This window comes from uncultured Porphyromonas sp., from assembly GCF_900541275.1.
GTDB lineage: Bacteria > Bacteroidota > Bacteroidia > Bacteroidales > Porphyromonadaceae > Porphyromonas_A.
In genome coordinates this window covers 1-115,343 of sequence record NZ_UQJH01000003.1, presented here as the reverse complement: position 1 = coordinate 115,343, position 115,343 = coordinate 1, and the positions used below count along the sequence as shown (strand labels likewise).

The window sequence follows — 115,343 nt, the reverse complement described above, 5'->3', positions numbered from 1 at the left end:
CTGCCATACCTCGTCGTAGAGACCGGCCTCGCGGAGTCGGCTGATGAAGATGTGGTCCGCCTCCTGCAGGATCCGAACCTTCTCAGGCGTGATATCACCGAGGATGCGGATGGCGAGACCGGGACCGGGGAAGGGCTGACGATAGACCATGTCGTGCGGCATACCGAGCTCCTCGCCCACCTTGCGCACCTCGTCCTTGAAGAGCTTGCGGAGCGGCTCCACGAGGCTAAACTTCAGATCCTCAGGCAGACCGCCCACATTGTGGTGGCTCTTGATCGTCGTGCCGGTAATGGAGAGCGACTCGATCACGTCGGGGTAGATCGTCCCCTGGGCGAGCCACTTCACCTCCCTTAGCTTATGAGCCTCAGCGGCAAAGACGTCAATGAAGCCCTTGCCGATGATCTTCCGCTTCTGCTCCGGGTCAGAGACGCCCTCGAGCTGGGAGTAGAAGTAGTCGACGGCGTCGATCCCCTTTACATTCAGCCCCAGCCCCTTGTAGAGGGACATCACTTCGTCAAACTCTCCCTTGCGGAGGAGTCCGTGGTTGACGAAGATGCAGTAGAGCCGGTCACCGATAGCGCGGTGGAGTAGGGTGGCGCAGACGCTCGAGTCGACCCCGCCACTGAGGGCGAGGATCACCTTGTCCTCTCCCAGCTGCTCCCTCAGCTCAGCCACCGTGGTGTCGATGAAGGAGGCAGGCGTCCAGTCGTGCTCCAGCCCGCATATGTCGATGAAGTTATCCAGCAGGCGGCTCCCCTGCTCGGAGTGGTGCGCCTCGGGGTGAAACTGCACGCCCCAGACCGGAGCTGTCTTGCTGCGGAAGACGGCGATCGGGATATTCTCCGTCGTCGCCAGCACCTCAAATCCCTCCGGCAGAACGGTGATCGAGTCACTGTGGGACATCCAGACAGTCGTCCCCTCGGAGAGTCCCCGGAGGAGCGGATCCTTTGCCCCCTCGCTGCCTATGGAGAGATGGGTGCGGCCATACTCGTGCAGCCCTGTCTGCTCGACAGTGCCACCCAGTTCGCCGGTGATCAGCTGGGCCCCGTAGCAGATCGCCAAGATCGGGAGCCCCCGGTCGAACAGCGCCTGCACGTCGATCCGGAAGGATCGGGGATCGTGGATGGAGTAGGGGCTACCGCTGAGGATGACACCCTTGATACCGGAGAAGTCCTCCGGTATCGATCGGTATGGCACCACCTCACAGTAGACACCGAGGTCTCTCACACGGCGAGCGATGAGCTGAGTCGTCTGGGAGCCAAAGTCTAAGATTAGGATTTTGTCAAGCATTTAGGGATCTGTATAGTGTGTGTGATTGCACTAATTCTTGTGAGAGGACCCTTCCCCTTCGAGGAGCTGTGGGCGAAGCCGCTTCGTCCGCTCTACCGCCCGGTCGTACTCCCACTCGCGTATGAGACGCTCATTGCCGGAGAGAAGTACATCGGGTACCCTCCACCCATGCCAGTCGGCGGGACGGGTATAGATGGGCGGGGCGAGGAGGTTGTCCTGGAAGGAGTCGGAGAGTGCGCTCTCCTCGTCGCCCAGCACCCCCGGGATCAGGCGGATGATCGAGTCAGCGATCACGGCAGCGGGGAGCTCTCCTCCGGTGAGGACGTAGTCACCGATGCTGATCTCGCGGGTGATCAGGTGGTCGCGGATGCGCTGGTCGATGCCCTTGTAGTGCCCGCAGAGGATGATGATATTCTCCTTGAGGGAGAGGCTATTGGCAGTCGGCTGGTCGAGCAGATCCCCATCTGGTGAGGTGAAGATCACCTCATCGTAGGTCCGCTCAGCCCGAAGCGTCTCAATGGCGCGCTCCACCGGCTCTATCTGCATCACCATACCGGCGGCACCGCCGAAGGGATAGTCATCCACGCGGCGCCACTTATTGGAGGTATAGTCACGGAGGTTATGGACAAAGATCTCAGCGAGACCCTTTTCCTGAGCCCTCTTAAGCATCGACATGCCGATGAAGGGCTCGATCATCTCCGGCAGTACGGTCAGTATATCGACTCTCATAGCGCAAAGATACCAAGTCCCCGGCACATAGCTCCGCTGCTACCGGTCCTCACATCCACGGGCCACGGCCGTACTGATTGAGCTTCAATTCCGAGGTGGCGGTCTGTCCGTCGCGGAAGGTCATCTTCACGGTCAGCGTCTGGGGCTTGCGGTACTCGGCATTGTCCGTCCCCAGGATCATAAAGACCGTAGAGATGCCGACGTAGTCCAGACCTGTCAGGTTAAGGTCGCTCAGCTTGCCGTAGAGCATCTCGGTGACGCTACTCTGATTGGCAAAGTTTCGCTGGAGGATCTCGTTGTAAGCGGCGTTCTGGATCGGAAAGTCTGAGGGTGGCTCCTTGGGGGAGTACTTCTTGTGCTCCTTCGCAAAGAGGTCGGAGCAGCCGGTGAAGTAGGCAAATTCGCTCGCCAAGTCGCTCCCTGCCGGCAGGCTCTTGCTCCAGGCGATGTCGCTGGTGATGACGATCGAGGAGACCGGCGTGGCATAGTAGAAGTGAAGCGGTACGGGTGCTCCTCCGTTACGGACCAGTCCCTTGTAGGTAAAGGGCTTGTCCAGCTTGTCTCCGAAAGACTCAGCATACTTAGCAACGCGAGGACGCTGCGACTCGTCAAGGATCGTGACACAGTCCTTGAAGGTCCTCACTTTTTGTCCCGTCACCTCCTTGGCGCTTAGGATATAGAGGAGTCCTGTGCCGTAGTCCTGCCCCGCTGTAAAGGTCGGTTTCTCGATGAAGCCGGTCGCAAAGTGATCCCACGTGATGACCTCCTCCGTCTCGTCGAGCTTGGGGAGACACCCGGAAAGCCCGACAAGCAGCGGAAGCATAAGGAGTAGGAGTGATGATGTTACTTTTTTCATGACAATCTTTTGTAAACCCTTCTGTGATTGCGACCTAAAGTTACTCATTTCTTCGGACATTGAGCGCGATGCGACTTTTGGGCTCAGGACTGACGCATTTGATTTTTACCGCTATGCAGAAGAGATCTGCAGTTGAAGATTCCTCTCCTAATGCACACGCCTGCCGATCCCGCAGGGGCGAAGCCCCGGAGGGATCACCGGTCTTTAGCCCGAATGTCGAGGGGCGTAGCCCCGAAGACTTCGGGAAAGAAGAGCTCGGGAAAGATATACGACCCCGCCAGGGTGTCGCACTTACCAGGGAGTCAGGCAACCGGTGCGACACCCTGGCGGGGTCGCGATCACTTGCGATGCCCGGTCCACGGGTCTTCGGGGCCACGCCCCTCGACCTCGTGGCTAGGAAACGGGCACCCGCAAGGGGTGCTTCGTTCCCCACCCTTCATAATGAGTTGGTGGACTTCTGTGCTACTCAAATGCGTCTCTGCCTGTCAACCCATGTGATATTGTCGCACTCTACTTACCTTTTTTCGTACCTTTGCCAAAGATATGAAGAGGGAGCAGCTTATAAGGGTGCTGGCCGGCGTGATGCTGGCTGTCTTTGGCTCGGTAGCGGTGACGCTTCCGGTCCACCTCTCGTCGGTTGATCACGTCAGCGGTCTCTGCGACACCTCGGCGACGAGTGCCACCGGCTGTCTCTTCCTCCACTTCCTCTCCGAGACTTTTGACGAGGGTGAGGGGACTCCTGAGGTCACTGGACCTCGGATGCCCGGTGTAGAGCTCTCCGTGGCTCCGACTCCGGTGCTACACTCTGTCTCGCTTGACCTTCCGTCCCTTCGTGCCCCTCCCTTCTCTCTATAGTAACGCCTGTCGTCGGTCGCTCTCCTGAGCGGTCGGCTCTGTTGTACTATAGAGAGAAATCAAATGACACACATACCATATGACGGCGTGAGGTGTACCCTCTTGGGGACACTGCTCACGCTACTGACCCTGTCGGCGGCGGCTCAGTCGTGGCGGGTCACGGTCCTCGATGCTGAGGACAAACAGCCCCTGCCGGGCGTGATCCTCCGGCTGGGTCGTCACACCTGTCTCACTGATGGCGCCGGTCTTGCGCTTGTCCCAACGGTTGCCGGGCAAGGAGGGGATCGGCTCGTCGGCAGCTTCGTCGGCTATGAGCCCTTCTCAATCCCGGTGGAGAGTCTGAGGGATACCACTATTTATATGCGTCCCGCTCGCGAAGTGCTGGACGCTGTTGAGGTGGTGGCACAGCGGACACCCAAGGCGCGGACGATGGTGGGGGATGTGATCACCTCCGACGACCTCCACCGGACGATCCGACAAGACCTGACCGATGCGCTGACGATGGTCAAGGGGGTGAGCAGCATCAGTACCGGCAGTGGCGAGGGGGTGCCGGTGATCCACGGTCTCTCGGGGAATAGGATCCTGATCATCCGAAACGGCGTGCGTCAGGAGGCGCAGCAGTGGAATGTCGACTTCGGCACCCGGCTCCACGCAGGGCATGCTGGCATGATCACCGTCCTCAAGGGGGCGGAGTCGGTTCGCTACGGCAGCGATGCCCTCGGTGGGGTGATCATCATCGACAGCCCGCTGCTGCCCTATGGTGAGCAGACTTCCGGGCGCATAGGCACAGAGTATGGATCCAATGGTCGTAGCCTCGGTGCCGACTTCGCCCTTGCCGGCAGCCCCTTGTCCTCTGTCGCCTACCGCATCCAGGCCGCCTATGCCACCGCCGGGGACCGCTCAACCGCCAAGTACCTCCTTAATAATACCGGCGCTCGGTCGGGAGACCTCGACCTCAGCCTCGGGTGGAGAGGGGAGAGGGGGCTGGTGGAGCTCTTCTACAACCTGAGCGACCACAATGAGGGGATCTACTTCGGTGCGCAGCTTGGCAGCGAGGATCTCCTGCGGGAGCGGATCAAGCTTGGGCGACCGGTGGAGACGTCCCCTTTCTCACGCTCCATAGCCTTTCCCCGCCACCGATCTATCCATCACAACCTCCGCCTCCGGGGCGAGTATCGCAGTGACCGCTTGGGGACCCTTGCCCTATGTCTCGCCTACCAGCGTGACCGTCAGCGGGAGTACCACTTCCGCCGTATGGACCGCTCCTCCATCCCGAGCGTCAGCCTGACGCTTGACAATGCCCAGGGCGACCTCACCTGGTCAAAAAGCTATGGTCCTTGGTCGAGCGAGGTGGGGAGCGGGGTCACCTACAGCAACAACTATAGTCAGCCCGGTACGGGAGTGGTCCCTCTGATACCCAATTACGTCCGTCTCTCCGGCGGGCTCTATGGGGTGCAGAAGTACCAGACCGAGCGGCTGGCTCTCGAGGCGGGCAGTCGCATCGACGCCCTGTACCTCAATGCCGAGGGCATCGACCTCTACTCGCGACCTTACGGGGGCGAGCGGCGGTATCTCAATCTCACTGCCATGGCGGCGGCACACTATCACCTCCTCCCCTCCCTCGCTCTGACGACGCAGCTCGGCAGCGCTTGGCGGGCGCCCCACGTGGCGGAGCTCTGGAGCGAGGGACTGGACGCTGCCGGTGGACTGTATCTCAAGGGGGACGATACTATGGGCAGCGAGAGGGCACTAAAGTGGATTGCCGCTATCGACTACTCCTCAAGCACCCTTAGAGCATCGGTCGAGGGGTATCTGCAGTGGATCGGCGGGTATATCTACAAGGCTCCGACGGGAGACTTCTTCTCTGTCCTCAGCGGTTCCTATCCCCTCTTCCGCTACCGCAGTACCTCCGCCTTTCTCCGCGGGGTGGATGCGGAGGTCCGCTGGTCGGTCACCGACCGGATCTCGTATCGGGTACTGGGGGGTATCGTCCTCGGTAACGAGCGCTCCACCGGGCGGTATCTCCCCTTCATCCCTCCATTTCGCCTAACTCAGACGCTTGATGTGAAGCTCCCCCTCTGGAGGGAGACCACGATCGGGCTGTCGCATAAGTATGTGGCCAAGCAACGGCGCTTCGATCCCGAGCAGGATCTGATCCCGTACGCTCCGCCGGCCTACCATCTCCTCGGCCTTGAGGCGGGAACGATGATTCCGCTTACCGGAGAGCAGTCGCTCAGCATCGCGCTCTCCGTCTCCAACCTGCTGAATACGGAATACAAGGAATACACCAATCTCTCACGGTACTATGCGCACGATCTCGGTAGGGACGTGCGACTGGCCGTGACCTATCACTTTTAATATCATGAAGAAAACTATCTACACTACGCTCATAGCCCTGCTACTCCTGACCCTTGGTCTCGCAGCCTGCAAGCCCAGTACTCCGGTCGACGAGGTACAGAATAAGAACCACGATGACCCGAAGAAGATCGAGCTGATCCTCTTTGACTGCCACTTCCACGGCAATAAGGTGCACGCTACCGGACATAGAGAGGGAGTGAAGTATACTCCAAGCGAGCAGGTGATGATCCTCGAGGAGGTCCCCGGTGAGGGGTGGAAGATATCTCCGAAGGGTGTTGCCCGCTTCATCGTCTATGGTGGTAAGGAGGGCGTAAAGTCTCCTGACCTCTCTACGATCATTGATCCGGCGAAGAGAGACTGGACGGACCAGTCCTTCTACGCCAGTAGGGATGCCGGCCTCTCTGATCGCCAGTGTGGTCTCATCATCAAGATGTACGACAAGGAGGGGAAGGAGATTACGGGGCAATTTGCCACCAATGGTGAGGACAAGAGGCACCAGTTCTTCTTCACCGCCCGCAACATTCGTCCCACAAAGTTTGGTGACCCTGATATGAAGTTTGCCGACGGTGATTATCGCTATATGTATTACTACTACTTCGACACTGACCCTTGGGATAAGACACTAAACGACGGGGCAAAGTACACCGGGATCTCCAATCCGATCGGGCTGAAGGGCTTTATGGAGTTTCCTGTGACAGAGAGCCGCTTCGAGCTACAGCTGACACTCCTCCATGCGAGATCCAGCAAGTTTAGCGGTGAGGGTGGTCGTCCTTCGCCCTTCTACGGGATGACGCGCAAGCAGCGAGCTACAGATGTGGTGGATGTTAATCTGAAGGGGATCCCCTTCATCGTCTTTGCCAATACCGGGGAGTATATCGAGACGGATACTCACGACCTCTCCAAGCTAAGACCTGAGGAGAAGCTCCTCGTGAAGAAGCTGAGTGACGCTGCCGGCATCACGGAGCAGGAGGCACTGGAGGATCTTCTGCGCTTCTCTGCCAAGGCGCCGGAAGATGATCTGAGTAAGGGTCGCTTCCTCTGATCTTAGAGGATACAAAGAGAGCCCCCCGCAAGTACGAGACTTGCGGGGGGCTCTCTTTTTTTTAACAACCTACCGAAGGCGCTTGCGCTGCTTGCGGTAGCGGTAGTAGGTGCTGCCGGCAAAGGCGGCGAGGACGATGAGCGAGCCCAGCTCCTGACGGAGGTAGTCGAGTGACTGGGTGCAGTGGAGGATGAGACTCACCACTAATAGCACCCCGATGACGATGTAGCCGGCTGCTGCTTCGCGCCACGCCCGGTCAAGCAGGTAGACGGAGTGAACCTCGTTGAAGGAACCATAGCAGGCGTTGGGATAGCTGAATACGGAGATCAGTGCAAAGAGTGCCACCATATACACGTGGTCGTGCCATGGTGCAGGCCCCGTCACCATCTCGTAGATGTAATAGAGCGCTCCGAGGAGACCCAGTATCACGGCGATCGTCGCTAATACTTGCCTATTCATACGCAGTAGTTATTTATCAAGATAGATCCAGGACTGGCTATACTCCCTCTCCTTCCGTACCTCCCTCATCTGCTCCAGTGCACGGTCAGAGTCCTTGAGTACGTGGGAGAAGATCCTCCGTTGCCCGTTGCGCATCATCAGGATGCCTGCATCGGGGAAGGTCTCGAGGATCTTGTGTGACTTGAGGTAAGTCTCCATCTCCTTGTCAGTCATCAGGCTGGCGATGATGATGTAGTGCCGAGGGGTGATCACCCCCTGCCGATAGATCGGGAGTCCCTTATAGGTCTCTTGCTGCGGCGTAACGGTCTTGGCAACAGGCTCTTGTGGCTTGACTACAGGGGCTTCCTGTGTCGTGGGTGCAGGCGTAGGCAGAGGCTGTTGGGCGGGCTTGCCTCCTCGGGTGATGAGGAAAATGATCCCGCCAAGGACCACCAGCCCTATGAGGCAACCAATGATGATCTGTAGCGCCTTGCTCTTGCTCTCTCTCGGTCGCTCGTGCTGCGGGGTAGTCTCGCTGGTCGGATGGGATGGGGTGGGTATCAAAGGGGGCTCAGCGACCGGCTCCGGACTAGGCTCAGTCGGGGGCATCAGTGTCTGTGCCTCCGGTATGGAGGTCTCCTTGATTGGCTCAGACGAATAGCTTGCCTCTGTATCAGGATCGGGCGAAGTGACCGTGAATGGAGCCTCTGCGATTGAGGGTCCTTCGGCAGGCTCAGCCGGATAGCTCTCCTGGGTCACCGGCTCTCGCGAGGCGGATCGGATCTCCTGCTCCATCCCCTCAGTGCCTACTCCGTCCCTCAGCATCAGCGTAACAGCAGGCAGGTCAAATCCTTGGGCGCCCCCATCGTTGCGGAAGGTGATCTTGCCACTCTGCCATGGATCGCGGATCAGCATCCCCAAGTGACCGATCGTCACAGGGGCACCTGTCTCAAGCACCTTGACCATCTCCTCTATGTCGGCACGCAGACGCTCGCCGGCGATCTGTGCCTGCTCCTCAGGAGTGCCGTCTCCGGTCAGATAGAGACGGCGAAGGATGCCGTCATCGGCGGCGTTGCCGGGATTGAAGCGTACCTGCTTCGTCGGAGGATAGATCAGTCCCTTGGCCCTATCGAGGCGCGCCGGCAGACGATCGATCCGGAACGTCCCCAGCCCCGGGAGGGCAAACTTGCTCTGCTCTCCCAGTGTCAGCTCGATGTATTGCGTCAGCTTGCTCATAGTCTTATTCTTGGAGGGTAAAATTACCCCTTTTCTAAGAATATCTAAAAGTCTACCCCCGCACCAACTTGATTCTCCCGCATCATAAGTTTTGTACCATGTCTTGTAAGGCAGTGGTTTTCAGATGCTATAGCCGTAAAATTCAGTGAGAAAAACCGGCTTCATCGGCTGTTGAGTAAAGCTCGCACTAATACCGATAAAAGAAAACACTAATACCGGTATTAGTCGTCACTAATATCGGTATTAGTATTTTTCCCCTTCTCCGGCGGAGGTGTGAATCGGATAAAAAGAGAGGAGGGAGAGCCCGCTTGGGTGGCTCTCCCTCCTCCGTGCGGAGATTATTGGTCTCGCTGTATGTGCCACCCTGAGCGGGTGGCGTGGTGACTTAAGCCTCCTCTTCCTCCTCCGTGTCCGTGAGGTGCTCGACCGACTTCTTGCGCGCCAGCATACAGGCACCCACGACACCGGCGTAGCGCATCAGTAGTGAGCGTCGCAGCTTGGTGTCCTGGCTCACCATATTGAGCGAGTACTTGCGGATCGCCGTCTTGAGGGGCTGCATGAAGTAGTCTCCCGTATTGGCAAGCTGTCCACCGATGATGACGAAGTCGGGATTGTAGAGGTTGATCAGCCCGGCGATGTGCATACCGAGGTTATTACCGATCTCCTCGAGGATGTCGATGCAGAGGATGTCCTCCCTCTGGGTCGCATCGATCAGCTGGTCGAGCGTGACGTCCTCGGGATTGGTGATGCCGAAGGGGCCATCTGGTGCGGTGAGCGTGGAGGTGTCTCCCTGAGCGATACGCTCCTGAAACTTGCGGTACATTGCGCTACCACTCGCCTCGGTCTCGAGACAGCCCTTCTTCCCGCAGTGGCACAGCACTTCGTTCTCAAAGGCGTGGATGTGCCCCAGCTCACCGCTGAAACCGGATTTGCCGGCGTAGGGCTTGCCATCGATGATGATACCGAGACCGAGACCCCAGGTGACATTGATGAAGAGTATGTTTCGTCCCTCCTCGCGGATATGGGTCATATACTCTCCGTAAGCGCAGGCACGTGAGTCGTTGTCGACCCAGACGGGGATGCAGAAGTGCTCCGTCAGGAGTTCACCGAGAGGTCTCTCGCTGAAATTGAAGTAGGTATAGCTGCATCCGGTCTCAGGATTGATGCGCCCAAAGAGATTGAGCCCGATGGAGACGACATTCTGTCGCTTTACCGTACACTCGTGATCGATGTAGTGATCGATCCTGTGGCAGATCTCATCGAGACACTCGGGCGTGTTCTCAAACTTAAAGGGAATGTCCATCACCTCCTGCACCTGATCGCCGCAGAAGTCCATCATCATCATATGCATCTTCCCCTGGGTGAAGTCCACCCCGAGGAAGTAGACATTGGAGGGGTCAAGCCCAAAGAGGTAAGGATGCCGCCCGCCGGAGGTCTCCAGCTTGCCGTAGCTACGCATGAGACCTCCATCGATCATCTCATTGACATACTTGCTCGTCGTCGGTACGCTCAGCTCCAGCTTCTTGGAGAGTGAGGGGAGGGTGTCCGGTCCTTCGTCGATGATGTGCTCTATGATCCTCCGCTTGTAGCGAAGGCTCTTCGTTGAGGAGTTAAACCTATTCTTGAATTCTTCTGCCGTCATGATAATTTTAAGATTTCCCTTGACGGGTCAAAGATAGTAATAAAAAACTTTCTGACCATAGGCATTCGGCGCTGGATTTCTTTATCTTTGGGTAAACAGCCCCACTTGCTTATTGTTTTGCCTATCTTTGAGCCCCCAAAAAGAGCTATTGAAGGTCTCTTGCCAGCCCCTTGACAAAAGCATTTGCTCCACTTGTGAGCGAATCGTTACCTACTCGTCTTAGGCGCGGGATTTGCCTCGAGTGTCGAGCGGAGTAGGGCGGTGCAGCGCTCTAAGTAGGCTCCGGTGAGCCTCTCGCGCTCCTCCGGGCTCTTGGCGGTGCGGATGGCGGGGAGTGCCTCCTGCTCGAGAGACTGTATGCGCTGCATCAGCCCGGTGCCCTGCTTATTGATGATCACCGGGATGTAGAGGTAGCGAGTCTGCTCCACGGTATGGAGTGGGAAGAGCTCCTTCTTGATCTCTAGCACCAGCTCAGCTACCGTGCCCATTGGGTCCTCCTCCTGAGGGAGGGCAAGCTCAGCGGGCACTTTCGCCCAAGCCCATACCGGCACCAGCGGGCAGATGTAGGGCTGCCCCACCTGTATCCAGGAGGTGGCATCGGTCGGGTCCTCACCCGGAGAGACACCCTCAGTGATCGTGACGGAGGCGGAGTCGTAGCGTGCCATCAGGTCATCGGTGAGGATGAAGCCCTTGGCGAAGCCATCGTGCCTCAGATACTCGGTCCCATAATCGATCCCCAGTTGAGAGTTGTAGAGGGAGCGGGAGAGAGTATTGGTGATGTAGTCGATCGTCACCGGACCATCCAGCTCGGAGAGCAGCTCTCTCGCTGAGCAGGCACGCACGTAGCCAAGGCCGCGGTCCTGCTCACCGGTCTCAGAGTAATTGGAGCGGACGATGTATCCCCCGGGTGCAGTATTGGCATCCTCTTTCGTCCACGTGTAGTTATTGACCTCGTAGATCGCAGCCCCGCCGTGGGCATCGATGACGCCAAAGTGTGCGGCCAGGCCCATCGGCTTGACCATAGCATCGAGGAGCTGCTCAAAGTCCTTGAGTGTCTCGCACTCCTCCAGCGCTCGGCGCATCACATAGCCCTCTCGGTCGGCAATGGAGGCGGGGTCGTCCTTATTGACATTGAAGGAGGCGCTATTCATGATCCCGAAGCCCCGCTCGTTGTGTCCGCTCCAGATCTGCTCGCCCTTCTTGTCCTCGACGTTGGAGATGCCGATGTACCACCAGCCCTTGGGGGACTGATGGCGAGAGACATAGTTGTGGTAAAAGTCGGTGTCCCGCACCTTCCAAAGCATCGGGCGACCGGTCAGGGTCGACTTGCCTGAGAAGACGGCTGTGGTACAGGCGTAAGAGAGGGCTGACAGGGAGGTGAGGAGCGCCACTGTGAGCGCAATGATAAGCGATTTCTTCATGGTCTTAAGTGAGTGGTAAGTGAGTGGTAAGTGGTGCTTCTGCGAGTATACAAAAGCTTTCTGCCCGCTAATGTACCACTTTTCCCTCTTTCTGTCTCTCCGGCAGACTCTAACTAATGATGAAAGGACGGCAGCTTGGTAGCGACTGTTAAGTCGGGGCAACAGCTATTATGATTACTAAAATAGCTATCTTTGCTAAGAAGAGTATCCCATTCGTTTTTGGATGAGGAAGTCTACGGATAATATTTCATTCTTTTTACTTACAACTTATGATTCACACTCTTACCAATCGAAAGGTGTGGCTCACCTTAGCCCTTATGCTACTCTCCCTTGTGGGGCTCAGGGCTCAGACCATAGACGTGACCGGACAGATCACAGATGTGGATGGTGAGCCTATTATGGGTGCCATCATCAAAGTGTCGGGCGATGCCAAGAATGGTGCCTCATCTGACATTGATGGACACTTCAAGCTCTCCGCCGTGCCCTCCAATGGCACGCTGATCGTCTCGTACATCGGCATGCGCACCGAGGAGGTGCCGGTGTCAGGTCGCAAGCAGATCACCATTGTGCTGCATGAGGATGCAGAGCTCCTTGGTGAGGTGGTAGTGACCGCTCTCGGCATCAAGCGTGAGAAGCGCTCTCTCGGCTATGCCCTGCAAGAGGTCAAGGGGGAAGACCTCCTCAAGGGACGCGAGACCAACGTCACCAACTCTCTCGCAGGTAAGGTGGCGGGACTGCAGGTCGTCAAGGGAGGTGGCGGTATAGCCGGATCCTCCAAGATTGTCCTCCGAGGCAATAACTCACTGACCGGCGACAATCAGCCACTCATCGTCGTCGACGGAGTGCCGATGGATAACTTCACCGGTGCCTCTAATAACGACTTCTGGAACCCCTCCCTCGATATGGGTAATGGACTTGGCGACCTCAATCCCAATGACATCGCCTCCATGTCCGTCCTCAAGGGTGCCAGCGCCGCCGCCCTCTACGGTTCCCGCGCCGGTAATGGCGTGATCCTGATCACCACGAAGACCGGAATGGCACAGAAGGGCCTCGGGATAAGTGTCAATTCCTCCACCGGATTTGAGACGATCTTTATGACTCCTAAGGTACAGAAGCTGTACGGACAAGGATCGTATGGCGTCTTTGATAAGGAGAGCGGCTCCAGCTGGGGTCCAAAGTTGGACGGCACAGAGGTCGAACAGTGGAATGGTAAGAAGGAGCCCCTGCGCTACTTCGACAACATCGATGCCTTCCTCCGCACCGGGATCAATACTCAGAACTCAATCGCTCTCTCCCGCTCAGTCGGTAAGGGCTCCTCGGTCTATGCCTCGATCACTCATGCGTACAATAGAGATATGACCCCGGAGTCTAAGCTGAATCGACTCAATATGATTACTCGCTTCGTCTCCACCTTTGGAGAGCGCGATGCATGGACCGTCGATGCTAAGGTACAGTATATCCGCACTGATGTGCATAATCGCCCCATCAGCGGTAATAGGAATGACAATTACTTCAGTACGCTGCTCTCTATGCCGGGCAATGTGGATATTACCTCCCTCTCGGCTGCAGTGGATGAGTACGGTCGCCATATTTGGTACAATCCCTCCAGCGGTCTCAATCCTTACTGGGCTACGCGATACTATAACAATGATGACGTGAGGGATCGCTTCCTCCTTAATGGCTCCGTGAAGTATAGCTTTACCGACTGGCTGTCTCTTGAGCTTCGTGGAGGAGCGGATATGTACACCACTAATCGGGACGAAAAGATGTGGTCAAAGGGCCCTATCAAGCCCAATGGCTCCTACTCCGTCCATAAGGATGTCTTCAGTGAGACCAATCTGAGCTTCCTCTTCACAGCGGGTAAGGACGAGGTGCTTGGGGACTTCGGTTTCCATGGGACCTTTGGTGGCAATCTTATGTCGAGAGACTTCTCAAGCGTCGGTGTGACGATCGGCGAGCTGGCGGTGCCTGATCTCTTCAGTGTGAATAATAGCACCAGCAACCCCGCTCTTGATGAGAACATCAATAAGCACAAGATCAACTCCTTCTATGGGACTTTTCAGGTCAATTACGGTGGGTTTGTCTATCTCGACCTTACCGGTCGTAACGACTGGAGCTCCACGCTGAGCAAGGAGAATCGCTCCTTCTTCTACCCCTCGGTAAGCTCGTCCGTCGTCCTATCGGACCTCATACGCAATGCTGCGGAGGGAGACCTGGACTGGCTCACCTTTGCAAAGCTGAGGGCCTCCTATGCCTCTGTGGGTAATGATATGGGTCCCTATCAGCTGTACAATACCTATGGGATCAATCGGGATCCCAATGGGAATATCATCGCCTCCAAGAAAGACGTACTCTATGACCCAAGCGTACGCAATGAGCTGATCAACTCCTGGGAGGTCGGTCTCGAGGGTCGTTTCTTTGATAGTCGACTGACTTTTGACCTAGCTTACTATAAGTCCAATGCGGTCAATCAGCTGCTCAATATCCCGATCAATGGACTACAGGGGTATAAGTACCGGAAGATCAATGCCGGCGATATCGAGAATCAGGGATTTGAGCTGATGCTCGGTGCCACTCCCGTGTTGACTGAGGACTTCACCTGGAGCCTCACGGCCAATGTCTCCAAGAATGTCAATACAGTGAGGGAGCTCGCCGAGGGTGTAAGCCAGTATAGCCTCGGAGCCTTTGATAATATCTCCGTCCTCGCAGCTACAGGAGAGCGCTATGGTGTCATTTACGGCAGCAAGTTTGCCCGTGTGGAGGATCCCGATAGCCCCTATAATGGTAAGGTGATCGTCAATAAGGACGGTATCCCGACTGCAGCTCCGGGACAGTACTATCTCGGCAATCAGCAGCCGGACTTCCTCCTGGGCTTGACTAATACACTGAGGTACAAAAATCTATCTCTGAGCTTCCAAATCGACGGACGATTTGGGGGCAAGATCTTCTCCTTTACCAACTACCTCCTCAAAGTCAACGGTCGCTCCGCACTGACCCTCGGTGAGGATGGTGAGCGTGGTGACTTTGTGTACGACGGAGTCCGCAAGGAGGGCAACTCCTACGTCCCCAATGACGTCAAGGTGACCACCCAGGATTACTGGACTAAGATAGCTACGGGTAATGTCGGCATCACGGAGGACAACCTCTTCGATGCGACTAATGTCCGTCTGCGTAATCTCTCGCTCGACTACACCTTACCCGCTTCCTGGATCGAGGATACGGCAGTCCAGGGTGCCCGCATAGGTGTATCGGCAAATAATCTCTGGATGATCTACAGCAAGATGAATGGCATCGATCCTGAGTCGGTCTATGCGACCGGCTCCAATGCTGTCGGACTCGAGGCTATGGCTCCTCCGACGACACGCTCCTTCTACGTCAATCTTTCTGTCAACTTCTAATGGCAATGCGTACAGATATGAATAAGAATATTATAGGTCTGACGCTGGCTGCCGGGCTCTCGATCGGTCTGACCCTCTCCGGGTGTAGTGACTTCGACGAGATCAATAGGAGTCAGTACGAGGCCGGCACCGACTTGGTGCAGATCGAGTATTTTATCAATAACTCCATCATCTCTGCTCAGATGAATCCCGAGGTGGCCGAGCGGTCTTTTGTACTCTATTGGAAGGACGCCGCCCATACGGATAGGATTGGCTCGCTCTCTGAGTATTACACCGACGATGGATGGACCGATAATTACTTCGGATACGTCACCAGTTGGCTGAGCTCCATCAATGAGGCCATTTCCCTGTACCAGCAAAAGGAGGCCGAGGGATCGCTGCAGCCTTACAGCAAGAATCTCTACGAGGTGGCTCGTATCTGGCGTGTCTACCTTATGAGTGAGTTTGCAGACAACTTTGGTCCCATGCCGCTCAATGGATTTCAGGGAGAGGAGGTGACGTTTAATACCGTGGAGGAGGTGTACAACTTCCTCCTCAAGGAGATCGAGGAGTCCACGAGGGACCTGGCTCTGTCGCCGGCTGTCCCCGAAGCCACTTCCAAGCTGGACCCGGCATACGGGTACGACTTTGCCAAGTGGAAGAAGTATGGTAACTCTCTCCGGATGCGTCTCGCCATGCGTGTCGTCAATGCTGATCCGGAGTTGGCACGTAAGCACTTTGAGGCAGCGGTCAAAGAGGGGTATATCTCCTCCCTTGATGAGATCTTCTCTGTTCAGGAGCGTCCCGGATGGGATGCCCTCACCGGAGTGATGACTCGTGAGTGGAATTCGCAGTATCTCTCTGCCACCCTCAATAACCTGTACACCGGTCTGGGGGGTATCACCTCCGAGGAGCAGATCGGAGCTTATGTCCGCTCAGCCGTACCGATCCTCAATGAGGCGGAGCAGAAGAAAGGAGGCGTCACGCCTCCCGAGCCGATCAAGGTGAAGTTTAATGCTCCCGACTGGATGGGAGTACGCTGGCCGGATCACTTCCCTACGATGACCAACGATCCCTCTGCTGGATTTTGGAACGATGGGTTCAATAACACGATGGATCCGAGGGCATACGTGGCATACGGCATCCCCGGTGATCTCAATAATCCCCACTTCTGCAAGTATCCAAGCTGGAGCAATGTGGCCTCCGTCACCCGGAGAGCACTCGAGAAGAAGGTCGAGGGAAGCTCTAAGCCTGACACCGTTGCGGTGATCAACTCCGCCTTTACCTGGAATGCTCCCGTTGCCGGAGACTGGGGCGATAAGGGTGCTCTGAATAAGGTGGCATTCTTCCGTGGCAACACGCCTACCCTTGTGCTTGACTTCCGCAATAGCTCCATGAGACGTGTCTTCTACGGACCCTGGGAGAGCTACTTCCTCATCGCTGAAGCTGCAGTACGCGGATGGCAGGTGCCGATGAACGGCAAGGAGGCCTATGAGAGAGGTATCCGGGAGAGCTTTGGCTACTTCGACAAGTGCTTCCCCGATGCGGGCATCTCCAAGTACCTGGATCAATACCTCGCCTCACAGTCCTACAATAGAGTGGGGACCTCTGTGGCATGGGATCACACAGCTGAGCCGCAGCCGGTCACCAAGCGCTATCTTAATGGTCTCACCGGTAAGGAGGAGAGCTATGAGTACCACTACCCGAGTAACGGGCTCTACAAGGATGGGACCGTGAGCAACGACCACCTGACAAAGATCATCACTCAGAAATACATCGCCCAGGTGCCGTGGCTTCCTCTCGAGGCGTGGTCTGACCAGCGGAGACTTGGTCTGCCGTTCTTTGAGAATCCAATGGTCGAGAAGACAATTACCAACCTGCCGGCTCTGACGAAGGAGAATTGTAAGGAGAGCCGATGGGAGTTCTTCCCGCAGCGCCTCATATTCCCATCTTCGCTGAAGAATAACTCTCCGAAGGACTACGCTGATGCCCTTTCCGTGCTTGGTGGTCCTGATGAGGTGGGCACACCACTTTGGTGGGCTGCGTACAAGAAGTAAGCATACTTGAGTCCAAGAGGGGCTGTGTCGTCGGAGCACCGGGGACACAGCCCCTCTCCTTGTCTTAGCGGGGTGGGGGGGTTGCGAGATCCATAAAATTTCGTACCTTTGCGGAGCATTCGGCTGGAGAGGAGCCGGTCGGGTGCACTCGGATCCTTAGCTCAGTTGGTTTAGAGCGTCTGTCTTACAAACAGAGGGTCGTAGGTTCGAATCCTACAGGGTCCACTGCTTTTCAGAAATATTCCATTACCGGATCCTTAGCTCAGTTGGTTTAGAGCGTCTGTCTTACAAACAGAGGGTCGTAGGTTCGAATCCTACAGGGTCCACCATCGTGCCGCTATCGAGTCGAGAGACTTGGTAGCGGTTCTTTTTGTATCTTGTGCCGAGGGAAGAATTATGATAAAAGGAATACCGTATGGAGAACTTAGTGATCCGGCACATTATCCATCGCAAGGCACTGCTTTGGCTGCTTCTGTGTGCGATGCCGCTGATGGCGGTAGCTCAGACTGACTTATCCGAGTCGGAGGTGCAGCGACTGATCGATGAGGGGCTGTACTACCGCGCTCTGGAGCTGCTGGAGAGTCGCCCCGACAGCCTCAAGAGCCCCGTGATGCTCCGTCAGGAGACCCGCGTCCTCACCTCCTTTGCCCGATACGAGGAGGCGAAGGCACTGATCCTGCCTCTGGCGACGGAGGAGGGCTCCGTGATCGACAAGCAACTGCTGGCGGGGATCTACGAGAGTATGCAGCAGCCGGACTCCGCCATCACTGTCCGTGAGGAGATCAAGGAGCTCTCCCCGTATAATATCGTCAATGTCCTCCGCCTCTCCGATCTCTATGAGCAGCAGGGAGTCGGTTTCCTCGGTCTGACGATGATGAATAATTTCCTCTACGAGTATCCTGACAACCGCCCCGTGAGGCAGCGTCGTGCAGCAGTCAGTTATGGTGCCGGCTACTACGATGAGGCCTATGCCGACTTTGACACCCTCTACCATGCCGGGGATAGGAGCATGAATACGGTCTACTACCACGGTCAGTCGCTCATGCAGCAGGACTCCCTCACGCAGGCGATCCCGGTGCTGAAGGAGGCAATAAAGATCTCCGAGGAGGCCAATCCCTTCCCGATGATCGACCTCGCTACCATTTATGTACAGCAGAAGGAGCCGACCGAGTCAGCACTCTACCTCGCCAAGGTGGACTCCCTCATGGAGCGGACCCCACTGCGGATCCAGGTACTCAAGAGCTACCACGACCTGATGGCAGAGACGGATTTCCTCCGAGGGGCATATCGCTCCTCACTCCGCCATCTCAGAGACCTCGGTCGCTTTGCCCCCGACCTGCCGGACATCCCATACAGGCAGTCTCTGACGTATAGGGAGCTAGGAGATGACGCTGCCGAGATGAAGGCTCTGGAGACGTACCTTGAGCTGCGGAGTGATCCCGGACGAAAGCCCTCCCCGAGGGTCCTCTATGCCCGCAAGCGGCTGGAGCAACTGCGGGAAGATCGTTTTATGGGGCAGAAGTGACTTACGAGGGGCGCAGTAGTTTTTTTCCTTGACGTGGGTGGTGCCTTTTTGCTCGACTGACGAGACTTGGCTCGGCGGGGGAAAAAAGCGACCTTTGTAAAGTATGGAGATGGTCTCCGTACGCAAGAGACAGAGTGACTATTATGGAAAGGGATAATCAGAGGGAGACCTTTGTGGAGGTCTTTAACTCCCTCAACCTTGAGGAGGTACGGTTGGCGGAGACGCTTCTCCAGTCAGAGAATATCATGGTGTCCATCTCCGGAGAGACGGGGACACAGGTCTTCGGGCGGGTGCAGGGCTTGACCGGTGGCGTCTCGCTCATGGTCCCAGCGATGGAGGAGGAGAGAGCGCTTCGCATCCTCCGGGAGGCGGGCTATCTGCCGGCAGCGGATCAGTCCGACAGCGTCTATACCGTGGGGAAGAGTAGGAAGAGTCGGAGCGCCTCCAAGCAATTTTGGCTGATCACCGGGCTGATGGCGCTTCTCCTTATCCTCATCGCCATAATGAACTACCTCTGACCGATGGAGCATAGGATTATCTATGTTACCGGAGGAGCTCGCTCCGGTAAGAGTCATTATGCGCAGTCGCTGGCAGAGTCTCTATCCGATCGTCCGATCTACCTCGCCACGGCACGGATCATGGATGAGGACTTTGCGCGGCGGGTGGAGCGTCACCGGCGGGACCGCGGGGAGCAGTGGACGACGGTGGAGGAGCCGCTTCGCCTGAGCGACCACGACCTCACGGGGCGGGTGGTGCTGATGGACTGCGTCACCCTCTGGCTCACTAATCTCTACGACGAGCATGGCTACGATATGGACGAGACCCTCAGGGCTGCCACGGCGGAGTGGGATCGCTTCATCGCTCGGGAGATGACCCTCATCGTCGTCTCCAATGAGCTCGGTATGGGGCTCCACGCTTCCTCGGAGAGTGCGCGTCACTTTGTCGACCTCCAGGGGTGGGTCAATCAGCATATAGCCGCATCAGCCGATGAGGCTTTCTTTATGGTTTCAGGTATAGCCATGAGACTAAAGTAGTATATGGTAACAGTAGAAGAAATACAGCACAAGATCGACACGCGATCGAAGATCATCGGTTCGCTTGGACAGCTTGAGACGATAGCTCGTCAGGTCTGCCTGATCCAGGACACACTTACGCCGGAGCTGAGACGACCGGCACTCCTCCTCTTCTGTGGCGATCACGGGATAGTGGATGAGCGGGTGAGTCTCTCGCCTAAGGACTTCACCTACAGGTGTGGCTGCACCTTCCAGAGAGGAAATGCGGCGATCACCGTCTTCTGTCGGCAGCACCACTTCCACCTCCGCGTCATCGATGCCGGCGTGGATCGAGACTTCCCCGAGGAGTATGGCGTGGAGCCGCGAAAGGTAGGGTACGGGACGCGAAATTTCCTCTACGAGCCGGCGATGACGATTGAGGAGTGCCGGAGAGCGCTCGAGATCGGGGCCGCCTGCGTGCGGGAGGAGTACTATAGGGACTGCAATGTGATCGGCTTCGGTGAGATGGGGATCGGCAATACCTCCTCCTCCGCTGTGCTGGCTCACCTTTACTCTGGCATCCCACTTGACCGGCTCGTGGGGCGTGGTACCGGCCTTGACGATGCCCCTCTAGAGCATAAGTACCAGACACTCAAGCGAGCTGTGGAGGCTCATCACCCTAAGACGCCACTCGAGATCCTCGCTACCTATGGTGGGTACGAGATAGCGATGATGGTCGGTGGGATGATCGAGGCGGCACGGCTGCGGATGGTGATCCTCTGTGACGGCTTCATATCTACGGCGGCCGTCATCGCTGCAGAGGCCCTTGCCCCCGGCACTAAGGAGTGCGTCCTCTACGGCCATGTCTCCGATGAGGGTGGGCATCGGCTGCTGCTTGACTACCTCGGTGGGGAGCCGATCCTCCGGCTCGGTATGCGACTGGGTGAGGGTACCGGTGCTGTGGTCGCCTATCCGATCATCCAGTCGGCCATCGCTTTCCTCAATGAGATGGCCTCCTTTGACGATCGACAGCTGGAGAATTGCTACGAGGACAATCCCGATAGTATCTATCGCCATGGGGCTGAGGAGTGAGTGGAATCTCCTGAAGGCGGCGGTGATGTGCTACACCCGCCTTCCGGTGGGACAGGTACACTTCGATGCGGAGACGGCCCATGAGGCGGCTCGCTATATGCCCCTCGTGGGGGCTCTCATCGGAGGGTGTGGGGCCGCGGTCTATGCGCTAGCCTTTTTCCTCCTCCAGCTACCTCCTTCTGTCTCGTCCGTGCTGGCGCTCTCCACGATGATTATAGTGACGGGAGCCTTCCATGAGGACGGGTTCTCCGACTTCTTAGACGGATTTGGTGGCGGGACGAGCAGAGAGCGGGTGCTGGAGATTATGAAGGACAGTCACGCCGGAGCCTTTGGCATGATCGGCACGGTGATGCAGCTGCTGCTGAAGGTCTGCTGTCTCTCTGCACTCACCGGTCCGATCCCGGCGATGGTGGTGATGTGCTGCAGTGCGCGGTCGGTGCCGCTGCTGATGATGCACTTCTCTGTCTATGCCCGGCGGGAGAATAGTAAGCTCAGCCGAGAGTCTTACGTCACCTCTGACGGCTCCATTGCGGTAGGGATCGCCACCGGCCTCGTGGCGTTGCTGGCACTCGGGTGGGTGCAGGCCCTTGCTGTGGTGGGGGTCTATATCCTGCTGCTCCTCTTTGTCCACCGACTCAGTAAGGCGCGTATCGGAGGCTACACGGGGGATGTGCTCGGGGCGCTTGAGCAGATGTGCGAGATGGGCTGTCTCATCGCCCTCCTCGCCGTGGAGCGGCTGGCGTGATGGAGCTCTACCTTGTCCGCCATACGCATACCGCCGCACCGAGTGGCATCTGCTACGGCAGAGCCGATGTCTCGGTGGCGGAGACTTTCCCGCAGGAGGCTGCCGCGGTGGTCGCTACCCTCGAGGGTACAGGCTATGGGCGTGTCTACAGCAGTCCGCTCAAGCGCTGCCGACTCTTGGCAAAGGAGCTCGCCGACACGATCACCATCGATGCCCGGCTCACAGAGCTGGCCTTTGGGAAGTGGGAGCTGGTCCCCTGGCAGTCGGTCTATGAGCGAAAGGAGAGCAAGGCGTGGTTTGCCGACTACAAGCATAGTGCCCCGCCCGCCGGTGAGTCGTACCCCGGGATGACCCGACGGGTGCAGGACTTCATCGACTACCTCCCGGACTACGATCGCCCACCGGTGCTGGTGACGCACGCGGGGGTGATACGGATCTTCCTCGTCCGTCTCCTCGGCTACTCGATCGATGAGTCCTTCGCTCGCAAGATCGCCTATGGAGAGGTGGTTCACCTCGTTCGCTCTGCCGATGGCGTCTGGTGGGAGGAGCCGCCGGGTTAGCCTATGATTATGATAGGTGGCCAGCACAAAAGAGCAAACTTTCTTCCTGTAATTGTAACACAAGGTTTGCAAAATTGGATTATTCTTCCTACTTTTGAACCATCGAAGCCACCATCACACTTCGGATGACTTCGGGAGGTATCCCTTCTTAATCGGGGAGGCCGTCACGACGTTTTAGCATGCAGAGCTTTAGGAAGATATACAATCGGATGCTGACTGCACATCAGGAGAGCGACCGCAAGTCCCTGATCAGTAGTATCAGCTCATCGGATCGTCTGGTCGCTGTGCGCGGTGCGCGCGGCATAGGCAAGACGATCTTCCTGCTTACCTATGCTGTCCGCAATATCACCGCACGGCCCGATCAGATCCAGTATGTGACGATGAATTACCTCTTCTTTGCGGGACACTCGCTCTACGACTTTGCGAGGAAGTTTTACCAGGAAGAGGGGGGCAAGATTCTCCTTGTGGATCAGATCTACAAGTACGCTAAGTGGCGAGACGATCTCTACCGGATCTATATGGATATGCCCAACCTGCGGGTGATCTTCAGTACCTCGAGCGTCGTGACCGAGGAGGAGCTGGGACCGGAGCTGCAGGGTAGGGTGCGGATCATCAGTCTCCAGGGCTTCTCCTTCCGCCAGTACCTCAATATAAAGTATGGTCTCCACCTCAAGGCGTACCCGCTCAAGGACCTGATGGAGCGGCACGAGGAGATCGCTGCTGAGGTGATGAACCAAGTGAAGCCGAAGGAGGACTTTGAACTCTACCTCACCGAGGGCTACTATCCGCCCGTGGAGGACAATCCACTCTCCTCGGCCAAGCTGACGAAGAATATCAATATGATGCTGGAGGTGGATGTGGTCTACGTCCATCAGGTCGATATCTCTTACCTGCCCAAGATGCGGGAGCTGCTCTTCCAGATCTGCACGCAAGATAAGCCTACTGCCAACGTGACCCGCTTTGCTCGCAGTATCGGAGCCAGCCGAGCCACCATAGCCAATTACCTCAAGTATCTCGACGATGCGGAGCTGATCCGCACGATCTATAAGGAGGGCAACGAGTACCCTAAAAAGCCCGATCAGATCTTCCCCAACGACACCAATATCGCCGGGGTGATGTATCCGCATCGGCAGTCCACCTGTATGCGACTCAAGACTTTCCTCCTCTCACAATTTGAGAACGCCGGCTATCAAGTCAACGTCCCCGAGAAGCCCGGTGCGGACTTTATCGTCGACGGAGAGCATCTCTTTGCCTGCGTCGATGGTAAGACGAGTCGCTTCAAGAGCGATGTGACCTACACCTTCAGCAACCTGCTGGTGGGGCATGACAACTGTCTGCCGATCTGGCTCTTCGGCTTCCTCTATTGACCCTTTAAGAGAAAAGAAGAACTAAATTACTTCACGCTTTAGTATACTTATATATGAGTAAAGAAAAGAAATTCATGACCTGTGATGGCAACACCGCTACGTCGCATATCGCGTATATGTTCTCGGAGCTGGCCGCCATCTACCCCATCACTCCCTCCTCTACGATGGCAGAGGTTGTGGACAAGTGGGCAGCCAATGGGCGTAAAAACCTCTTCGGCGACACCGTCCGTGTCCAGGAGATGCAGAGTGAGGCCGGTGCCGCCGGTACTGTCCACGGCTCTCTGCAGGCTGGTGCACTGACGACCACCTTTACTGCGTCTCAGGGTCTCCTCCTGATGATCCCTAATATGTACAAGATCTCCGGCGAACTCCTCCCCGGTGTCTTCCACATCGCTGCACGTGCCATCGCCGGCCATGCCCTCTCGATCTTTGGTGATCACCAGGACGTGATGGCCTGCCGTGCTACCGGCTTCGCTATGCTCTGCAGCAACTCCGTGCAGGAGGCTCAGGATATGGCCGCTGTAGCGCACCTCTCTGCAATCCACGGACGTGTGCCCTTCCTCCATTTCTTCGACGGCTTCCGCACCTCTCACGAGATCCAGAAGATCGAGGAGATCGATATGGAGGACCTCCGTCCCCTCGTTGACCTCGAGGCGATCAAGGAGTTCCGTCACCGCGCGCTCACCCCTGATGCACCGGTGACCCGTGGTACGGCGCAGAATGGTGATATCTACTTCCAGGAGCGTGAGGCATCCAATCCCTTCTACAACGCCGTCCCTGAGACCGTACAGCACTATATGGACGAGCTGGGCAAGATCACCGGTCGTCACTACCGCCTCTTCGACTACTACGGCGCTGAGGATGCTGAGGATATCGTGATCTGCATGGGCTCTGCCTGTGAGACCGCTGAGGAGGTGATCGACAAGCTCAATGCCGAGGGTCGCAAGGTCGGTATGATCAAGGTCCACCTCTTCCGCCCCTTCAGCGTGGAGCACTTCCTCGAGGCAATGCCCAAGACCGTGAAGCATGTTGCTGTCCTTGACCGTACCAAGGAGCCCGGTAGCGCTGGTGAGCCCCTTTACCTTGATGTAAAGAACGCTCTCTATGGTATGGAGGAGCACCCGATAGTTGTCGGTGGTCGCTATGGTCTCTCCTCTAAGGACGTGACCCCGGAGCAGTTTGCTGCTGTCTTTGAGAACCTCCGCATGAAGATGCCGAAGGATCACTTCACCCTCGGTATCGTGGATGACGTCACCTTCACCTCACTTCCGCTCACAGACCACTTCGACGTGGCTACGGATGCCTTTGAGGCGAAGTTCTATGGTCGTGGATCTGATGGTACCGTGGGTGCCAATAAGAACTCTGTCAAGATCATCGGTGAGAATACAAACAAGTACTGCCAGGCTTACTTTGAGTACGACTCTCGTAAGTCCGGAGGCTTTACCTGCTCTCACCTCCGCTTCGGTGACAGCCCCATCCGCTCCACTTACTACGTCAATCACCCCCACTTCGTAGCCTGCCACGAGCCGGCATACCTGCACCGCTTCAATATCACGAAGGGTCTCCGCAAGGGTGGCTCACTCCTCCTCAACTCCATCTGGGAGCCGGAGGATCTGGGTGAGAACCTCCCCGGTCGTCTCAAGAGATACCTCGCACAGAACGGTTGCCACCTCTACATCATCAACGCGACCAAGATCGCCTCTGAGATCGGTCTCGGCAACCGCACTAATACGATCCTCCAGTCCGCATTCTTCAAGATCGCCAACGTCATCCCCTACGATCTCGCAGTCGAGCAGATGAAGAAATTCATCGTCAAGAGCTACGGACACAAGGGCGAGAAGATCGTCAATATGAACTATCAGGCCGTCGATGCCGGTGCTGATGTCATCGAGGTACCCGTGCCCGCTGAGTGGGCAGACTGCGCTGACGATGCAGAGCAGGAGTACGAGTACGACACGCCTTTCGTCTCCGCCATCGTTAAGAAGATGCACGCTCAGGAGGGTGATGACCTGCCTGTAAGTGTCTTCACCGGCCTTGAGGACGGTACTTGGCAGCCCGGGACCACCCGCGTGATGCGTCCCGGTGTCGCTGTCAATGTCCCGATGTGGCACGAGGAGAATTGTATCCAGTGTAACCAGTGTGCCTACGTCTGTCCTCACGCTACCATCCGCCCCTTCATCCTCGATGAGAAGGAGATGGAGAATGCTCCCGAGGGCTACGTGACCAAGCCTGCTATCGGTAAGGAGTTTAAGGGTATGGGCTTCCGCATCCAGGTCGACGTCCTCGACTGTCTCGGCTGCGGTAACTGTGCTGATGTCTGCCCCGGCAAGAAGGGCGAGAAGGCACTCACCATGGAGCTGCTTCACACCCAGGAGGAGCAGGATCCGCTGTGGCTCTACTCTGCTCAGAAGGTGACCAATAAGGCTCACCTCGTTGATGTCAGCAAGAGCGTGAAGAATTCTCAGTTCGCTCAGCCTCTCTTTGAGTTCTCCGGTGCCTGCTCCGGCTGCGGTGAGACGCCCTACGTCAAGCTGATCTCTCAGCTCTATGGTGATCGTCAGGTTGTTGCCAATACCACCGGCTGCTCCTCTATCTACTCCGCATCTGCTCCTGAGACGCCCTACACGACCAATGAGAAGGGTCACGGTCCTGCGTGGGCCAATTCCCTCTTTGAGGACAATGCAGAGTATGGCTATGGTATGTACCTCGCCAATAAGAAGCTCCGCGAGCGCCTCCTCACCATCGCGCAGGATGTCGTCGATGGTAAGATCGAGATCGGTCAGGAGAAGACTAAGGAGCTCCTCAAGGAGTGGATCGAGAAGTACGACGATGCCAAGGCTTGCCGTGAGCTCTCCGATGAGATCCGTGCTTTGGTAGAGAATGATGCTACCGAGGGTGGTCGTCTCATCGACGATCTCCGTCACTACATCACCAAGAAGTCTCACTGGATCATCGGTGGTGACGGCTGGGCTTACGATATCGGCTATGGTGGTCTCGACCACGTGCTGGCACAGGCACCGGACGTCAATGTCCTCGTCATCGATACGGAGGTTTACTCTAATACCGGTGGTCAGAGCTCCAAGTCTACCCCGCGTGCCGCTGTGGCACAGTTCTCTGCCAATGGTCGCCGCTTCCGCAAGAAGGACCTCGGCATGATGACTGCCGGCTACGGCTATGTCTACGTCGCTCAGATCGCTATGGGAGCCAACCAGGCTCAGGCGCTCAAGGCGATCCGCGAGGCTGAGGAGTTTGATGGTCCCTCACTGATCATCGCCTACTGCCCCTGTATCAATCATGGTCTCCGTGCCGGTATGGGTAAGACCCAAGATGAGGAGAGACGCGCCGTTGAGTGTGGCTACTGGCAGCTCTGGCGCTACGACCCCCGTCTGGAGGAGCAGGGCAAGAATCCCTTCCAATTTGACTCCAAGGAGCCGCAGTGGGATCTCTTCCACGACTTCATCATGGGTGAGGTGCGCTACCGCTCTCTCGAGAAGCTCTTCCCCGAGGACGCCGAGGCGCTCTACGCTGCTGCTCTCGAGGATGCCAAGTACCGCTACACCAAGTACCAGAGGTATCTCGCCATGGACTTCTCAAGACCCGAGGAGGATGTCGCTGAGGCTCCCTCTGAGGTGGAGAAGAAGGTAGAGGAGGAGCCCGGTAAGTGGATGTAATCCTCCCGCACACCTGACGGTCTAGCCACCGTCTCCATCTAAATAGACTAGCTCAGGCTGATCGGCTTCACTGCCCCTCAGCCTGAGCTTTTTTTTTGATCCATCCCCGTCATATGAGAGTACTGCCGGTGCTTTAGTCCCCCCTTCGGCGAACTGATTGGGGAGTGGAGGGGGGAGGGGTACTGAGTGATACAGAAAACCATTCAGCTCATTGAGAGGGTGCATAGACGAATCGACCTTTGCGGTCAGCACCATCAGCCCTATCAAAGTGCGCTCCTAAGATCCCCTTCCTACGGCGCGAAATACCCTATAGAGGACGTAGAATGCACGTAGAAGGAGAAGCGGAGACTGCCCCCAGCACCTCGGCTGAGCGACGATCACCTCACTTGTCCAGAGGCTTCAGCGGTGCAAATATAGCCCCCCAGCCGGGAGGGGTTGTCTCACAGAGTCTCTCCGTGTCTCCCCGTGTCTCCTCTAAACCAAAATTGCGTCTCCTGCGGTCTTCGCCACCTCGTGTCTCGATGTCTGGCGAAGGAGCGATGATCCCTCTGAAGCTCCGCCCCTCGGTATGTAGGAGCATCAGGAGACTAACCGGTCAGAGGGATCGCACCTTGCAGGGGGAGCCGCTTCTTAGCTGTAACGCCCCAATGCGTCACCCTTTGAGGGGGCGGGTGGCTTGTGGCATACTCTGGAAATTGTGGTATCTTTAGCGCATCAAAAGATGTATAATGACTTAGTAACTAAAGTGTAACAGACGAATTATGGATGAAATGACAGAGCTGATCGGTACCAATGCCGGTCTCGTGTGGGAGGTGCTCCGCAAGAGCAAGAAGGCGATGACCGATAAGGATATCAAGAGTGCTACGAAGATCGGCACCCTGAGGGATGTCCACATTGCGCTCGGCTGGCTGGCGAGGGAGGATAAGCTCACCTTTGAGGAGATCTCACCGATCACTGTACGCCTTAAGTAATCCCCTCTGCGACCCCGGCATCGCGCCTAAGGAGGTCGGGATAGACATACACAAGGGACACCCTATCGCTGCACGTGATAGGGTGTCCCTCTTGTTTTGTCCCTTGCCCTTAGTAGAGGAGGAGCTCCCTCAACCTGATGCGGTCGCTCTCATCGAAGTCCAGCACCTGATCCATGTAGTTACCGATGGTGCCGTACTTATTCTCGATGTCGGTTATGATCGAGAGGAGGTCGCTTGGTCGGCATCGGAAAAACTCACTCAGAGCCTCCTGTCGCCCCGGCGTGGCGTGGAAGCCCTGTGGCGCCAGCTTCTCCACCGACAGGAGGGCGTTGCTCAGGAGGTAGTCCGAGAGGATGTCCGACCGGGAGACACCTAAGCTATACTGGACCAGCATAGTCAGGAAGGCGGCTCGATCTTTTCCCCACTCATCGCTGATCATCACAGGGTAGTGATCGGGGTCGAGGAGGTAGTGGAGTGCGGCAGAGAGCTGCTCAGGATTCTCGTACGCTAAGCTATTGAAGGTATCGTGGATAAAGAGGATCACCCCCTCCTTACTCATATCTCCCTCATCGATCCGCTTCAGGACGGACTTGTAGTCGATCGGGGTATTGGCGGCGAAGTCCTTTTGGACGACATTCCCTATGCCATTGGTGAGGTAGACGAAGGAGTAGGCATCGCTGAGGACGATATTGTGCTTCAGCCCCAGGGACCCGATCACGAGGCTGTCCCTCGGCGTAAGCCCTCTGTAGCGCCCGCCACGGTAAAGTCGCCCCCATCGCATCTGGTACCCCTCGTCGGTCATATATCCACCAGCGTCACGGAGGTTGGCAAAGCCCTCTGTCGGTATCACCCTCATACCGGCGACCCTCATCTCTCGGTCGTCAAAGACGAGGAGGAAGTAGTGCCTCGAGTAGACTGTCCCATCTGTGGCGAATGTGGCCCACTCCTTGCCTATCGGCTCCACCTTGGTCGGCTCTACCGGGTAGCTGCCGGCATCATCGGAGGCATAGATGGCTACTTCCCCTCTCATCCCGGGCCGGACCTGCCACCGCACGACATAGTTGCCACTATCAGCGACATCGGCACCGGTGCTGATATCGTAGTAAGCCTTCCTAGCGCACGAGGTGAGGCTCAGGCAGGTCGTTAGAGCAATGAGGAGCGGCAGGATATTAAGGTGACGCATCTGAGGTTTTCTTCGTGATTGCTTGCAGACAAATCTACTCAAAGGAGTGATACCAGGATAGGAATTATCTTTATTTCAGTTTCTTTGACAGCGGTTTGACCATTTTCCCCTTTCATGTTAGCGAGTTGTGATAATATTCTGTTAGGTTTGTGCAATTATGTCTATCATGTGCTGACCAATGAGTAGAGACGACATGCGCAACGACGTCCTCTCGATTGAGGATCTGGGGGAGATGGTTCCATTTTTCCGGACCGGTGTGGGCCGTGGTGTCGGGCGCTGGCTCATGCGGATCCTTGGCGTCAACTCCATCAACCGGCTCAATGCCGACCTCTGTCACCTCAGCGGCCCCGAGTACGCCAGTGCAGCGCTACGACACCCCTTGGTGGACGTCACGTATAGGGTGCACGGCGAGGAGAATCTCGAGCTAATGCGGGAGGGGCAGTTCCTCACTGTCTCCAATCACCCCTTTGGAGGCATCGATGGGCTGATCCTTGTGGACATCGTGGGACACATACGCCCGGACTACAAGGTGCTGGTCAATTCCGTCCTCTCACACATCTCTTCTCTTGAGCAAATGTGGGTGCCTGTGGTGCCCAATCGGGAGAGCAATCCTCGCTATGTCCACGACCCGAGTGTAAATGTCAAGAGCCTTAGGGCGCTTGCCCGCGAGTTTCAGGCGGGATACCCCTTTGGCCTCTTCCCCGCCGGCGGGGTGGGGCGCTTCTCACTCAGGCGGGGGCTTCCGGTGGAGAGTCCGTGGAAAAACTCCAGTCTCCGGATCCTTAGGCGGGCATCGAGACCGATATTCCCGATTATGTTTGATGGGCACAATTCCGGGCTTTTCTATTACATGAAAAACCACATCCCCGTCGTCAGCGACCTGATGCTCCCGCGTGAGATCCTCAATAAGAAGGGCGAAGTGATAGATGTCTACATCGGCAAGCCGATCCTCCCCTCGGAGACGGAGCAGCTACCCGATCTCAGGAGCTACGGCACCTATCTCATCGAGCGAAGTATGAGCCTCCTCCCGCGAGCCATGTATCAGCCTCAGGTGGGGGCAAAGGCGGTGCTGATCGACCGAAAGGGCTGACAGCACAAGGCGATAATTGTGTATCTTTGAAGGAGTAAATCAGTAAGTCCATATACAATGAAAATAATCCTTCCCCATAGGCTCCTCCTGGCGACCCTGATGACCGCGCTCTTGGTGAGCGGTTGCTCGCTAGTACCGCTCACCGGACGGCGTCAGATCAATCTCGTCTCCGATGCCCAGGTCGTCGCCATCAGTGAGCAGCAGTACCGATCCTTCATCTCCCAGGCACCCAAGAGCCGTGACATGGCTCAGACACAGCGTACCCGCGAGATGGGAAAGCGCATCGCCTCAGCCACTGAGCGGTACCTCCGCTCTATCGGGCATACGGAGGACATCCGCTACTTCCGGTGGGAGTTTAATCTCATCGCCTCCAATCAAGTCAATGCCTTCTGTATGCCGGGCGGCAAGATCGTCGTCTACGAGGGCATCCTCCCTGTCGCACAGACTGACGATGAGCTCGCCACGGTGATCGCTCACGAGGTGGCTCACGCAGTCGCCAAGCACTCCAATGAGCGACTCTCCCAGGCGATCCTCCGCCAGTATGGAGGTCAGGCGCTGGGGCAGATCCTCTCCGGCAGCTCGGCGGGCGCCCAGGTGATCGGCAATATCCTATATAATGTGGGAGGAAAGCTTATCTTCGAGCTTCCCTACTCGCGCAAGCAGGAGTACGAGGCTGACCAGATCGGTCTCTACCTCATGGCACTTGCAGGCTACGACTACCACAATGCGCCCAATCTCTGGGTCAAGATGGCCAGCCGCAGCGGAGGGGGCAATCAGAGCGAGGTGATCAGCTCTCACCCCAATGACCTAAACCGCATCCGGGCGATCCGTGAGGAGATCCCGAGAGTCGAGGCTTTTATGCGCAATGGGGGCAAAGTGGTCCCCGCTGCCGCCCCCTCAACCTCCAAAAAGATCTCCGATAATAATAAGAAGTCCAAGGGTCAGGGCAATGTGCCAATCATCACCCACTACTAATCCGGTGATCTGCATTTTCATCAGTCTATATTTCATCACGATAATCAAGCAATACCATGGTTGATCTAACCACCACCTATGCCGGGCTAAAGCTGAAAAGTCCCATCATCGCTGCAAGCTCCAGTCTAACCGCATCTGTCGATAAGATCAAGGCCTTTGCCGACGCAGGCGCCGGTGCGGTCATCCTCAAGTCTATCTTTGAGGAGCAGATCCAGAGCGAGGCAGACGACACCTATACCCAGTCTCATGACTTCCCCGAGGCGTACAATTACATCAGGGAGTACTCCGAGGAGCACTCTATGCGCCAGCATGAGCAGCTGGTGCGCGACGTCAAGAGAGCGGTCGACATCCCCGTATTTGCCAGCGTCAATTGCTCCAGCTCTGAGGGATGGGTGGACTATGCCAAGAGTCTCTCTGATGCCGGTGCCGATGGCCTTGAGCTCAACGTTATGCGCATAGAGACAGACCGGACGCAGGACTATGGTGAGCCGGAGCGCGCCATCCTCAGGGTGGTCACCACGCTGCGGGAGTCGGGGTACAAGAAGCCCTTGGTCGTCAAGATCTCCAAGTACTACAGCAACCTCATCCGCCTCTGCGCTGACCTCCATATGGTCGGGGCCGATGGTGTGGTCCTCTTCAATAGGTCTTACATGCCCGATGTGGACCTGACGGCTGAGTGTCTCTCTGCCGGACCGGTCTTCAGCAGCCCGAGTGACTTCTACGACGGTCTTCGCTTCACGGCACTGGTCCAGGGAGCCGTTCCCGGTCTCTCCATCTCTATCTCCTCCGGAGCGCGAAATGGCAAAGACGTCGTCAAGGGAGTCCTTGCCGGTGCCAACGCCATCCAGATGGCATCCATCCTCTATGGGAAAAAGGAGCAGGCCATCACCGAGTCTCTTGACGAGGTGAAGAGCTGGATGGAGGAGCATAAGTATGAGAGCATCACTGAGATGACCGGTCGCCTGGCTGCCAAGCAGGTAGATAAGGCCAATTTCCTCGCACGCTCTCAGTTTATGAAGTACTTCGACTCTCCCGAGTCTGCTCATCCCACCAATACCTTCAGTGGGGCAGTAGAGCGTCCGAGAGGCTGATCCCGATATGGCCGACCATCTCCTCCCGGACTATGCGGCTACTCTTGCCGACCCCTCGCTGATAGATCAGCTCTCCTCGATCCGGCTGAGAGATGCGATACCGCACGCCCTCCTCTTCTGCGGAGATGAGGGTGGTGAGGCACTCCCCCTAGCGATAGCCTTTGCTCGTCACATACTGTGTGAGCAGACCGGGGCGGATGCTTGTGGGCACTGCGAGTCCTGCCGGCAGATGGATCTCTGGGAGCACCCCGACCTCTACCTCTGCTATCCGGTGATCAAGGGAGACTTCCGCGAGGTCACCTCGGAGGATCTCCGGGAGGACTTTGCCACGCTCCTCAGGGAGCAGCGGCGGTTTGGTCCGGAGGACTGGAGGACTCTCCTCAGGGGAGGGAATAAGCAGCCACATATCTTTGTCTCAGAGGCTGATCACCTGATCCACATCACGTCACTTCGCTCCTTCAAGAGCACCCATCAGGTGGTCCTCATATGGCAGCCGGAGACGATGCGGGAGGACACGGCCAATAAGTTGCTCAAGCTCCTCGAGGAGCCCCCGGTGGGGGTCATCTTCCTCGCCGTCTCTCACGATCCCTCGAGGCTACTCGAGACGATCCTGAGTCGCTTCCAGCGGATCGATGTCCCACCGATCGAGGAGACCTGTCTCGTGGACTATCTCGTCAGCGAGTGTGGTGCCTCTCCCGAGCAGGCGTATGAGGCAGGTCACCTCGCACGGGGCAACCTCCTGCGTGCCATGCGACTTCTTGAGGGCAAGGCGCAGGATAGGGCGATCGACCTAGCACTTGGGCTTATGGAGACAGCGATGAAGCGGACCCCAAGGGCCTACCGAGAGTTTGCCGACCAGGCAGCCACCCTGAGTCGTCCTGAGGTGATCTCGCTAATCGATGCGACGGACCGGATCCTCAGGGAGATGCTGGCACTGAGCTACGGGACGGAGGAGATCGTCTACACCAGGCTTGCCATTCGCGACAGGATCCGGAGCGTTGCCACTGCCGTCCCCCTGAGCTCCTACCCCCCGCTGATGGAGGATCTCTCGGCAGCACGGAGGGAGCTGATGCAAAATGCATCCATCAAGATCGTCTTTTTTGACCTACTCGTGGCGATGGCGATGCTGATCCCGAAGAGGTAAGGGGTGGGGTAAAATCCAAGCTAAGGGACCGATGCGGATCACACACCGCATCGGTCCCTTAGTTCGTTTATGGAGACCTCGGGAGAGGTCCTGATAGCTATATCTCTTAGCTTTGGTCTATCGCAAAGGTCTTAGGGAGTGGAGATTACTCCTCGACCAGCTCAAAGTCATCCTTAGTGGCTCCGCAGAGGGGGCATACCCAATCCTCCGGGATATCCTCAAAGGCTGTTCCCGGCTCGATACCACCGTCAGGATCACCTACCTCGGGATCATAGACCCAGCCACAGACTGTGCACTCGTACTTCTTCATGATAAATTGTTTCTATTTGTCGTTAAAGTTTAGTTGTAGTCCTACTAGACCAAGACAAATATACACTTTTCCCGATACATTGCCACTGCCCCTGTGATGACGAATCGCCAAGCAGAGCAGCACATAATCCCGGGCCCTTGATCTAATATCGGTATTAGAGATCACTAATACCGGTAAAAGAAAATACTAATACCGATATTAGTCGTCTCTAATATCGGTAAAAGAATGGAGCCTGATGCCGAGGCTGCTAGCCCGGTGTAATCCACCTGATATCCCACAAGGGACAGGGGAATCGTGTGCACGCTCGGGCATAGTAGTGTCGCTATTTGGTGGTCCTTATATGCGTCACCACTGCTCGGAGGGTGGGGCGAAGCGAGGGGGGGCGTGTAAAATCAGTATCTTTGCATAAGGAAATAAGAAAGATACGGATCTTTGCGCCCTACTGTGTCGGGGGCTTATCGAGACTCCACCACGGATAGGTATGAGAGTTCGCTCTCCCGATATGTATTCCCCGTCCCGACCGCCCATTGATCGGTCCTTGTCATCGGGGCAATCAGCACAGGTCCACTCAATCCCTTTTTATAAGAAGGCACTATACAATATTATGTACTATATCGCTAAGAGACTTGAGGTCGCCGGATGCCACCATCTGGAGCTTCCCTATCCCAGCAAGTGCAGCCGAGTGCATGGGCACAACTGGATCATCACGATCTATTGCCGCTCTGAGGAGCTCAATGCTGAGGGTATGGTGGTGGACTTCAATGTCATCAAGGAACGGATCCACGCCTATCTCGACCATGGGGACTTCAATGAGCTCCTGCCCTTCAACCCCACGGCGGAGAATATTGCCCGCTGGTGTGTGGAGCAGATCCCCAATTGCTACAAGGCTAAGGTGTGTGAGTCGGAGAATAATACCGCACTCTATACCATCGATGAGCATGACGCCGGCCTATGAGGGTCTGCGAGATCTTTTACTCCCTGCAGGGAGAGGGCGTGCAGGCCGGTACTCCGGCGGTCTTCCTCCGCTTCTCGGGCTGCAACTTAGCCTGTGACTTCTGTGATACAGACTTCCGGCACGGCACCGAGATGACTGAGGCTGAGATCCTCACGGAGGTAGGCTCATACCCCGCCCCGCTCGTTGTCGTCACCGGTGGAGAGCCATCTCTCCAGCTGACGGAGTCCCTTGTAGAGGGACTCCGGGCGCTCGGCAAGCGTGTCGCCGTGGAGACCAATGGCACCCATCTGCTCCCCACTGGGGTGGACTGGATCACCTGCTCGCCTAAGCTCGCCTACGTGGGGACAAAGGGTCGTGTGGTCCTCGCGCGAGTCGATGAGCTCAAGGTGATCTATGACGGGGCGCATGAGGTGAGTGACTACGGCATCCACGCCGACCACTACCTCCTCCAGCCCTGCGACGTGGGCGACCCGGTGCGCAATCGTGAGATCATCGCTGAGACCGTTGCCTATGTGCTCGCCCATCCGCAGTGGTGCCTCTCTCTCCAGCAGCATAAGCTCCTCGGTGTCCGCTGACTTTTTAAGGGATAGTGCGTACATTTTGATTACCTTTGCGTAGATGACCTCCGGGGTCGTCCCTGTAAGCGAAACAATTGATTTTCCATACAATATGTCTGAGAATAACGAGACGCTCTTCAAGACAATCATCAGTCACTGCAAGGAGTATGGCTTTGTCTTCCCCTCCTCCGAGATCTACGATGGTCTCAGTGCCGTCTATGACTATGGTCAGAATGGCATCGAGCTGAAGAATAACATCAAGCGATACTGGTGGGAGAGCATGACGCACCTGCACGACAATATCGCAGGGCTGGACTCCTCCATCTTTATGCACCCGAGGATCTGGGAGGCGTCGGGTCACTTGGCGGCCTTCAATGACCCGATGATCGACAATAAGGACTCCAAGAAGCGGTACCGTGCCGACGTCCTTGTGGAGGACTATATCGCTAAGCTGGATGGGAAGATCGAGAAGGATATCGCCAAGGCGCGTAAGCGCTTCGGAGACAGCTTTGATGAGGCGCAGTATCGAGAGACGAGCGTCAATCTGAAGCGCGTACTCGATGAGCGAAAGAGGGTCTACGACCGCTACGCCGAGGTGTCGGGGAGTGGTGATCTGGAGGGACTTCATCAGCTGATCCTCGACTGCGAGATCGCTGATCCGGTGAGCGGCTCGCGCAATTGGACCGACGTGCGGCAGTTCAACCTCATGTTCTCCACGCAGATGGGCTCCGCCTCCGACGACACGATGACGGTCTATCTGAGACCCGAGACAGCGCAGGGGATCTTTGTCAATTTCCTCAATGTGCAGAAGACGGGTCGCATGAAGATCCCCTTCGGCATCGCACAGATCGGTAAAGCGTTCCGCAACGAGATCGTGGCACGGCAGTTTATCTTCCGTATGCGCGAGTTTGAGCAGATGGAGATGCAGTATTTCGTGAAGCCCGGGACGGAGATCGACTGGTTTGAGCAGTGGAAGGCGGCGCGGATGAAGTGGCACAAGAACCTCGGTCTCGGGGACGATAAGTACCGCTTCCATGACCACGAGAAGCTGGCGCACTACGCCAATGCTGCAACGGACATCGAGTTTGAGATGCCCTTTGGCTTCAGCGAGGTGGAGGGAGTCCACTCGCGGACCAATTTTGACCTCAGCCAGCACGAGAAGTACAGTGGCAAGAAGCTGCGGTACTACGATCCGGAGCTGGGTGATAGCTATGTCCCCTACGTGGTAGAGACCTCCATAGGTGTGGATCGCCTCTTCCTCAGCATTATGTGCGGCTCATACGTGGAGGAGGAGCTCGAGAATGGCTCCTCCAGAGTGGTGCTCAAGCTGCCACCGGCACTGGCGCCAACCAAGGTGGCTGTGCTCCCGCTGGTCGCTAAGGACGGTCTGCCCGAGATCGCTGAGTCGGTCATGAAGGAGCTGCGCTATGACTTCAATTGTGTCTACGATGAGAAGGACTCCATCGGCAAGCGCTACCGCCGTCACGATGCCATCGGCACGCCCTACTGCGTGACTATTGATAATGATACACCTTCGGACGAGGCAGTGACGGTTCGCTTCCGCGATACGATGGAGCAGAAGCGTGTCCCGATCCGCGAGCTGCACGCACTGATCGATGAGAAGGTCAGTATGAAGTCCCTCCTGAAGAACCTCTGATCCCCTTTTTTGCATATGAAGTCCATACTAAAAGGTCTCCTCCTCTCGCTTACCCTCGGCCTCTCGCTCGGTCTCCTCACCGCCTGCGATCAGACGGCTCCCGATGAGGCGAAGTCGGAGTATAGGGTGAAGAACGAGAAGTACGTGGAGGATATCGCTGCTGATACCTCCTACAAGAAGCTTGCTTTCGAGCTGTCGCCCTATGCCATTTACTATAAGGTGATCCAGGGCTTGCCGGAGGGAGCCAAGCCTCAGAGACCGCTCCAGAATAGCCAGGTGGAGTATAAGTATACCATCAAGCTGATTAGCGGTGAGGTACTTGAGACCGATGAGATCGTCAAGTCCTGGATATACCACCAGGAGGGTAACGGTCGACCTGAGTCCATCATTCGGGGGATGCAACTGGCACTCCAGCATATGTCTGTCGGTGAGACGTGGGAGGTGGTGATCCCCTGGCAGCTGGGCTACGGCGCCTATACCTATGGTGGCTCCTCTCGCTCGTCTATCCCTGCATACTCTACCCTGATATTTGAGGTGACCCTTCTCTCTATCCCAACGCTCTGATGGCCAAGCGTCCACTTTTCTTAGTCAGCAATGACGACGGCGTCTTTGCCAAGGGGCTGACGGAGCTCTCCCTCTCGCTACGAGATATGGGCGATGTAATCGTCGTCGCCCCTGATGAGCCGAGGAGTGGCTCCTCGAGTGCCATCACCACCCGCAATCCTATCACCTACAGCCTCGTCCGCTCGGAGCCTGGTCTGACGGTCTATAGCTGCACCGGCACGCCTGCCGACTGCGTCAAGCTGGCACTCAATGTCATCGTGACGGAGATGCCGGATATCGTCATCGCGGGGATCAATCACGGGGACAATAAGGGCATTGCGGTGAATTACTCCGGCACCCTTGGCGCTGCGATCGAGGGCTGTATCTTTGACATTCCCTCCCTCGCCATCTCGCTCATCCATGGCAAGCAGGAGAGCGACTACCTCGCCTGCTGTCGCTATGCGCGCGCCATCTGTCGGCGGATCCTCAAGGAGGGGCTGCCTCGTGGGGTCTACCTTAATGTCAATGTGCCCAATATCCCTCGCGTCAGAGGGCTGAGGGTCTGCAGTCAGGCGGACGGGAGGTATCACAACGAATTCATCAAGCAGCGTAACCCTCAGGGGAAGGATGTCTTCTGGCTGAGTGGTGACCTGGTACTCAATGAGCCGGCCGAGAAGGGCTGGGACGTGGCGACCTTGGATCGAGGCTACGCCACGATGGTGCCGTGCAAGATTGACGTCACTGCCTATCAGTATGTCCGCGACCTGCAGTCGTGGGAGGAGGATGACTGACGCCGGATGAAGTATTTCCTCATAGCGGGTGAGGCGAGTGGAGACCTCCACGCTGCACATCTGATGTCTGCCTTGAGAGTTGAGGACCCTCAGGCAGACTTTGCCTATATGGGCGGTGCCGCCATGAGGGAGAGGGGTGGAACGTGTGTGCTCAGGTCGGAGGAGATGGCCTACATGGGTATCGTGGATGTCCTACGGCATTACCCCGAGATCAGACGAGGACGGAATGTGGTGAGGCAGTCCCTGCTTGACTATCGCCCGGATGTGGTGATCTGTGTGGACTACGGCTCCTTCTGCATGCGGTATATCCTGCCTTTTGTGCGGAAGCAGCTGCCTACGACGCGGATCGTCTACTTTATCCCGCCCAAGGTGTGGGCGTGGAAGGAGTTTCGCGTCCGTCAGCTGAGGCGTGACTGCGACTTGATCCAGTGTATCTTCCCCTTCGAGGTACCCTACTTTCGCTCCAAGGGGGTGGAGCGAGTCTCCTACGTCGGCAATCCTACCTATGAGGAGGTGATGCACTTCAGGTCGCACCGCAGCGCTGACGTGACGATAGAGGAGCGACCTTACATTGCGCTCCTCTGTGGTAGTCGTCTCTCGGAGGTGAGGCGCAATCTCCCCCTGATGCTGGAGAGTGTGGCGTCTCTCGGCGACCGGTACCGGCTGGTGGTGGCCGGTGTCTCCGCCATCGACCGGTCGCTCTACAGCGAGATCATAGAGCGATACAGCCTGCAGAGGGTGGAGGTGCGGTATGGGGAGACTTACGAGATCCTCTCGGGGGCGGATGCAGCATTAGTGACCTCCGGCACGGCGACCCTCGAGACGGCTCTTCTCGGTGCGCCTCAGGTGGTCTGCTATGCGACGCGTGCCGGGCGATTAGTGAATTTCGCCTTTGACCACTTCTTCAAGGTCCCCTACATCTCGCTCGTCAACCTGATCGCCCGCCGTGAGGTGGTGGCGGAGCTCTTTGGGGCAAGGTGTTCGGTCAAGGCGATACGGAGCCACCTCACGCCCCTGCTCACTGATACAGCTGAGCGAAGAGCGATGCTGGAGGCTTACGATGCCGTCTCGGAGGCTCTCCAGACGGAGCTCCCTGCCTCGACGCTGGCGGCTCGAGAGATCGTCGCTCTACTCTGAGCCTTCCCCCCTCCCTATCTTTGCCTCAATAAAGCCAAACCCGTAGCCAAAGAGCTGGACAAAGGCTGCTATCACGCAATTGACCGCCAGCTCGAGCGAGTCGCCCCGACCATATACATCAAAGATGATCAAGAGGGCGTAGAGGAGTGGAAACATAAGCCCGCCATATAGGCTGGAGAGTAGGGCGATGAAGCATAAGACCACGAAGAGTGAGGGGAGGTAGTGCACCGGCTTCATGCTGCCGGGATGGAGACGTTCCAGCATCACGCGAGCCCGTCCGCTGTGGCGTATCTGGGCGAAGAATTTCTTGTACGTGTCCCGCCGCTTGTGGTAGACAAAGAGGTCGTCGTACAGCGCAGAGTGGTAGCCCGCCTCTGTCACCCGCAGGCTGAAGTCAATGTCCTCCCCATAGCGGAGATCCTGACGGAAGCCTCCGACCGCCTCATACGCTGTGCGCGTCACGCCCATATTGTAAGTGCGGGGGTAAAACTTGTCCAGCGGCTGGTCCTTTCGCCCCCCTCGGATGCCTCCTGTGGTGAAGAATGAGGTCATCGCATAGCTGATCGCACGCTGTGTCACGGTGTAGTCCTCCTTCGCCGCATCCGGTCCGCCGAAGAGGTCTACCGGTCTCCGCTCTATGTCGAGGGCCAGTGTGCTCAGGTAGCTTGGCGGGAGCTCTACGTCGGAGTCGAGGAAGAGGAAGATGTCTCCCTGTGCCACTTTGGCTCCATAGTTGCGGGCCCCGGAGGGCCCGGTATTTGGAGACTGATAGAGGTATCGGACCGGCAGCTTGTCGGCATAGCTCTCGCACACCTCACGGCAGGGGATGTCTGAGCCGTCCTCCACGACCACCACTTCGTAGTCGAGGGGCGTGCTCTCCTGACTGAGGAAGCTCTCGAGTAGCTCTTTGACCTCATCGGGTCGGTTGTAGACAGGGATGATGAAGGATATCATAGGATGCGTGTCGTCAGAATAAGGGGGGGGAGGAATGCGTATAGCGTAAAGCCGGCTATAGATCCGAGCGCAGATGTGAGAAATACAAGGCGTTGGGTATTTGTGCAGAGAAATGCGGTCACACACGACGTGCAGAAGAAGATAGACAAGACGGGCGAGGGCATCTCTGCCGAGTAGTAGATACAGTATAGGACGAAGAGGAACCAGCCCAGCCTGAGGTGGAGATGGGTGACCCATCGGTATCTGGTAATGGCGTGCCTGCGGACGATCATAGTCTCGATAGTGGAGGCTGAGAGAAGCATCATGAGGGATGTGACTCGCAACCAGTCATCGGTACTGCTCGGGAGACTCGGGTGAAGAAGAGATCCATAGGTGCGGTCAACAAACCCCAGCACACCCTCGGGAGTGGGGGGCGCAAGGAGGAGGATCCCCACCCAGAGCACCATAAGTACCCCAAGAACCATAGCGGAGTAGTGACGCCAGGTCCCAAGACCGATCTGCCTGAGCATAAAGCCAAAGATGAGGAGTGTCGGCAACCATATCGGATCAATCAGAGACAGAAGTCCTATGCCAAGTCCGATATTAAATCCGATGAATGGGGACTTGTGCTGGGCGAGCGAGGTTATGATGTACTCACTGAGGAAGACCAGGATGATCGTCGAGATCATCATGAGGGAGAGTGAGCGTGTAGCTATGCCTACCTGACTCGTCATCAGGAGCGCCATCATTATCCACGATGTCGTCTCGTGGATATGTGATCCGTAGCTGAGGATATTGTGCCTGTGGAGCAGGAATAGTAGGGCTGCGGAGAGCACAAGCGCTACTATGGGCTCAGAGAGCACTTGCTCTCCGAGTGATGATAGCTTAGTCAGGTATTGCTCCATAAGGCTCAGTCTCCGATCCCTCCTTACTCGTACTCCACGAGATCCTTGCCGATGTCGTGCCGGTAGTACATGTCGTCAAAGCAGGTCATCATCATCCGGTCGTAGGCTCTCTTCCTCGCCCGCATGATCCCTCTATCAAGTGCGGTGACGGCAAAGACTCGCCCGCCACATGTGCGGATGTCTCGTCCGCTGCCCGTTGTCCCGGAGTGGAAGACGATCGAGCTGTCGCTGTCATCACCGTAGATGATGACCTGGGCGCCCTTGGGGTAGCTCTCTGGATAGCCCTTCATGGCGGCCACGACCGTGAGCGCTGTCTCCTCGATCTCACCGGGGTCCTCGGTGTCGGCCAAGCTCTGATCCCGGAGGGCAAGCAGCGAGGGAACCAGGTCGCCCGCAATCCTCGGCATCACCGCCTGTGTCTCGGGGTCGCCCATACGGCAATTGTACTCGATGACGTAGGGGTCGCCATTCTGATTCATCAGGCCGAAGTAGAGGAATCCTCGGTAGTCTATCTCGTCCTCCGCAAGGCCGAGGATGGTGGGCTCGATGATCCTCTCCTTCACCTTGGTCATAAATTCGTCATCGATAAAGGGGACCGGTGATACCGCACCCATACCTCCTGTATTGAGTCCCGTATCTCCCTCTCCGATGCGCTTGTAGTCCTTTGCCGTCGGCAGGATGCGGTAGCTCTTGCCATCGGTGAGGACGAAGACGGAGCACTCGATGCCGGTGAGGCAGGTCTCTATGAGGATCGTGTCGGCTGAGTGCCCAAACTTTCCCCCGAGCATGCTGTCCAGTCCCTCCTCTGCCTCCTCGAGGGTCTGGCAGATCAGCACGCCCTTCCCGGCTGCGAGGCCGTCCGCCTTAAGGACGTAGGGAGCCTTCTCTTCGTTGCGGAGGTAGTCCAGCGCCTGCTCCCGCTCTCCGGCGGTGAAGGAGCGGTACTTGGCTGTCGGGATGCCGTGCCTCTGCATAAATGCCTTGGCGAAGTCCTTGCTTCCCTCCATCTGCGCCGCCTCCTGAGTGGGGCCGACGATGTGTAGGGAGCTTAGCTCGGGGCGTGCCAGTAGTCGGTCCACCAGCCCGCTCACTAAGGGCTGCTCCGGACCGACGACAAGCAGTTCGACAGACTCTTTGGTCAGAAAGTCTGCAACGGCATCTGCATCATTGATGTCGATGTCGGCATTCCTTGTCTTGGGGAAAGCTCCGGCATTGCCCGGTGCGATGATCACCTCGCTGACCAGTGGACTCTTGGCTACTTTCCATGCGATGGCTTGCTCACGTCCTCCGGAGCCGAGTACTAATGCTTTCATATCACTTACAGAAATTGAGATTACTTGAGGAAGTCGTCGAAGTAGCGACTGATGACGGTATTGAGATGGACCCGATCCGGACCCAGGACATTGTGCTCGTGATCGGGATAGATCATATAGTCCGGGTAGGTGCGGGCGGCGATGCAAGCGTTGAGGAAGGTCTGAGAGTTTTGCCACACCACCACAGGATCGACACCACCGTGGATGAGGAGCAATCTCCCTCGCAGATCCTTGGCTCGGTCAGAGAGACGCGCTGCAGCGTAGCCCTCCGGATTCTCCTGCGGTGTGTCCATATACCGCTCGCCGTACATGATCTCGTAGAATGCCCAGTCGATCACCGGACCGCCGGCGACACCGACCTTGAAGGTATCCCCGTGGGTCAGCATCAGATTGGTGGTCATGAAGCCACCGAAGCTCCAGCCGTAGACGCCAAGTCGTTCGGTGTCAACGTAAGGCAGGGAGGCGAGAAACTTTACCCCCTCCATCTGGTCCTCCATCTCCGCCTTGCCCAGCCTGCGGTGGATGATGCTCTCAAAGGCCATTCCTCGATTGTTGGATCCCCGTCCGTCCACGGTGAAGACGATGTAGCCCTGCTCAGCCATATAGTTGTCCCAATTGTAGCGAAGGCTCCGCCAGCTATCCGTCACCAGCTGTGCATGAGGACCTCCGTAGACATAGACGATAGTCGGGTACTTCTTCCCCTCCTCGAGGGTGGCGGGCAGGGTCATCTTGTAGTACAGATCGGTCACCCCATCGGCAGACTTGATTGTCCCGAGACGTACCTCGGGTCGATGGGAGAGGTCGGAGGGCACCTCGCACTTCTTGAGCAGATGAGAGCGGATGGCTTTTTTCCCTAAGTCGATGACCCGAACCTCCGCCGGGCTGTCCTTGGAGCTGAAGAGGTCATAAGCTGTCGTAAAGTCAGCAGACAGGCTGCAGGAGTGCCACCCACGCCCAGGAGTGACGGAGGTCACCCTGCCACTCGCAAGCGCCACCCGGTAGAGCGCCTGACCCATCGGGTAGCCCTCATTGCCGATGAAGTAGGCGTAGCGATCGTCCTGTGAGATCCCGTAGAGCGACTTGACCTCCCACTCGCCCTTGGTGAGCTGACGGATCAGCTTGCCGTCCTTCGTGCGATAGAGGTAAAGGTGGCGGTAGCCATCGATACGGGTGGATCGGACGAACGCCTTGCCGTCACTGGTGAAGGCAATGGGCTCCAGTGGCTCGATGTACCTCTCGTTGCGCTCTGTCAGCACGGTCCGCACGGGGTGACCGCTCTCCACGCTGTACTCCACCAGGTTGCACTCGTCCTGCGAGCGCTTCACCTCATCGATGTAGAGGCTCTTCTCATCCGGTGCCCAGGAGAGGTTGGTGAAGTACCTGTCTCTGGGCTCACCGGTGGCGAGGTAGCGGATGGAGCCATCTGCTGTGTCGTAGATGCCTACGGTCGTATGCTGAGAGCCTTGTCCTGCCATCGGGTACTTCAGCGGGTCACTCTCTGCTATTGGACGATGGATCCGGACGATCGGGTAGTCCGTCACCTCCGACTGGTCGATGCGGTAAAAGGCGAAGTACCTGCCGCTCGGGGAGAAGAAGATACCCGACTCGGTTCCAAACTCGTTTCGCGCAGCCGGCATCCCGTAGACAATATCGTGCGAAGAGTCGCTCACCAGCTCTCGGGGCTCTGTCGCACCGCTCTTTAGTAGAGCCATCGTCTCGCCGTCTGAGAGGACGATGTAGGAGGCTCCCGGAGCCACGTGTAGATGCTGCCACCGCTTCGTGTCGTACGCATAGTGCTTGGCGATGGATTTAGACTTCAGGTCGATGAAGTCGATGCCCCTCTCCGAGGTGCGAGACAAGTACTCACCTTTTCCGTACACCGTCAGCCAGGGAAGTGCCTTGACCGGGGTGTCGTCGATCTGAGACCACTCTTGCAGCGTCAGGAGATCGGTCTCGCGGCCGGCCTTGTCCACCAGCTTGAGCCCCTTCTCGTCATAGGTGACCACGCCATCGCCGATGATCCCGCAGATCGTCGGTGTAGAGGGTTGGTGGCTCCAGTAGGTCCGCCCCCCGGGGGTGACATCATCCAGCGTCAGTGGCTCGACGGTCTGTGCCTGTAGCAGGAGGCAACCGGCGATCAGGGAGAGAAGAAAAAGGTAAGTCTTGGTGCTCATTTTATCTCTATCTATACTCTTATATTAAATGTACAAGACAATCGTTAGCTCAGTGTAAATGTACCAAAAGAAGTCCGAATTATGCTCCCTCGTGTATCTGCTCCATAGGCGCATCGGTGGGCGGGTAGATCTTGGCGCGTCCCTTCAGTAGGTAATAGCCACCCGCAAGAGTCCCCTTGAGGATGCAGGTGATGCAGATCGTCCACCAGAGACAGGAGATCCCACCGATCAGGCTGAGCAGTACGAGAGCCATGGGGATACGGAGGAAGTTGCACCCGATACTAATCGCTGATGGGGGTAGTGGGCGTCGCATACCGTAGAAGAAGCCCTGGAAACAGACCTCGACCATCATAAAGGCTTGGGCCCATGCATCGATCCGGAGGTACTCCGCCCCGGCGGCGATACCGTGAGGATCATTGGGGATGATAAGGGAGAATAGCCACGACCCGCCGAAGTAATTGATCAGCGTCCCCACGATCCCGAAGAATAGGCAGAGCCAGAGGGTAAATCGCAGCCCCTCGCGGATCCGTCCGTACTTCGCAGCGCCATAGTTTTGCGACACAAAGCTGGAGAGAGACGTGGAGAATCCCTGACCGGCATTCCACGTGATCCCCTCCAGCTGTCCCCCGATCGTCAGGGTCATCACGCCGGTGGCGCCCCCCGCTGCGGAGGCAAAGCGGCCAAGGATAAGGTTGATCACCGCCAGGAACGCATTCATCAGCGCAGCCGGTACCCCCAGCTTAAGTATGGTCCGGGTCGTCTGGGCAGACAACTTCCGGATCATTCGGAAGCCTCCCAGCAGCCGATCTCGATACTTCATCTGGATGAGGAAGAGCGACATCAGGATCGCCTGTGAGAGCACCGTGGCGAGAGCGGCACCCCGTATGCCGAGACCGAGGACAAAGATGAATATCGGATCAAGGATCATATTGAGCCCCAGCCCGATCACATTGACTACAAAGGGGATCTTGGAGAGTCCGGAGGCGTTGTATATCCCGATGAATGCATTGCTGAGAAAGATGAAGGGGAATCCCAGCGCACAGAGCCGCAGGTAGTTGGTCGCATATCGGTCCACCGGTGCCTCGAGCCCATAGAAGCCGATGAAGGTGTCTGTGAGGAGTAAAAAGGTGAGCGAGGTGACGAGACCGAAGTAGAGTGCCAGTGTGATATTGTGAGCCGCATAGTCCGCTGCTGCCCGCTCGTCCTTTCGCCCAATGCCATTAGCTACCGTCACCTCAGCACCTACCTTAGTGATGAGCGTAAAGCAATTGACCAACCAGGTAAAGATGGATGCCGCGCCGGAGGCAGCGACCGTCTGGCTACTCAGCCGTCCCAGCCACGCCATATCGACGAAGCTGTAGAGCATCAGGGTAAATGAGCTCCCCAGTATCGGCAGCGCCAGCGAAACGATCTGCTTACCGATCGGTCCCCCGGTAAGGTCCCTTGCCTCTCTCATCGGTGACTACGAGAGTGGCTTAAGTGTGGAGAGCATGCCGCACGCGGCGTCGATGTCCTGACCGCGCGAGCGACGTATCGTAGCGATGACACCGTGATCATTGAGATAGTCGGCAAATTGCTCGATGACCTCCCTTCTGGACGAGTGATAGGGTAGTCCCTCGATCGGGTGGTAGGGGATAAGATTGACCCGAGACCTGAGTGGACGGATCAGCTCCACCAGTGCCTTGGCGTGGCGGAGGTCGTCATTGAGCTCACCGAAGACGATGTACTCAAAGGAGAGTCTCCGCTGACCGGAGAAGTCGTACTTGCCCAAGGTCTCGATTACCTCCTCTATGGGAAAGAGCCCCTCCACCGGCATGATCTCAGCTCGCTCCTCGGGGAAGGGGCTGTGCAGACTAACAGCAAGATTGGCTCTCTCCTCCTCGAGGAAGCGCGTCAGCCCTACTCGAGGACCCACCGTGCTGACGGTGATCCTCTTAGGGCTCCAGGCAAGTCCGTACTCTGCGGTCATGATCTCCAGCACGGAGGCGACCACCTTGTAGTTGTCCAGTGGCTCGCCCATGCCCATGAAGACGACGTTGGTGAGGGAGTCGAAGTGAGGAGCGCTGAGTACTTGATTGATCACATCTGCTGCAGTGAGATGCCCGTGAAATCCCATCTGCCCCGTGGCGCAGAAGCGACATCCCATCCGACAGCCCACCTGTGAGGAGATACAGAGTGTCGCACGACCGTCCTCCTCAGGGATATAGACGGTCTCGAAGGTCTGCTCCGGACGATCCTGCTTGCGGAAGAGGTACTTCTCCGTCCCATCCCGGGACACCTGCGTGAGAGCGACCGGGCTGCGACCGATGGTGCAGCAGGCCTCCAGCTTCGTGCGGAGAGCCTTTGGGAGATTGGTCATCTCGTCGAGGGTGGTGGCTCTCTTGACGTAGAGCCACTCGGCGAGCTGCTTTGCCCTATACTTTGGCTCCCCGACCTCCTGCACAAGGGCGGTAAGCTCGTCTAAAGTCAGTCCCAGTAATGTTCTTTTACTCATCAGCACACCTTGATTATTCCATCAGGACTGCGAAGGTACCACAAATATCCCGTCACCTCGTCCACGCCACTGCTATGGAGCTGGTCGACGTAGTGCTGGACCTGTCGGCGATAGGCCTCAGGTATAGGGCTCGGGTCGCCCAGCTTGTAGTCTATGACCACACCGTGGAGCTGCCCGTCACCATCTCTCCTGAGCACTACACGATCCGGTCGATGCTCCCTGCCGTAGCCTTGGTCATAGAGGGTCGACTCCGTGCGGATGATGACCTCCCCGTAGGGTGGAAACCATCGGGCGTAGGTGGAATCCATCATTGCTGTGGTGAAGTTGGCGAGGAGATTGTCGTGCTCCTCCTCGCTGATCCTGCCGGTGTTGAGAAGATTCTGGAGCAGGGGGGCAAAGTCATCAGCAGTATACACTGATGAGAGGAGACTGTGCATCAGTATGCCGAAGTCAGTCTTCTCATCCGCATACTTATCCCGTACCTGGAGGTCTTTCAGGTCGACGATGCTGACGAGACTGTCGAGGGTTACCTGACCACAGCTCGTCGAGTTCGACCTCTTCTCCTGTCGCTTTGGCTTCTCCTCTACGTTGCTTCGCCACACCGATATGCCCTGCTCCTCCTTTTTGATAAGATCACCCTTGAGGCCTTCTTCTAATTTTTCCATGCGATCCAGGATGATATTATTTATCCTGGTTGTCGTGCCTGTTTTAGACTTTGGCTTAGTGAAGACATAGAGTTCGCTCTTTGCCCTCGTGAAGGCGACATACAGGAGATTAAGTTGCTCCATATAGAGTGCCTCTCTCTCTGCCTCATAGATAGGCGATAGACTGCTCGCCAGTCCTCGTTTGCCATCCTCCATATTGATCAGGTAGATGCCCGGCTTTACATCATCTGAGGATAGATCAGGATAGTCTTTATCAGGGATCCGGATCAGGCGGAGATCCCTCTTTCCTTTATTGGGTGAGTAGATGTCCCAGTCGGCAAATGGGAGTATGACGACGGGGAACTCGAGTCCCTTTGACTGGTGTATCGTCAGGACATTGATGCGATCCAGCTCGCCGCTGCCCATATCGACCTTAGCCTTGTCAATGTATTGCTCCAGCCAGTCGTCAAACTGCCGGATCGACAGATCCGGACTCCGCCTGCTGTAGGTGTATGCCAAGTCGATGAAGGAATTGACGTAGAGCTTTTCCTCGACAGGTAGCTCTCCGAGGAGATCAATGGCTCTGAGGAGGAACTCATAGACCGACAGACCGGCTGTGGAGAGCTTCATAAGCCTATCGTAGAGCTGCTCTGCACTATTCGTATCGCTCTCAGGGTTACTACTCTGTACATAGGACTGGATCATCAGTCTCAGTAGCTTCTCGCTCTGAGGAGAGGCGACTGAGAGTGCCCTGATCAGAGTCCTGAGGAGACGGACTACGATAGAGCTCGTCAGGCTGAGAGCGCTCTTGCTTACAAAGGCATACTGACCTGCCCGATCTTCCTCCTTAGCAGTCCACTCGGTAAGCCACGTGGCGACTTTTTCGCACTGATTGTTTTTTCGTGAGAGGATCGCGATGTCCCCCGGCTTATATCCGCGGTCGAAGAGATCCACAAGGTGGTCGTGGAGGTAAGTCTTTACATCGGGTATGCTCTCATTATTCTTATTATCCGGTAGGACGGAGATCTCGATGTACCCGGAGCCGGTGCCTCTCTTCTGATCGGGGACTTCTTGCTTCACATTGTCCCTCTCGTATACCATCTTGTGGAGCCTGGTCAGTTCGGTATCGTAGTCCTCTGTGTAGTAGCCTTTATAATTATAGATGTCTGCAAAGAATTCGTTATTAAAGGTGATGATCCTCTCGTCGCTCCGCCAGTTGGTAGGCAGATTGATAACCCGATCGGTTTTGCCAGATCCTTTTTTGATCCCATCCACCAGTTTGATGAAGTTGCTACTGTCTGTTCCGCGGAAGGCATAGATGCTCTGCTTGGCATCACCGACGACGAAGTTCTCGTGTCCACTGCTTCGAGCTTCTTTGATGAGCGGGTGGAAGTTGGACCACTGCAGCTTGGCCGTGTCCTGAAACTCGTCGATCACGTAGTGGTGCAGTCGTACGCCCACACGGTCGTAGACAAAGGGGGTGTCGTCTCCGTCTATGATCTGATCAAGGAGCTGATTTACCCTGGGGATAAGGAGCAGGTGATTCTGATGCTCATACTCCTCGATCGACTTGGCAATCTCTGCCAGTATGGGTATATAGTCCAAGTAGTCCAGTAGCAGTCGGGCGTTCACATACTCCTTGGCACCGCTCGCAGGGAGCAGATTTGCTACCTGGTCCCTCAGAGGGTAGATGACCCCCTCATACTCTTTGTCATTATCCGTAAGCTTCCACTTCGAGATCTCTTCCTTAGTGAGTCCCTCCAGCAGTATGGCATCAGCAATATTGTCTATCGTCGAGATAGTCTTGATCTTGCTCCCCCATCGGTAGGGATTGTACTCACTTATTTTCCTCGCTATGGTAGTTATCGGTCTCAGCTTGCTCTCGTACTCGTCGACTACTCCCTTGAGGTATTGCTGGTTTTGACTTACGCACTGTTGCGCTTTCTCGCTTAGGAGGTCGGACTTGATCTCCTCCCACTCATTGCCATTGATGAGGTGCTTAGCGATGTCAGCGATTTCCTTAAAGGGGTCGACCCGTTCGTCCGCGCCGATAGAGTCGGTCTGGAGTCTCCTGACCACGCTTGAGATGTTGCTGTAGGTATTAGCATCCATCTCGAGCTTTAGGTTATCAATGGCAAGGTTGATCGCCTCCTCAACGTTCAGCTCGATCTGGTACGACCCGGAGAAACTCTGACCGGTGATCTCGCGGCGCAGACCCCGCAATACCTCTTGGAAGAAGGAGTCGATGGTCCGGACATTGAAGTGGCTGTAGTCCTCGAGGATCTGCTTTACAGCGTGCTTGCTGAGGCGAGGCAGGTCATCACTCAGCTCCTTCACTGTCTTGCCGACCAGTCCGCTCAGCTCCTTGATGACATCCTTAGAGATGCCGGTGATCGCCGTGCCCGGCTTCACCTCGCTCAGGCGGATCAGCTCTCGGAGGATCCTCTGCTTGAGCTCCAGGGTCGCTTTCTTCGTAAAGGTGACACCCAAGACACCCTGGAAACCGAAGTACGGATCACCCGTCGCTTCGGTTACTTCACGGCTCCCCGAGAGCTCTGAGTGTGGAGCGTAGTGATTAAGAAAAAGGAGCAGCAGAAATTCCTTGACCAAGCTGTACGTCTTGCCACTTCCTGCCGAGGCAGAGTAGACTGTGAGTGTCTTCCTAATCATTACTTACCTGTCGTCTGCTTATATCCCATCTCTCTCAGGAGAGAGGATACTCTCTCGACCACCTCTCCCTGGAGGATCACCTCTCCCTCCTTGACACTCCCCCCGATGCCACACTTTGCCTTTAGCTCCTTGCTCAGCTCCTCCAGGTCGGATGATCGCCCGACAAACCCGGTGATCAGTGTCACCGTCTTCCCCTTGCGTCCCTTCCGCTCCATATGGACGTGGAGCCGCTGCTCACCGGGGCCGAGCGTCTCCTCCTCATTGCCGAGGGTGATCCCCTCGAGGAGTGAGGCCATGGTATCCTTGCCGGTCGAGTAGACCAGACCGCCCTCGCCCTTACTTCTTGCCATCGCTCCGGTCCTTAGGGGTCAGTAGGTCTCGATAGCTCTTGCGATCCCCGAGGACTCGCACTGCTTCCTTCAGTGATGGATCCGTCTCCATCATCACCGCATAGTACCCTTGGGATCCAAAGAAATGCATCGCCATCTCCCCCCTCAGTAGGTCCAGTACCAGCTGCTTGTGTGGGGCAATGTCTCTGCGGAGCGAGGGGGTGAGCTTAGCCCGCAAGGCGTCAAACTCTGTCTTACTCCCCTCGGCATAGCCCTCGTAGTCGGCCAGCTCTCTCAGCTGATCAAGGGCCTTGGCACTCATCTCACCATACCGGAAGTTCCCCGCCTCGAGGGTGTCTATCAGTGCCTCATACTCAGCATCGCTGATCACGATGTCGCGGTAGCTCGAGGGCGTCGGACGGCCGGAGACTAAGTGTCCGGCATACCTGAAGAGCGCCCCCTTACGTGACATAGAGAGGATCGGCTCAGTCAGTATCTCGTCCTCGATCTTGATATCCGGGCGGATGCCTCCCCCGTCCCGCACGATCCGACCGGCAGCGGTGCGGAAGGTCTTGGTGAGGCTATCCGGTACGGCAGCCACCGAGCCGTCGGGATTTCGGTGGCTGTAGTCCAGCTGCTGGATGCACCTCCCACTCGGGATGTAGTATCGCGCTACTGTCACCTTGAGGATGCCATTGTATGGGGTGGGGCGTGTCGACTGCACGAGACCCTTCCCGAAGCTCTTACTCCCTATCAGGACCGCTCTGTCCAGGTCCTGTAATGACCCAGCGACGATCTCACTCGAAGAGGCAGAGGAGCCGTTGATCAGCACCGTCAGGGGGAGGTCAAGGCTTACCGGGTCTGTGGTCGTGCGGTACTCCTGACCGGACTGCGGTAGCCTCCCCTTAGTCTCCATGACCTTAGTCCCCTTGGGGACAAACATCCCCACGATATCTATCGCTCCGTCCAGCACGCCACCGGTATTTCCCCTGAGATCCAGTACCAGCCCCTTGAGCTTGCCCGAGCTGCTCAGTCGCTCGTAGGCGCGCCGCACGTCAGCCGCACTCTTGTCGGTAAAGGAGCTGAGCCGGATATATCCGATGCGATCGCCATAGATGGCACTGTAGACCACCTGGTCCACCACCACATTGGCGCGAGAGAGAGTCTTCTCTACTGGCTTCGTCGCACCGACAGGTAGGATGCTCACCTTCACATCGGTCCCTACCGGACCCTTCAGCTTATCACTGATCATAGAGGCGGTGCCGGGCACCACGCTCTTCCCATCGATCTCGAGGAAGGCGTCTCCGCTCCGGAGACCTGCCTTGGCTGCCGGAGAGCCCGGCATAGGCTCCCGCACGTAGACCACCGAGTCCACCTGCAGGATGTAGGCACCGATACCGCCATACTCCCCTGTGGTCATGAAGGCGAAGTCCGCCCGGTCTGACTCGGGGAAAAAGTTGGTGTAGGGGTCCAGCTGCGAGAGCGTCATATTCAGTCCCTGAGCGGTCACCTTCTCCATATCGAAGGTGTCCACATAGAGTGTCGAGACATTACTGAGAACGCTCCTAAATATGTCGATCGCTCTGGAGGTGGCGAGCTGAGGATCTGTAGGGGTCTTGTCGCTCTGGGCGACAGCTGAGAGGCAAAGCCCGGAGAGCAAGCCTGCAGTAAGTAGGGATAATATTTTATTCATCTGAGGTAACACGACTTGGTGTCATAGTCATATAGGATAGATACAAAGTTCCACTTTTTCCCCCACCTTCCCAAACAAAAGCACGCCTAATACCGGTAAAAGAATCCTCTAATATCGGTATTAGAGTTCACTAATATCGGTATTAGAAGTACCACATATCCTGAGTCTGATTGTCAGCCTATTGCGAGGACGCTCCTTGGGTTCTCAAGAGGTGTGCGAAAGTGGAGGAGTTTCGTGGGATATGTAGACCTATTAGGAGGCTTTGGTGCCCTCACTGAGTGATGGCGATCATCGGGGGCGGTTTGGTCTCTCACTATGGATGGTCGCGGTGCCGAAAGGGTGTGTGCGCGTCTTTATTAGTCCACCTGATCCGGTGACGTGAGGGTAAAAAAAGAGATCGAGGCTCCCTCGTCCCTTCCGGACAAGAGAGCCTCGATCTCTTACGCTAATGCTTGCTTAGAGCGGTGCCACTGATCAGTCTCCGCAGGAGTCCGCTCCGAGGATGCCGGAGTCGTGGACCTGCTCGCTGCAGGAGTCCTCCTCCTCAGCCTTAGAGGAAAAGGGTGGGGGTGGGGGAGTGGATCTGCCCTCCGAGGACGTGCCCTTAGGCTCGTCAGAGGGGTGGTCGGGTGTCTCGGTCTCGTGAGGGGTCTCCTCCTTGACCTCGCCTCCCTGCTCCTCCGCATCCCTGAGTAGCTCCTCAGCCCGGGAGTCCCATGGGCGCTTGCCGAGGATCTTTTCCACATCCTCGGTGTAGATCACCTCGCGCTGGAAGAGCAGGTCTGCCATCTCGTGATGACCCTCCTCATTCTCCTGCAGGATCTTCTTGGCTCGCTCATACTGCTCAGCGATGATGCTCCGGATCTCTTGGTCGATCAGTCGGGCAGTCTCGTCGCTGTAGGGCTTGGTGAAGTTGTACTCACCCTGATTGTCCTGATAATTGACGTTCGGGATCTTGTCGCTCATGCCATAATTGACCACCATCGCCTGCGCCATGCGGGTCACCTTCTCGAGGTCATTGGAGGCCCCTGTGGAGATGTGCCCTATGAAGAGCTCCTCAGCGGCACGGCCGCCAAGGGTCGCACACATCTCGTCCTCGATCGCTTCCTTGGGGACGATCTGCCGCTCCTCAGGCATATACCAGGCGGCTCCGAGTGCGCGCCCTCTCGGTACGATGGTTACCTTGACGAGCGGATTGGCATAGCGGAGACGCCAGCTGATGGTAGCGTGACCTGCCTCGTGGATGCAGATCATCTTCTTCTCCGACTTGGTGATGATGGCACTCTTCTTCTCCAGTCCACCGACGACGCGGTCGACGGCGTTGGAGAAGTCGACTGCCTCCACGGCATTTTTCGACTCGCGAGCGGCGATCAGTGCCGCCTCATTGCAGACGTTGGCAATGTCTGCCCCGGAGAATCCCGGCGTCTGGCGGGCCATCTTGTCCGGATCCACGTCGGGCGCTAGCTTGAGCCCCTTCATATGCACGAGGAAGATCTCCTTTCGCTCATTGAGGTCGGGCAGGTCGATGTAGATCTGTCGGTCAAAGCGGCCGGCACGCATGAGTGCCTTGTCGAGGATGTCGGCACGGTTGGTAGCCGCCATGACGATGACTCCGCTATTGGTGTCGAAGCCGTCCATCTCCGTCAGCAGCTGATTGAGGGTATTCTCTCGCTCGTCGTTGCCACCGAAGCCGGCATTCTTTCCCCTCGCCCGACCGATGGCGTCGATCTCATCGATGAAGATGATGCAAGGGCTTTTCTCCTTTGCCGTGCTGAAGAGGTCTCGCACGCGACTAGCTCCCACGCCGACAAACATCTCGACGAAGTCTGAGCCGCTGAGGGAGAAGAAGGGCACGCCCGCCTCGCCGGCAACAGCCTTGGCGAGGAGAGTCTTACCGGTGCCGGGAGGCCCTACGAGGAGTACGCCCTTGGGGATCTTACCGCCGAGGTGGGTGTAGCGCTTGGGCTCCTTGAGGAAGTGGACCACCTCCATCACCTCTTGCTTGGCACCATAGAGGCCGGCAACGTTGTCAAAGGTGGTCTTCACCTTTGTCTCCGGGTCAAAGAGCTGAGCCTTGGACTTGCCGACATTCATCACACCGCCACGACCGCCCATCCCGGAGAAGCCCCTCATCATCCAGATCCAGAAGACGATCAGGAGGAGGAAGGGTAAGGTCTGGAGGAGGATGGTCCAGATGCTGATGCTCTGATTGACGTACGAGATCTCTGTGGAGATCGGCTTGTCTGAGCTCTTGATCCTCTGATAGATGTCATTGAAGGCTGTCGCCCCCGGCATCTCTGACGTGACCTGGGTAGCGCCGAGGAGGCGTGGGCGGGTCTGCTTGACTTGCTCGGCCGGTATGATGCCGAGGTCGACGAGACGACCCTCCTTGCCCTGGCGGAGGGTGGCATCCACCTTCCCCTTAGAGGAGTAGACGGTGATGGACTCAAAGGCATCATCCTCCATCAAGGTCTGGAAGTCAGACCACTTGACAGAGCGGGCGTTGCTGTTGTCTCCGAAGAAGTAGAGCCCCAGGATCACCATCATGATGATCATGAAGATCCAGCCGATATTGATATTTGGCTTTCGCTTCGGATTGCCTCTCTGAGGTATGGTATTATTTGGCATACGAGTGGATCAATTCTCTATAATACATCTCAGACTTCGTCCTCCAGCTGGGTCCTGTCGGCATCCTCCCACATCTGCTCGAGATGGTAGAAGGTGCGGAGCTCCGGCGTGAAGATATGGACCATAGCATCGACATAGTCCATGGCGATCCACTCACCGCTCCCCTTGTGGACGCGGATGGGACGCTCACCGGCCTGCTCCTCCACCACCTCGCGGACCGACTCCTCGAGAGTGCTGATGCCTGTGGGGCTGTTGCTCTCAGCGATGATCATATAGTCGGTGGGTCGATCATGCAAGCGGTGCAGGTCGAGGATGGTGATGGCGTGTCCTTTCTTGGCCCTGAGGCCCTCTACGATACTGTGGACTAGCGCTTCCGTGCGCTCGTGTGTGGTGGTCGAAGTTGTCAAAAGTCGGGATGTATTGAAATAAAATGGTGTGAGTTACTTACGGACGAGGAGGACGACGTTCTCGACATGGTGCGTCTGCGGAAACATATCCACCGGCTGCGTCACGGCGACGGCGTACTCCTCCTGAAGAGTCTGCAAATCTCGTGCCTGACTGGCGGGATTACAGCTCACGTAGATGATGCGGTAGGGGTGAGCATGCAGGATCGTCTGCAGTACATCGGGGTGCATACCGGCTCGGGGCGGATCGGCGATGATCACATCGGGTCGCCCGTGGGACGAGACAAAGTCATCGGTCAGGATGTCCTTCATGTCACCGGCGTAGAAGTCAAGGTTCGTCAGACCATTGAAGTCCGCATTGAGCCTCGCATCCTGGATGGCCTCCTCGACGTACTCGATGCCGATCACGTGCGCTGCCTGGCGGGAGACGAAGGAGGCGATGGTGCCGGTGCCGGTGTATAGGTCGTAGACCATCTCCTTACCGGTGAGGCTTGCCAGCTCACGCACTACGGAGTAGAGGCGATAGGCTTGGCGGCTATTGGTCTGGAAGAAGGACTTGGGTCCCACCTTGAAGTGCAGCCCCTCCATCTCCTCGACGATATAGTCTCTGCCGGAGAAGGACTTCACCTCGAGCCCGTCGAGGGTGTCGTTGCCCTTTGTATTGATCACATAGAGGAGGGAAGTGATCTCGGGGAAGGCCTCCTTCAGCGCGCTCAGTAGGGCAGTGCGGCGCTCCTCATCCTCCTCACCGAAGGCGATGACCAGCATCACCTCGCCCGTGGAGGAGATCCGTAGCATCATCGTCCGCATCAGCCCCACCTGCTCTCTCAGATCGAAGAAGGTGTACCCCTCATGCGTGAGACCGTAGTGCCGGATGAAGTTTCGGATCCTATTATTCAGGTCATCCATCAGGTGGCACTCCCGGATGTCCAAGACCTTGTCGAAGCGTCCCGGTATGTGGAAGCCCACTCCTCGTCGCTCATCGACTGCCTCACCATCCAGCAGGTCGCGCTCCTCCTCGGTGATCCAGCGGGAGGAGGAGAAGGTAAACTCGAGCTTATTTCGATACCCCAACTCCCTCTCGCAGCCCAGTATAGGGCGCTGCTCCCCGATCGTCACCTTGCCGATACGGGTCAGCTGGTCATAGACCTGCTGCTGCTTGGCCTCGAGCTGCATCTCGTATGGCACGTGCTGCCACTTGCAGCCACCGCAGAGACCGAAGTGGGGGCATACCGGCTCTCGCCGCCGGTCCGATGGGGTGACTAAGCGGTCGATCAGCCCCTCCGCGTGGGAGTGCTTGCTCCTCGTGATAAGCAGGTCGGCCACGTCTCCCGGAGCGCTGTATGGCACAAAGACCACACGCCCGTCCTCTAAGTGTCCGATGCACTTCCCCTCGGCAGCCATCTTCTCGATGGTGATGCCGGGAGCGATCACTCTCTTTTTCTCTCTTTTCTTAGCTTTCACAATGGGTTATCTCAGGGGTAAAACCTACGGCGGACCGATAGCAAGGTCTGCAGTAGGGCAGGAGCAAATGTACGCAATTTGAGACTGTTGCACGAAGGCGATCTGCTGCGTTGCTTTCGGAATTCGGTCTCGGTCACGTACGTGAGTACGCTCCCTTCGACCTCATCCTCAGCGCCTTGCATCTCATCCTTCGTGCAAAGTCTCAGCACATTTGAAACAAATGTGCGAGAATGCACTTCGTGCAACATTCTCATTTTAATGCTTAGGTATGTGGAAAAAAAGCCCAGCCCGGCAGCATCGGAGCAAACCGGCTGCCGGGCTGGGCTTAGTGGTGGTGCGAAGATTATAGCTCCCCTTGTTTCGTGGAGAAGTCTTGCTTGAAGTCCTTGATGGCGATATAGATCTCGCCCAACTTCTTATTCTGGAAGTAGGGCTTGAGGGATAGGTAGAGCCGTAGGCGACACTTCTTCAGCTCAACATCGAGATTGAGCACCTTCTCAAGCGTTTTCCCATACTTGTAGTCGCTCAGGTCCCCATCCTCGAGCAGGTCGAGGAGCTCGGCTCGCTCTTTCCAGAGGATCATCTTCTTGCGATCATAGCGCGCCAGCTCGGTGTCCAGAGCCTTAGCCTCGTCTGCTGTTAGCTTACAGGTCCGGGTTACATAGGCGACGCACTCCTTCCGTATCTGCTCTGCCTTAGGAGTCTGTGCCACGGTACCGGCAGATATCGGCTGTGGCGCCAGCTGCGCCATGCCACTGCCGTGAGCCTTTCCGAGCGACAGGGGAAGGAGAACAAAGAGGAATATCAGGGTGAGAATTAGTCTATTCATAGGGATGATGTGGGTAGGCTATGAGGTCAGAGGCCGCTATAAGTGACGTGTAGGTAATAGTCGTCCGCCAAGTCCTCCGAGAGGTAGTCCTCGTAGTCTTGGTCGCTGTATTGCTCGTAGCGCTCCAGGTCGTCACTGCGCCCCGAGAGCGTCGTCTCCTCATCATGAACCTTCATGACACCGGTGGTGTAGATCAGCGGGATGGCAAGTAGCACGGCTACCACCGAGGCGACAGCTATATAGAGGCGCTTGCGGGATCTGCGTCTTTCGCCCCGCTTGTGGTGACTCAGCCGCTCCTCCACCTGCTCTATCGTCTCGATCCGTTGCTTGACACGATCCGCCAGCCCCTCGAAGTATCCATCGGGGACGGAGAAGTGCCTTGCGGGATCAAGTGGCTTGATGATATTACGGCTCCTCAGGGGAGTTCTCTTGATGCTCATACTTGTGTGAAAGACGATTCTAATGGTATCTCCTCGTACCTCAGTACAATTATAGGATCCTCAGTGGTGGCAAAAGTTTAATCCTCATCCTCCACCACACCGAGGTACTTGTAGAGCTTCTGAGTGGCGTGGTGGTAATTCGCCTTGAGAGCCCCGACGCTGGTGCCGGTGATCTCAGAGATCTCGGCATAGGGTAGCTCCTCGAAGTAACGTAGCTCAAAGGTCGTCCTCTGCTTCTCCGGGAGCTTGTCTATCGCCTCCATCAGCTGGATCTCCGCCTCGTCGCCATCGAAGTAAGGGTCGCTGGTCAGCGTCTCTGCGAGGCTGTATGTGTCGGTCTCTATGGGCAACTGACGCTCCGGACGGTTTCGTCTCAGGAGCGAGCGAGCTTCATTGAGTGCAATGGTGTACATCCAGGTGGAGAGCCTGGACTTACCCTCGAAGTGGGCAAGGTTTTTCCACACCTTGATCAGCGTATTCTGCAGGGCGTCGTTGGTGTCGTCGTGGGTGATGAGCACACGACGGATCACGGCGTAGAGCATCGGCGAGTAGCGGTCGACGATGAGGCGGAAGGCCTCCTCCTGGGTCTCCTGCTGTCTTGCGAGCTCTACCAGCTCCTCCTCGGGTATGTCAGGACTGATCTTCAAGGGAGAGTGGGGCTCACTTGGCTTGAGCTGCCTTAGCCTCCTTATTCAGCTCCGGGTACTTGATCCGAGAGTGGTTCATCGTCCGGAGCTTGTCGAGGAATACCTGCTTGATCATCTCGATGTCCTTAAGCGTCAGCGGCGTATTTCGCAGGTAACCGCCACTGACTATGCCATCGACGATCTTGTCGATGTGATTGGTAAGGATCTCCTCATTCATCTCCTTGAGGCTGCGGGACGAGGCCTCCACCTGGTCCGCCAGCATCATCACGCCTTGCTCACGGGTCCAGGGGTTGGGCCCCGGGTAGCGGAACATACTCTCGTCTACCACCTCCCCAGGGTGCTCATTGCAGTACTGGATGTAGAAGTACTTCGTCATACCGAGACCATGGTGGGTGCGGATAAAGTCTATGATCTGCTCGGGGAGCTTCGCGTTGCGAGCCATCTCTACCCCGTCCGTGACGTGGCTGATGATGATCTTCGCACTCTCCTCGGGGCGGAGCTTAAAGTGTGGATTATTCTCTCCGCCCTGGTTCTCCGTGAAGTAGATCGGGTTTTTCATCTTCCCGATGTCGTGGTAGAGCGCGCCGGTGCGGGTCAGCTGCACGTTGCCGCCGATCTTGGAGATCGCAGCGGTGCTGAGGATCGAGACATTAAGCACGTGCTGGAAGGTCCCCGGTGCCACTTCGCTCTCCCTCTTGAGGAGCGGCTTGTTGATGTCGCCCAGCTCCACGAGACTGATCGGTGTGATGTAGCCAAAGACTTTCTCCACCATATAGAGGAGTGGATAGGAGAACATCAGGAAGATAAAGCCGATCGCAAAGTACCACACCAGATTGATGTCAAAGCCTGCCAGCGTCCCCTCCATGGCGAGCGTGTAGGCGGTGTAGACGGCGATCTGGACAAAGGGCACCCACACCGCGGAGTAGATCAGGTCTCGTCTCTGAGAAATATCGGACAGCGTCGCCAGCACTACCGCCCCGCTGATCACCTGGAGTAGGAGGAAGAGGGAGGCATCAGGTACCACGAGGGTGGTGAGGAGCACGGTCGTGATAAAGGTCACGAGGGCGGTGCGCCCATCCATCACCACGCGTGTCAGGATCAGCACCATACAGTAGGGGATCACATATACCACCATCGGTGAGATCGGAGCAAGTAGGTAGGAGGCGGCGGGGAATAGCAGCACCTGTAGGAGCAGGAAGAGCCTATTGCGTCGCTCGATCATAAGGTCTGGACGGGCTATCCGGAGGTAGAAGAAGAGTCCCAGCAGCGTGCCGGCGATCAGCGCCAGCAACCCCAGCCGGATGATCGCTAAGTCTGACGTGCTGCGAGCGTACTCGTTGTAGGCCGCCTCGTACCCCTTGAGCTTCTGATAGATCTCCGGGGTGACCATCTCGCCGAGTCCGACGATCTTCGTCCCCTTGAAGACCACTCCCACCACCTCATTGATCGAGGCGATGCGGGCGTCCGCCATACGGCTCGTCTGGTCGGTGTCGTAGATCACATTGGGCATCAGGAGCGCCGTCAGGTCGGCCTGACGCAGCATGAGGCTGTCGAGTCCCTTGGGTGCGTTAGCTATAATCGAGTCGTAGGCCTCCGCCGTGGTGATCAGATCGGAGAGCTGGCGCTCCCGAGCCACATTGTCCTTGCCGATCACAAAGACCTGGGCGGAGTCCGTGAGCTGCTCCACCTCCGTCGGATCGACCATACCGAGGTCGTAGAAGTGTTCCAGCTCCCTCAGCAAATAGGCAACGTAGCTACTGTGCTCCATGATCACCCGGGGCAGCTTGGCATCGTGATAGGCCTCGAGTAGCTGATCCTTCTGCTGCCTGTACACCTCCCTATTGTAGGAGAAGTAGAGATCCTTGTGTGCCTCTATGTAGGCCTGCTCCTGCTGTACCGCCTCCGGACTCTTCCGCACCTCGAAGTCGTACGGCGCTATCAGCACGTCTTGGTAGCGCCAGGGCTGATTGACCGCATACTTGTACTTGAAGTGTGACTGCCCGCCCGGGTAGCACAGTGCCAAGATCGCCGCCGTAGCAAGGATGGCGACGAACGTCCAGAGAGCGGTGGTGCGATGTACCTTCTTCATATCATCTGATAGACTGGCGTGTGACAAGGAGAGGATGACCGACGGCTGATGGGGAGTCTCCCGCATTACCTCGGTCATCCCTCTCTCTCCTATGCGTGCATTACATGTGTTCCTTCCCTCGGCGGAAGGGTAGGTCGGGACTTACTTCTCGAGACCCCTATTGCGCCGGGCGGCGAGGAGGGTATTGTGAAGCAGTGCGATGATCGTCATCGGGCCCACACCTCCCGGCACGGGAGTAATGTAGGAGCACTTCGGTGCGACGTTGTCGAAGTCCACGTCACCGCAGAGACGGAAGCCCTTCGCTCTCGAGGCGTCCGGTACACGGGTCGTACCTACGTCGATCACGACAGCACCCTCCTTGACCATATCGGCCTTGACGAAGTGGGGCTGACCCAGTGCGGCGATGATCACGTCGGCGTGACGGGTGTAGAAGGCGATGTCCTTCGTGTGGCTGTGGCAGACCGTGACGGTCGCATTGCCGGGATTGTCCTTATGGAGCAGCAGCTGTGCCACCGGCTTTCCGACGATGTCGCTCCGCCCCAGCACCACTACGTGCTTGCCGTCTGTGCTGATGTTGTACCGCCTCAGCAGCTCGCAGATGCCGAAGGGGGTGGCGGAGACAAAGCCCGGCAGTCCGATGGAGAGCTTGCCGACGTTGGTCGGGTGGAAGCCGTCCACGTCCTTCCTCGGGTCGATCGCCTCGATCACCTTCTGCGCATCGATATGCTTAGGCAATGGGAGCTGGACGATGAAGCCGTCAAGGTCATTGTCCGCATTGAGCTTAGCGACCTCCTTGAGCAGCTCCTCCTCCGTGATTTCCGCCTCGAAGCGCAGGGTCTCGCTACGGATCCCGCACGCCTCGCAGGTGATCATCTTATTGTGTACGTAGGTCTCGCTGCCACCATCGTGGCCGACGAGTACAGCGATCAGTCGGGGAGACTTGTGTCCCTCAGCGACCATCTTCTCCACCTCCGCCTTGATCTCCTCTCTCATCTGCCGATTGATCTCCTTGCCATCGAGCAGTGTGTAGGGTGTTTCCATAATGTTGTGTGACTATTTTGGTAAAAAGTGATTATTTCATCTGCCGCCTCTCATCTGCTGTCGCATCTGAGCCATAGAGGGAGCGCCCTTGCCATTGAGACCGAGGCTGCTCATCTTCTTCATCATCTTCTTGGCGGAGTTAAATTGCTTGATCAGGCGATTCACCTCCTGTATGTCCTTCCCGCTACCTGCAGCGATACGCTTCCGCCGCTCAGCGTTGATGATGTCAGGATTGGCGCGCTCCTCGGGCGTCATCGAGCGGATAATAGCCTCGATGCCGCTGAAGGCGCTGTCGTCTACGTCTAAGTCCTTGATCGCACTGCCGACACCGGGGATCATGGCTAAGAGATCCTTGAGGTTGCCCATCTTCTTGATCTGCTGGATCTGCTCGAGGAAGTCGTCGAAGTCAAACTTATTCTTCCTGATCTTGCTCTCCAGCTGGGCAGCCTTCTTCTCATCGTACTGCTGCTCCATCCGCTCCACGAGGGAGACGACATCGCCCATCCCGAGGATGCGGTCCGCCATACGGGTGGGGTAAAAGACGTCGATTGCCTCCATCTTCTCTCCCGTACCGATGAAGAGGATAGGCTTGTCGACCACAGTCCGGATCGAGAGAGCAGCACCGCCTCGGGTATCACCATCCAGCTTCGTCAGGACTACGCCGTCGAAGTCGAGCCGGTCATTGAATTCCTTGGCCGTATTCACCGCATCCTGTCCCGTCATTGAGTCGACGACGAAGAGGATCTGTGTCGGTCTGACCGCTGTCTTGATATTGGCGATCTCGGTCATCAGCACGTCATCCACGGCGAGGCGCCCGGCGGTATCGATGATGATCGTGTCGCGACCATTCATCTTCGCAAAGGCAAGCGCCCGCTCAGCGATCGCCACCGGATCCTGATTGCCCTCCTCGCTGTAGACCGGTATGCCGATCTGAGCAGCGATCACCTTGAGCTGCTCGATGGCAGCCGGTCGATAGACATCCCCGGCGACAAGGAGAGGCTTCAGCCCCTTCTTCTTGTGCAGCATATTGGCGAGCTTGCCGGCAAAGGTGGTCTTACCTGAGCCCTGCAGACCCGACATCAGGATGATATTGGGGTCCGCGTCGGTCCTCAGCTCCACCTCGGTGCCGCCCATACAGCGCGTCAGCTCATCGTGGACGATCTGGACCAGCTTCTGTCCCGGCTTGATGGAGGAGACCACCTTTTCGCCCACCGCCTTGTCGAGGACGCTCTTCGTAAAGTCGGAGGCGACGGTGTAATTGACGTCCGCCTCCAGCAAGGCCTTACGTATGTCCTTGACGGTGTCAGCGACATTAAGTTCGGTGATGGATCCCTCTCCCTTAAGGTTCTTAAAGGACTCAAGAAGTCGGTCCGATAGACTTTCAAACATATGATGGTGCTACTACAAGTACAAGCTATTATCGATTGCGAGCCATCGGCCCGCCCATAACCCTGCAAATCTACTAAAAAAGCATCATCCGTATGCGACTGAGATTCACAGGGAAGTTACCTCACACCTTCTGGGCTATTTCTATTACCGGTAATAAGCGTGACCAATAGCGGTAATAGATTTCTCTATTACCGCTATTAGTTATGACCCTGAAGTCGTGAGAAAAAACTGCTCTTGGAATAATTGGCTTGGAGAGGGACGGTGGCAAGGGCTCGGGGCCTACCGCTTGAGGGTAAGAGTAAGAAGCACCTCCCGACCGCGGAGGGTGGTACGCCGGCTGCTGCTATTGATACCGTCGGTCCGGCGGTAGTACTCTGAGCGGACGTTGGTTAGGTTGGTGAGGTCGATCTGGAGACGGAGCTTGTCCCTCGTGTAGTAGATCTTGCCGTCGAGGAAGACTTGGTTGATCGGGTCATATAGGGGCGAACTGCTGTAGCGGTGCTGGAGGTCGGCGGATACTCCCCAGTGTGCGCAGAGGAGTAGGGTACCTCGCAGGGTCTGCTCCAGACTCCGGGTGATGAGGTCTGTCGCCCTATCCCCGATGTGGACTCGGGATCGGTCGCTCTCGATGCCATACTCGAGGGTCATCAGCGTGCTTCCCATCCAGTTCAGGGATGCCCCATACGAGAGGTCAGACCCACGATAGGGGATCATGAGTCCCTGCTGGTAGGTGTCGCCCTTGGAGCTGTCCCAGCCTACCGTCCCCTTGAGTGTGATCATCGGTCCAGAGAAGTACTTGGAGAGCTCCGCAGAGAGACCGCCGGAGAGGGCGCTGTGGGCGAGTGGGAGGTAGGAGCGGATCCTCTTGCCCTCCCTGACAGAGAGACTATAGATCCTCGGTGCGGTCACGTGCCCTCCTCGACCGGTGAGCACATAGGAGAGATCCCACGGCGCTGTCCCCTCCTGTCGGAGCAGTAGGTTGTGCGAGCGTGTCACCCCTTGGTCCGTGATTCCCTCCCGGTAGTCTGTCAGACCGACGCGGATCATGTGCGGGAAGTAGGATGTTAGCTCCGGTCGGCTTGTGCTGAAGCTGTAGATGAGTAGTGTCCTCCCGCCCATCCAGTCATACCTGATCGAGGAACTGACGCCGGGGAGGAGGTGTTGCTGTCTCCCTCCGGGGAGATCTTGCAGTCTTGCACTAAGGGCAGGTGTGAGCCTCAGTTCCAGTCCATTACTCTGGTATCGATACTCTACAGAAAGGTCGGAGGTCAGCTCCTTACTGTGGACCTTACGGGGATCCTGTTCTTGCTCCCCGATCCTAAGCTCATAGCTCTCCAGGCCGCCTCTGATCTGTGGGGAGAGCTGATGTTGACCTATGGAAAAGGTGCCCTCCAGAGCGAGTGTGGCAGTGAGGTCATCGGACTGCAGCCGATAGGGAGTCTCTCCTGCGAGGGTCATCTCCTGAGGACGGCTGCTGTACCCTATGCCGAGGGCGGCGGTATAGAGATGCCCGCCGAGGAGCTTCTTCGCAGTGAGCGAATTGGAGAGCCGGAGGGAGGGGAGGAGCATATCAATGGTGCGAGGCCGACCATTGACGGCAGCGTTGTCCTCGGTGGTGAGGTGGTGGTAGCGGACGGAGAGGATGTCCTTGAGATAGAGCTCCTCCCCATTCTGCTCATAGGTAAGCTCATTCTCCGTTGCACTGCGCTTCGAGAGATAGTCGGTGGTCTCTCGGAGGTCGATCGATCCGAGCGCAGGGTCGTAGTAGTGGCTCTCCCGCTCCTCTCTGAGTCGGTTTCGGTCGTGGAATCCGTTGAGATTGATCCGAAGGGTTTCTCTGTCGGACAGGGCGATGAGATGATTGAGGGAGAGGAAGGCGGTCTGATTGTCGCGCCTTCGATCGCGTCCGAAGAAGGTGCTGTAGATCTTTCGCTCCGCAAAGAGGTTCTCCGGTCCTCCGGAGAGTTCGTAGGGGTTGAAGACCACCCCCATGCCGATGTTTTGTACTCGGGTCTCGAAGATGATGTCGTTGCCGGTATTGTCTCCCTTGGCGACGAGGATGGTCTGCCGCCGGGGCTGGAAGTTCATGAGCGAACCGCTCACCTTGCCGATCGGCGGCCAGCCGCCGACAGCACCGCTTAGGTCCCTGAGCCACCTTTTCTTGGCAGACTCCTTGAGCTTCACATTAAGTGCAGCGCGGTCGGATCGGCTCTGCTCCCTGAGCAGCCTGATCGGCTCGTGGTGCTCGTAGATCTGTACGGAGGCGACATCCTCAGGTCGGATGTTACGCGAGGCAAGGGTGTATCGACTGCCGAGGAGGTCAAGGTTCTCTATGTAGAAGCGATTGATACTTCGTCCCTTGTAGGAGATCATACCGCCGGAGGAGACAGAGACATCAGGGAGCCGCGTCAGCACATCCTCCAGCTTAGTGTCCATCGCTTGTGCAAAGGCGGAGGTACGGTAGCTGACCGTGTCGCCATGCTGTTCGATGGCTTTCGCCCGCACTTGCACCTCGGGGAGCTTGAAGTCCTGCCGGTGGAGCAGGATCTCTTTTCCTTCTCTCATGAGGAGGGTGTCTAAGCGAACCACCTCCGTCCGGTAGCCGATCAGTGCGGCGCGGACCGTGAGGTCGGACTTGGAGTCGGGGAGAGCGAGACAGAAAGTGCCGTCCTCCAGGCTGATCGTCTGACGGATCACCTTGCTCTCACCACGGAGCAGAAGGATCTGGACCGTCGATATCCCCTCGCCGGTCTCGGCGTCCCTGACCACTCCACACCACTCCTCAGCGGTGGCAATGGTCAGCGTGAGGGGAAGGAGAAGAAGAAAAAGGAGATGCCTCCGGATCACTCTGCTCGCTCGATATACTGGTACGACTTGCGGGCGAGTGCCATCCGCCGGAGGTCCTCCGGGGTCTCTTCAGGCTGGCTGGACACGGGGTAGAGCTTCTTGAGCCAGGCTCGGTTGTTGGTGGCGCACTGATGTAGGGCGTGGAGGACCTCCTTCTTCAACTGTTTCTTGGATGGTGATGAGGCGGTCAAGGGTGAGGGTATGATAGGACGCTCGTCATCGGGGGTGAGGGCAAAGGAGATGAGCGTGAAGTGGAAGAGACTGTCGGTCGTGACCGCCTCTGTCACCAGACCGGGCAGACCGGTGAGCTTCCACGGTCCCACAGGTAGAGGGACATCCGTCGCATAGGAGACGATCCACTCGCGTCCGTAGAGCTTGCCCCTCGCCTGCTTGGAGGGGATGCCATTGACCTCCTTCACCTCGTCTGACAGCTCCCATGTCACAGTGGGAAGAGGCTCCTCGTAGTGGATCTGTGTCATGGGATACTCGTATACCGTCCTGGTATTGCTTGCGAGGTCGGTGAAGATACGTGTCCTCTGTCCTCTCGCCATATCTCGTGTCATGGCGACGATGGTGTAGGGATCAAGTCCGGTGTGGAGGAGGGAGTCCTGTACTAACTTCTTTTGGTAGGTATTCTCACTGACACAGGAGAAGTAGCCTTTCTCAGAATTAAGACGTATGATATCGTTAGTGACTTTGCCGGTCGTGGCATTTCGTTCCGCGTATTCGTAGAGCGCCTTGTAACGTTTTTGACCGAATACAACCCACGAGTTTGACGTTATAATGGCCAAGCAACATAGGGTAAAGAAGAATTTTTTCATAGGTACTACAGCGGATTTGAAATTTAGACAATAGAGGTCAGAGTGATACTTTTAAGTTGCAAGGTATAGACCTCGTCGGTTAAATGTAGATATTAAATCTCAAATGTCAAAACCATCGCTCTATATTCATCATCGCAATGGCACGAGTCCAGCCCCTTAGAGTATGCCATATGCTTTACAAGCCTGACGCAAAGCACACCTTGATAAAAGTCCTCAGCAAAGTGTCCATAAGGCAGTTCTGTACACGATTCGCCTTTCTTACGGAATGTGGTCTTTATGGATGGATAGTCTCACAGTCTGTAGGTTCGTTCAGGAAGAGACCGAAGAGACAAGGAGAGGCTCTGCGAGACAACCTCTACCTCCGGGGGTGGTATATTTGCACCACTTAAGCTTTCCGATGTGTCAGGCTCATGTCGCTCAGCCGGGACGACTGCGCCTGCGCCTCTTCGACTACGTGCATTCGACCTGTTCTATCGGTATTTCGGGCTGTATTGTTGTGTGGTCCCTATGTCGAGGTCAAGAGTCCTATAGCAACAATCATGAGGATCAGGTATGACTCTGTGGTACGTAGACGTCTACGAGGTGGGTCTCGGGGGTGAGGGGGTGGAGGTCGGCGCGATGCAGCTCGGCGGGGAGTAGGACGCCGTGGCCCTTGGTGAGGCGGAGCTCACCGCCATCGGTGGTGATCGCCACCTCGCCCTCCTCGCAGAAGAGGTAGGTGAAGGAGTCACGCTCAGCCACCGGCAGGGCGAAGTCCTTCGTCAGGCGTAGGACCGAGGTGCAGAAGTAGGGGCTGCGGACGAGATTGACGAGGGCATCCTTCTTCTCCCGGTCATAGGTCGCCTTGCCGTCCCGGTCGACGTCGTAGTTGATCACCTCGACAGCTCGGTCAATGTGAAGCTCACGTGTCTGCCCTTGGGCATCGGTCCGACCGAAGTCGTAGAGCCGGTAGGTGATGTCAGACGCCTCCTGTATCTCGAGGAGCAGGCAGCCGGCACCTATGGTGTGGACCTTACCTGCCGGGAGGTAAAAGACATCCCCCCGCTCGGCGTGGTAGCTGTGGATGTAGTCCATCACAGCATCGCTCTTGACCAGCTCTCGTAGCTGCTCCGGGCTCGTCTCCCTCGACCAGCCGGCGCGGATGGTGGCGTCGGGGGTGGGGTCAAGGAGATACCACATCTCTGTCTTGCCACGGGAGTGCTCATGCTCGCGGGCGTAGTCGTCGTTGGGATGGACCTGCACGGAGAGATCCTGCCGCGAGTCGATGACCTTGATGAGGAGGGGGAAGGAGTCCCCAAAGCGCTCCCTGACGTGATGCCCGAGGAGCCTCTCGCCATACTCTTGGGTGAGTGTCGGTAGGTCGACACCCTTGAGAGGACCGGCGGCAACGACCGACTCATCGCCCGGCATCGGTGAAACCTCCCAGCTCTCGCCGATGTCGTCGTAGGGAGAGGGCAGTCCTTTGTACCTGAAGATTCGGTCACCGCCCCAGATCTTTCGCTTGTAGGGGGCGTCAAAGGTGAGCGGGTAGAGTGGTGTGGATGTGGGGTGAGTCATGAGTTTTACTTTGATTTCTTAAGTACAAGAGCGGTACGGGGGGGGAGGTAGAGCTTGAGCCAGCCCTTGCCGTCCTCCATGAAGTGGGGGTCGTACTGAGTGAGGTGCGCCACGGAGTGGTCCTGACGATCGTAGCCACCAAACCGCGGGTCGTCGCTGTCGAGGACGACCGTGTACTTGCCCGACGGGGCGAGGATGCCGTAGTCGGTGAAGGCACGTGTGGGACTGAAGTTGTAGACAAAGACGAGATCCCCACGGGAGTAGGCGAGTACCTGATCCTGATCCTGGTCCCAGAGCTTGATCACCGGTACTCTCTCAAAGTCGGGGACGCTCTTGACGAGCTTGAGCATCGCCTCGTCAAAGTCCTCGAGGAGGCCGTACTTGAGGAAGCCATTCGTGGCCAGGCTCCACTGGCGACGGGCATACTTGTAGCTCCAGCCATTGCCCTCGCGGGGGAAGTCGATCCACTCCGGGTGACCAAATTCGTTTCCCATAAAATTGAGATACCCACCATTCATCGTGGTGCAGGTGACGAGGCGGATCATCTTGTGGAGTGCCGTACCGCGGTCTACCGCCTCGGTGTGGTGTGCCCGGTCCATATAGTCGTACATCTCGGCATCGATGAGGCGGAAGATGATCGTCTTGTCGCCCACCAGCGCCTGGTCGTGGGACTCGGCGTAGGAGATGCTCTTCTCATCGCTTCGGCGGTTGGTGGTCTCCCACCAGATGGAGCCGGGTGTCCACTCCTCATCGCGGCGCTCCTTGATGATCTTGATCCAGTAGTCGGGGATATTCATCTGGAGGCGGTAGTCAAAGCCGTAGCCACCGTCCTTCACCGGCACACCGATGCCCGGCATCCCGCTCACCTCCTCAGCGATGGTGATGGCATCGGGGTAGACCTCGTGGATCAGCTGATTGGCGAGGGTGAGGTACATGATCGCATCGCCATCCTGCCCGCCATTATAGTAGTCGGAGTAGGTACAGAAGGCCTGTCCGAGACCATGATTGAGGTAAAGCATCGAGGTGACGCCATCGAAGCGGAAGCCATCGAAGTGGAAGCTCTCGAGCCAGTACTTACAATTGGAGAGGAGGAAGTGGAGCACCTCGTTTTTCCCGTAGTCAAAGCACATTGAGTTCCACGCCGGATGGAGCATCCGCTCACCGCCATGGAAGTACTGGGTGTAGGTGCCGTCAAAGCGGGCGAGCCCCTCCTCCTCGTTTCTTGCGGCATGGGAGTGGACGATATCCATGATGACGAGTAACCCGAGCCGGTGCGCCTCGTCAATCAGTGCGCGCAGGTCATCCGGTGTACCGAAGCGGGACGAGGGGGCGAAGAAATTGGTCACCTGATACCCAAAGGAGCCGTAGTAGGGGTGCTCCATGATCGCCATGATCTGCAGGGCGTTGTAGCCCTTCTCCTTGACCATCGGCAGCACATTCTCCATAAACTCCCGATACGTACCGACCTTCTCCTCCTCGGTCGCCATCCCGATGTGGCACTCGTAGATCAGGAGCGGCTCGTGACCGAGGGTGGGGCGTTTGCTCCGGAAGGTGAAGGGTCTCTCGGGATCCCATACGACGGCGCTGAAGAGATGCGTCTCCGGGTCCTGTACCACATAGTCAGCCCATGCGGGGATGCGTAGACCGCTACCACCCTCCCACTCCACGAGGAGCTTGTAGTGCGTCCCGTGAGCGAGTGTGTCAGCGGGTAGTCTTACCTCCCAGGATCCATTGCCGAGGGCGCTGAGGCGATATGCCTCATCCTTGGCCCAGCCGTTGCCGTCACAGAGGAGGTAGATGGCTGTCGCATTAGGCGCCCACTCTCTCAGGACCCACTCTCCTCCCTCTATGCGGTGAAGCCCGTAGTAGAGGTACCCGTCAGCAAAGTCGGAGAGGCTGCCATTGGTTTCTTTTGTCAGTTCACGGAGTTTCCACTTGGCATACTCATACCGTCCCTGTATAGGGGACTCGTAGGGCTCCAGCCATGGGTCGTTCTCAATTAGTCGTAGCATAATAAGGTGAGGGTATGAAGGTGAGTGTCAAAAGGGGTCGCGATAGCGCCTCGTCAGGTCGTCGTAGTGATCGATCCGCCGATCTCGGAGGAATGGCCACCAGCGGCGAACCAATTCGCATCGCTTGAGGTCTATGTCGATGATCTCCGTCGCCTCCTCGGTGAGGGGAAGCTCCGTGAGCATCTCTCCCTGAGGTCCGGTAGCGAAGGAGCTGCCCCAGAAGGTAATGCCCGCCTCGGGGTCATCACCGGGCGCCGGTTCCCGCCCGACACGATTGACAGCGATGACGGGGAGACCGTTGGCGACTGCGTGACCGCGCATCACCAGCTGCCAGGCGGAGCGCTGTCGCTCCTGCTCCTCCCGGTCGTCTCGGTCGTCGTAGCCGATGGCAGTGGGGTAGATCAGTAGCTCCGCTCCAGCGAGCGCCATCAGTCGGGCCGCCTCGGGGTACCACTGATCCCAGCAGACCAGTAGCCCAAGTCGCCCCACGGAGGTCTCTATGGGGTGGAAGCCGAGGTCTCCCGGGGTGAAGTAAAACTTCTCGTAATATCCCGGGTCGTCCGGGATGTGCATCTTGCGGTAGACACCCGCGATGCTGCCGTCGCGCTCCAGCACGACAGCGGTATTGTGGTAGAGTCCCGGTGCCCGCTTCTCAAAGAGCGAGGTGACGATTACTACTCCGAGCTCTTGTGCCAGATGACCATAGAAGTCTGTCGCCGGTCCCGGGATCGGCTCAGCGAGGTCGAAGAGGTCGACATCCTCCGTCTGGCAGAAGTAGAGCCCGTCGTGCAGCTCCTGCAGTACGATGAGCTCGGCACCATCTGTCGCTGCAGATCGGATCTTCTCGCCGAGGCGGAGACGATTGTCCCGGAGGTCACCGGTATTGTGCTGTTGGATAAGGGCGGTACGCATAGTCACTTGTATTCTTCGTCGATAAATCCCTCGGGAAACTGCATCGTGGCGCAGTGGATCGAGCCGTGCTGACGGATCAGCGGGATAGCGTCCACCGGCACGACCTTCCGCTCCGGGAAGAGGTCACGTAGTGTCGATAGAGCCTCATCGTCTGCCCTGTCCCGGTAGGTGGGAGTGAGGACGATGCTGTTGGTAATGAGGAAGTTGGCATAGCTTGCCGGCATGGCGGATCCATCCGTGTCTCTCTTCACCTCGGGCGTCGGCAGTGCAACCAAGCGATACCTCTCGCCGTAGAGCCGATGAAGCTCCTCATCGAGCTTACGGAGGGTATGGTAGTCCGGGTGCCCCTCGTCGGAGCAGGTGGCATAGACAATGGTCTCGTCGTCGCAGAAGCGGGCGAGCGTGTCTATGTGTCCGTCGGTGTCGTCCCCCTCAAGGGGAGAGACCTCCAGCATATCCACCCGATCCGCATGCAGGGCCTCCCGGATCGGCTCGGTGATGATATGTCCACTTGCCTCACCCCGACCGAGATTTCGATTAGGATCCAGCAGGACAGACGAGGTGGAGAGAATCAGTCCCTCTCCATTGCTCTCCACGGCACCGCCCTCGAGGACATAGTCGTGGCGGGTGATCCGCCTGATGTCTTGGGTAAAAATAGGGAGCTTGGACGCCACCTGATTGTCCCTGTCGGCGGCAAACTTAAGCCCCCAGGCGTTGAAGGCATAGTCCACTACCGTCCGCTCCCCTCGGTCGTTGATGACGGAGAGTGGCGCATAGTCGCGCACCCAGGTGTCATTGAGTGGCATCTCCTGCACTGTTAGCCGATGGGGGTAGTCGCCCCGTAGCGGCACGCTCGCCGTATCCTGAGCGAGTAGGATCACCGGCACGTAGTCCAGTAGTGCGCGTACCATCAGCAGGTAGCAGCTGCGGATCTCAGCGAGATTGTCAGCCCAGTCCATCGTCTCGTCCGGCCACGCCAGCAAGACCGCATCCTGAGGAGCCCACTCGGGGATAAGTCCCTTCGTCATAGCAGTTGAGTTTCTTGTTTCCCTATGAGACAAAGATAATCTTTTTCGTCAATTTTTTACTTAGCACCTTGCCACGGATTAATGCATAGGATTGCAACGCCCAATCTAATACCGGTAAAAGGATTCTCTAATACCGATATTAGTTGCGTCCAATATCGGTATTAGAATTGCCTCTAAGGAGGTGACCAATTTTGTCGTGAATATCAGACACTTCTCTACGCCTCGCAGAAGTGCTTGTTAGCCGTTCTCCCACTCTGTCTCCTGAGTGGTGTCGTACCCGGCGCTGTGGAAGAGCTCCCTGTCGCGCGATACCACCGAGGCGACTGTCGTCAGCAGTCCGCCGGTGATGGCGGAGTTGATCCCCACATAGAGACCCATACGCTCTGTCTCCGGGGAGAGTAGGGCACGCCCCCCGCTGTAGCGGAGGAAGGCGGTCGGACAGGCGAGACGGAAGATACAGATCGTCTCCATCACCTCCTCCGGCGAGATGAAGCTCCTCTCCCCGAGCGGGGTACCGGGTATCGGGTGGAGAAAGTTGATCGGGATGCTCCCCACGCCCAGCTCCGCCTGGTGGAGGGCGAAGTCGACCCTATCCTCGCGCGTCTCGCCCATACCGACGATGCCCCCGCTACAGACTTTCAGCCCGACCCGCTTCGCTGCAGCGATCGTCTCCTCCTTGGCGGACTGCTGATGGGTGGTGCAGACGGTGCCGAAGTAGCCGGGCGAGCTCTCCATATTGCAGTGGTAGGTCTCCAGTCCCGACTCGCGGAGTCGCCTCAGCTGCTCCTCCGTGCAGAGTCCGAGCGAAGCACAGAGATGCTTCGCTCCGCCTGCCCTCATCGCGGTCAGCTGCTCCTCATACCTCAGCATCTCTCCCTCCGTGGGGCGCTTTCCGCTCGATACGATGGAGAATCGCCGCACACCATGCTCTCTATTCTTAGCCTCAGCAGCGACCACCACCTCGGTCGGTAGCACCCCATAGGGATCGATCTCTGTGTGGTGCCGTGCGCTCTGGGCGCACCACTTGCAGTCCTCCGGGCAGCGACCATTCTTGTCATTAATGATGGCGCAGGTGTCAAATCCATCCCCACAGAGCCGGCGGGTGATGCGGTGGCACTCCTCGTAGAGCTCTTCCCGGGGGGTCTCCTCGATGATCGACAGGAGTTCTGCCGCCTCGGTGATCCGGTATCCGCTGATGATTTTGTCCGAAATCTTCATCTCTCTTTCTTTTTTCTTGACCTTACAAAGGTAGCGAAATGGCTTGGCAAGCGGTCGGAGAGAGCATCATAAAATACTTGGGCTAATATGAGGAATTATTTAAGTATTTGATTAGATTTGCATACGAAACAGATAGACAAGTAACACGTATCACTTCAATACATTATTTATGGACTTCGTTAGTAACGACAAGTTGGTTATCGTAGGAGCTGCCGGTATGATCGGCTCCAATATGGCGCAGATCGCGTCTGTCATGCGTCTTACCCCAAACCTCTGCCTCTTCGACGTATATGAGCCGGGGCTGGAGGGCGTCTACGAGGAGCTGCGCCACTGTGGCTTCGACGGGATGAACATCCACTACACCACCGACGTGAAGGAGGCCTTCACCGGTGCTAAGTACATCGTCAGCTCGGGTGGCGCCCCCCGCAAGGCAGGCATGACCCGTGAGGACCTGATCAGCGGCAATGGCGAGATCGCTAAGCAGCTGGGTGAGAACATCCGCAAGTACTGCCCCGACCTGGAGCATCTGACCATCATCTTCAATCCCGCTGACATCACCGGTATCATCGCTCTCCTCCACTCCGGTCTGAAGCCCTCTCAGGTGACTACGCTTGCCGGTCTCGACAGCACTCGTCTCCAGAGCGAGCTCGCTAAGCACTTCGGTGTCCTGCAGCACGAGGTGACCGGTGCCCGCACCTACGGTGGTCACGGTGAGCAGATGGCTGTCTTTGGCAGTAGCGTCAAGGTGGACGGCAAGCCTCTCTCTGAGCTTATCGGTACGGACAAGCTGACTGACGAGCAGTGGGCTGAGCTCCGCCAGCGTGTCATCAAGGGCGGTGCCAATATCATCAAGCTCCGTGGTCGCTCTTCCTTCCAGAGCCCTGCACAGCTCTCTATCGAGATGATCGGTGCAGCCATGGGCGGTCCTGCCTTCCGCTGGCCTGTCGGCACCTATGTCTCCAACGACCGCTACGATCACGTCATGATGGCCTGGGAGACTGTCCTCGATCGTAATGGCGCTCACATCAAGCCGATCGAGCATGCCACTGACGAGGAGATGAAGGAGCTCGATGCCTCCTACAAGCACCTCCAGGACCAGATCGACAATATCATCAAGATGGGTCTCATCCCCTCTGTCGATAAGTGGAGCGAGCTTAACCCCAACATCAAGTAATCCACATACCATTACTACTATGAGCGGGGGCGTGTCACACCGACACGCCCCCGCTCTTGTCTCCGCACCATGTGCTTGGGTGCTCTTCTTTTTTCATAGATGCTATACCATAGTCTCACCTACTAAGAGCGGTCTACTAAGAAGCGTCTTAGTAAGAAGCGACTTAGTAGACCGTCCTTAGTGGGTTGGTCAAGAGGTAGATATCTGAGAATTAGTGTGCTAGAGGATACGGTTGCCCCCGGTGTAGTGGTCGAGGAAGTGACGAAGGGGCTTAGGGAAAGCGATCGTACCATGGTCCGAGAGGGGGATCTGCTCAGTCCCATCGGGGTAGGTGGGATCGGTATCGCCCAACGAGCTGCAGACGTGTACTCTCAGGTGGAGGAGCCGGTGGCTTAGTCGATGGTCCTTGAGGGGCAGGGTCTCTATGATCTCCCAGCCGTCCGGAGGAGTGGGCAGGGCGGTCGGCTCTCTCTCCGTGACCACTCCGGGCAGCTCGTAGAGACCCTTCCAGATCCCGCGCCGGCTATCTCTTCGGCGGATTGCTATCTGTCCCCGGTGGAGGAGCAGGAAGTACTCTATCCACAGCTCTCTCACCATGGTCTTGTGTGACTTGATGGGAAGGAGGTCGACCAGCTCCGTCCCTCTCGACCGGCAGGTGCCTCCGAGGGGGCAAGTGGCGCAGATGGGGTTCTTCGGTGTGCAGATGGTCGCCCCGAGATCCATCATTGCCTGATTGTATCGCCCGGGTTGCTCTCTCTCGAGGAATAGCCCCGCCATCTCGCGGTAGTACCGCTGACCTGGGGTGGTGTCTATAGGCGTGCCGGTCGCTAAGTAGCGGCTCAGGACGCGGTAAACATTGCCGTCCACGACAGCCAGAGGGTAGTCATAGGCGATGCTCATGATCGCTGCGGTGGTGTAGGGACCTACGCCCTTGAGGGCTGCCACCTCCCGCTCCTCACGGGGGAAGACGCCACCATACTGCTCCATGATCTGTCGGGCAGCGTGCTGCATATTGTGTGCCCGCGAGTAGTAGCCCAGCCCTTGCCAGAGGAGCATTAGCTCGTCCTCGGGTGCCTCAGCGAGACTCTTCACATCCGGTAGTCGGTCGATAAACCTAAGGTAGTAGTCCCACCCCTGCACCGTCTGCGTCTGCTGGAGGATGATCTCTGACACCCATATCCGGTAGGGATCCCTCGTGCCACGCCACGGGAGCTCCCTGCCGTGCTTGTCGTACCAGCGCAGCAGTCCTATACGGAAGGCACTGAGCTCAGCTGGAGTGATCGACTCCGGGGTGAGCTCAGTGCCTTTGATTTTGGTAACGTTGGTCACCTCGGATCACATACCATAGAGGCTGCTGATCGACTCGTGGGTCTCGACGCGGCGGATAGCCTCGGCAAACATCGGCGCAATGGAGAGTACCTTCACCTTATCGCACTTCTTGGTGTAGGGGATAGAGTCGGTCACCACCAGCTCCTTGAGAGCACTCTGCTCCACACGCTCTGTGGCCGGATCACTCATCACGGCGTGTGAGCACATAGCGCGTACCGAGCGAGCACCGTGGTCCATCATCAGGTTGGCAGCCTTGGTGATGGTGCCGGCGGTATCGACGATATCGTCCACGAGGAGTACATCCTTGTCCTCCACGTCACCGATGATGCGCATCTCGGCGACGACGTTGGCCTTGAGGCGGAGCTTGTGGCAGATGACCATCGGCACGCCGAGGGCGTGAGCGTAGGTATTGGCGCGCTTCGTACCGCCGACATCAGGGGTGGCGATGACGAGGTTTTTGAGATCAATATTCTTCCGGATATAGTCGAGGAAGATATTGGAGGCGTAGAGGTGGTCTACGGGGACGTTGAAGAATCCCTGGATCTGGTCCGCATGGAGATCCATGGTGATCAGGCGCGAGATGCCTGCAGCCTGCAGGAGGTCAGCGACTAACTTGGCACCGATGGAGACACGCGGCTTATCCTTGCGGTCCTGTCGAGCCCAGCCGAAGTAGGGGATCACGGCGGCGATGTAGTGAGCACTGGCGCGCTTGGCGGCATCGACCATAAGGAGCAGCTCCATCAGATTGTCGGCCGGGGCAAAGGTCGACTGCACGATGTAGGTGTCCTTGCCACGGATTGACTCCTCAAAGCTTCCGGAGAACTCTCCGTCGGCGAAGCGCTCGTACTTGAATTTTCCGAGGTCGCACTTCAGGCTGGAGCAGATCTGCTCAGCGAGGTTCATGCTCTTCTGTCCGGAGAAGATCCCAAATTCGTTCTTGTCCATTGTACTGTTAGGGGTGGTATTATTTCTATTAGATAGTTTGCTATTACTTCTGCTCCCTCTTGAGGATCTGCTCCTGCCATTTCCAGGCACTCCGGAGAGAGTCCTCTATCGTGGACTCAGCCCTCCAGCCGAGGTAGTCATTCGCCTTCTTAGGATCGGCCCACACAGCGACGATGTCTCCCTCACGACGCGGTCCGATCTTGTAGGGAACCTTGACACCCGTAGCCCGCTCAAAGGCGGTGATCAGCTCCAGCACGCTCTCCCCCTTCCCGGTGCCGATGTTGTAGTACTCGTAGCTCTCTCCGTCCTTGTGGAGCATCCTGTCGATCGCAGCGACGTGTGCCTTGGCAAGGTCAACGACGTGGATGTAGTCGCGGATGCAGGTGCCATCGGGGGTGGGGTAGTCGTCTCCGAAGACGGTTAGCTCCTTGCGGATGCCGGCAGCTGCCTGGGTGATGTAGGGGATGAGGTTGGCGGGGACACCCCGGGGCTCCTCACCGATGTGAGCCGATGGATGGGCCCCGATAGGATTGAAGTACCTCAGGCTGATTGCCTTGAAGGGTACACCGGAGTGGATCGTGTCGCGGAGGATCTCCTCATTGATCTGCTTCGTATTGCCGTAGGGCGAGGTGGCGGGCATAAAGGGTGCCGACTCGTCCACGGGGAGCTTCTCCGGCTGACCATAGACGGTGCAGGAGGAGGAGAAGACGATCCCTCTCGTCCCGTACTCCGTCATAAGTGTCAGCTGATTGATGAGTGAGACGATGTTGTTGCGGTAGTAGAGCAGTGGCTTCTCGACCGACTCACCCACCGCCTTGCTGGCAGCGAAGTGGATCACCCCGGCGATACCTGGATTATCCTCATAGACCTGTCTCATCGCCTCGAGGTCGTTGCAGTCGGCCTTGTAGAACTTCGGTCTCCGTCCGGTGATCCGCTCGATCCCGTCGAGGACCGACTCGTCAGAGTTGGAGAGGTTGTCGACGATGACCACCTCATACCCTGCCTCCTGAAGCTCCACGGTGGTGTGGGATCCGATGAATCCCGTACCGCCAGTTACCAGTATTGTCTCTTGTGTCATAGGTTTGCTTATAGTTCCTGCGCTCTATAGCACAAAGGTAGCCAATATTTTGGTAGGAAAGCTCACGCCACCCCGTAAAATGAGCCGTGATGCGTCGGGATCTCATAGAAGCCAATCGGACAGCTGTGATACGCTCGGGATGAAGTCCCTGACCGGGTGCCCGCGTACTAAGCACGCAGCAGAGAATGCCTGCGGCTCGGGCGTTTTGTCTACTGGGATCAAGGCTCAGGGGATGGAGTGTCGAATAGTCGATGTTTTCAGTCGGAAAGAGACCAAAAGAGTCCCGGGAAGACACTATGAGATACCCCTCTCCTGTGGAGGTGGTATAGTAGCATCTCTGAGACCTCCGGATCAGTCTGGCGCTCTCCGACTCGGGTACAAAAAAATGCCGGGGCTTGCTCTCACGCTGAGAGCAAGCCCCGGCACTATTTGTGGGGAAGGAGGTCTTAGACCTTAGTCCTTATACCACTCCGGTGAAGCCCATAAAGGCTAGCGACAGCATGCCGGCGACGAGAAGCGCTGCGGGGATGCCCTGCATTGCCTTGGGGAGTGCGGTCTTCGCAAGCTGCTCGCGGATCGTCGCAAAGAGCGAGATCGCGATCGTATAGCCGATACCGGTCGAGAAGGCGTACATCATCGCCTGAGAGAGGTTGTAGTCCTTCTGGATCACGAGGATGGCGACACCGAGGATGACGCAATTGGTGGTGATCAGCGGGAGATAGATCCCGAGTGCCTGGAAGAGTGCCGGGGAGACCTTCTTGAGGACTGACTCGAGCATCTGCACAAGTGCGGCGATGACGAGGATGAAGACGACATTCTGCAGGTAGCCGAGGTTATTCGGGTCGAGGATCCCCTTCTGTAGACCGAAGGTGACCAGCACGGCGAGCACCATCACGAAAGTGACGGCAGCACCCATACCGAGGGCAGTATCGAGCTTCTTCGACACGCCGAGGAAGGGGCAGATACCGAGGAACTGGGCAAAGACAATATTATTGACAAATATTGCGCCGATAAGTATGACTAAATACTCCATATCTTACTCTATATGACTTACTCGATGATGAGACTTATACACCCTCCTTGGCAGCCATAGGCGTCTCGTGAGGCTGATCCTTGAGGAGCTCACGCTCAGCAGCCTCACGCTCGCGACGCTCGGCACTCTTCTTTCGCCTCTCCATAATGATGTTATTGGCAGCGATCATATACCCAAGGACAATAAATCCTCCGGGAGCAAGGACGAAGACGAGCGTGCCGTAGTCGGCGGGGAAGATCTCCATGCCGAAGAGCTTGCCGGACCCGAGGATCTCCCGGAAGCATCCGAGGAGCGTCAGGACGAAGGTGAAGCCCAGTCCGGAGCCGAGACCGTCAACGAGGGAGTCTGCAACGCCATTCTTGGAGGCGAAGGACTCCGCACGGCCGAGGACGATACAATTGACGACGATCAGGGGGAGGAAGATGCCGAGGGCATCGTAAAGGGCGGGGGCATAGGCCTGCACTACCATCTGGACGATCGTGGTGAAGGCAGCGATCACGACGATGAATGCCGGGATGCGCACGCCGTCGGGGATGACGCTCTTGAGGAGCGAGATGACGACGTTGGAGCAGACGAGCACAAAGGTGGTCGCCAGTCCCATACCCATACCAGTCTCAGCACTCGAGGAGGTGCCGAGGGTGGCACACATACCGAGGAGAGAGACGAGGATGGGGTTCTCTGTGATGAATCCGTTGAGGAATACTTTACCTTTATTCATGTCGAAATCAATTTTCAGCGTTCTCGTAAGCAGTGCGAGCCTGAGTGGCGATGGCGGCTGTGCGACTGATGGCATCGAGGAATGCACGGCTCGTCACCGTGGCGCCACTGATGGCATCGATGTCTCCTCCGTCCTGAGTAACCTTGAGCGGAGTCTCAAGAGAGCGTCCGCGGATGTCGGACTTGGGGTGACCATTGTCCCTAAACCACTGTGCGACCTGACCCCCGAGCTGCTCGCTCTCCGACTCTTGGAGGACGGCGTAGTCAAGGAGGTGGTTGCCTGCGTCCAGTGCAGCGATAAAGAGCATGGGACCATTGTACCCACTCTCTGAGGAAGTGGTGATAGCCGCTCCCTGCCAGATGCCTCCCCTAGTGGCGGGATAGATGGTGTAGCTGTAGCCGGTGGCATCGGTGATGACGCTCTGCTCGGCGACGGGATCATTGTCATGCTCAGGGAGAAGAGGTAGGAGCAGGTCGCTGTCTACCTCTGTCGGCTCGGCAGTCTCGCTGACAGACTCGGCTGAGTGACAGGTCGCTTCATCGATGGACTGTACGCCACGCATTGCCTTATTCACCGCATCGAGGAAGGCGCGGCTGGTGATGGTGGCGGCGGTGATGGCATCGACGGTGCCATTATCCTTGGTCACCTTAAGCGGCTCAGTGAGGGACTTGTCACGGACATCGCTGGAGGGGTGATCCTCGCTGTGGAACCAGTGAGTCACATGAGCTCCCAGTCCAGGGGTCTCATTTTGCTCCAGGACGGTGTAGTCGATGAGGTTATTGTCGATGTCGATGCCGACGAGGATACGGACGTCGCCGCTGAATCCATTGTGCGACGTTGACTCGACGGCATAGCCCACGATCTCGCCACCCTTGGTGGCGGGATAAATAGTGAGGCTGTCACCATCGACGGCGACCTTGAATTGCTCCTTGTACGGATCATTGTCGTACTCCGGGGCAACTGCCTTGATGCCGTCGAGGGTGGTATTGATGATCTGCTGGGCGATCACCTCTGAGGTCTGGCTATTGATGAATGCGAGGAGACCTCCTGCCACCGAGCATACGAGCACGAGGCAGATCAGCATATGAGGTAGGGTAGATGATAGCTTCTTCATGATACTCTGTGTGATAAGCGGTTCACTTGCGGAATAAGCGAGGCTTGATGTACTGATTGATCATCGGTGTGAAGCCATTCATAAAGAGGATGGCAAAGGACATACCCTCGGGGTAGGAGCCCCAGAAGCGGATCACCATAGTGATCAGTCCGATCATCACTCCGTAGAGGATCTGACCGCCCTTACTCAGAGGAGAGGTGACGTAGTCGGTCGCCATAAAGATCGCTCCGATGAGCATACCACCGGTCATCAGCTGCAGGACAGGACTCATATACATAGTCGGATCAATCAGCCACATAATACCGGAGAAGACAAATGCGGTGCAGAGGATCGAGACAGGGATGTGCCAGGTGATCACCTTACGGAGGAGGAGGTAGACGAAACCTATCAGCAGGGCGATGGCAGAGACCTCACCAAAGGATCCGGAAAGCTGTCCAAGGAACATCTCCGTCGCTGAGGGAAGCATGTCGAGGCTGTAGTCGGGCGAGCCGGCGAGTACTCCCTTGGCAATCGCCAGTGGTGTCGCTCCTGTGGTGGCATCGGTGTCGGTGGCTAGGATCTGATGTGCCGGTGGGTAGATGGTCATCTGCTTAGGGAAAGAGACCAGCAGGAAGACACGACCGAGGATGGCGGGATTGAAGATATTATTCCCTAGACCACCAAAGGGCATCTTGGCCAGCGCAATGGCTGCGAAGTCACCGATGAGGAGGATCCAGATCGGGAGACTGGCGGGGACATTGAGTGCCAAGAGGAAGCCGGTGATGATGGCGGAGCCATCGGTGATGGTGAGCTCCTCCTTCCCCATCACGAAGCGAGTGATGAACCACTCGAAGAACATCGATGCAACGATCGACGTCACCGTCAGACCGAGAGGTGCCCAGCCGAAGAAGATGACTGAGGCGATCAGCGCCGGGATAAGCGCGATGATCACGTCATACATATTACGCTCGATGGAGTCGTGTATGTGGACGTGGGGCGATGGGGAGACGAGTAACTTAGCTGTAGTATCAGACATGGGATGCTGTTATCTCAAAATCAAGTGATGACTCTTACTTGCGTGCACGACGGATGGCCATGACGCGCCCCTTGCCCATACGGATATGGTCGAGGAGGGGACGATTGGCGGGGCAGATGAAGCTACAGCTGCCACACTCTATGCAGTCGTAGACATGGTTTGCCTCCAGTGCATCCCAGTCCCTATATACGGTGTCGCGCATGAGGAAGGCGGGATTGAGACCCATAGGGCAGGCTCCGACGCACTTGGCGCAGCGGATGCAATTGCGCATCGGGCGGCGCTTGGTGTCCTCCTCGAGCAGCATCAGCACGCCACTGGTCCCCTTAGCAACAGGGATCTCATCGGAGTATACTGCCTTACCCATCATCGGACCACCGCTCACTAACTTAGCAGTGGAGCGGGGCATACCACCGGCGGTCTCGATGAGCTCGCTCAGAGGGGTACCGATACGGACAAGGAGGTTGCAGGGGTTCTTCACCGCCTTGCCGGTCACGGTCACGACGCGCTCCACGAGGGGCTTATGCTTCTGTACCGCCTCATAGACAGCGAGGGCAGTACCGACGTTCTGTACGATGGCACCCTCGGTGACGGGGAGCTTACCTGAGGCGACGCGACGCTTGAGCACCGTGTCGATCAGCTGCTTCTCTCCGCCCTGGGGGTACTTCACCCTCATCGGGACGATCTCGATACCGGGCATAGTGGAGGCGAGCTGTGTGAGCTTGTCGATCGCATCGCGCTTATTATTCTCTATCGCTACGTAGCCCTTGGTGACGCCTACGGACTTCATCAGGATCTGCAGGCCGATCAGAACCTCCTCGCCCCGCTCCAGCAGGGTCCGGTGGTCGGCGGTGAGGTACGGCTCACACTCGGCGCCATTGATGATGACGCACTCGGGGGTGGCGTCCTTGGGTGGCATAAGCTTGACGTTGGTGGGGAAGGTGGCGCCACCCATACCTACGATGCCACACTCAGCGATGCGCTGGATGATCTCCTCGCTCGACAGCTTGATGTCGCGCACGATCTCGGGGGTGCGGTCGATGGTCTCCTCCCATATGTCCTCGCCATCACACTGAATGGTGATGCAGGGCTTCTGGTATCCGGAGGCATCGAGGATGGTCTCGATCTTCTTGACCTTACCGGAGACGGAGGAGTGGATGTTGGCTGAGACGAAGCCGTCCGCCTTGGCAATTAGGGTACCCACCTTGACCTCGTCGCCACGGCTTACCACCGGAGTGGCGGGCTTGCCGATGTGCTGACCGAGCAGGATGGATACGGTCTTAGGGATAGGCTGTACCTGGATGGGAGAGTCGTGAGAGATCTTATTCTCCTCCGGGTGTACACCGCCCTTTGAAAATGTCTTCAGGAACATATTATGTAGTCTGTACTTACTTCTGAGGTTGTGAGAAAAGGGAGATTAGGCCTCGGCAGGGGTCTCCGCCGGGGTGGTCACCGCCTTCTCCTCGACAGGCTTCTCCACCTTGGGCTTACGCGCGGGGAAGTTGACCTCGTGAATCGCGCCCGTGGGGCATACCTCTACGCACTTGCGACAGAGACGGCACTTGGTATGGTCGATGTAGGAGAGGTTGTCGTTAATCGTGATGGCATCAAACTTGCACTCCTTGAAGCACTTACCGCAGCCAATGCAGGCATTGGCACAGATCTTCTTATTGATCGCTCCCTTATCCTTATTGACGCAGGAGACGAAGATGCGGCGGTTTTTCTTTCCTTTCTTCCGTAGCTCGATGATATTGCGGGGGCAGGCCTTGACGCACTGACCGCAGGAGGTACACTTGTCCTCATCGACCTCGGGGAGACCGGTGGCGGGGTTCATGTGGATGGCATCGAAGTCGCAGACGCTCACGCAGTCGCCACATCCCAGACAGCCATAGGTACAGAGGGTCTCGCCACCATAGAGGGAGTGGGCGACGGCACAGCTCTTGACGCCGTCAAAGATATTGACTCTGGGGCGTGCTTCGCAGGTGCCATTGCAGCGGACGACAGCGATGAGGGGATCCTGCTCCTCGACCGTGCGACCGAGTATGTCGGCCACGTCCTGCATCACCGCATTTCCCCCTACGGTGCAGAAGAGACCATCGAGGGTCTCATGCTCCACGCAGGCCTTGGCAAAGGAGGCGCAGCCGGGATAGCCACAGTTACCGCAATTGGCGCCCGGGAGCGCCTCTTGCACCTCCTCGATGCGAGGGTCCTCCTCGACCTTAAAGGAAGTCATTACCCAATAGATCAGCAGGGCGATGATCGCTGCTGCCAGGGCTAGAAATAGAATAGTGAAAATCATGGATGAATATGATTACCGGACAAAACTGTCTCGTGAAGAATGAACTCAGTCGTGCGTCCCTCTCAGTGGTCGGATGCGGAAAGTAAAGATGCGCTTGAAGTGATCGCGAAGCACCCATAGGAGTACAGCATAAAGCGCCACAGTGGCAAGGATCACCCCGATGAGCGCCATCTCCCCGACTCCGAAGTACTTGGGAAGTAGCACCGCCTCGAGGATGATCAGCAGCAGCGGGATCATATAGGCGTAGGCAGAGGCTTGGAGGACCTTGGGGTCCTCGGCGATGATCTGCACGGGATCGCCTACAGAGAGTCCCACCGGGATATCTCGCGTGATCGTAACTGTCCGCATGCGCATATCCGATGCCGTACAGGCTCCCCGTGCATGGCACGATGAGCACGCCGACATCTGTAACACCTCTACCTCCACCTCTGTCGGGCGGATGGCGGTCACTTTTCCGATTCTACACTCCATATAAAACTGTTGTCTGTGAGTCCTTTGGTGGTCGTTCCTTGTCTTCCGCTAAGCCTCATCCGTGGAGTACGGAGTCGGCTTAGACTTACTCGTCGGCAAATGTAGCGAAATAATCTCGACTTTTAGGCTTTTTTCCACTTGATTGTCACCTGTAGTTTGCAAAATTCTTGCAAAAGGTCTGTCGGTGGACTCTAAAATGGGTCTCTCATGATCATAGTCCTGACAATCTGTCGGAGCTTATAGACGTCCTCCATCCGCAGGTCCTATGGTTAGTTGATATTAGTGAGATCTAATACCGGTATTAGACGTCACTAATATCGGTATTAGATCTCACTAATATCGGTATTAGATATGTGGCTCTGATACCTGCTGATTACCTTGCTGTTGCGCAGGACCCCTGAGGACCCCTTCTCGTCGGGAGGTTGTCCCTGCTGACCATCCCATCCGATAGAGGTGGGCTATCATGCGATCGCTCTAAATAAAAAAGGGTCACCGAGACCTTAGTCCCGATGACCCTATGAGGTTATGAAACCCCTCCACGTGGGAGAGGTCTGCGCATGGTGGCTTACTTGCTGATGAGGGCGTCGATAGCTTCCTTGAGCTTGTCCTTAGGCTGAGCGCCTACCTTCCGCTCCACCACCTCTCCATCCTTGATGAAGAGGATCGTGGGGATGCTGATCACGCCGTAGCGTGTGGGGATCTCGGTGTTGGCGTCTACGTCCATCTTGCCGATGAGGACTTGCTCTGCATCGTACTGCTTAGCAAATTCGTCAATCATCGGAGAGACCATACGGCAGGGACCGCACCACTGTGCCCAGAGGTCTACGACCATTGCCTTACCTGACTTCAGGTGCTCATCGAAGTTAGCGTCTGTGAATTCAAATGCCATAATCTGATTTGTTAGTTATAAATATAATACTACAATACTATCTATCTATTTTCGTGCCATCCTTAGCTGAGCTGATACCAGACCCCATCAAAGTCCTTGAGACTGTCAATAAAGTCGCTAGTGATAGTGAGTCGCCGGCTGTGGTTGGTCATCTTGAGGGTGATCTTACTCTGTCGGTCGGTGACGAATATATTGAGAGAGACGCTACCTGGCTTCAGCTCGCTTGCGCTACTCACAAGGGTGTCGTAGAGCTCCTCGGTGATTGCGTCCTCGGGGATGGCGATGTCGAGGGTGGAGAAGGCAGTATCGACCACCTGATCCAGTAGCTGGATCGACTGAACCTCGCGGAAGGGACGACCACCCTCCCACTTGGGAGGGTTGACCTTTACGGTGACTAAGATATAGAGTCCCTCCTTGCCAAAGTTGCGATAGGTGGTAAATTGGTCCCCAAAGAGGTAGAGCTTCCCCTCGCCATCGTAGTCCTGTATCGTCAGGATCCCGTAGGGGTTGCCACTCTTGGAGGTCCTCTCAGCATAGTCAGTCACGACGCCTCCGAAGCGCAGAGCACCCTTGCCGGCGTAGTTGTCGAGCCCATCGGTCACCTCGCTGCAGGGGATGTTGCAGAGTTCCCTGAGGATCAGGGCGTACTTGTCGAGAGGAGAGGCCGTGATGTAGATCCCGAGGAGTGCTTTCTCCTTATTGAGCTTCTCGATGTCGCTCCACGGCTGTGCGCGGTGATCGGGTGAGGGGCGGGACATTTCTTGGAAATTGGTATCTCCGAAGAGGGAAGCCTGGCTGGACATCCGGGAGGATCGGCTATCCTCGCTGAAGCGAAGCAGCTTATCGAGGAAAGTCTCTTTCTTGGGTGTATCATCGGGGTCGAGGAAGTCCTCGCGGGTGAACGTGCCAAAGGAGTCAAAGGCTCCACTCAGCACGAGCGACTCGCAGGTCTTCTTCGTAGCCACGCTGGCAGGTATTCGCTCAAAGAAATCGTAGATGTCGGTGTAGGGACCATTCTCCTTCCTCTCGCTGACGATGTCCTGTGCGGCCGCATTGCTAAAGCCCTTGATGGCACCGAGACCGAAGCGGATGTCTCCACTCTTATTGGCGGCAAAGGTGCACTCCGACTCATTGACATCCGGGCAGAGTACCTTGATCCCCATTTGTTGGCAGGTACCTATGTACTTGGTGATCTTGGCAAGGTCGCTGAGGTTGATGCTGAGCACGCCCGCCATATACTCGCTGGGGTAGTGAGCCTTGAGGTAAGCGGTCTGGTAGGAGATCCAGGCGTAGCAGGCAGCGTGGCTCTTATTGAAGGCGTAGGAGGCAAATTTCTCCCACTCGGACCAGATGTGCTCCAGTGTATCGTCGGGGTAGCCGTTTGCCCGACCGCCCTCGAGATACTTCACCTTGAGGGCCTGCATCATCTTGATCTTCTTCTTCCCCATCGCCTTGCGGAGGTTGTCGGACTGACCGCGGGTGAAGTTGGCGATCTTGCGTGACAGGAGCATCACCTGCTCCTGGTAGACGGTGATCCCATAGGTCTCTGCCAGGTCTTCCTTCATTACCGGTAGCTCGTAGGTGATCTCCTCCTTGCCGTGCTTGCGTGCGATGAATGAAGGGATGTTGTCCATCGGCCCCGGGCGGTAGAGGGCGACCATGGCAATGAGGTCCTCAAAGACTGAGGGCTGCAGGTCCTTGAGAGATCGTTGCATCCCGGGGGACTCAAACTGGAAGATCGCCATCGTGTCTCCCTCGCTGAAGAGCTTGTAGGTCAGCTCATCATCAAGGGGGATGCTGTTGATGTCAATGTCGACCTTGTGATTGAGCTTGACGTTGTCTAATGCAGCACGGATGATCGATAGCGTCTTCAGCCCGAGGAAGTCCATCTTGATCAGCCCGGTGGACTCGATGACGCTGCCATCGTACTGGGTGACCAAGATGTCCTTATTGGTCAGGCTGTCGAGGGTGACCCAGGAGGGGACGACGTCCGAGATCGGCACTTTGCTGATGATGATGCCACAGGCATGGACGCCGACGTTGCGCACCGTGCCCTCCAGCTGCTCGGCGTACTTCAGCACCTCTTTCTGCGTTATGTCGGGGCCATATAGGATGTCATTGAGCTCCGGGACGTTCTCTCTGGACATCTTGATGGATGGGTCCTTCTTGTCACCGATGCGGTCGGGGATCAGCTTGGCGATGGCATTGGTCTCAGGCAGGGGGAGCTGCAGCACGCGCCCCATATCCTTGATCGAACTCTTGGCTGCCATCGTGCCGTAGGTGACGATGTGTGCTACGTGATCTGCTCCGTACTTCTCGGTCACCCACTCAAGGATCTGCTGTCTCCCCTCGTTATCAAAGTCGACATCAATATCCGGGAGAGAGATGCGGTCAGGATTGAGGAAGCGCTCGAAGAGCAGGTGGTACTTCAGCGGGTCGAGGTCGGTGATCGTGAGCGAGTAGGCGACGATGGAGCCGGCGGCAGAGCCACGTCCCGGACCGACGATGATGCCGAGCTTTCGCGCATTGATGATGTAGTCCTGCACGATGAGGAAGTAGCCGGGAAAGCCCATGGTCTTGATCACGTCCAGCTCGTAGTCCAGTCGCTCCTTTACCTCATCGGAGAGCTCCTCACCATAGCGCTTCTTAGCTCCCTCGTAAGAGAGGTGCCTGAGGTAGTCATCAGCGTCGGCAAAGCCCTCCGGAATCGGGAAGTCAGGCATCAGTGGGTCGCTGTCGATGGAGTAGATCTCCACCTTGTCGAGGATCTCAGCGGTATTGCTCAGTGCCTCAGGCACATCGGCGAAGATCGCACTCATCTCCTCTGTGCTCTTGAGCCACTCCTGCTTGGTATAGGTGAGCCTATTGGGGTCATTGAAGGTCTTGCCTGTGCTGAGGCAGATCAGTCGCTCGTGAGCCTCACCATCATCCTCGTGTGCGAAGTGGGAGTCGTTGGTGGCAATGAGCTTTACGCCCTCTTCCTGTGCGAGCTGCATCAGCACCTTATTGACTCTCTCCTGCTTCACGAAGGTCTCCTGATTGCCTCGTGGCTTAGTGGTCTTGTGTCGCTGTAGCTCTAAGTAGAAGTCCTCACCGAAGAGTCCCTTGAACCATCGGATGGCGCTTCTCGCCCCCTCGATGTCATCGTGGAGGATGTGCTGGGGGATCTCGCCTCCGAGGCAAGCGCTGGAGACGATCAGCCCCTCGTGGTACTTCTCGAGCAACCCTTTGTCTATCCTCGGCTTGTAGTAAAAGCCGGTAGTGAAGGCCTCTGATGCCATCTTGATCAGGTTGTGGTATCCCTGCTTATTCTTTGCCAGCACTATGAGGTGGTATCCGCTTCGGTCCTCGACCGAGCTCTTATTCTCCCGGCCATTACGGGCGCAGTAGCACTCGCAGCCGAAGATCGGCTTGAAGATCTTTTTCTCCTTCTCCTCTATCTCCTGTCGGATCTGCGCCTTCGCTTCCTCATCGGACTCCTCTGCCAGCCGTGCCGTAAGCTCCTTGATCTCGGCCTTGATCGGCTTATTCTTGCTATTGCAGTAGTCGTGCAGCGTCTTGATGCCGTACATCACACCGTGATCGGTCAGTGCCATGCCGCGCTGACCGTTTGCGATCGCTGTCTCCACAAGCGTCTCCACCGAGGAGGCCCCATCGAGGATGGAGAAGTAGGAGTGGACGTGGAGGTGTACGAAGGATTGCGAGTCTGCCATTTGTGCTGTCTTATCTTAGATCTCTGTAGGTGTCAAAAAATTGCTCCTCGGTCATCATCTTTACGCCGAGTTGCTCCGCCTTGGCGAGCTTTGCCGGTCCCATATTTTCGCCATGGACGAGGAGTGAGGTCTTGCTGGAGATGCTGCTACCGACACGCGCACCATGGCGGCCAAGCAGCTCCTTGAGTTCATCGCGAGTAATGGTGTGGAAGACTCCGCTGATCACGATGGTCTGACCTGCGAAGGTATCAGAGGTGGGACCGGTCTGCTCCTTCTCTTCGATCTCGAAGTGGAGACCTGCAGCCTTTAGATTAGCGACCAATTGCCGGGACCGGGGCTCCTGGGCGTAGTCCCTCACGCTACGGGCGATCATCGGGCCCACCTCCGGGATGCTCTGTAGCTCCTCCTCGGAGGCCTCTAATAGACGGTCGATCGACCCGGCATATCGGGCAAGCGTCTCCGCGACCTTGCTCCCTACGAGGGGTATGCCGAGGGCAAAGAGTACTCGCTCAAAGGGCTTCTCCTTGCTCTCCTCAATGCTCTTAAGGAGGTTCTCCGCCTTTGTCTCCTTGAAGAGCGGCAGTCGGAGCAGCTCTCTCTCGGTGAGCGTGTAGAGCTGGTCCACTGAGCGCAGACCGAGGATCGTGGAGAGGGCATTGATGCTGCTCGGACCGATGAAGATGTCCATCGCCTTGCGGCTGCAGAAGTGCTCTATCCGCCCCTCTACCTGAGCCGGACAGTCCCACTTATTGGGGCAAAAGAGTCCCGCCTCTCCCTCATGCCGGATGAGAGTAGTGCCACAGGACGGGCAGCTCCCCGGCATAGAGACAGGAGCTCCCACCTGCTCGTCTCTCAGGTCCTTGCGCACAAGGGTGATCTTGGGGATGATCTCACCTCCTTTCTCCACCGACACGAGGTCTCTCTCGTGGAGATCAAGATTGCGGATAAAGTCCTCGTTATTGAGTGTCGCACGGGAGACGGTGGTACCGGAGAGCTCTACAGGCTCCAGCAGTGCCACCGGTGTGACGATGCCACTTCGCCCGGTCTGGTAGCGAACTTCCAGAAGTCGCGTGATCGCCTTCTCGGCATCGTACTTATAGGCGATCGCCCACTTAGGGCTTTTTGCTGTCATCCCGATCTGCTTATGGAGGGAGTAGTCGTTGACCTTCAGCACCGCCCCGTCCGTAGCCACCTCCAGCTCGTGCCGGTGGAGATCCCAGTAGTCGAGATACTTGTCTACCTCCTCCACAGAGTGGCAGAGGGCGCTGTGCGTGCTGACGGGGAGCCCCATCTCCCGCATCCGCTCCAGCCGATCGGAGTGACGCTCCGGCAGCCAGTCCTCATCATCGCTGAGAAGGTAGTAAAAGCGCGCAGTCGGGCGTCGGTGGCTCACCACGGCGGCGATATTCTCCTTCGTTTTGATCGTACCTGAGACAGCGTTGCGAGGGTTGGCAAAGGGAGCCTCGCCCGCCTCCTCTCGAGCTGCATTCAGTCTCTGAAACTCCCGCCATGGCAGCAGGATCTCTCCCCGGACCTCCACTCGGTCCGGGAGATTGTCGCCCTTGAGTCGGAGTGGGATCGCCCGGATCGCCCTGATTGCCTGCGTCACATCCTCGCCATACTGCCCGTCCCCTCGGGTGAGAGCTTGGTGCAGTAGTCCCTCCTCGTAGATCACGGAGATGGAGACGCCGTCAAACTTTAGCTCGGCTACCAGCTCCGGTGCCTCGCCAACAGCCTCAGTGAGCCTGCGGTAGAAGTCCTCCACCTCGCCTATGCTGTAGGTATTGGCAAGCGAGAGCATCGGCACTCTGTGGGCGACAGCAGTGCCGGTGGCAACCTCACCGATGAATTCGCTTCCCACCCGCTGCGTAGGCGAGTAGGGGGTGATCAGCTCCGGGTAGGATCTCTCGAGAGACTCCAGCTCCTTCATCAGGAGATCAAAGTCCCTATCGCTGATGGTGGGGGCTGAGAGGACGTAGTACCGATACTCGTGCTCCTCCAGCTCGTGTCTCAGCTGCTCTACCCGTCGGCGGGCTTCGTCGAGGGTCATTACTTCAGGAGGAAAGTCGAGGAGACGGTGATACTTGCGGTCTTATCTATGTCGGAGGTGTTGAGCGTACCTCCCCAGGAGTAGCTCTCATTGGCGTAGCGTCCCAAGATCTGGAAGACGCCCATCTGAGACTTCTGTAGGGCACCGAGGCTGCCGTGGCTTGCCTTGGCGATCGATGCAGCGCGGTCGCGTGCATCGGCGGCTGCGGCATCAAGCATCTCCAGCTTTAGGTCCGCCATCTTGGTGTAGTAGTAGCTGGGGTCGCCCACGCTGACGGTGACGTCAAGATTGATGAGCTCGCCTACTGCCTTAGCGGTTTGGTCGATCTTGTCCACGTCCTCAGTGGTGAGTACGATCGACTGGCTCACATCGTAGCCATCGTGCTCCTCTACATAGCGATCCTGATTCTTATTGTAGTAGCCATTGACGCGCTCGTTGTAGGAGACACCAAGCATCTCCATCTCTTCGTCGGTAAATCCGTGCGAGCGGAGAAAGCTTACAACGACGCCTCGCTGTCGCTCCACCTCGTCAAATCCCAACTTGGGAGACGAGCTGTGGTCGGTGATCGTGAGTGTCCAAGTGGCGAGATTGCTGCGGAAGGATCGCTCTGCGCTTCCCTTCACAGTGATGGTACGAGGTCCGTCATTGCGATGACGGAGGGCCGATGCCCCGATCCAGACTGAGAGGACGACAGTGACTGCGATGATCAGGGTACCGAGTATATTTCTTTTGCTATTCATGATTGAAGTGGTTGAGTTGTGTCAATGCATTGCACTTGGCAGTGCATACAAAACTACCAAAAAAGGCACACCTTAGTGTCCTTTTTTGGGCTCCCTTTAGGGCAGAAGAATTAGTCCGCTTCGGAAGATAGTCGCGTGCAGTGAATTAGGAAGAGTGGTCAGGCAACCGGGGTTGCTCGCCTCGTAGCCGTCCTTGCATGGGCTAAATCTCAGTCTCAGGGCTATTGATTTCCCCACTGCATGAGAGAGGTATAGAGAGGTCTCAGAGGGTGATCACCGGCTGATCCATCTTGTCCGGATCCTCGGAGAAGCGTGCGTCCCGCACGATGAGCCACTCCTTGGCGTAGGTGCTGTAGAGGTCGATCCGGAAATTCTCCGCTCCGAGCCGGTCCATGGCAGTAGTCACCTTGCGTACTGTGATCGTGCTGACATCGAGTGCTGGGAGGTAAGTGGGTCGTGAGGTCTGCTTGGGATTAGGCTGACGGATGAGCAGGCGACAGAGTACGAGCTTGTCGAGCGTGTCATTGACGACGATGATCGGCAGGTGGCACTCCTTCGCCAGCTCCTCACCATCGTACACCTCGCCCTCGTGCTTAAAGGCGAGGCAGATCTTCTTCATCAGCACCACAGCAATGAAGTCTCTGAATCGCCTCGAGATGTGCTCGCTCTCGGAGCGGAAGTAGTAGTACTCCACATTCTGTATCGAGTAGGCGAGCTGCGCACCGAAGAGCGCTATAACCCACGACATCTGGACGAAGAGGAGGAGCAATGGGACAGCCGCAAAGCTCCCGTAGATCGCATTGTACTTACTCACCCACAGCTGTCCGGTAATGTAGATCATCTGGAAGAGCTGGAAGACCACACCCGACAGCGTCCCCGCCATCAGCGCAGGACCTGTGCGGACCCGAGTATTGGGCATAAACTTATACAGTGCCGTAAAGATCAGGATCCAGATCAGGTAAAGACCAAAGCCGCTGAGGAAGGAGAAGAGTGGCGAGAGTGAAAGCTCACCAAAGAGCTTGAAGCTTGAGAATGAGCGGATGAAGACATTGAGTCCGCTCGTCAGTGTGATGAGGAAGGGGAGGATCAGAAAGTAGGCGAGTGACCATAGGATCCGTCGGCTGTAGGGGCGAGGCTCCTTGATATGCCACACTTCATTCATCACATCCTCGATATTGAGCATCAGTCGGACCACAGTATAGAGCAAAGTACCCACTCCGATGATGATGAAGGTATTGCTGTGGACCACGTTCATATAGCTCTCGACAAAGTCAAAGGCCTGAGTCAGCTCCGTGTAGTGCCCCGGGAAGTAGTCGTAGAGCTGCCTCTGGACAGAGCTCTGCATCCCGAATCCTGCTGCGATACTGAGGATCACCGCCAGCATAGGGATCAGGGCAAGGAGGGTGGTGTAGGTGAGGGCAGAGGCCTTTCGCCCCAAGTTGCCATCCGTGTACTCACGGATCGTGATGACAATCACCTGGAGTACTCGGACCATCCACCGCTGGCTACCGCGCAGGTCATCCTCACGGAGACGCCATATCTCGTTTGAGAAAAAGCGCTTCGCCTTCTTCCCACGGCGTGTCAGGCGTGAGAAGAAGCCTTTCCGTTGCTCCTTCTCTCGTCTCGACCGGATAGTCTGTAGTCGCTCCTCATAGCTTGGGAGGTCGTTACTCTGATGGCTGTCCCTCTGCTCGGTAGGCATGTCTCTCGTGTGAGATCGGTGTGGTGGTATAGTGATAAAAAATAAGAGCGATCCCCTCCCTTAGGAGTGAGTGGTAAGCCGGGTTCTGTCGTCTTGGTGCTCTCACCAAGCGTCCCTGTCATTAATCTCGGGTGGCGGTTGCCCGACACCTCTATCGATCTACCCCCCGGCATCGGACGAGCAGCCCTCAGTCGCCGGTATACATGATTTTTCCCCTCACGTCTGCGTACGGCAGCCCTCGTCACCGATGGCTCGGTGAGCTCTTACCTCACCTTTTCACCCTTACCTGCAAGCAGGCGGTCATTCTCTGTTACGCATCGAGCGCCTCACGACGCCTTCCCGTTAGGAAGCGTGATGCTCTGTGTGGCCCGGACTTTCCTCCCGAGACCGAAGTCTCGAGCGACAGGGTCACTCACTCATAGGGAGAGGATCACTCTATACTGCAAAGGTACGATTTTACCTCTTCACTGCTCAGCTCTCAGAAAAGCTCCTGATCTCAAAGACCAAGAGGGTGTGCCGAGACATCGGCACACCCTCTTGAAACTAACTATGTATAGGGGGATTAGTTGTCCTTCTTGATATTGGGCAGCTCGAGACCGAGATTCTTCTTACGGTCGTAGGCCTTGAGGTAAAGGCTTAGGAGGAGCGCCAGTACTCCGAAGGAGGTGAAGATCAGCATAGCGGGGGTGTAATTGAGAGCCTGCCCTGCCACGGCACCGGGATTGGTCTCATCGAGGACACGGCCGATGATCATCGGGACAGACATCAGTCCGATATTCTGGATGAAGAAGGTAGCTGAGTAGGCCGAGCCGAGTACCTTGGCGTCAATCACCTTAGGCATGCTGGGCCAGAGGGCGGCAGGCACGAGTGAGAAGGAGATCCCGAGGAGCACAATGGCACCAATGGCGATCCCGAAGGAGAGCTTATCCGTTGTGAAGGGGTAGAGGGCAAAGATCCCGTGACAGACGATCATCAAGATGGACCCCAGGATTAGCATCGTGGCACCCTTGCCCTTCTTGTCGAGGTAAAGCCCCAGGAAGGGTGTGATGACCATCGCTCCGATGGGGAAGAGACTGAAGATGCTAGATGCCGTCTCTGTACTCAGACCGAGATTGCTCTCGAGCATGTTGGTCGCGTACTTCTGGAAGGGGAAGATCGCGGAGTAGTAAAGTACGCAGAGTAGCGCCACGATCCAGAATGTCTTGATGCCAAAGACCTTGCCCAGGTCCTTAAACTTAAAGGGCTCCTCGTCCTCAACGATGGTGACACTCTGCTGCTTGTCCAGCTTGCGATCCAGCACGCCATATACGAGGTAGAGGAAGAGACCGATCACCAGCAGGATGAAGACAAAGAGTACCGGTGCCTGCACTGCCTGGATGCCTTGGGCGGCAGTCATATCCGGACCAAACTTCTCTACCATCGCATTGTAGATGCGAGGTGACGACTGGAAGACAGCAAAGACGCCCAGTCGGGCTACCGCCATCTCGACGCCCATCGCCATTGCCATCTCCTTCCCCTGGAACCACTTGACGATCGCTCTCGATACGGTCACGCCGCCCATCTCGGTACCCATGCCGAAGATGGCAAAGCCTGCGCAGGCGAGTGCCGCAGACGGGGGGAAGTCAGCGGGGACAATGCTTGACACGAAGCCGTAGAGGAAGCCGCCGTCATGGAAGGTATTGCTCAGTGCATAGACCTTGATGCCGGCACCTAGCACCATCAGCGATCCGGAGAGGATGGCGGTGAAGCGCACGCCCATCTTGTCGAGGATGATCCCGGCAAAGATCAGGAAAAGGCAGAAGACATTGATGAAAAACTCGCTCCCCGCGTATGTGCCGAAGACCGATGAGCTCCAGCCGAGATTCTGGTCCAGCTGAGTCTTTAGGGGTGAAAGCACATCGACGAACATATATGCGAAGAGCATCGTCAGTGCGATCATAATCAGGACGCCCCACCGGACGTACCACTTGTCTCGGAGGGTCTCTCCGTGCGGCATCGTTGCTTGTGCCGTCTCTACTGTACTCATTAGAGATTTTGATTATTGGTTGTGATAATAGTATCCTATCCCCCTCCTTCCCTTCCTGGCAAATGTAAGGAAAAAGATTTCTTCTCCACCTTATATTCTCCGCTTTTTGAGGAAAAAAGCACCTATTTACCCCTTGCGCTCTCCTCGGCTGAAGAGTCGGAAGGCAATCCTGCTGCTGATCCAGCCTACCAAGAGGATGATCGCACTCACCATAAGGAGATCGCCCACTCGTAGCTCCACGGGGTAGGCATCGATAAGTAGTAGGCTGGCATCTCCTCCCAGCTTGAGCCACCCCCAAGTCGCTTGGCTAAGTACCAGCAAGATCCCCGTCACCAGTCCGATAACGAGTCCACTGAGGGTCAGGAGGTAGCTCTCAATATGTAGGATGCTGTCGATGGTACTCGGTGTTGCCCCGAGGGAGAGGAGTACCTGAGTGTCATCGCGCTTCTCTACGATCAGCAGACCGAGGGTGGAGATGACACTGAAGAGGCAGAGGATCAAGACGAAGACGAGCAGGAGGAAGGTTATCCACTTCTCAATCTCCAGTACGCGGTAGGCCTGGGGATTCTGCTCATAAATGTCAAGGACCCTATACCCTAGTCCGAGAGCCGTGGTGAGCTCACGATCGTCAGTATGGTCTGTGGCGAGGTAGGTGACTACGTCACTGTCGTACATAAGCAACTCCCTCAGTAGTGCGATCGGCACGTATACCGCTTGCTCGTCTGCCTCTTCATCGTCGACCTGGAAGACTCCGCCCACGTAGAGATCCCGTGTGACAAAGCTCCTCTGAGGGAGGATAGTCGACATCCGCCCCAGCCGCTTCGGCAGGACGATGGTCAGGGGTGACTGATAGCCCACACCGGCACCAAGCTGTGCGGCCACACCAACGCCGAGTACCGCAGAGGGATAGTCCTCATCTCCTATGTCGAAGTCTCCTCCCACCAAGTGGTCGGCTATCGGGACTACTTGCTGATAGGTGCTGTCGATACCGATAAGGGTCACCGGCATCGCATTGTCTCCGCACTTGGCAAGCGCCTGAGTCGTCAGGACCGGTGCAGCTGTCACTCCGGGAGGCAGTGTGACTGCTGAGGCAGAGTAGTCCTGCCCGACATCGCTACGGATCTCGGTGGTGGGGCAGAGGGTGGCAAATTGATCCGTTGTGAAGCGCTCAAATCCATTGAAGACAGAGAGCGCCACCACCATCACCATCGTCACGATGGCAATAGCCGTCACAGCGACGATGGCGATCACGTGGATCGCCTGCGTACTCTTGCGTGAGAAGAAGTACCTCCACGCGATGAAGAGTGCCGTGCTGAGACTTCTCGATCCGGATCCCATGAGGCGCTCCTCCCTTACTCGTCGTCTAAGCTGGAGATCCACCCCTCCGACTCCTCGTCTCTCGTGTAGTCGTGAGTGGGATTGGCGTCCAGTAGCTCATCGATCTTACGGGCGTACTCCTCCGACCGGTCGAGATAGAAGTAGAGCTCCGGTATCACCCTCATGCGGCTGGCGAGGCTGTTGCCGAGGTCATACCTTATGGTCGATGTATTGGTCTGAAGGGTCTTGAGGATCTCAGGACCCTTGGCATCAGGGAAGATACTTAGGTAGCAGCGTGCAGAGCTGAGGTCCGGTGCCAGCCTTACTTCAGTGACGCTGATGATTACGCCACGCGTCAGCCTCGTATCTGCGAGGAGGAGTTCGCTAAGCTCCTTCTGGATCATCCGTGCTGTGCGTGCGGTTCGTATCGGATTCATATCGGTATTTATTTCTTATAGATAAGTGTAAGACCATCTCGGAGAGGGAGCAGGACCTTCTCCACGGAGGCGTCCTTCGCGATTAGGTCGTTGAAGGAGCGGAGCGACTCTGTCTGCGGGTCGTGACAGTCGCTCAGTGCCACCTTGCCACCCCAGAGGGTGTTGTCAGCGATGAGGAGAGCTCCCGATCTCATCGCCGGGACGATGAGGTGGTAGTAGTCGGGGTAGCCCCGCTTGTCTGCGTCCAGGTAGATCAGGTCGTAGGCTGAGAGATCCATCGTGGTGAGCAGTTCTTTCGCATCCCCTATGAGGCTGGTGACCTTCTCGTGAATGCCCGTCTCGCTGAGGCTGGCTCTGATCACAGGCTCCATCTCATCATTGACATCAATGGTGGTGAGGTGTCCCTCTTCGGGTAGACCCTCAGCGAGGCAATGGGTGGAGTAGGCAGCGTAGGTCCCGATCTCCAGCACCTCCCTTGCACCTGTGATCCGGACCAGCATCCTGAGGAGGCGACCCTGTAAGTGCCCGCAATTCATACGGGGATACATCAGTCGCTCGTCAGCCTCCCGTGTCAGGCGGGTGAGGATCGCCGGCTCCTTGTCGGTGTGGCGCTCGGCGTACTCGGTGATGGCCAGCTCTCTCAGGTGCTCACTTACGGAAGCTATCGGCATGGAAGTCTATGAAGTCTTTCATCCGGTACATCTCCAGTGTGTTGGTCCCTATATGAGGATTGAGCATCCCACCGCAGTAGACGATGGTGTCATCGGTGGTGATCGTCTCTTGGTCGAGGAGGTACTTGATACCCCTCAGGAGGTAGTGGTGGTTGTCCTCGCCATGGGCCTTGTCTTTCTCCAGATAGATGGCTGTGACACCATAGGAGAGGGCTAGCTGTCGGGCGACGGCCTTGTGGGAGCAGAGTGCCAAAATGGGTCGGTCTCCGCGATAGGAGGAGAGGGTGCGGGCGGTCCGTCCGGAGTAGGCATCGCTGATGATGGCGCTCACCTCGGGGAAGAGGGCGAGCGAGTCGACGGCACACTTGGAGAGGAAGCGGGTTAGGTCCGGTCCCTGCTCGCGTGGGCAGGTCAGCTCGGAGAAGAAGTGTGTCGGAGGGAGCTGCTCTGCAGCGCGTATGATCTTCGTCATAGTCCGTACCGCCTCCACGGGGTACTTCCCATTGGCGGTCTCACCGCTAAGCATCACAGCATCCGTATTCATCATGATCGCACTGGAGACATCGCTCACCTCGGCGCGCGTTGGGCGGGGGTTTTGGATCATTGTGTGGAGCATCTGCGTGGCTACGATGACCGGCTTATTCTGGTCGATGCACATCTGTATGATCGTCCTCTGGATCGTCGGGATATCCTCCAGATCCACCTCTATGCCGAGGTCACCTCGAGCGATCATGATGCCGTAGGAGGCCTGTATGATCTCGTCGATATTGTCCACGCCCTCCTGGTTCTCTATCTTGGAGATGATCTTGATGTCACTATGCCCGCTGTCGAGGATCTTCTGTATCTCATCGACATCCTTCCGAGAGCGGACGAAGGAGTGGGCTATGAAGTCGACATCGTTAGCCATAGAGAAGAGGATCGAGTCTCGATCCCTCTCGGTGACAGCCGGGAGATCGATGCTGACATTGGGTACATTGACGCTCTTGTGGGAGCCGATGGTCCCGTCATTGAGCACCGTGCAGTAGAGGGTCGTCTCGTCCTTGCGGATTACTCTCAGACCGAGGAGTCCGTCATCAAAGAGGACAGCTGCTCCCTCCGGTACATCGTGGATGAAGCCGGGGTAATTCACATTAATCACCTCCTGGGTGCAGGGCGCTGTCGGGTCTGCCTGGATCTGTATCTGCTGGTCTGTCACCAGCTCAATCGGTGCTCCGTCAGCGGTAGCTGTTGTCCGGACCTCAGGTCCCTTGGTGTCCATCATAATGGCGACGCTGTCGCTGACAGCGCGGACGTTGTGGATCACTCGCTCAAATCCCTCATGAGTCATATGGGCTGAGTTCATCCTGACGACGTTGACACCGGCGTCAAAGATTTGTCTCAGAAACTCTTGGTCGCAATGCAGGTCTGATACTGTAGCGACGATCTTAGTCGACTTTAGATACTCCTTTACCACGATACTTACTTTTTATATAATAGGTTATTATATTATCTCTTATCCACGTCTGGCACAGAGGTTGGCGAGGGCCAGGCGATATCCGTCCAGCCCGAGACCGATGATTGCCCCCTCGCAGACAGGCGTGAGTACATCCCTCTCTCGGAAGTCCTCACGTGCATGTGTATTGGTTATGTGGACCTCTATCAGCGGTGCCTCCACCATCCGCAGCGCATCGGCTATGGCATAGGAGTAGTGGGAAAAAGCGCCCCCATTGATAATCACGCCGAAGGCATGCCGCACCTCGTCCTGCTGCAGGTAGTCGATCAGGTCTCCCTCGTGATTGGACTGGAAGTAGATGATATCCACAGAGGGAAAGAGCTCCCTCAGCCGCTCTAAGTAGTCCTCAAAGGCGGTTGCTCCATAGAGCTCAGGCTCACGGGCGCCGAGCCTATTGAGATTGGGTCCATTGATGATGTGTACGGTACGCATGGCTGTCGCTTAGTTACCGAGCGAGAAGCTGTATCTACCTATCTTATACCCATCGGCAAAGATCTCTGCCACGTAGCTACCCTCCGGCAGATACTCCTGAATGTCCCAGTAGAGGCTCACCTGAGTCGGCTCACCGCTGTACTCGACCTGTCGAGAGACAGAGTAGGGTACCTGACCGCTCTCGAAGGACATTGTGCCGCTCTCCCCGGGCTGTTGCATCAGTGATCCATCGGGCTTGCTCAGGCGGACATAGATCGTTTTCATCCCTGGCTCAGCAGTGACGTTGCGGTCGACCTGGAAATTGATCTGCAGCTGCTTCATGCTCTTGATCCGCTTCGTGTCGCGCCCTCTGTTATTAAGTCCTACGGTGTGGAAGTTGCTCACCGAGAGCTTAGCGGCGAGCTGTACCTTCTCCGTAAGGTCCGACTTCTCCTCCTGCAGCTGTCTCTGTCGGGATGTGACACGGCTGATCTCCTCGCGCTGAGCCTTGTTTTCTGTCCTGAGAGCTTGATTGGCTCTATTGAGCGAGTCTATCTGGATGACGTAGCTCTTGAGGATCTTGCGGAGGGTGTCGAGCTCGCGGCGGAGACGACTGATCTCAGCAGCATCAGTGCTCTTGACCTGCTTCAGCTCCTCCATCAGTCGCTGCACCTTTGCCTGCTCCTGCTCCAGCCGCTTTGCAATGGAGTCGTTGCTGATCTCAAAGCTAAACTCCTCATACTGCATATTCAGCTCATCAAACTGGTCCTGCAGCATCTGCTTGTCGAGCGCCGACAGCTCCCGCATATCATTGATCGTCCGCTGCTGTCGCACGAGGTAGTACCCTCCACCGGCCAACAGGAGCAGCAGGATGCTGATCCCGACGATGAGGAGTGCCTTGCGCTTACGTTGCTTATCCTCTTGCTCTATCCTTTCTTGATCCATCTCGGGTTATTTCTTTACCACAATTTCGAAGTGATTTTCCCCCCACTTCATCGCCACTGGCTGTACCCTCTTCTGCATCTCCGGGTACAGGGATTGGCTTGTCTTCTCGTCAAGGCTGGTGATCCTCACGGTAAGCAGCTGTGGCTCCATAGGGTCCATCATCGCCCTCCAGTGGAGGTGCCCCAGCTCAGCAAGGGAGCGCTTGATGCGGGTGCTCAGCTGTCCTGAGATGAAGTGCTCCGGTGAGGGTAGGGTAAAAGGGGTCCCCTGTAGCCGGTTCCAGTCGGCATCAAAAAGCGTGACCACTGACTGAGCCGGTACTATGGTGCTGGTGGCGATGAGACAGATGTAGTAGCTCTTGCCGTGTGGCAAGAGTCCCACCTCCAGCTCCGTCAGTCGGTCGAGCGAGAGTCTCAGACCTTGCTCGCTTCGGCTCATCACACTCATCTCCCCGCCAAAGGGATTGACCACCGAAACGCCCTCCGGACTCTCGAGGAGCTCGGCACGAAGGGTGCTGTCGGGTAGCAGGGGGATTAGTTCATCCGGCATCCGTCGGAAGACCTCGTCTACCGACTGAGCCTGCAGTCCTACCGCGAGGGAGATATGGACGAGGAGACCAAGTAGTGTAAGTAGAGTATATCGACGCATCGGTCAGAGGCTATTGAGTAGGTCCAGCTTTCCCCGCTCGATCAGTGTCAGCACCAGCTCGCCGAAGAGGGTATTCTGCCATGCAAACCAGCTGCGAGTGTACTTCGTCGGGTCGTCCTTGTGAAACGACTCGTGCATCAGCCCCGTGTCGGCATCAGTCGTGAGGAGCTGCTCCATACAAGCGCGGATCTCCTCATCATCGGTAGAGGTGAAGGCGCGCATCATTATGCTCATCGGCCACACCATATCGTAGCCCACGTGAGGTCCACCTATTCCCTCACCGGCACTGCCTCGGAAGAAGTATGGATTACTTTCGCTCCAGACCAAGCGCCTCGTATTCTGATAGATCGGGTCATCGAGTGCAACGTCACCAAGGTAGCCTATGGCGAGGAGGCTCGGGACATTGGCATCGTCCATAAGGCTGACATTTCCATATCCGTCCACCTCATAAGCATACACCTGACCATAAATCGGGTGCGAGACTACAGCATACTTTGCGAGTGCCTGCTCCACCTCGTCTGCCAGCTCCTCCAGTCCGGTCGCCAGTGCCTCATCGGCATAGCCTCTCCTGATCATCTCAGCAGCCTTACGGCATGAGGTGACGGCAAAGAAATTGGAGGGAATGAGAAATTGGTAATGGGTCGCATCATCTGAGGGGCGGAATGAGGAGACGATCAGTCCCACGGGATTCACCGGCTCGCCCCAGCCTCCACATGACTTAGAGTCTGTACTCCGCTCCGTCTGGCGCATAAAGGAGTATGGTCCTCTATCCTCCTTGCGTTGCTGCTCGCGTAGGGTCTGTAGTACGAGGCGCATCGCCCTATGGAAGTCCTCATCGAGGATCGAGCTGTCGCCTGTCGCTGCCAAATAGGCGTAGGCCAGTCGTATCGGATAGCAGAGCGAGTCGATCTCCCACTTCCGCTCATGCACCCCCGGGCGCATCTCTGTCATATCGGTCGCCCAGTAGGTGGTCAGCTCTCCATCGAGGAAGGCGTTGGCATATGGGTCGAGACAGATCTGTAGCATCTGACGTCGGATCACCCCTCGGAGCATTTCCGCAAGTAGGGGATCCTCATCTGCGAGAGCCGCATAGGGATAGACCTGTGCGCCTGAGTCGCGTAGCCACATCGCAGCTATGTCTCCTGTGTAGACAAAGGTGTCTGGCCGCCCATCCTCATCGTGCCGGAAGTGGACCGTTGTGTCGAGGGTGTTGGGGAAGCAATTCCCCATCATCCAGCGTAGCTTGGGATTGGTCAGCTTACTCTGTACCTCACGGATCACGCGCTCGACCGCATCGGAGCGGAAGAGTCGATCCTCTACAGGCGGTCGCTTGCAGACATACCGGGTGGCGTCCTGCTGTATGGTCTCAGCGATCGGTTTGTAGTCGTAGACACTCTCCTGTGCCCTCACCACCTGAGCGGAGCAGAGCAGGGCGAGAGCGGAGAGGAGGAATGGGTGCTTCATGCTCACTTCAACTCTATGTAGTCCTTATTGATGAGGCGAGGCTCCACCATAATCACCTGTGGCGCCCCGTCACGGATCACCTCGAAGATCACCTTCGTCTCTCCATTACCGGATGCCGCTACCTTCGCCCCCGCTGATACGATGTAGGGATTGTGGGCAAAGAGGTAGCTAAAAGCTCCCAGGTAAGTCTCCTTATCCAGCTCACTTGCCACCACATCGTAGGACTGAGGGTCCCAGTACATACACTGACGGAAGCCGTTATCATCCGGGTAGACAGTTGACTTGGCACGATACTTCCACGTCTTACGGAGGAAGGTCTTGTAGACCGAGCTCATCTTATCTACCGAGCTCTCCAGCAGGCGACCATTGATCGACTTGATCCGGTCTCCCACCTTTAGCCCGGCGGCCTCTGCGGGACTGCCGGGCGTGATGTGACGAATGACCTGCAGGTCGTTCATATCATACCCCACGCCGGTCAGTAGGTGCTGATCGCGGTGCAGGACGAAGGTCGGATTCATCACATAGCGGACGAAGGGGTAATTGGCCAGCATGAGGTAGCAGAAGTTAGCCACATACCGATCTGGATCGTACTCCTTATTGAGCAGCTCGCGCGCCGTCACGCTCCATACCTTAGTGTTATCCTCGCTGTCGATCAGCTCGATGTCCACCGTCATCCGATACTTACCGGAGAACTTCGGGGTATTGATGCTCAAGAATGGATAGTGGTCCACCTCATAGCGACCATCCTTGCGTGTAACCAGATAGTTTTTGAATCCCGGATCCAGATTCGCCTCGCTACCGGGGCGAAAGTCCGGATTGCTCTCAAGGGCGGGCTTATAAACGATGCTCAACTGCCCGCCGGTGGGGAGCTCTCTAAGTCCCTTGCTCACCAGCTCCTTTGCGAGGACACGAGCACCGGGCTTCGTTCCGATCTCCTTGTCTGCAAATGAGAATGTGCTGTATTTGATGAAGTCACGCTTCGTCGGAAGGGTGTAGATAAAGGGCATAGTGAAGCGCCGGGTGGTGACATCCTCCAGACTATACATACTGAAGGCCTGTGCCAGAAGCTCCTCCGTCAGGATCCCTGAGGGGAGGCACTCCTTCCGCAGCACCAAGTCCCACGATGGTGTGCCGGGACGGCGCATCTTCAGTGACACCTGATCGTGAGAGGGATCGAGGATCATCGCTGTGATGGACTCCTCTGAGAGCTTCTGAGTGTCGCGTCCCTCGATCTCGAGGATCACATCGCCCGGGCGGATGCCGGCTCTGTCGGCCGGGCTACCGGGGATCACCTCCACGACCACGGCATGTGAGTCGCCCCAGCTCTCTTGGTAGCTGATCTGATACAGTAGTCCCACGTCGCAGCGGACGCCCGACTTACCCACTTTCTGTCCATACGACAGCGATGCTCCGACCACGAGGGCCATACACAGGAGCCACATTTTCTGACACACTCCGTTCATATTATTCAGGAACTATCTGGTGCATTATTGAATTCTATATACAATACAAAGGTAGATATTTTTCTACTCATCCTCTCGTGTCCTATTAAGTTATGTTAGGGGTGACGCATTTGAGTGGCTTCGTACCACTCAAATGCGTCATCTTTACCAATAAATTCGATCCCAAGAAAAACTATGTTTGCCGAACATAGTATGGCTATCTCGCATTTTGACGTGTTAGGAGTGGGAGGAGACAAGAGATTGCCTTTGCTGTGGTGAGCATAGGGGAGGGGTGTCCCATGCCCGATGGATAGGTACTTGATCTAATACCGATATTAGAGAATTCTTTTATCGGTATTAGAGATCACTAATATCGGTATTAGAGATTTCCATAAAGAGTGGGCTGCTTGAGTAGGGGTGATGCACGAGTGCCCGAGGCTTCTGATCGCGGATAAATTGATAGATTTGTGGGGAGATAACTTGTAAAGGGTCGATGGGGGAGTGACCCGCAGTGTATCTGTAGTACTACTTATGCTTACGAATGATGGAGTCCCCTACGTGGGGTGGACGGGAGAGCGCTTTGTCAGCTTCCTGCCTGAGAAAATGAATCGTCACGGACTGATCGCCGGTGCCACCGGTACCGGTAAGACAGTCACCTGCCAGATGCTGGCGGAGATATTTAGCGACCTCGGCAGCTCGATCTTCCTCGTGGATGCGAAGGGGGACCTCACCGGTATGGTACAGGAGGGTGGAAATAAGTCCTCCGTTACTCGCCGGGTGGAGCAGTATGACCTGAGGAGCTTGGGCTATAAGGAGAGGGGCTATCCGGTGCGTCTCTGGGACCCGTTTGGCGAAGAGGGCACCCCTATGCGGATGACGATCTCCGGCATCGGACCGATGCTGCTGGAGCGGATCCTCGAGCTGAATGACGTGCAGAGCGGCCTACTGGAGATCGCCTTCCGGGTGGCGGATGATAATGGCCTCCTCCTCTACGACCTGAAGGACCTCCAGGCGATGCTGCGCTACCTCTCGGATCATCGTAAGGAGATCTCCGCCACCTATGGCAATGTCTCCACCGCCTCCGTCGGTGCGATCCAGCGCTCTCTCCTCCGGCTGGAGCGTCAGGGTGGGGAGCGGGTCTTCGGGATGCCGGATTTTGACCCCCGTGACCTGCTGACGTCGGAGGGCGGTTGTGGCACCATCCATATCTTGGAGGCTAAGGAGCTGATGAAGTCACCCCGCCTCTACAGCAGTCTGCTGGTGTGGTTACTGAGCTCCTTCTACGACAACCTCCCGGAGGTCGGTGATCCTGATCATCCAGCGCTGGTCTTCTTCTTCGATGAGGCGCATCTACTCTTCGACGACATCAATAAGCCATTGCTGGAGAAGCTGACACAAGTGATCAAGCTGATCCGCTCCAAGGGAGTGGGGATCTACTTCATCTCTCAGTCGCCCTCAGACATCCCCGATGAGGTGCTGGGGCAGCTGGGGAATAAGGTGGTGCATGCCCTGAGAGCTTACACGCCGTCCGATATGAAGCGAGTGAGAGCGGCTGCGGATGCCTTTCGTCCCAATCCCGCCCTCGATATGACGGAGACGATCCAAGGACTTGGCACGGGTGAGGCTGTCGTGAGCTTCCTCGACGACCATGGGGCACCAAGTATCTCGGAGCGTGTCAGTGTGCTACCGCCGCAGTCCTACATCGGTCCCCTGACAGATGAGGAGCGGGATGCGCTTATCCGTCAGTCGCCTCTGGAGCGTGTCTACCGCGAGAGCATCGACCCGAGAAGTGCCTACGAGGATTTGGCAGATCGGGAGGAGAAAGGTCGTGTCGAGGAGGAGCAGAGGGCAGAGGCCGAGAGGCGCGCCAAAGCAACGAAGGCGAGCGCAAAGCCACAGCAAGACGATTTCTCTGACCTGCTTGGCGGGATACTCAAGTCGGCTACCCGAGCCATGGGATCAAGTGCCGGGAGAGAGATCACGAGGTCGATCCTTGGCACTCTCTTGGGCGGTAAGCGGCGTCGCTAAGAATGGTCTATCCTCTTAAAACAAATTTTACTTTGGTCGGGTAGAGTGCAAATTGGCATAAAATCAGTACATTTGCCAACCGTAAAAGTACCCTATTCTCACCGTAAAGGCTGAGGTAGGGGACTGCGGGTGAATGACAGAGAAATCAATAATCACTACATACTTATAAGAGACTGATGCAGAATAAAGGCTTAGTAAGGTGGACAACCATCCTCTTAGTACTGATCAGTGCGTACTACCTCTCCTTTACGGTAGTGGCATCGATCTACGAGAGTAAGGCTAAGGAGTATGCTGCGGGCGATGTGAATAAAGAGATCGCCTACCTTGACTCCATGGCTCCTCAGAAGGTTTGGCTTGGCTCCACTCTAAAATCGGTTCGTGAGAATCAGATCGGACTGGGACTCGACCTCAAGGGCGGTATGAATGTCGTCCTAGAGCTCAACGTGGCTGACGTGCTGGATAACCTCTCCGGCCACAGCCAGGATCCCACATATCGTCAGGCGCTGACCAATGCCATCGCAAGGCAAGACCAGACGCAGAAGGACTTTGTCTCCCTCTTCGTCGACGAATTCCACAAGCTCGACCCCAACGCTCGTCTGGCTGCCGTCTTTGGCACCCTGAGCAATAAGGAGAGTATCAATACCAATAGTAGCGATGACGAGGTGATCTCCTTCCTCCGTCGCTCGGTCGATGATGCGATCGACAGCTCACACAAGGTGCTGCGCAATCGTATCGACCAGTTTGGTGTTGTGGCGCCGAATATCCAGAAGCTCGAGGGGAGCAACCGCATCCTCGTGGAGCTGCCGGGTATCACTGAGCCGAAGCGTGTACGCAAGTTGCTCCAGGGTAGTGCTAATCTTGAGTTCTGGGAGTGCTACCTGGGCTCTGAGGTGTCAGACTATCTCGTCTCTGCCGATCAGGTGCTGGCTCGTCTCCACTCCTCCTCCGATCGTCCTGCTGAGACTGAGGTAAGCGAGACTGCTGAGGAGAAGTCCACCGAGGAGGTTACTGACGCTGTAGAGGCTGCCGCTGACAGCGCCAAGAGTGCTGCTGAGGCTCTGGCACAAAAGATCGCTGCCGGTGCCGACACGACCGCAGTGGCTGAGACTGCTGAGACGCAGACGGCATCTAAGGATAATCCTCTGCTCTCTCGCCTGCAGCTCTCCCGCGGTAGCTCTGCAGCCGTGGTCGCTGTGGCCCGTAAGGCAGACCGTGCCGCCATTGACTCTATGCTCAGTCTGCCTCAGGTAAAGGATGTGCTGCCACGTGACCTTGTCCTCCGCTGGGGCTCCAAGGAGCTGAGCGAGGGGAGCAACGTCTTCGAGCTGTATGCTCTCAAGGGCTCTCGCCGGGGCAATGAGCCGGCTCTCGCCGGTGACGTGGTCACCAGTGCTAAGAGTGAGATCAATCAGCAGCAGGGACGTCAGGATCCGGGTGTCTCCATGACTATGAATCCTGAGGGCACCAAGGAGTGGGCACGCCTGACGAAGGAGAATGTCGGCCGACCCATTGCCATCGTCCTCGATGATGTGGTCTACTCTGCACCTAATGTCCTCAATGAGATCCCAAATGGTACCTCACAGATCACCGGTCATTTCACAGTTGATGAGGCGACCGACCTTGCTAATACCCTCAAGTCGGGTAAGATGGCTGCCTCTGTACGTATCGTGCAGGAGGATGTCGTGGGACCATCCCTCGGTGCAGCAGCTATCAAGGCAGGAGTGATCTCCTTCCTTGTAGCACTCGTGCTGCTTATGATCTATATGTGCCTCATCTACGGTCTCTTCCCCGGTATCGTCGTCGACCTGGCACTTTTGGTCAATCTCTTCCTCACTCTAGGTATCCTCGCCTCGATCCATGCCGTCCTGACCCTACCCGGTATCGCCGGTATGGTGCTGACGCTGGGTATGGCGGTGGACGCCAACGTGCTCGTCTTTGAGCGTATCAAAGAGGAGCTTAAGAAGGGTAAGACGATGCTGAAGTCGATCCAGGAGGGGTATGGTAATGCATTCTCTGCGATCATTGACTCCAATGTCACCACGATCATGACCGGTCTGATCCTCTATTTCTTTGGCTCAGGTGCGATCCGAGGCTTTGCCACCACGCTGATCATCGGTCTGCTCATCTCCCTCCTCACCGCTGTCTTCATGACTCGTGTCATCTTTGAAGGTCGTGCAGAGAAGGGCAAGATGAATGGCGTCACCTTTGAAACCCCGATCTCTCGCCACTTCCTTGAGAATACCCATATCGACTTTATCGGACTCCGTAAGGTCGGTCTTACTGTTGCCATTGCGATCCTTGCGATCGGAGGTGTGATGATGGCCACGATCGGCATCCCGAGAGGTATTGACTTTACGGGTGGTCGTAATTATGTGGTGAAGTTTGATCACAACGTGACGCCTGCCGAGATCTCCTCTCTTGTGAGCCCCGCTCTCGATGGTCATGTCAGCGTAATCCGCATCACTTCAGAGGATCAGGTACGTATTTCGACCAACTACAAGGTGGAGACCAATACCCCTGAGGTGGACAAGGAGATCGAGACCAAGCTCTATGAGAGCCTGCAGTCACAGCTGCCTCAGGGTACGACCCAGGATCAGTTTGTCGAGCAAAATATCCAGAGCTCACAGAAGGTGGGTGCCAGTGTCGCTGACGACATCAAGACCGGTGCCACCATCGCTGTGATCCTCTCCCTGATCGTGATGGGTATTTACATCCTGATCCGCTTCAAGGACTACGCCTTCTCAGTCGGAGCCTTCGCATCAGTGACCTTCAATACCTGCGTGATTATCGCCTTCTACGCGATCCTCTGGAAGATCATGCCCTTCACCATGGAGATCGATATGAACTTTATCGCTGCCGTGCTGGCGATCATCGGATACTCGATCAATGATACAATCGTTGTCTTTGATCGTATCCGTGAGGAGCTGAAGTATCACCCTGATATGGAGCGCAAGGAGCTCTTCAATCGCTCACTCAATATCACCCTTACTCGTACGATCAATACCAGTACGAGTACCTTGCTGGTGGTGCTGATGATCTTCTTCTTCGGAGGTGCCAGCATGAGGAGCTTTACCTTCGCTATCATCCTCGGTATCGTCTTCGGTACACTGAGCACCCTCTTCGTGGCGTCGCCGATCGCCTGGATGATTAATAACCATAATCACAAGAAGTCTCAGCAGAAGCTTGCCGCTCGCCGGTAATCCTTTATACTGAGTATTATCTAGTCCGACCTGCCGATCACTCGGTGGGTCGGACTTTTTTTGCTTCCCCCTATGTATATAAGGTGTCCCAAAGAGTGCTGAAGGGATTCCACCTCCACGAGGAGCTCTTGTATGGCTACGTCTTCTATTTGTCTCCTCACTGCCGTAATCCTCGCGATGAGACCGGTCGGGTCTCTTGTGCACCTCATCAGATGTATTGTTTTACTGGAAAATAGTATACCTTTGCCTAAACAGATAACTAATAGATATCAAAGTCAAGTAATAGTCTTATGAACGTAAAAAAGTGGATGCTTACTGCGGCTGCCCTGCTGCTCTCTGCATCGTTTTCCTCAAGTGCTAAGGCGCAGCAGGTGCTCACGGAGGGCCGTCTCAATGAGGTGAAGATCAATCTTCCCATGGCTCTCGCTGGCAATATCGAGCTCTCCTATGACCGAATCCTGCTGGAGGATCTGTCACTTGGCGTCGCTGCCAGTGCCGCTTGGGAGGACTCTTATCCCTACAAGTTTGCGGTTATGCCCTATACCCGGTGGTTCTTCTGGAAGCATCGTGGGCAGGACGAGTTCCCCGGTGCCGGCTTTTTCATCGAGGTAAATGCCGGTTTCTTTGATTGCAAGTACACCAAGACGACTAACCTCTCCAGTGGCGTGAACGGAGGTCTCAAGATAGATACTAAGGATGCCAACGGCTTTGGAGCCGGTCTCGGTCTCGGCATCGGCTGGAAGTGGATCTCCAAAAGTGGCTTCGTCGGTGAGATCTACACCGGAGCCGGACGCAACTTCGTCTCTGCCACTAAGGATGATGTGCCTGCCTACATCCGCAGTGGCATCAGCCTGGGCTATCGCTTCTGATCCTTACAGATACATACATAGAGAGTGGGCAGCTTCCCTTTTGATCGGGAGGCCGCCCACTCTTTTCATACCTATTAGTCAGGGGCGCTTGAAGTCAGTCAGCTCTTTTACGCTCAGCTCTTTTCCCTTCCTCTTCTCCTCCCTATAGAGACCCCTCCCCGGTATGATCCACTGGGTGATCTCCTCTCGCTCTACCTTCTGCTCTCGCTTGCCCATCACCTTAGCGTCGGTCTTGGACACCATAGTGTACGAGCGTACGATCGTGGAGACCTCGCCGAAGGGGGTCTGACGCGTCTCTCTCCGGAGGATCTTGTCCCCCTCAACGGTCATGGTAAGGTGGAGATTGAGCAGTCCGAGGAACTTAACCTTCGCCCTCACCTCCAGTGTCTGGTCGGGAAATGTCTGTCCGGGAGTCCCTTGCAGGGGGAGCATCCGAAACCGGTCTCCGCTAAGGCAGTTGATCTCGACCTTGGCAAGCTTAGCCGCCTTGCCAGTCATCTTCTGACGTACCAGCGTCCTCAGCTCATCTATGGAGTAGTAGACGCCTTCAGGCAGTACCAGCTCAGATATCGGGATCTCGTCTGAGTTGCCCGGTGTGCTGCTCCAGACGTTATTGCCCTTGACACGGCGGAGCATTAGTTGCTCGGTCGAGCTTTTCCCATCCTTACCTGTCATCGTATAGGTCGCTTGGGTGCCTATAGGGTCAGAGGGGACAAAGATCTGTGCGGATGCCGAGAGTGCTGTAAGCAACAGTGGCAGTAGAGTGATGATCAGTTTTCTCATATCGGTTTCTTGCTTTGTGACTTGATATCCCAAATGTAGCAAAAAAGAGAGGAGCTGCCCCACGTGATTGGGACAGCTCCTCTTGTCTTATCTCAGAGTGAGACTAAAAGTGTCACTCCTGCATCGCAGCCTCAGCATCCTTGCGGTGCTCGATAGCAGCCTGTGCCGCTGCCACGCGAGCGATCGGGATGCGGTAGGGCGAGCAGCTGACGTAATTCAGCCCGACTGTGTCGCAGAATTTCACGCTCGACGGCTCACCTCCGTGCTCACCGCAGATACCGCATACCAGCTCGGGACGCGCCTTGCGACCACGCTCGGCAGCGATACGGATCAGCTGACCCACGCCGTCCTGATCGAGTACCTGGAAAGGATCCACATTGAGGATCTTCTTCTCGAGATAAACGGGCAGGAAGGATGCGATGTCGTCACGAGAGTAGCCAAAGGTCATCTGCGTGAGGTCATTGGTACCGAAGGAGAAGAACTCCGCCGAGGCAGCGATCTTATCTGCCGTCAGGGCTGCGCGGGGTACCTCGATCATCGTACCGATCTTGAAGTCGATCCGTGCGCCCTCCTCCTCGAAGAGTGCCTCTGCTGTCTCGGTGATGATGCGCTTCTGCTCATTGAACTCCTGCACGATACCTGCCAGCGGCACCATAATCTCGGGGATTGGGTTGTGTCCCTCCTTCTTCAGCTCGATGGCTGCACCGAGGATGGCTCTCGTCTGCATGATCGTGATCTCGGGGTAGGTGTTGCCGAGACGGCAACCACGGTGACCCAGCATAGGATTGTGCTCAGCCAGCTGCTGCACCCTCTCTCGGATGTACTTGACGGTCACACCCATGTCCTGAGCCATCTCCTCCTGACCCTTTGCATCGTGGGGGACAAACTCGTGTAGCGGCGGGTCAAGTAGGCGGACGATCACCGGGTGACCATCCATGGCGAGGAAGATCGACTTGAAGTCCTCCCGCTGGATCGGGAGCAGCACCTCGAGTGCCTTGTACCGATCCTCGGCAGTCTCGGAGAGGATCATGTGGCGAATCGCCTTGATCTTCTTTCCGTCAAAGAACATGTGCTCCGTACGGCAGAGGCCGATACCTACAGCGCCAAACTTACGGGCCACCTTTGCATCGCGCTCGGTGTCCGCATTGGCACGCACGACCATGCGGCTGTGCTTAGAGCAGAGGTCCATCAGCATCTGGAAGTCCTCATCCAGCTCGGGTGCCTCAGTCTTGAGCTCACCCTCGTAGATACGACCGGTAGAGCCATTGATAGAGATGTGATCTCCCTCGTGGAAGACCTTGTCCCCTACGGTGATGGTGCGGGCCTTGTAGTCGATATTGAGCGCTCCTGCACCGGTGATACAGCACTTACCCATACCACGTGCCACCACGGCTGCGTGGCTGGTCATACCACCGCGTGCGGTGAGCACACCGTCAGCCACCTGCATACCGGCGAGATCCTCCGGAGAGGTCTCGTCTCGGACGAGGATCACACGATGTCCCTCCTTGTGGTGCAGCTCCTGAGCATCGTCAGCAAAGAAGCAGATGATACCCGTAGCGGCACCGGGGGAGGCGGGCAGACCGCGAGCGATCAGCGTGGCGCTCTTCTCCATCTTCTTGTCAAAGATTGGGTGGAGCAGCTCGTCCAGCTTATTGGGCTCGATGTGCTCGATGGCAGCCTCCTCGTCGATCATACCGTCACGGAGCAGGTCCATGGCGATCTTGACCATCGCCCGACCGGTACGCTTACCATTACGTGTCTGGAGGAACCAGAGCTTACCCTCCTGGACGGTAAACTCCATATCCTGCATGTCGTGGTAGTGCTGCTCCAGCTTGTGCTGGATCTCGAAGAGCTCCTTGTAGATCTCAGGCATCGCCTCCTCGAGAGAGGGGTGCTCGGACTTGCGCTCCTCCTCGCTGATCCCCTTGTACTCGGCAAACTGGCGTGAGCCCTTGAGAGTGATCTGGCTCGGGGTGCGGATGCCAGCGACGACGTCCTCGCCCTGTGCATTGATCAGGTACTCGCCGTTGAAGACATTCTCACCCGTAGCGGCATCGCGAGAGAAGCAGACGCCGGTGGCACTGGTGTCGCCCATGTTACCGTAGACCATCGCCATGACGGTCACAGCCGTCCCCCACTCCTCGGGGATGCCCTCCATGCGACGGTAGAGCACGGCGCGCTCATTCATCCAGGAGCTGAAGACGGCAAAGATCGCACCCCACAGTTGCTCGTGGACATCCTGCGGGAAGGGCTTGCCGGTCTTCTCCAGCACGGCAGCCTTGAAGCGCTTCACCAGCTCCTTCAGGTCCTCCACTTCCAGCTCAGTATCCTGGGTGACGCCCTTAGCCTTCTTCACCGCACGGATCTCGAGCTCGAAGGGGTCGATGTCATCCTTATTCTCGGGCTTCAGTCCCAGCACCACATCGCCGTACATCTGGACAAAGCGACGGTAAGAGTCCCAAGCGAAGCGAGGATTATTGGTCAGCTTGGCAAGTCCCTCAACAGCCTCGTCATTGAGACCAAGGTTGAGGATGGTATCCATCATACCCGGCATGGAGGCAGGAGCACCGGAGCGGACCGAGACGAGGAGCGGATTAGCCGGGTCGCCAAAGGTGCGTCCCACAAGTGCTTCAATCTTACCGATATTGACCTTGACGTCCTCAGAGAGAGACTTGCGGATATTCTCTGCGCCCTCGGTCTGATAGGCTCTGCAGACCTCTGTCGTGATTGTAAATCCGGGAGGCACCGGTACGCCTACGAGGTTCATCTCGGCGAGATTAGCTCCCTTACCACCGAGGAGCATACGCATATCTGCGCGACCCTCGGCCTTGCCGTTGCCAAAGGAGTAAATCTTCTTACTGCTTTCGCTCATACTATTTGTTTCTTTTGATTTATTTTGGATTGCAATCCTAATTCTATTGATAAGCTTTCTGAGAAGCACTCTCGTGCCTACACTACAAAGGTACAGACGATTGCCCTATATTGCACGGAAATCATTGATTAGGGTAAAAAATATCTAATTGTACCTGCCTGCTATTTTTCTGACTTGTTGTTTTTGTCAGACGGTTTATCCTTTTGTGCATTCATGTCGAGGGGAATTTATTGTGGTGTCCTAGAAAAGTACACACATAGAGGAGCAGAAATGAACAACAAGAAAGAAGCGAAAAAGTCGGGAGAGACCTCTCGGAAGAGCCAAAAAACGGGT

The 115,343-nt window shown here is 56.7% G+C and carries 89 protein-coding genes, 2 tRNA genes and 1 other RNA gene (1 of these 92 running past the window's edge); 30 read left to right on the top strand and 62 right to left on the bottom strand.

Annotated elements, in window-relative coordinates:
• The 3 genes in view from guaA to QZR17_RS03410 are tightly spaced (at most 49 nt apart) and all read right to left on the bottom strand, a layout consistent with a single transcriptional unit that may run on beyond the window.
• Positions 1–1,290, bottom strand: the 5' portion of a protein-coding gene (gene guaA, locus QZR17_RS03420) for a glutamine-hydrolyzing GMP synthase (protein WP_297127657.1). 240 nt of this gene lie to the left of the window's left edge; only the first 1,290 of its 1,530 coding nucleotides appear in the window; the start codon lies at positions 1,288–1,290; its stop codon lies beyond the left edge, outside the window.
• Positions 1,291–1,320: 30 nt separating this feature from the next.
• Positions 1,321–2,019: a tRNA (guanosine(37)-N1)-methyltransferase TrmD gene (gene trmD, locus QZR17_RS03415; RefSeq protein ID WP_297127655.1), complete on the bottom strand. Its 699-nt coding sequence runs from the start codon at positions 2,017–2,019 to the stop codon at positions 1,321–1,323.
• A 49-nt stretch (positions 2,020–2,068) separates the two neighbouring features.
• Positions 2,069–2,875, bottom strand: coding sequence for a hypothetical protein (locus QZR17_RS03410; protein WP_297127653.1), 807 nt, complete (start codon positions 2,873–2,875; stop codon positions 2,069–2,071).
• A gap of 543 nt (positions 2,876–3,418) precedes the next feature.
• On the opposite strand from QZR17_RS03410, the gene QZR17_RS03405 reads away from it, so the two are divergent.
• From QZR17_RS03405 to QZR17_RS03395, 3 genes are all read left to right on the top strand, one after another.
• Complete coding sequence (locus tag QZR17_RS03405) at positions 3,419–3,730, top strand: hypothetical protein (protein ID WP_297127651.1); 312 nt, start codon at positions 3,419–3,421, stop codon at positions 3,728–3,730.
• A gap of 63 nt (positions 3,731–3,793) precedes the next feature.
• Entirely contained in the window at positions 3,794–6,088 is a 2,295-nt protein-coding gene (locus QZR17_RS03400; RefSeq protein ID WP_297127649.1) for a TonB-dependent receptor plug domain-containing protein, read from the top strand.
• Between the two features lie 4 nt (positions 6,089–6,092).
• Positions 6,093–7,130, top strand: a complete 1,038-nt coding sequence (locus QZR17_RS03395) for a hypothetical protein (protein ID WP_297127647.1) — start codon at positions 6,093–6,095, stop codon at positions 7,128–7,130.
• A 69-nt stretch (positions 7,131–7,199) separates the two neighbouring features.
• Here the strand turns inward: QZR17_RS03395 and QZR17_RS03390 are convergent, their stop codons facing one another.
• From QZR17_RS03390 to QZR17_RS03375, 4 genes are all read right to left on the bottom strand, one after another.
• A complete protein-coding gene (locus tag QZR17_RS03390; protein WP_297127645.1) occupies positions 7,200–7,589 on the bottom strand; it encodes a hypothetical protein in 390 nt (129 codons plus the stop codon).
• 9 nt (positions 7,590–7,598) lie between these two features.
• The gene (locus tag QZR17_RS03385) at positions 7,599–8,804 is read right to left on the bottom strand and encodes a hypothetical protein (protein WP_297127643.1); all 1,206 of its coding nucleotides are present in this window, start codon (positions 8,802–8,804) and stop codon (positions 7,599–7,601) included.
• Between the two features lie 385 nt (positions 8,805–9,189).
• Positions 9,190–10,446, bottom strand: coding sequence for an ROK family protein (locus QZR17_RS03380; RefSeq protein WP_296164775.1), 1,257 nt, complete (start codon positions 10,444–10,446; stop codon positions 9,190–9,192).
• 206 nt (positions 10,447–10,652) lie between these two features.
• Positions 10,653–11,867, bottom strand: coding sequence for a hypothetical protein (locus QZR17_RS03375; protein WP_297127641.1), 1,215 nt, complete (start codon positions 11,865–11,867; stop codon positions 10,653–10,655).
• A gap of 269 nt (positions 11,868–12,136) precedes the next feature.
• On the opposite strand from QZR17_RS03375, the gene QZR17_RS03370 reads away from it, so the two are divergent.
• From QZR17_RS03370 to QZR17_RS03310, 13 genes are all read left to right on the top strand, one after another.
• Positions 12,137–15,265, top strand: a complete 3,129-nt coding sequence (locus QZR17_RS03370) for a SusC/RagA family TonB-linked outer membrane protein (protein WP_297127639.1) — start codon at positions 12,137–12,139, stop codon at positions 15,263–15,265.
• Between the two features lie 17 nt (positions 15,266–15,282).
• Positions 15,283–17,301 (top strand): SusD/RagB family nutrient-binding outer membrane lipoprotein, encoded by a 2,019-nt coding sequence (locus tag QZR17_RS03365; RefSeq protein WP_297127637.1) that lies wholly within the window; start codon positions 15,283–15,285, stop codon positions 17,299–17,301.
• A gap of 150 nt (positions 17,302–17,451) precedes the next feature.
• Positions 17,452–17,526, top strand: a tRNA-Val gene (locus QZR17_RS03360).
• 26 nt (positions 17,527–17,552) lie between these two features.
• Positions 17,553–17,630: transfer RNA gene (locus QZR17_RS03355), tRNA-Val, on the top strand.
• A gap of 86 nt (positions 17,631–17,716) precedes the next feature.
• On the top strand, positions 17,717–18,826 hold the full coding sequence (locus tag QZR17_RS03350) for a hypothetical protein (RefSeq protein WP_297127635.1): 1,110 nt from the start codon (positions 17,717–17,719) through the stop codon (positions 18,824–18,826).
• 143 nt (positions 18,827–18,969) lie between these two features.
• Positions 18,970–19,344: a DUF2007 domain-containing protein gene (locus QZR17_RS03345; protein ID WP_297127633.1), complete on the top strand. Its 375-nt coding sequence runs from the start codon at positions 18,970–18,972 to the stop codon at positions 19,342–19,344.
• Positions 19,345–19,347: 3 nt separating this feature from the next.
• Positions 19,348–19,860, top strand: a complete 513-nt coding sequence (locus tag QZR17_RS03340) for a bifunctional adenosylcobinamide kinase/adenosylcobinamide-phosphate guanylyltransferase (protein WP_297127631.1) — start codon at positions 19,348–19,350, stop codon at positions 19,858–19,860.
• Positions 19,861–19,863: 3 nt separating this feature from the next.
• Positions 19,864–20,910 carry a nicotinate-nucleotide--dimethylbenzimidazole phosphoribosyltransferase gene (gene cobT, locus QZR17_RS03335; protein WP_297127629.1) on the top strand — a complete coding sequence of 349 codons (1,047 nt, stop codon included), beginning with the start codon at positions 19,864–19,866 and terminating at the stop codon, positions 20,908–20,910.
• Positions 20,894–21,655, top strand: coding sequence for an adenosylcobinamide-GDP ribazoletransferase (gene cobS / locus QZR17_RS03330; RefSeq protein WP_297127627.1), 762 nt, complete (start codon positions 20,894–20,896; stop codon positions 21,653–21,655). Before cobT ends, cobS begins: the two co-directional genes overlap by 17 nt.
• Entirely contained in the window at positions 21,655–22,215 is a 561-nt protein-coding gene (cobC, locus tag QZR17_RS03325) for an alpha-ribazole phosphatase family protein (RefSeq protein ID WP_297127625.1), read from the top strand. Before cobS ends, cobC begins: the two co-directional genes overlap by 1 nt.
• A 209-nt stretch (positions 22,216–22,424) precedes the next feature.
• Positions 22,425–23,582 (top strand): AAA family ATPase, encoded by a 1,158-nt coding sequence (locus tag QZR17_RS03320; protein WP_297127623.1) that lies wholly within the window; start codon positions 22,425–22,427, stop codon positions 23,580–23,582.
• Between the two features lie 53 nt (positions 23,583–23,635).
• Positions 23,636–27,253: a pyruvate:ferredoxin (flavodoxin) oxidoreductase gene (gene nifJ, locus QZR17_RS03315; protein WP_297127621.1), complete on the top strand. Its 3,618-nt coding sequence runs from the start codon at positions 23,636–23,638 to the stop codon at positions 27,251–27,253.
• 770 nt (positions 27,254–28,023) lie between these two features.
• A complete protein-coding gene (locus QZR17_RS03310; RefSeq protein ID WP_296158913.1) occupies positions 28,024–28,224 on the top strand; it encodes a winged helix-turn-helix domain-containing protein in 201 nt (66 codons plus the stop codon).
• Between the two features lie 109 nt (positions 28,225–28,333).
• Here the strand turns inward: QZR17_RS03310 and QZR17_RS03305 are convergent, their stop codons facing one another.
• Entirely contained in the window at positions 28,334–29,407 is a 1,074-nt protein-coding gene (locus QZR17_RS03305; protein WP_296158911.1) for a tyrosine-protein phosphatase, read from the bottom strand.
• A gap of 178 nt (positions 29,408–29,585) precedes the next feature.
• Between QZR17_RS03305 and QZR17_RS03300 the strand changes: the two genes are divergently transcribed.
• From QZR17_RS03300 to QZR17_RS03285, 4 genes are read left to right on the top strand one after another with little or no spacing between them, the layout of a single operon-like run.
• Positions 29,586–30,497: a 1-acyl-sn-glycerol-3-phosphate acyltransferase gene (locus tag QZR17_RS03300; RefSeq protein ID WP_297127619.1), complete on the top strand. Its 912-nt coding sequence runs from the start codon at positions 29,586–29,588 to the stop codon at positions 30,495–30,497.
• A gap of 57 nt (positions 30,498–30,554) precedes the next feature.
• Complete coding sequence (locus tag QZR17_RS03295; RefSeq protein WP_297127617.1) at positions 30,555–31,472, top strand: M48 family metallopeptidase; 918 nt, start codon at positions 30,555–30,557, stop codon at positions 31,470–31,472.
• A gap of 56 nt (positions 31,473–31,528) precedes the next feature.
• Complete coding sequence (locus QZR17_RS03290) at positions 31,529–32,563, top strand: dihydroorotate dehydrogenase-like protein (protein WP_296158908.1); 1,035 nt, start codon at positions 31,529–31,531, stop codon at positions 32,561–32,563.
• Positions 32,564–32,570: 7 nt separating this feature from the next.
• Positions 32,571–33,707 (top strand): DNA polymerase III subunit delta', encoded by a 1,137-nt coding sequence (locus QZR17_RS03285; protein ID WP_297127616.1) that lies wholly within the window; start codon positions 32,571–32,573, stop codon positions 33,705–33,707.
• Between the two features lie 145 nt (positions 33,708–33,852).
• On the opposite strand, the gene rd is transcribed toward QZR17_RS03285, so the two are convergent.
• Positions 33,853–34,017 carry a rubredoxin gene (gene rd, locus QZR17_RS03280; RefSeq protein ID WP_018106636.1) on the bottom strand — a complete coding sequence of 55 codons (165 nt, stop codon included), beginning with the start codon at positions 34,015–34,017 and terminating at the stop codon, positions 33,853–33,855.
• A 604-nt stretch (positions 34,018–34,621) separates the two neighbouring features.
• On the opposite strand from rd, the gene QZR17_RS03275 reads away from it, so the two are divergent.
• The 6 genes from QZR17_RS03275 to lpxB all read left to right on the top strand — a co-directional run bounded on the left by QZR17_RS03275 (position 34,622) and on the right by lpxB (position 39,657).
• On the top strand, positions 34,622–34,972 hold the full coding sequence (locus tag QZR17_RS03275; protein WP_296158906.1) for a 6-carboxytetrahydropterin synthase: 351 nt from the start codon (positions 34,622–34,624) through the stop codon (positions 34,970–34,972).
• Positions 34,969–35,547 (top strand): 7-carboxy-7-deazaguanine synthase QueE, encoded by a 579-nt coding sequence (locus QZR17_RS03270; RefSeq protein ID WP_297127613.1) that lies wholly within the window; start codon positions 34,969–34,971, stop codon positions 35,545–35,547. The genes QZR17_RS03275 and QZR17_RS03270 overlap by 4 nt, the downstream gene beginning before the upstream one ends.
• A 94-nt stretch (positions 35,548–35,641) precedes the next feature.
• Positions 35,642–37,186 (top strand): glycine--tRNA ligase, encoded by a 1,545-nt coding sequence (locus QZR17_RS03265; protein WP_297127611.1) that lies wholly within the window; start codon positions 35,642–35,644, stop codon positions 37,184–37,186.
• Between the two features lie 15 nt (positions 37,187–37,201).
• A complete protein-coding gene (locus QZR17_RS03260) occupies positions 37,202–37,750 on the top strand; it encodes an FKBP-type peptidyl-prolyl cis-trans isomerase (protein ID WP_297127609.1) in 549 nt (182 codons plus the stop codon).
• Positions 37,750–38,520, top strand: coding sequence for a 5'/3'-nucleotidase SurE (gene surE, locus QZR17_RS03255; protein ID WP_296165401.1), 771 nt, complete (start codon positions 37,750–37,752; stop codon positions 38,518–38,520). Before QZR17_RS03260 ends, surE begins: the two co-directional genes overlap by 1 nt.
• Positions 38,521–38,526: 6 nt before the next feature.
• Complete coding sequence (gene lpxB / locus QZR17_RS03250; RefSeq protein ID WP_297127607.1) at positions 38,527–39,657, top strand: lipid-A-disaccharide synthase; 1,131 nt, start codon at positions 38,527–38,529, stop codon at positions 39,655–39,657.
• Here lpxB and QZR17_RS03245 read toward each other — a convergent pair.
• The 25 genes from QZR17_RS03245 to bioB all read right to left on the bottom strand — a co-directional run bounded on the left by QZR17_RS03245 (position 39,649) and on the right by bioB (position 74,138).
• The gene (locus tag QZR17_RS03245) at positions 39,649–40,611 is read right to left on the bottom strand and encodes a glycosyltransferase (protein WP_297127605.1); all 963 of its coding nucleotides are present in this window, start codon (positions 40,609–40,611) and stop codon (positions 39,649–39,651) included. The two genes, lpxB and QZR17_RS03245, sit on opposite strands and share 9 nt — an antisense overlap.
• Positions 40,608–41,495 carry a hypothetical protein gene (locus QZR17_RS03240; RefSeq protein ID WP_297127603.1) on the bottom strand — a complete coding sequence of 296 codons (888 nt, stop codon included), beginning with the start codon at positions 41,493–41,495 and terminating at the stop codon, positions 40,608–40,610. The genes QZR17_RS03245 and QZR17_RS03240 overlap by 4 nt, the downstream gene beginning before the upstream one ends.
• A 23-nt stretch (positions 41,496–41,518) precedes the next feature.
• Positions 41,519–42,808 carry a phosphoribosylamine--glycine ligase gene (purD, locus tag QZR17_RS03235; RefSeq protein WP_297127601.1) on the bottom strand — a complete coding sequence of 430 codons (1,290 nt, stop codon included), beginning with the start codon at positions 42,806–42,808 and terminating at the stop codon, positions 41,519–41,521.
• Between the two features lie 20 nt (positions 42,809–42,828).
• Positions 42,829–44,982, bottom strand: coding sequence for a DPP IV N-terminal domain-containing protein (locus tag QZR17_RS03230; RefSeq protein ID WP_297127599.1), 2,154 nt, complete (start codon positions 44,980–44,982; stop codon positions 42,829–42,831).
• 79 nt (positions 44,983–45,061) lie between these two features.
• Positions 45,062–46,438 (bottom strand): MATE family efflux transporter, encoded by a 1,377-nt coding sequence (locus tag QZR17_RS03225; RefSeq protein ID WP_297127596.1) that lies wholly within the window; start codon positions 46,436–46,438, stop codon positions 45,062–45,064.
• Positions 46,439–46,444: 6 nt separating this feature from the next.
• A complete protein-coding gene (rlmN, locus tag QZR17_RS03220) occupies positions 46,445–47,479 on the bottom strand; it encodes a 23S rRNA (adenine(2503)-C(2))-methyltransferase RlmN (RefSeq protein WP_297127703.1) in 1,035 nt (344 codons plus the stop codon).
• Positions 47,476–50,790: a UvrD-helicase domain-containing protein gene (locus QZR17_RS03215; RefSeq protein ID WP_297127594.1), complete on the bottom strand. Its 3,315-nt coding sequence runs from the start codon at positions 50,788–50,790 to the stop codon at positions 47,476–47,478. The genes rlmN and QZR17_RS03215 overlap by 4 nt, the downstream gene beginning before the upstream one ends.
• Positions 50,790–51,140 (bottom strand): translation initiation factor, encoded by a 351-nt coding sequence (locus QZR17_RS03210; protein ID WP_297127592.1) that lies wholly within the window; start codon positions 51,138–51,140, stop codon positions 50,790–50,792. The genes QZR17_RS03215 and QZR17_RS03210 overlap by 1 nt, the downstream gene beginning before the upstream one ends.
• A complete protein-coding gene (locus QZR17_RS03205; protein ID WP_297127590.1) occupies positions 51,127–52,812 on the bottom strand; it encodes a S41 family peptidase in 1,686 nt (561 codons plus the stop codon). Before QZR17_RS03205 ends, QZR17_RS03210 begins: the two co-directional genes overlap by 14 nt.
• A 474-nt stretch (positions 52,813–53,286) precedes the next feature.
• Positions 53,287–55,440 carry an ATP-dependent zinc metalloprotease FtsH gene (ftsH, locus tag QZR17_RS03200; protein WP_297127589.1) on the bottom strand — a complete coding sequence of 718 codons (2,154 nt, stop codon included), beginning with the start codon at positions 55,438–55,440 and terminating at the stop codon, positions 53,287–53,289.
• Positions 55,441–55,469: 29 nt separating this feature from the next.
• Positions 55,470–55,847: a ribosome silencing factor gene (gene rsfS / locus QZR17_RS03195; RefSeq protein WP_297127588.1), complete on the bottom strand. Its 378-nt coding sequence runs from the start codon at positions 55,845–55,847 to the stop codon at positions 55,470–55,472.
• 33 nt (positions 55,848–55,880) lie between these two features.
• Entirely contained in the window at positions 55,881–57,308 is a 1,428-nt protein-coding gene (rlmD, locus tag QZR17_RS03190) for a 23S rRNA (uracil(1939)-C(5))-methyltransferase RlmD (RefSeq protein WP_297127586.1), read from the bottom strand.
• A gap of 343 nt (positions 57,309–57,651) precedes the next feature.
• Positions 57,652–58,137: a hypothetical protein gene (locus QZR17_RS03185; RefSeq protein ID WP_297127584.1), complete on the bottom strand. Its 486-nt coding sequence runs from the start codon at positions 58,135–58,137 to the stop codon at positions 57,652–57,654.
• A 26-nt stretch (positions 58,138–58,163) separates the two neighbouring features.
• On the bottom strand, positions 58,164–58,577 hold the full coding sequence (locus tag QZR17_RS03180) for a hypothetical protein (RefSeq protein WP_297127582.1): 414 nt from the start codon (positions 58,575–58,577) through the stop codon (positions 58,164–58,166).
• Positions 58,578–58,654: 77 nt separating this feature from the next.
• Entirely contained in the window at positions 58,655–59,224 is a 570-nt protein-coding gene (locus QZR17_RS03175; protein ID WP_297127580.1) for an RNA polymerase sigma factor, read from the bottom strand.
• A 13-nt stretch (positions 59,225–59,237) separates the two neighbouring features.
• Positions 59,238–61,391, bottom strand: coding sequence for an HDIG domain-containing metalloprotein (locus tag QZR17_RS03170; protein WP_297127577.1), 2,154 nt, complete (start codon positions 61,389–61,391; stop codon positions 59,238–59,240).
• 63 nt (positions 61,392–61,454) lie between these two features.
• Positions 61,455–62,354, bottom strand: coding sequence for a tetrahydrofolate dehydrogenase/cyclohydrolase catalytic domain-containing protein (locus QZR17_RS03165; RefSeq protein ID WP_297127575.1), 900 nt, complete (start codon positions 62,352–62,354; stop codon positions 61,455–61,457).
• A gap of 36 nt (positions 62,355–62,390) precedes the next feature.
• Positions 62,391–63,743 carry a signal recognition particle protein gene (gene ffh, locus QZR17_RS03160; RefSeq protein ID WP_297127573.1) on the bottom strand — a complete coding sequence of 451 codons (1,353 nt, stop codon included), beginning with the start codon at positions 63,741–63,743 and terminating at the stop codon, positions 62,391–62,393.
• Positions 63,744–64,022: 279 nt separating this feature from the next.
• Complete coding sequence (locus QZR17_RS03155; protein ID WP_297127571.1) at positions 64,023–66,590, bottom strand: carboxypeptidase-like regulatory domain-containing protein; 2,568 nt, start codon at positions 66,588–66,590, stop codon at positions 64,023–64,025.
• Entirely contained in the window at positions 66,587–67,411 is an 825-nt protein-coding gene (locus QZR17_RS03150) for a GLPGLI family protein (protein ID WP_297127569.1), read from the bottom strand. Before QZR17_RS03150 ends, QZR17_RS03155 begins: the two co-directional genes overlap by 4 nt.
• A gap of 546 nt (positions 67,412–67,957) precedes the next feature.
• The gene (locus tag QZR17_RS03145) at positions 67,958–68,968 is read right to left on the bottom strand and encodes a type I phosphomannose isomerase catalytic subunit (protein ID WP_297127567.1); all 1,011 of its coding nucleotides are present in this window, start codon (positions 68,966–68,968) and stop codon (positions 67,958–67,960) included.
• A 5-nt stretch (positions 68,969–68,973) separates the two neighbouring features.
• Positions 68,974–70,980, bottom strand: coding sequence for an alpha amylase C-terminal domain-containing protein (locus QZR17_RS03140; protein WP_297127565.1), 2,007 nt, complete (start codon positions 70,978–70,980; stop codon positions 68,974–68,976).
• A 27-nt stretch (positions 70,981–71,007) separates the two neighbouring features.
• Positions 71,008–71,892, bottom strand: coding sequence for a carbon-nitrogen hydrolase (locus QZR17_RS03135; RefSeq protein WP_297127563.1), 885 nt, complete (start codon positions 71,890–71,892; stop codon positions 71,008–71,010).
• A 2-nt stretch (positions 71,893–71,894) separates the two neighbouring features.
• Positions 71,895–72,920 (bottom strand): agmatine deiminase family protein, encoded by a 1,026-nt coding sequence (locus QZR17_RS03130; protein ID WP_297127562.1) that lies wholly within the window; start codon positions 72,918–72,920, stop codon positions 71,895–71,897.
• Between the two features lie 237 nt (positions 72,921–73,157).
• Complete coding sequence (gene bioB, locus QZR17_RS03125) at positions 73,158–74,138, bottom strand: biotin synthase BioB (RefSeq protein WP_297127561.1); 981 nt, start codon at positions 74,136–74,138, stop codon at positions 73,158–73,160.
• 169 nt (positions 74,139–74,307) lie between these two features.
• Here bioB and QZR17_RS03120 point away from each other — a divergent pair, with 169 nt between their 5' ends.
• Positions 74,308–75,312: a malate dehydrogenase gene (locus QZR17_RS03120; RefSeq protein ID WP_070466114.1), complete on the top strand. Its 1,005-nt coding sequence runs from the start codon at positions 74,308–74,310 to the stop codon at positions 75,310–75,312.
• Positions 75,313–75,531: 219 nt separating this feature from the next.
• On the opposite strand, the gene mutY is transcribed toward QZR17_RS03120, so the two are convergent.
• The 26 genes from mutY to QZR17_RS02990 form a co-directional block, all read right to left on the bottom strand.
• Positions 75,532–76,641, bottom strand: a complete 1,110-nt coding sequence (gene mutY / locus QZR17_RS03115; RefSeq protein WP_297127560.1) for an A/G-specific adenine glycosylase — start codon at positions 76,639–76,641, stop codon at positions 75,532–75,534.
• A 6-nt stretch (positions 76,642–76,647) separates the two neighbouring features.
• The gene (locus QZR17_RS03110; protein ID WP_296164256.1) at positions 76,648–77,586 is read right to left on the bottom strand and encodes a ribose-phosphate pyrophosphokinase; all 939 of its coding nucleotides are present in this window, start codon (positions 77,584–77,586) and stop codon (positions 76,648–76,650) included.
• Positions 77,587–77,629: 43 nt separating this feature from the next.
• Positions 77,630–78,664, bottom strand: coding sequence for a UDP-glucose 4-epimerase GalE (gene galE, locus QZR17_RS03105; RefSeq protein WP_297127559.1), 1,035 nt, complete (start codon positions 78,662–78,664; stop codon positions 77,630–77,632).
• A gap of 460 nt (positions 78,665–79,124) precedes the next feature.
• A complete protein-coding gene (locus QZR17_RS03100; protein WP_297127557.1) occupies positions 79,125–79,697 on the bottom strand; it encodes an RnfABCDGE type electron transport complex subunit A in 573 nt (190 codons plus the stop codon).
• Between the two features lie 34 nt (positions 79,698–79,731).
• Positions 79,732–80,415 carry an electron transport complex subunit E gene (locus tag QZR17_RS03095; RefSeq protein WP_297127556.1) on the bottom strand — a complete coding sequence of 228 codons (684 nt, stop codon included), beginning with the start codon at positions 80,413–80,415 and terminating at the stop codon, positions 79,732–79,734.
• 7 nt (positions 80,416–80,422) lie between these two features.
• Positions 80,423–81,529, bottom strand: coding sequence for an RnfABCDGE type electron transport complex subunit G (locus QZR17_RS03090; RefSeq protein ID WP_297127555.1), 1,107 nt, complete (start codon positions 81,527–81,529; stop codon positions 80,423–80,425).
• 22 nt (positions 81,530–81,551) lie between these two features.
• Entirely contained in the window at positions 81,552–82,544 is a 993-nt protein-coding gene (locus tag QZR17_RS03085; RefSeq protein WP_297127553.1) for an RnfABCDGE type electron transport complex subunit D, read from the bottom strand.
• Positions 82,545–82,578: 34 nt separating this feature from the next.
• Positions 82,579–83,913 carry an electron transport complex subunit RsxC gene (rsxC, locus tag QZR17_RS03080; protein WP_297127551.1) on the bottom strand — a complete coding sequence of 445 codons (1,335 nt, stop codon included), beginning with the start codon at positions 83,911–83,913 and terminating at the stop codon, positions 82,579–82,581.
• A 45-nt stretch (positions 83,914–83,958) separates the two neighbouring features.
• Entirely contained in the window at positions 83,959–84,840 is an 882-nt protein-coding gene (locus QZR17_RS03075; RefSeq protein WP_297127550.1) for a Fe-S cluster domain-containing protein, read from the bottom strand.
• Positions 84,841–84,885: 45 nt separating this feature from the next.
• The gene (locus tag QZR17_RS03070; RefSeq protein WP_297127548.1) at positions 84,886–85,311 is read right to left on the bottom strand and encodes a SoxR reducing system RseC family protein; all 426 of its coding nucleotides are present in this window, start codon (positions 85,309–85,311) and stop codon (positions 84,886–84,888) included.
• Positions 85,312–85,876: 565 nt separating this feature from the next.
• The gene (gene trxA, locus QZR17_RS03065) at positions 85,877–86,200 is read right to left on the bottom strand and encodes a thioredoxin (RefSeq protein WP_070466140.1); all 324 of its coding nucleotides are present in this window, start codon (positions 86,198–86,200) and stop codon (positions 85,877–85,879) included.
• Between the two features lie 62 nt (positions 86,201–86,262).
• On the bottom strand, positions 86,263–89,913 hold the full coding sequence (gene dnaE / locus QZR17_RS03060) for a DNA polymerase III subunit alpha (RefSeq protein ID WP_297127546.1): 3,651 nt from the start codon (positions 89,911–89,913) through the stop codon (positions 86,263–86,265).
• A gap of 10 nt (positions 89,914–89,923) precedes the next feature.
• On the bottom strand, positions 89,924–91,963 hold the full coding sequence (gene ligA / locus QZR17_RS03055) for an NAD-dependent DNA ligase LigA (RefSeq protein ID WP_297127544.1): 2,040 nt from the start codon (positions 91,961–91,963) through the stop codon (positions 89,924–89,926).
• Positions 91,963–92,703 carry an SIMPL domain-containing protein gene (locus tag QZR17_RS03050; protein WP_296162252.1) on the bottom strand — a complete coding sequence of 247 codons (741 nt, stop codon included), beginning with the start codon at positions 92,701–92,703 and terminating at the stop codon, positions 91,963–91,965. Before QZR17_RS03050 ends, ligA begins: the two co-directional genes overlap by 1 nt.
• A gap of 262 nt (positions 92,704–92,965) precedes the next feature.
• Complete coding sequence (locus tag QZR17_RS03045; protein WP_296162180.1) at positions 92,966–94,405, bottom strand: YihY/virulence factor BrkB family protein; 1,440 nt, start codon at positions 94,403–94,405, stop codon at positions 92,966–92,968.
• A gap of 59 nt (positions 94,406–94,464) precedes the next feature.
• An RNA gene (gene rnpB, locus QZR17_RS03040) (RNase P RNA component class A) lies at positions 94,465–94,824 on the bottom strand.
• A gap of 143 nt (positions 94,825–94,967) precedes the next feature.
• On the bottom strand, positions 94,968–96,401 hold the full coding sequence (locus QZR17_RS03035) for an MFS transporter (RefSeq protein WP_070466148.1): 1,434 nt from the start codon (positions 96,399–96,401) through the stop codon (positions 94,968–94,970).
• A gap of 156 nt (positions 96,402–96,557) precedes the next feature.
• The gene (locus QZR17_RS03030; protein WP_297127541.1) at positions 96,558–97,769 is read right to left on the bottom strand and encodes an ABC transporter permease; all 1,212 of its coding nucleotides are present in this window, start codon (positions 97,767–97,769) and stop codon (positions 96,558–96,560) included.
• 14 nt (positions 97,770–97,783) lie between these two features.
• Positions 97,784–98,185 carry a ribosome-binding factor A gene (locus tag QZR17_RS03025; RefSeq protein ID WP_296158765.1) on the bottom strand — a complete coding sequence of 134 codons (402 nt, stop codon included), beginning with the start codon at positions 98,183–98,185 and terminating at the stop codon, positions 97,784–97,786.
• Between the two features lie 8 nt (positions 98,186–98,193).
• Positions 98,194–98,856 (bottom strand): O-methyltransferase, encoded by a 663-nt coding sequence (locus tag QZR17_RS03020; RefSeq protein ID WP_297127539.1) that lies wholly within the window; start codon positions 98,854–98,856, stop codon positions 98,194–98,196.
• A complete protein-coding gene (pyk, locus tag QZR17_RS03015; RefSeq protein WP_297127537.1) occupies positions 98,834–100,309 on the bottom strand; it encodes a pyruvate kinase in 1,476 nt (491 codons plus the stop codon). Before pyk ends, QZR17_RS03020 begins: the two co-directional genes overlap by 23 nt.
• 39 nt (positions 100,310–100,348) lie before the next feature.
• On the bottom strand, positions 100,349–100,780 hold the full coding sequence (locus tag QZR17_RS03010; RefSeq protein ID WP_297127535.1) for a type II 3-dehydroquinate dehydratase: 432 nt from the start codon (positions 100,778–100,780) through the stop codon (positions 100,349–100,351).
• Between the two features lie 9 nt (positions 100,781–100,789).
• The gene (locus QZR17_RS03005; RefSeq protein WP_296158762.1) at positions 100,790–101,704 is read right to left on the bottom strand and encodes a hypothetical protein; all 915 of its coding nucleotides are present in this window, start codon (positions 101,702–101,704) and stop codon (positions 100,790–100,792) included.
• 6 nt (positions 101,705–101,710) lie between these two features.
• The gene (locus tag QZR17_RS03000) at positions 101,711–102,352 is read right to left on the bottom strand and encodes a DUF3256 family protein (RefSeq protein ID WP_296158761.1); all 642 of its coding nucleotides are present in this window, start codon (positions 102,350–102,352) and stop codon (positions 101,711–101,713) included.
• 3 nt (positions 102,353–102,355) lie between these two features.
• Positions 102,356–103,816 carry a glycoside hydrolase family 125 protein gene (locus QZR17_RS02995; RefSeq protein ID WP_297127533.1) on the bottom strand — a complete coding sequence of 487 codons (1,461 nt, stop codon included), beginning with the start codon at positions 103,814–103,816 and terminating at the stop codon, positions 102,356–102,358.
• Between the two features lie 2 nt (positions 103,817–103,818).
• The gene (locus QZR17_RS02990) at positions 103,819–105,279 is read right to left on the bottom strand and encodes a PDZ domain-containing protein (protein WP_297127531.1); all 1,461 of its coding nucleotides are present in this window, start codon (positions 105,277–105,279) and stop codon (positions 103,819–103,821) included.
• A 510-nt stretch (positions 105,280–105,789) separates the two neighbouring features.
• Here QZR17_RS02990 and QZR17_RS02985 point away from each other — a divergent pair.
• The 3 genes from QZR17_RS02985 to QZR17_RS02975 all read left to right on the top strand — a co-directional run bounded on the left by QZR17_RS02985 (position 105,790) and on the right by QZR17_RS02975 (position 111,355).
• Positions 105,790–107,286, top strand: a complete 1,497-nt coding sequence (locus QZR17_RS02985; RefSeq protein WP_297127528.1) for a helicase HerA-like domain-containing protein — start codon at positions 105,790–105,792, stop codon at positions 107,284–107,286.
• Between the two features lie 176 nt (positions 107,287–107,462).
• Entirely contained in the window at positions 107,463–110,486 is a 3,024-nt protein-coding gene (gene secDF, locus QZR17_RS02980; RefSeq protein ID WP_297127525.1) for a protein translocase subunit SecDF, read from the top strand.
• A 290-nt stretch (positions 110,487–110,776) separates the two neighbouring features.
• Complete coding sequence (locus QZR17_RS02975) at positions 110,777–111,355, top strand: DUF3575 domain-containing protein (RefSeq protein ID WP_297127522.1); 579 nt, start codon at positions 110,777–110,779, stop codon at positions 111,353–111,355.
• Between the two features lie 78 nt (positions 111,356–111,433).
• On the opposite strand, the gene QZR17_RS02970 is transcribed toward QZR17_RS02975, so the two are convergent.
• Positions 111,434–112,138: a hypothetical protein gene (locus tag QZR17_RS02970; RefSeq protein ID WP_297127519.1), complete on the bottom strand. Its 705-nt coding sequence runs from the start codon at positions 112,136–112,138 to the stop codon at positions 111,434–111,436.
• 112 nt (positions 112,139–112,250) lie between these two features.
• Positions 112,251–115,010, bottom strand: a complete 2,760-nt coding sequence (ppdK, locus tag QZR17_RS02965) for a pyruvate, phosphate dikinase (protein ID WP_297127517.1) — start codon at positions 115,008–115,010, stop codon at positions 112,251–112,253.
• Positions 115,011–115,343 lie beyond the last annotated feature (333 nt).

What these genes read in the sequence shown, in the direction of transcription:
- QZR17_RS03290 (WP_296158908.1), top strand. Translation starts at nt 31,529, where the DNA reads ATGGTTGATCTAACCACCACCTATGCCGGGCTAAAGCTGAAAAGTCCC.
- QZR17_RS03070 (WP_297127548.1), bottom strand. Translation starts at nt 85,311, where the DNA reads ATGGAGTGTAGAATCGGAAAAGTGACCGCCATCCGCCCGACAGAGGTG.
- QZR17_RS03030 (WP_297127541.1), bottom strand. Translation starts at nt 97,769, where the DNA reads ATGGGATCCGGATCGAGAAGTCTCAGCACGGCACTCTTCATCGCGTGG.
- QZR17_RS03320 (WP_297127623.1), top strand. Translation starts at nt 22,425, where the DNA reads ATGCTGACTGCACATCAGGAGAGCGACCGCAAGTCCCTGATCAGTAGT.
- rd (WP_018106636.1), bottom strand. Translation starts at nt 34,017, where the DNA reads ATGAAGAAGTACGAGTGCACAGTCTGTGGCTGGGTCTATGATCCCGAG.
- QZR17_RS03400 (WP_297127649.1), top strand. Translation starts at nt 3,794, where the DNA reads ATGACACACATACCATATGACGGCGTGAGGTGTACCCTCTTGGGGACA.
- QZR17_RS03310 (WP_296158913.1), top strand. Translation starts at nt 28,024, where the DNA reads ATGACAGAGCTGATCGGTACCAATGCCGGTCTCGTGTGGGAGGTGCTC.
- QZR17_RS03090 (WP_297127555.1), bottom strand. Translation starts at nt 81,529, where the DNA reads ATGAAGAAGCTATCATCTACCCTACCTCATATGCTGATCTGCCTCGTG.
- QZR17_RS03075 (WP_297127550.1), bottom strand. Translation starts at nt 84,840, where the DNA reads ATGATTTTCACTATTCTATTTCTAGCCCTGGCAGCAGCGATCATCGCC.
- lpxB (WP_297127607.1), top strand. Translation starts at nt 38,527, where the DNA reads ATGAAGTATTTCCTCATAGCGGGTGAGGCGAGTGGAGACCTCCACGCT.
- QZR17_RS03265 (WP_297127611.1), top strand. Translation starts at nt 35,642, where the DNA reads ATGTCTGAGAATAACGAGACGCTCTTCAAGACAATCATCAGTCACTGC.
- cobT (WP_297127629.1), top strand. Translation starts at nt 19,864, where the DNA reads ATGGTAACAGTAGAAGAAATACAGCACAAGATCGACACGCGATCGAAG.
- QZR17_RS03000 (WP_296158761.1), bottom strand. Translation starts at nt 102,352, where the DNA reads ATGCGTCGATATACTCTACTTACACTACTTGGTCTCCTCGTCCATATC.
- QZR17_RS03390 (WP_297127645.1), bottom strand. Translation starts at nt 7,589, where the DNA reads ATGAATAGGCAAGTATTAGCGACGATCGCCGTGATACTGGGTCTCCTC.
- QZR17_RS03140 (WP_297127565.1), bottom strand. Translation starts at nt 70,980, where the DNA reads ATGCTACGACTAATTGAGAACGACCCATGGCTGGAGCCCTACGAGTCC.
- QZR17_RS03275 (WP_296158906.1), top strand. Translation starts at nt 34,622, where the DNA reads ATGTACTATATCGCTAAGAGACTTGAGGTCGCCGGATGCCACCATCTG.
- QZR17_RS03170 (WP_297127577.1), bottom strand. Translation starts at nt 61,391, where the DNA reads ATGACCGAGGTAATGCGGGAGACTCCCCATCAGCCGTCGGTCATCCTC.
- QZR17_RS03380 (WP_296164775.1), bottom strand. Translation starts at nt 10,446, where the DNA reads ATGACGGCAGAAGAATTCAAGAATAGGTTTAACTCCTCAACGAAGAGC.
- trxA (WP_070466140.1), bottom strand. Translation starts at nt 86,200, where the DNA reads ATGGCATTTGAATTCACAGACGCTAACTTCGATGAGCACCTGAAGTCA.
- cobS (WP_297127627.1), top strand. Translation starts at nt 20,894, where the DNA reads ATGGGGCTGAGGAGTGAGTGGAATCTCCTGAAGGCGGCGGTGATGTGC.
- QZR17_RS03025 (WP_296158765.1), bottom strand. Translation starts at nt 98,185, where the DNA reads ATGAATCCGATACGAACCGCACGCACAGCACGGATGATCCAGAAGGAG.
- QZR17_RS03410 (WP_297127653.1), bottom strand. Translation starts at nt 2,875, where the DNA reads ATGAAAAAAGTAACATCATCACTCCTACTCCTTATGCTTCCGCTGCTT.
- ligA (WP_297127544.1), bottom strand. Translation starts at nt 91,963, where the DNA reads ATGACCCTCGACGAAGCCCGCCGACGGGTAGAGCAGCTGAGACACGAG.
- QZR17_RS03005 (WP_296158762.1), bottom strand. Translation starts at nt 101,704, where the DNA reads ATGGATCAAGAAAGGATAGAGCAAGAGGATAAGCAACGTAAGCGCAAG.
- QZR17_RS03245 (WP_297127605.1), bottom strand. Translation starts at nt 40,611, where the DNA reads ATGATATCCTTCATCATCCCTGTCTACAACCGACCCGATGAGGTCAAA.
- QZR17_RS03300 (WP_297127619.1), top strand. Translation starts at nt 29,586, where the DNA reads ATGAGTAGAGACGACATGCGCAACGACGTCCTCTCGATTGAGGATCTG.
- QZR17_RS03165 (WP_297127575.1), bottom strand. Translation starts at nt 62,354, where the DNA reads ATGGAAACACCCTACACACTGCTCGATGGCAAGGAGATCAATCGGCAG.
- QZR17_RS03130 (WP_297127562.1), bottom strand. Translation starts at nt 72,920, where the DNA reads ATGACGAAGGGACTTATCCCCGAGTGGGCTCCTCAGGATGCGGTCTTG.
- ppdK (WP_297127517.1), bottom strand. Translation starts at nt 115,010, where the DNA reads ATGAGCGAAAGCAGTAAGAAGATTTACTCCTTTGGCAACGGCAAGGCC.
- cobC (WP_297127625.1), top strand. Translation starts at nt 21,655, where the DNA reads ATGGAGCTCTACCTTGTCCGCCATACGCATACCGCCGCACCGAGTGGC.
- QZR17_RS03370 (WP_297127639.1), top strand. Translation starts at nt 12,137, where the DNA reads ATGATTCACACTCTTACCAATCGAAAGGTGTGGCTCACCTTAGCCCTT.
- ftsH (WP_297127589.1), bottom strand. Translation starts at nt 55,440, where the DNA reads ATGCCAAATAATACCATACCTCAGAGAGGCAATCCGAAGCGAAAGCCA.
- surE (WP_296165401.1), top strand. Translation starts at nt 37,750, where the DNA reads ATGGCCAAGCGTCCACTTTTCTTAGTCAGCAATGACGACGGCGTCTTT.
- QZR17_RS03185 (WP_297127584.1), bottom strand. Translation starts at nt 58,137, where the DNA reads ATGAATAGACTAATTCTCACCCTGATATTCCTCTTTGTTCTCCTTCCC.
- QZR17_RS03045 (WP_296162180.1), bottom strand. Translation starts at nt 94,405, where the DNA reads ATGCCTACCGAGCAGAGGGACAGCCATCAGAGTAACGACCTCCCAAGC.
- QZR17_RS03375 (WP_297127641.1), bottom strand. Translation starts at nt 11,867, where the DNA reads ATGAAGAAATCGCTTATCATTGCGCTCACAGTGGCGCTCCTCACCTCC.
- QZR17_RS03085 (WP_297127553.1), bottom strand. Translation starts at nt 82,544, where the DNA reads ATGTCTGATACTACAGCTAAGTTACTCGTCTCCCCATCGCCCCACGTC.
- QZR17_RS03135 (WP_297127563.1), bottom strand. Translation starts at nt 71,892, where the DNA reads ATGCGTACCGCCCTTATCCAACAGCACAATACCGGTGACCTCCGGGAC.
- QZR17_RS03395 (WP_297127647.1), top strand. Translation starts at nt 6,093, where the DNA reads ATGAAGAAAACTATCTACACTACGCTCATAGCCCTGCTACTCCTGACC.
- QZR17_RS03385 (WP_297127643.1), bottom strand. Translation starts at nt 8,804, where the DNA reads ATGAGCAAGCTGACGCAATACATCGAGCTGACACTGGGAGAGCAGAGC.
- QZR17_RS03210 (WP_297127592.1), bottom strand. Translation starts at nt 51,140, where the DNA reads ATGGCAAGAAGTAAGGGCGAGGGCGGTCTGGTCTACTCGACCGGCAAG.
- QZR17_RS03150 (WP_297127569.1), bottom strand. Translation starts at nt 67,411, where the DNA reads ATGAAAAAATTCTTCTTTACCCTATGTTGCTTGGCCATTATAACGTCA.
- QZR17_RS03295 (WP_297127617.1), top strand. Translation starts at nt 30,555, where the DNA reads ATGAAAATAATCCTTCCCCATAGGCTCCTCCTGGCGACCCTGATGACC.
- QZR17_RS03260 (WP_297127609.1), top strand. Translation starts at nt 37,202, where the DNA reads ATGAAGTCCATACTAAAAGGTCTCCTCCTCTCGCTTACCCTCGGCCTC.
- nifJ (WP_297127621.1), top strand. Translation starts at nt 23,636, where the DNA reads ATGAGTAAAGAAAAGAAATTCATGACCTGTGATGGCAACACCGCTACG.
- QZR17_RS03095 (WP_297127556.1), bottom strand. Translation starts at nt 80,415, where the DNA reads ATGAATAAAGGTAAAGTATTCCTCAACGGATTCATCACAGAGAACCCC.
- QZR17_RS02995 (WP_297127533.1), bottom strand. Translation starts at nt 103,816, where the DNA reads ATGAAGCACCCATTCCTCCTCTCCGCTCTCGCCCTGCTCTGCTCCGCT.
- QZR17_RS03020 (WP_297127539.1), bottom strand. Translation starts at nt 98,856, where the DNA reads ATGCCGATAGCTTCCGTAAGTGAGCACCTGAGAGAGCTGGCCATCACC.
- dnaE (WP_297127546.1), bottom strand. Translation starts at nt 89,913, where the DNA reads ATGGCAGACTCGCAATCCTTCGTACACCTCCACGTCCACTCCTACTTC.
- QZR17_RS02975 (WP_297127522.1), top strand. Translation starts at nt 110,777, where the DNA reads ATGAACGTAAAAAAGTGGATGCTTACTGCGGCTGCCCTGCTGCTCTCT.
- QZR17_RS03305 (WP_296158911.1), bottom strand. Translation starts at nt 29,407, where the DNA reads ATGCGTCACCTTAATATCCTGCCGCTCCTCATTGCTCTAACGACCTGC.
- QZR17_RS03010 (WP_297127535.1), bottom strand. Translation starts at nt 100,780, where the DNA reads ATGCGTACCGTACACATCATCAATGGACCCAATCTCAATAGGCTCGGC.
- QZR17_RS03340 (WP_297127631.1), top strand. Translation starts at nt 19,348, where the DNA reads ATGGAGCATAGGATTATCTATGTTACCGGAGGAGCTCGCTCCGGTAAG.
- QZR17_RS03205 (WP_297127590.1), bottom strand. Translation starts at nt 52,812, where the DNA reads ATGAATAAAATATTATCCCTACTTACTGCAGGCTTGCTCTCCGGGCTT.
- galE (WP_297127559.1), bottom strand. Translation starts at nt 78,664, where the DNA reads ATGACACAAGAGACAATACTGGTAACTGGCGGTACGGGATTCATCGGA.
- secDF (WP_297127525.1), top strand. Translation starts at nt 107,463, where the DNA reads ATGCAGAATAAAGGCTTAGTAAGGTGGACAACCATCCTCTTAGTACTG.
- QZR17_RS03215 (WP_297127594.1), bottom strand. Translation starts at nt 50,790, where the DNA reads ATGATTAGGAAGACACTCACAGTCTACTCTGCCTCGGCAGGAAGTGGC.
- QZR17_RS03050 (WP_296162252.1), bottom strand. Translation starts at nt 92,703, where the DNA reads ATGAATAGCAAAAGAAATATACTCGGTACCCTGATCATCGCAGTCACT.
- QZR17_RS03100 (WP_297127557.1), bottom strand. Translation starts at nt 79,697, where the DNA reads ATGGAGTATTTAGTCATACTTATCGGCGCAATATTTGTCAATAATATT.
- QZR17_RS02970 (WP_297127519.1), bottom strand. Translation starts at nt 112,138, where the DNA reads ATGAGAAAACTGATCATCACTCTACTGCCACTGTTGCTTACAGCACTC.
- purD (WP_297127601.1), bottom strand. Translation starts at nt 42,808, where the DNA reads ATGAAAGCATTAGTACTCGGCTCCGGAGGACGTGAGCAAGCCATCGCA.
- QZR17_RS02990 (WP_297127531.1), bottom strand. Translation starts at nt 105,279, where the DNA reads ATGAACGGAGTGTGTCAGAAAATGTGGCTCCTGTGTATGGCCCTCGTG.
- trmD (WP_297127655.1), bottom strand. Translation starts at nt 2,019, where the DNA reads ATGAGAGTCGATATACTGACCGTACTGCCGGAGATGATCGAGCCCTTC.
- QZR17_RS03270 (WP_297127613.1), top strand. Translation starts at nt 34,969, where the DNA reads ATGAGGGTCTGCGAGATCTTTTACTCCCTGCAGGGAGAGGGCGTGCAG.
- QZR17_RS03035 (WP_070466148.1), bottom strand. Translation starts at nt 96,401, where the DNA reads ATGCCGCACGGAGAGACCCTCCGAGACAAGTGGTACGTCCGGTGGGGC.
- rsxC (WP_297127551.1), bottom strand. Translation starts at nt 83,913, where the DNA reads ATGTTCCTGAAGACATTTTCAAAGGGCGGTGTACACCCGGAGGAGAAT.
- QZR17_RS03110 (WP_296164256.1), bottom strand. Translation starts at nt 77,586, where the DNA reads ATGGACAAGAACGAATTTGGGATCTTCTCCGGACAGAAGAGCATGAAC.
- QZR17_RS02985 (WP_297127528.1), top strand. Translation starts at nt 105,790, where the DNA reads ATGCTTACGAATGATGGAGTCCCCTACGTGGGGTGGACGGGAGAGCGC.
- QZR17_RS03365 (WP_297127637.1), top strand. Translation starts at nt 15,283, where the DNA reads ATGAATAAGAATATTATAGGTCTGACGCTGGCTGCCGGGCTCTCGATC.
- QZR17_RS03120 (WP_070466114.1), top strand. Translation starts at nt 74,308, where the DNA reads ATGGACTTCGTTAGTAACGACAAGTTGGTTATCGTAGGAGCTGCCGGT.
- QZR17_RS03230 (WP_297127599.1), bottom strand. Translation starts at nt 44,982, where the DNA reads ATGAGCACCAAGACTTACCTTTTTCTTCTCTCCCTGATCGCCGGTTGC.
- QZR17_RS03350 (WP_297127635.1), top strand. Translation starts at nt 17,717, where the DNA reads ATGGAGAACTTAGTGATCCGGCACATTATCCATCGCAAGGCACTGCTT.
- QZR17_RS03240 (WP_297127603.1), bottom strand. Translation starts at nt 41,495, where the DNA reads ATGGAGCAATACCTGACTAAGCTATCATCACTCGGAGAGCAAGTGCTC.
- QZR17_RS03225 (WP_297127596.1), bottom strand. Translation starts at nt 46,438, where the DNA reads ATGAGAGAGGCAAGGGACCTTACCGGGGGACCGATCGGTAAGCAGATC.
- QZR17_RS03180 (WP_297127582.1), bottom strand. Translation starts at nt 58,577, where the DNA reads ATGAGCATCAAGAGAACTCCCCTGAGGAGCCGTAATATCATCAAGCCA.
- QZR17_RS03405 (WP_297127651.1), top strand. Translation starts at nt 3,419, where the DNA reads ATGAAGAGGGAGCAGCTTATAAGGGTGCTGGCCGGCGTGATGCTGGCT.
- bioB (WP_297127561.1), bottom strand. Translation starts at nt 74,138, where the DNA reads ATGAAGATTTCGGACAAAATCATCAGCGGATACCGGATCACCGAGGCG.
- QZR17_RS03285 (WP_297127616.1), top strand. Translation starts at nt 32,571, where the DNA reads ATGGCCGACCATCTCCTCCCGGACTATGCGGCTACTCTTGCCGACCCC.
- ffh (WP_297127573.1), bottom strand. Translation starts at nt 63,743, where the DNA reads ATGTTTGAAAGTCTATCGGACCGACTTCTTGAGTCCTTTAAGAACCTT.
- QZR17_RS03345 (WP_297127633.1), top strand. Translation starts at nt 18,970, where the DNA reads ATGGAAAGGGATAATCAGAGGGAGACCTTTGTGGAGGTCTTTAACTCC.
- QZR17_RS03145 (WP_297127567.1), bottom strand. Translation starts at nt 68,968, where the DNA reads ATGACTCACCCCACATCCACACCACTCTACCCGCTCACCTTTGACGCC.